Genomic DNA, 115,085 nt, shown 5'->3' with positions numbered 1-115,085 from the left:
CGCACGTTCGGCCCAGCCGACGGGGAGAGAGGTCATGAGCGTGAACGACACGGCCGCCGGACTGCCGGCGGTCAATGGGGAGGCTCGGCCATCCGGCCGGTCCGCGCCACGGGGCTGGCCAAAAGAGTGGTCGCGCCTCGGCACCGCATCGCTGCTGTGGTTCATCGCCGCGGCGGTGACCGCGCTGTGGGCCGACGCCGACGAGTGGGAGCGGACGGGCGAGTTCGCCAGCCTGCTGGCGGTGGCCGGCGGCGTCCTGGCCTTCGCCGCGCCGCTGGCGGGACGCGCCCGCCAGACCGCGGGCGGTCGCCTCAAGGGGGCTGCCGGCCGGCTGTCGGCGGCGGTGCCCTGGCTGATCGTGCTGGCCATCGGCCTGATCGGCTGGGAGATCCTGACCGCCAAGCTGAACCTGCTGCCGCGCCCCTTCTTCGCGCCGCCGCAGGCGCTGCTGGAGGTCTATCTCGACGACTGGCCGCGCCTGCTCGATTGCCTCGCCGCGTCGCTGACGCTGCTGGTCACCGGCTACGCCATCGGGGCGGTTCTGGGGGTGGTGACCGGCGTCGCCATCGGCTGGTCGCGGGCGGTCGGCTATTGGGTGCATCCGGTGCTGCGGCTGATCGGGCCGCTGCCGGCCACCGCGTGGCTGCCCATCGCCTTCTTCGCCTTCCCCAGCAGTTGGAGCGCCAGCGTCTTCCTGATCGCGCTGGCGACCGGGGTGCCGGTGACGATCCTGACCTGGTCGGGGGTGGCGGGGGTCAACAGCGCCTTCTACGACATCGCCCGCACGCTGGGTGCCTCCCCCCGCTTCCTGGTGTTGAAGGTGGCGGTGCCGGCGGCGATGCCGCATGTCTTCGTCGGGCTGTTCATGGGGCTCGGCGCCTCCTTCGCCGTGCTGGTGGTGGCGGAGATGCTGGGCGTGAAGTCGGGCATCGGCTGGTACCTGCAATGGGCCCAGGGCTGGGCCGCCTACGGCAACATGTACGCCGCGCTGCTGGTGATGGCGTTGGTCTGTTCCGGTCTGGTGACGCTGCTGTTCCGCGTCCGCGACCGCCTGCTGGCCTGGCAGAGGGGAATGCTGAAATGGTAGCGCTGGAAACCACCGACACCGCCGGCATGACCATCGACGTTCAGGTGGTCAGCCACGGCTTCGAATTGCACGGCGCCCCGCTGCCGGTGCTGGATGGCGTCGATCTGCGGGTGGAGCCGGGCGAGCTGGTGGCGCTGCTGGGGCCGTCGGGCTGCGGCAAATCCACCCTGCTGCGGCTGATCGCCGGGCTGGAGCCGCCCAGCCGGGGCAGCATCTTCGCCGACGGCCGGCCGATCGGCGGCCCCGATCCCTCGCGGGTCGTGGTGTTCCAGGACCCGACGCTCTACCCCTGGCGCACCGTGCGGGAGAATGTGACGCTGGGGCTGGAGGCGCGTGGTTTGCTGCGCAGCCACGGCCACCGGGTGGAGCAAGCGCTGGATCTGGTCGGCCTGTCCGGCTTCGCCAGGGCCTACCCGCACCAGCTCTCCGGCGGCATGGCGCAGCGCGCGGCGCTGGCCCGCGCGCTGGTCAACGACCCGCGCCTGCTGGTGCTGGACGAACCGCTGGGCAAGCTGGACAGCCTGACCCGGCTGGCGATGCAGAGCGAGCTGGTCGAGCTGTGGCGCAGCAAGGGCTTCACCGGGCTTCTCGTCACCCACGACATCGAGGAGGCGCTGTTCATGGCAACCCGGGTGATCGTGTTCAGCGAACGTCCGGCCCGCATCACCGCCGACCTGACCATCGACCGCCCCTATCCCCGCCATCGCGGCGACCCAGTGCTGACCGAGTTGCGCCACCGGATTCTCGAACTGCTCGGCCTGGCCGAAACCTGGTGAGGACACCCGCCATGACCGCCACAGCGTCCGCTGAGACGCCCAACCTGTCCCGCCTGCGCGGTTTCATCGCCGATTTCACCCGGCTGGTCGAACGGCAGGGCGGCGACGAGCCCGCCCTGCTCGACGCCGGCCGCCTCCTGCTGGCCGGCCTGATCGCCGAGGACGACTGGCTGCCCGACGCCTACGCGGAGCCCGACCCGGAGCGCTACCGCCAGTATCTTCTGCATTGCGACCCCCACGAGCGCTTTTCCGTCGTCAGCTTCGTCTGGGGACCGGGGCAGCGGACGCCGATCCACGACCACACCGTCTGGGGCCTCGTCGGCGTGCTGCGCGGGGCGGAGCGCTCGCAACGCTACGACCTGCAGCCGGACGGCGGCCCGCCGGTCGCCCACCCGCCGGACATCCTGGCGGCGGGATCGGTGGAGGCGGTGTCTCCCCGCATCGGCGACGTCCACGCCATCGCCAACGCGCTGCCCGACCGGCCGTCGATCAGCATCCATGTCTATGGCGGCAACATCGGCGCCATCCGCCGCTCCGTCTTCGACCCGTTGACCGGCCAACCCAAACCCTTCATTTCCGGCTACGCCAACACGGCCTTGCCCAACCTGTGGGACCGCTCGCACGCGGCGTCCCAAGCCGCCTGAGGAGATCCCCTTTATGACCGCTGCCGATACGCTGTTTGCCGACGCACCACTCGCCACCCGCAGCCCGGCCGACATCCGCCGCGCCTGGATCGCGGGCGAGGAGGTCGCCTTGCTCGACGCCCGCGAGGAAGGTCCCTACTCGCTGGCCCACCCGCTGTTCGCCGTCTCCGTCCCATTCAGCCGGGTGGAGCTGCTGGCCTACGACCTGCTGCCGCGCCGCAGCGCGCCGATCACCGTCTACGACGATGGCGAGGGCTACGCCGAACCGGCGGCCCGGCGGCTGCAGGCGCTGGGCTACGGCGACGTGACACTGCTGGAGGGCGGGCTGGCCGGCTGGATCGCCGCCGGTTTCGAGGTCTATCGCGACGTCAACGTCCCCAGCAAGGCGTTCGGCGAGTGGGTGGAGCATCACCGCCACACGCCGTCGCTGCCGGCGGCGGAGGTCAAGGCGCTGATCGACGCCAAGGCCAATCTGGTCATCCTCGACGCCCGCCGGTTCGATGAGTACCGCACCATGTCGATCCCCGGCGGCATCAGCGTGCCGGGGGCGGAGCTGGTCAAGCGGGTCCACGACATCGCCCCCAATCCCGACACGCTGGTGATCGTCAACTGCGCCGGCCGCACGCGGTCGATCATCGGCACCCAGTCGCTGGTCAACGCCGGCATCCCCAACCGGGTGGCGGCGCTGCGCAACGGCACCATCGGCTGGACGCTGGCCGGGCTGACGCTGGACCACGGCCGCGACGGCCGCTTCCCCGACCGGCTGTCGCCGGAGGGCGACGCGGCCGGCCGCAAGGCGGCGCGCGCCGTGGCCGACCGCGCCGGGGTGGGCCGCATCAACACCCGCGGACTCGACGCCTTCCGGGCCGACCAACACCGCACCCTGCACACGCTCGATGTCCGCACCCCGGAGGAGTATGAGGCCGGCCACCTGCCGGGCTTCCGCCACGCCGCCGGCGGGCAACTGGTGCAGGCGACCGACGAGTATGTCGCGGTGCGCGGCGCCCGCATCGTTCTGGCCGACGATCCGGCCGGCGGCGGTGGGCCGCGCGCCGACATGACCGCCTCCTGGCTCGCCCAGCTCGGCTGGGAGGTGCATGTGCTGGAGGGCGACGTCGCGGCGCTGGGAACCGAGAGCGGCCCCGACCGCCGCCGCCTGCCGCCGGTGCCCGAGGGGACGGCGGAGACCGTCGCGCCGCGCGACCTGCTGGCCCTGCTGGAGGCCGGCGCGGCGGCGGTGATCGACATCACCCGCAGCCCGCGCTACCGCGCCGGCCACATCCCCGGCGCCTGGTTCTCGACCCGCGCCCGGCTGGCCGAGGCGGTCGCCCGACTGCCCGAGGGGGTGCGGCCGGTGCTAACCTGCGGCGACGGCACGCTGACTCGCTACGCCGTCGCCGATTTCCCCGCCGGCCGGCGGCCGCTGCTGCTGGAGGGCGGCACCAGGGGCTGGGTGGAAGCCGGCCTGCCGCTCAGCCGCGATCTCGATCGGCTGGGGCCGGAGCCGGACGACGTCTACAAGCGCCCCTATGAGGGGACCGACAACGGCGCCGCCGCCATGCAGGGCTACATCGACTGGGAGCTTGAGCTGGTCGCCCAGTTGACGCGCGACGGCGCCCACCGCTTCCGCGTCCTGTGATCCCCGGCCCCTCCGCGCCTCGACCTGTTGGACACGCCATGACCATCGCCTTGTCCGCCTTTCTGCACCATGTCGCCGGGCCGCCCTGCTTCTGGCCGCCGGCCTGCCGACGCGGCAACACTCCGTAGGACGCCTCCGTTTCTTGAAGCTGGGGGTGGGCACGATGGCCGCGGATGGCCGCGGTCGCCGGCCCACCCCGGCGGCATGACGAAGCCCCGCGGCAGCAGGCTTCCGTACAGGTTTCCGCTTGCAGTGCCTTAACTGCCATACTAGCATTCAAACAGATCGCGAATTATCCGTGCGATCCACGATCTTGCCTGTGGGGGGCGGCCGGGCCGCGGTGCGCCGGTCACGTCCCGCATGCCGGTTGCGGGTGGAAAAGCCTTAAAAAATGGGAGGAAAGCTGATGATCGACCACGGGATGTCACGCCGCGGATTCCTCGCCGCCTCCGCCGGGACGGCCGGTCTGCTGGCGTCCGGCCGGCCGGTGTTCGCGGCGCTGTCGAAGCCGGCCAGCCCGGTCACACTGAACGTGGTGGACGTCGCCGGCAATCTGGCGCTGACCCAGAAGGCCATCGAGAACTACCGCAAGGCGAAGCCCGACTGGGTCTCGCGCATCGTCTTCTCCAAGGCCCCGGCGCCGGAGCTTCCGGGCAAGCTGAAGGCGCAGCAGGACGCCAACCGGGTGGACATCGACCTGGTGCTGACCGGCACCGACGTGCTGTCGGCCGGCATCGACCAGAAGCTGTGGGTCAACCTGCTGCCCGACCGCGCCGCCGACCTGCCCAAGCTGTCCGACATCTACCAGGAGCCGGCCGCCCGCATGCAGGGCCTTGCCGAGGGCCAGGGCGTGGTCGTCACCTACTACCCCTCCGGCCCGCTGTTCGAATACGCGCCGGAACGGGTGAAGCAGGTGCCGAAGACGGCGGCGGAGCTGCTGGCCTGGGCCAAGGCCAACCCGAAACGCTTCGGCTACGCCCGCCCGGCCAATTCCGGCCCCGGCCGCACCTTCCTGATGGGGCTGCCCTACATCCTGGGCGACAAGGACCCGAAGGACCCGGTCAACGGCTGGGAAAAGACCTGGGCCTATCTGCGTGAGCTGGGCGAAACCATCGAGGCCTATCCCGCCGGCACCACCCCGACGATGAAGGCGCTGGGCGAAGGCTCGCTCGACATCATCGTCTCGACCACCGGCTGGGATATCAACCCCCGGGTGCTGGGCGTGGTGCCGAAATCGGCCGAGGTCTTCGCGGTGGAGAATTTCCGCTGGGTCGCCGACGCCCACTACATGTGCGTCCCCCGGGGCGTGTCGACCGAGAAGCTGGCCGTCCTGCTCGACCTGATGAACCATCTGCTGACCCCGGCGCAGCAGGCCTACACCTATGACGACGGCTATTTCTACCCCGGCCCGGCGGTGAAGGGGGTGACGCTGGCGATGGCTCCGCCGGAAAGCCAGGCCGCCATCGCCGAATTCGGCCGCCCGATGTACGAAAAGCTGATCGCCGACACGCCCATCGAGCTGCCGCTGGCCGCCGACAAGCTGGTCCAGGCCTTCCGCCGCTGGGACGAGGAGATCGGGGCGCGCAAGGGCAAGTGACGCGCACCCGATCCTGATAGCAGCCCTTCTCTCCCCTGCGGGAGAAGGGCTTCGGATGACAGCGCCACATTCAGCCACGAGCCCCTGGAATGACCGTCGGACGCACCACCTTCAAACAGCTGCACCTTCAGGGCGTGAGGCGCGAGTTCGACGCCTTCACCGCGCTGAAGGGGCTGGACCTGACCATCGAGCGCGGCGAGTTCATCGCCCTGCTCGGCCCCTCGGGCTGCGGCAAGACCACGGCGCTGAACTGCATCGCCGGCCTGCTGCCGGTCAGCGGCGGGCGCATCATGCTGGACGACCGCCGGGTCGACACCCTGCGGCCGGAAGAGCGCGGCTTCGGCATGGTGTTCCAGAACTACGCCCTGTTCCCGCACATGACCGTACGCCGCAACATCGGCTTCGGCCTGCGCATGCGGGGCGTGCCGAAGCCGGAGCTGGACAAGCGCGTCGACGCGGCGCTGGCGGCGGTGCGCCTGGAATCCCAGGCGGAAAAGCTGCCCGGCCAGCTGTCCGGCGGCCAGCAGCAGCGCGTCGCCATCGCCCGCGCCATCGTGGTCGAACCGCCGCTGGTGCTGATGGACGAACCGCTGTCCAACCTGGACGCCAAGCTGCGGCTGGAGATGCGGCAGGAAATCCGCCGCATCCACCAGTCGCTCGGCTCGACCACCGTCTATGTCACCCACGACCAGGAGGAAGCCCTGTCGCTGGCCGACCGCATCGTGGTGCTGCGCGACGGCGCCATCCGGCAGGTCGGCACCCCGGCGGAGCTGTACGCCCTGCCGGCCCACCTCGACGTCGCCGATTTCATGGGCTTCCGCAACCGGGTCGACGGGCAACTGGTCGGGATGGAGGGCGAGGACGCCCTGCTCGACATCGAAGGCACGGTGATCCGTGGCCGGATGCGCGCAGCGATGCCCGGCAAGGCCGCCGTCGCCGCGATCCGCCCCGACGACCTGGGGCCGACCGACGATGGCCAGGGCATTCCGGTGCGGGTGGAGGCGGTGGAATACCGCGGGCGCGGCTTTCACGGCGTCGGCGTCACCGCGTCGGGGACCGAGCTGCATTTCGCCTCCCCCCGCCCGCTGGAACGGGGGGCCACCATCCGGCTCGGCGCCGACGCCGACCGCGTGCTGGTGTTCGGGGACGCGCGATGAGCGCGGTCATCGAACGCCGCGCCGAAGGGCCGACCCTGCGCCAGCGGCTGGCCGCCCGCGGCCTCGACGGGGCCACCCTGCTGGTGCTGCCCTGCGTGGCGCTGATCCTCGGGCTGTTCATCTACCCGTTCCTCTACGGGCTGGTGCTGTCCTTCGAGCCCAAGGACGGATCGCTGTTCGGCAACTACGTCCGGTTCTTCAGCGAACCCTTCCTCTACGGCACCATCGTCAAGACGCTGCGGCTGGCCTTCCCGGTGACGCTGCTGAACCTGCTGATCGCCATCCCCATCGCCTTCCGGGTGCGGCTGTTGCGCCGGCAGCGGCTGCTGACCACGCTGCTGGTGTTGCCGATCACGCTGGGCACCGTGCTGGTCGCGGAGGGCATGCTGTTCTATTTCGGGCCGCAGGGCTGGTTCAACCGGGCCCTGATGGCGGTCGGGCTGCTGTCCACCCCGGTGTCGGTGCTGAACGGCTATTGGGGCGTCTTCATCTCGCTGGTGCTGACCGGCTTCCCCTTCACCTTCCTGCTGACGCTGTCCTACGTCACCGGCATCGACCCGTCGCTGGAGAACGCGGCGGCGACGCTGGGGGCCGGGCCGGCCGCCCGCTTCCGTGAGATTTTCCTGCCCCTGCTGGTGCCGGGCCTCGCCATCACCTTCTGCCTGTCCTTCGTCCAGGCCTATTCGGTCCTGCCGTCGGCGGTGCTGGTCGGCGATCCCGCCAACGCCACGCGCGTCATCTCCATCGCCGCCTACCAGGCCGCGTTCGAGGAGTACGACTACTCCATGGCGTCGGCCATCGCGATGATCATGGGGGCGGTGCAGTTGCTGGTGGTGGTGGCGGCCCTGGGCTGCCGGTCACTGTTCTACCGCGGCCCCGCCGCGGGCGCCAAAGGCTGAAGGGAGGCGGTCGTGCAGAAATCCGTGATGTCCCGCCTGTGGGTCTTCGCCGTCTGGGCGGTGATCGGGCTGTTCCTGGTCAATCTGATGGGGCTGATCGCCTCGGTGGTGACCTCCTCGGTGGCGACGCGCTGGCTCGGCACCTGGTTGCCGGCCGGCTTCACCACGCGCTGGTACTTCGCCGCCTGGGACGAGTTCCAGCTGGACGACGTGCTGTGGGTCACCTTCCAGGCGGTCGGCGCCGTGGTCGTGCTGTCCGGCCTGCTCGGGGTTCCGGCGGCCTATGCGCTGGCGCGGCGGGAGTTCCCGGCCAAGCGGGCGGTGATGCTGCTGTTGCTGCTGCCGCTGCTGGTCCCGCCGATCACCTACGGCATCCCGCTGGCGACGGTGCTGTACAAGGCGGGCCTGGGCGGCACCCTGACCGGCGTGATCCTGGCCAACCTGGTGCCGACCGTTCCCTTCGTGGTGCTGGTCATGATCCCCTTCATCGAGCAGATAGATCCCCGCACCGAGGCGGCGGCCCGCGTCTTCGGCGCCAACATCTTCCAGATGTTCGTCCATGTCCTGGTGCCGATGCTGATGCCGGGCGTGCTGGCGGCGCTGCTGCTGGTGCTGGTCCGGACCATCGGCATGTTCGAGCTGACCTTCCTGGTTTCCGGTCCCGGCAGCCAGACCCTGGTGGTGGCGCTTTACTACGCCGTGTTCGCCTCCGGCGTGCGCGCGGTGCAGTCGATCGATGCGATGGCGGTGCTCTACATGGCGACGACGCTGGTCTGGCTGATCATCGCCCTGCGCTTCGTCAACCCGACCCAGATCGTCGGCCGCGGCAAGCGGTCGGTGACCTGACGCCCCGCCGGATCGGTCATCCGGAGATGACCGGATGACGGCACCGGTTCAGGGGCCTGCGTCCTCCAACGACCTGAGGAAAGGCGCGCTGGGCGTCGGCTTCATCGTGTTCTTCGTCATCTCGGCCGCCGGCCCGCTCGCCGCCGTGGCCGGCGGCATGCCGATCGGCTTCATGCTGGGCAACGGCGCCGGCCTGCCGTCGCTGCTGCTGATCGTCATCGCCATCCTGCTGGTCTTCTCCGCCGGCTACACCGCGATGGCGCGCCATGTCACCCATGCCGGTGGCTTCTACGCCCTCATCGCCCGCGGGTTCGGCGGCCAGACGGGGGCGGCCGGCGCGGCGCTTGCCATTCTCGGCTACAACGCCATGCAGGTCGGGCTGTACGGGCTTCATGGCGTGGCCACCGCCGGGTTCGTCAAGCAGGTGAGCGGAATTGACCTGCCCTGGTGGGTCTGGGCCTATTCCGCGATGGTCACCATTGCGATCTTCGGCTACCGCCGGATCGACCTGTCGGCCAAGCTGCTGGGCTTGCTGGTGATCGGCGAATACGCCGTGGTCCTGCTGCTCGACCTGTTCATCCTGAGGAGCGGCGGCGACGCGGGGCCGACCATGGTGCCCTTCACCGCATCGGCGCTGACCAGCGGAGCGCCGGCGATCGGCATGCTGTTCTGCTTCGCCTATTTCGTCGGGTTCGAAGCGACGACGATCTATGGCGAGGAGGCCAGGACTCCCGAGCGGACAATCCCGCTCGCCACCTACCTGTCGGTCCTGCTGATCGGCGGGTTCTACGCCTTCTCCTCCTGGTGCATGGTGGTCGGCGCCGGCGCCGGGGCGCTGGTCGACACCATCGCCGCCCTTCCCGATCCGACGCTGTTCACCTTTTCCCTGGCAGAGCGTTACGCCGGTCCCTGGCTGTCCCTGGCGATGGGCGCGCTGCTGGTCAGCAGCGTCTATGCCGGGTTGCTGGCCTTCCACAACGCCGCCGCCCGCTGCTTCTATTCCATCGGCCGTGACGGGCTGCTGCCGGACATCCTCGGCCGGACCCACACGGTGCACAACAGCCCCCATGCCGGGTCGCTGCTGCAAACGGGCATCGCCTTCGTCGTCATGACGGCCTTCGTCATCGCCGGGTCCGACCCGCTGCTCACCCTGTTTTCCTGGCTCACCAACCTCGCCACGCTCTGCGTCATCGCCCTGATGGCCCTGACCTCCTTCGCGGTGGTGCGGTTCTTCCAGGCGCGCCCGGAGCTGAAACAGGGTGTCCTCGGCGCGTTGCTGCTGCCGGCGACCTCCGGGCTGCTGCTCTCCGCCGTGCTGGTGCTGGCGGTGCTGCGTTTCGACGTGCTGACCGGCGAGTCCGGCCCGCTGTCCTGGGCCCTGCCCGCCCTTCTGCCGGCGGCCGGCCTCGCCGGTATCCTGCGCGCCGCCGCCCTGCGCAGGCGCAGCCCCGAACGGCACGCGCGACTGGGGCTCGGCAGAGCCTGAACGCCATGGTTCCGCAACGCGGCTAGACCGCCTCCGGTGAGGCCTCGGCAGCCACCATGACCGACGGGCCAGCATCGGTCCTCCGGCTGGCGAAGGTGCTGGCAAAGGTCAACAGGGTGCAGGCCGCGATGTAGACCGCCGGTGCCGACGGCATGCCGCTCCACCCGATCATCGCGGACGCAGCCAGCGGCGCGAAGCCGGACAGGACGGTGATGCTGACGTTGTACGACAGGGCGATCCCGCTGAAGCGGACCCGCGTCGGGAACAGGTTGGCGAGGATGCTCGGCCATATGCCGCTCGAAATCGCGAACGCCAGCGACAGCAGCGCCATCAGGAGGATCAGTTGATCGCTGCCGGCGGCGATCCGCGACCAGATCGGCACGACCGCCACCATCAGCAGCCCGGAGCCGACCCGCAGCACCAGATGACGCGGGAGGTAATCCCCCACCCACCCGGCAACGATCAGGCCGGCCGAGCTGACCAGAAGCGCGGTCATCATCGCCAGCGCCGTCTGCGACGGGCTGTAATGGAGCGTCTGCACGAGGTAGGCGGGGACGAAGCCGTACAGCATCCCGTTGAAGCCGCCGACCACCGCCGCCACCCCGGCGCCGGTCAGCACGGCGTTCCAATGCTCCCGCAGCAGCTCGCGGATGGGGTTCCTGGCGCGGGAATGCATGCGCAGGAATTCCGGCGACTCCTCCAGCGAGCGGCGCAGAAGGTAGCTGACGCACCCGATGAACCCGCCGAGCAGGAAGGCGATGCGCCAGCCGTAGGAGGCGACGTCGGCAGGAGGGAGCGCGTACTGGATGCCGAGATTGACCAGGGTGGCGACCAGCACGCCGACGTTGACGCAGAGAATGATGAAGCCACAGGCAAGGCCCGATCGTTGCGGCGCCGCCTCCACCGCGTAGGTCAGGGCGCCGGGCAACTCCCCTCCCAGGCAGATTCCCTGGACGAGCCGCAGGCCGACCAGGATGAGGGGCGCCGCCAACCCCAGTGTTTCATAAGAGGGCAGCAGGCCGATCAGGATGGTGGACACCGTCGTGCAGACCAACGACCCGAGGAACACCGGACGGCGGCCATAGCGGTCGCCGAGGGTGCTGAGCACGATGCCGCCGAGCGGCCGGGCAAGGAACCCCAGAGCCAGGACCGAAAACGACAGGATGAGGGAGACGTAAGCATCGCCCGCCGGAAAGAACTGCTTCGCGATGTACTGCGCGAAGATGCCATAGATGATGAAGTCGTAGTATTCCAGCGACCCGCCCAGGCTCGCGAGCCCGATGACGCGCCACTGTGATCGGTTGAGACGGGGGGTGGGTGCCGCTTCGGTCGTTGGTGTTGCCTGTGGCATGCTGCTCGTCCCTTCCTGTGCTTTTTTTGCCAAACCACGTCGGAGCCCCGGGATGGTTCGGGGTCTTTCATAGGCTTACAGAAGATTCGCGATCCGGACGATCCGTGTATTCCATGTGTCCGCCCTGCGGACAGTCCGCCCGCGTGCCCGCTGGATGCGCCGGAGTGTCCGGCCTGCGGACGCCGTCAATTCGGTTTTTGCCGGCGACCGCGACGTGGAACAATCCTCGCCGACGCCATGAACCGGATGACGGGTGGAGACACATGACGAGAACAACAACGCCGAGCGCAACGCCGCCGGCTGCGGGCGACCAGGGTACCGTAGGCGGCACCCCGCGGGAGGCTGCCTCCCCGGATGCCCCCTACCCGCCACTGTCGGATGCCGAGTGGCCGCCGGAGCTGGCCGACATGCTGGGCGGCTTTGCCGGCCGGCTGAATGTCTATCGGGTGATGGCCCACAACCCGGCGCTGCTGCGCTCCTGGGCGGCGTTTCGCGACCATGTGGTGGTGCGGAACGCGCTCGGCCCGCAGCGCAGCGAGGTTGCGATCCTGCGCACCGGGCACCGGCTGGGGGCGTCCTACGAATGGGCGCACCACGTCTGCCGCGGCCGCGCCTGCGGCCTGGACGACGCCCGCATCCTCGGCATCCGGGGCGAGCCGGAGGCGATGGCCCCCGAGGACGCGGTGATCGTCCGCGCGGTCGACGACCTGATCGACCACGCCCGCCTCTCGCCGCCGGTGCGCGAGGCACTGGCGGCGCTGGTCGGCACCGCGGGCGTGTTCGACGTGATCGCAACCGTCGGGCTCTACAGCACGCTCGCCTTCATCGTCGGCAGCTTCGACACGCCGCTCGACGAGGACGTCGCCGCGCAGCTAGCCGATCGTCCGATCGGCTGAGTCGGTGTCCAGCACGGCCGAAATGCGCGCCGCGATCTGGCGAAGCGGCGCCTCCAGGGTGGCCAGCGCCTGGTCCAGCGTCATGGCGCTGCGGATCCAGATCACCGAAAGCGATGCGGCGATGGTGCCGGAGACCATCACCGGCACCGCGATGCTGGCCGTCTGCGGCCGGAACTCCCCGGCGTCGCGGACGGCGAGCCCGCGCGCGGCGACGTCGCGGAGCAGGCCGCCGAGGGTGCGGCTGTCGAGAAACGGCACATCCTCCGGGTCGTCCAGACGGCGGATGTGGTCGAGGATCAGGTCCCGTTCGCGCGCATCGCAGTGGCCGAGATAGCAGCGTCCGGCCGAGGTCCGCAGCATCGGCAGGCGACAGCCGGTCATGCCGCGGTCGATCGACAGCGGGCTGCGGCCGTGCGTCGTCTCCTGGATGACCATCGCCGCATTCTCGTAGACGCTGATGTCGAGCGGCCAGACGATGCGCGGGGCGTATTCGCCGAACAGCGGGCCGGCGACCTGGCAGATGCGGGAGGTGACCGCATAGCCGTCGCCGAGGCTCGCCGCCAGCCGCGTCACCCGGACCTGATTGCTGGTCGGCGACATGACGACGTAGCCCTGCTCCTCCAGGGTCTGCAGCAGACGGTAGACCGTCGGGCGCGGAATGCCGAGCGCCCGGGCGATGCCGCCCGGGCGGGCCTCGCCCACCGCGTTGACGTGACGCAGAATGCTCAGGCCGCGGGTCAGCGCGCGCACCGCGTCGCGCGCCTCCCCATTCCGTTCCGGTCCCTCGTCCAAAGCCATGAGCGATCCTAGCACGGTGCCGGCTCAGGTGGGGATCACCCTTCCGCCACCACCGGGTTGCGCAGGATGCCGATGCCGGAGATCTCCACCTCCGCCACATCGCCGGGCCGCATCCACAAAGGCGGCGTCCGCTTGGCCCCGACCCCGCCCGGCGTGCCGGACACGATGACATCGCCCGGCAGGAGCGGCAGGATGGTCGAGCAATAGGCGATCAGCGTCGGCACGTCGGTGATCATCAGGTCGGTCGTCGTCCGCTGGACCACCTCGCCGTTCAGGCGGGTGACCAGGGTCAGGCGCGACGGATCGGGGATCTCGTCCGTCGTCACCATCCAGGGACCGAAGCCGCCGGTTCCGGCGAAGGTCTTGCCGGGCATGAACTGCGAGGTGTGGCGCTGCCAGTCGCGCACCGAGCCGTCGTTGTAGCAGGCGTATCCGGCCACATGCTCCAGCGCGCGCGCCGCCGGGATGCGCCGGCCACCCTTGCCGATGATCACCGCCAGTTCGCCCTCATAGTCGAACTCGTCGGACTCCAGCGGCTTGACCAGCGGTTGGCCATGGCCGATCTGGCTGCCGGCGAAGCGCGCGAACAGCACCGGGTTGGCGGTGACGGTGCGGCCGGTCTCCTGGACGTGGTCGTGGTAGTTCAAGCCGACGCAGAGGATCTTGTCCGGGTTCGGGATCACCGGCTCGAACGTCACCTCGTCCGGGGCATGGTCGGGCGTCGCATCGGCCAGGGCCGCGGCGCGGCCGATCCCCCCGGCGGCGATGAAGTCGCGCAGGGTCGCTTCGGGGACAAGGCGGGCGAGATCGACGACACCGCGCTCGGTGACGATCCCGTAGCGGGCGACACCGTCGATGGAAAAGGAACAAAGCTTCATGGTCAGACCATCTCCGGTTCTGGCAGGTTGGCGGATGACAGCTTGGTGAATGACAGCGGCAGCGCCGCGAGGAGGTCGGCAAGGCCTTCCGCCGTTTCGGCGGTGCCGAGAATGTAGCGGTCGGGCCGCAGCAGCACGGCGCGGGCGCCGAACCGGGCCAGATGGCCGGCAGCGTCGGGCGCATCCGCCGTGGTGACGAGCGCGACCGTCGCCGGCACGCGCAGGCCGGCGACCAGCGCGGGTTCGGCGACAAGGACCGCCCCTGCCCCCGTCACGTCGTCCAGCCGTCGCCCGTCGGCGAGCCGCGGCTGTCCGAACAGCCGGCCGGCCTGGGGGCCGGTGCCGAGCCCGGGCCCGAGCGGCGGATAAATGGACTCCATCCGCGCGGCGCCGTCCGGCGCGCGGAACGCGGCGCGCAAGGCCGCTTCGGTGCCGCTCGTGTTGATCAGGCGGCCCAGCCGGACGGCGGTGGTGATGTATTCCCGGACGTTCGGGTGACGCTCGCTCTGGTAGCTGTCGAGCAACGACTCGCCGGCCGGGCCGTCAAGCGCCAGCGCCAGCTTCCAGCCGAGGTTCGCCGCGTCGCGGATGCCGGCGCACATCCCCTGTCCCATGAAGGGCGGCGTCTGGTGGGCGGCGTCGCCGGCCAGGAACAGGCGGCCGCGCCGCCAGCGTTCGGCGATCAGCGAATGGAAGGTGTAGACGGCGGCGCGTTCAAGCTCCGCCTCGTCGGGTGTGATCCAGGGGGCCAGCAGCCTCCACACCTCCGGTGCCGTGGCGATCCGGGCGCTGTTCTCATCGGGCAGCACGGTGATCTCCCACCGCCGGCGGTTCTCCGGCCCCCGCACATAGGTCGCCGGACGTGCCGGGTTGCAATGCTGGATGGAGTGGTCGCCCAGTTCCGGCTTCGGACGCGTCAGCAGGACGTCGACCACCAGCCAGCGCTCGTGAAAGCCGTAATCCTCCATCCCGGTTTCGATGAAGCGGCGGACGAGCGACCGCGCCCCGTCGCAGCCGACGACGTAGCGGGCGCGGACGCGGTGGATGCGTCCGCGGCTCATGTCCTCGTAGCGGAGATGGACGTGGTCGCCCCGCTCCTCGATGGCGAAGGCGTCGCAGCGGGTCCGCACCTCGACATCGTCGCGCGCGGCGAGGCCGTCGCGCAGGATCGCCTCCAGATCCGGCTGGTGGACCCGGTAGCTGGCGTGCCAGCCCTGCGGCCCGACCTCTTGCGGGCGCGGCCAGTCCAGCAGCAAGCGACCGTCGGCGTCCAGAAAGCGCATCCCCGGATTGACCCGTGTCCGCGCCGCGATCCGGTCCGCAAGCCCGATCGTCTGGAAGACCCGCATGACCTCGTCGTCGAAATGCACGGCGCGGGGCAGATGGTAGGCCGCCGATTCACGCTCAAGCACCAGCGTCCTCACCCCATGCAGGCCGAGCAGATGCGCCAGCGTGGCCCCGACGGGGCCGAATCCGACGATGACGACGTCGAAATCCTCCTCGTCCGGTCGGTTCGTCTCCATTCCGGTCTCCCTTGGTTCTGTGTTCATGGATCAGCGCCCCTGCCCGGCCAGTTCGCCGAAGAGCCAGGGGCAGTCCGCCACCGGCGGGGCGCGCCGGCCGTTCCGCGCCGCCTCCAGCCGCATGTCGCGCAGCCGGGCCCGTCCGGCCTCCTCGGCCAGGTAAAGCCGTTCGTGGCCCCAGAAGCTCGGCCCGTCGAAGGTCTCCTGCGGCTCCCAGGTCGCGGGGTCGATCACCCGCCCGCCCCAGCCGTTCTCGACAAAGAAGCCCGAGGGCGAATGCGCGTAGTAGGAGGTCATGTAGTCGTTGGCGTGCCGACCCAGCGTGTAGGCGACGCGGCCGTCCTCCCGCTGGGCCAGGTCCAGTCCCTGCCCGACGTCGTCGAGGTTCTTGAACTCGACCATGAAATGGTGAAAGCCCGCCCGGCCCGATCCCACCATCGCAAAGCTGTGGTGGCGGCCGTTGACGTGGAAGAAATACAGGGGATAGGGCGTGAGCCCGTAGTCGGTGACGCGGAAGCCGAGAAGGTCGCGGTAGAAGGGCAGCAGCGTGTCGATGTCGTGCACATGCAGCACGGCGTGCCCCATGCCCAGCGGTCCGGTGTTGAACCCGTCGATCGGACGGCCGGGGATGAACGGATCGGTCGCCCGCATCGGGTTCCAGAACAGCTCGATCCGGTTGCCGGCAGGATCCTCGAAATGGATCAGCGCCTCGACGAAGCGCCGGTCGGCCAGCGCGCGGCTTCCCGGCGACACGCGGATTCCGGCGCGGTCGAGACGCGCGGCAAAGCTCTGGAGATCGTCGCGGGCCGCGACCTCCCAGCCGATGAAGGCCAGCGTCTCCCCGGGCTCGTCGGACACGAGGAGCCGCTGGACCCGATCGTCCATGCGGAAGGCCAGCGCCTTGCCGCCACGGTCGATCGTCTGCATGCCGAGCAGACGGCCGGCAAAGTCCGACCAGTCGTCCAGCCTGTCCGAGCGCACCCCAAGATATCCCAACGCCGTAACCGCCATGGCCGCCTCCTGCCGCTGCAAGCTGTGTCCCCGTTTTTAGAGCGGCCGACGACCGACGCCTTGTTGATTTCCCCACGTGTCCGCCTAGCGGACAATCAGGGTTGCTGACGAGCGGATGGGACTGCTCCGGGCCGCTGCCGGCACCTGGGAACACCTCCACACGACACGCTCGCCGGGAGGTCGAAGACCGCGCGATCGGCGGCAACGGGCAGCCATGGGCGGAGGGTCATCGATGAAAAACCTCACCCCTCGCGGAGGCTCACGCTTGACGTCGACTTAATTTCCTATTTTCATATAGGGAATAGATGTGATTTGACGTATCCAAACTGTTCTTATTGCCTCGGCGGGCGCTCAAAAACGCCCCGGATCACGCGCGGCCTCGGCGATGTCGTCGAACCGGCCGCAAGACCCCCGCCTTGACCTTTTCCCGGAGCCCCGCTCCGCAGGAGACCATCATGAGCCTCAGCCATCACTTTTCCCCGTCGCGCCGCCACGCTCTCGGCCTCGGGCTTGGCGCCCTCGCCGCCGGGCTCTCGCCCCTGTCGGTGCGGGAAGCGCGGGCGGCCATTCCGGCCGGCACGGTGCTGAAGGTCGGCGACCAGAAGGGCGGCGTGCAGTCGGTGGTGGAGGCGGCCGGGCTTCTGGCCGACCTGCCCTACCGCATCGAGTGGAGCCAGTTCCCGGCGGCCGCCCCGCTGCTGGAGGCGCTGAACGCCGGCGCCATCGAGGTCGGCTACGCCGGCGACGCGCCGACCACCTTCGCGCTGGCCGCCGGGACCGCAGCGAAGATCATCGGCGCCGTGCGCTCCAACCCGCAGAGCACGACCATCCTGGTGCCCGGCGCATCATCCATCCGCAGCGTCGCCGACCTGAAGGGCAAGATCATCGGCACCGGGCGCGGCTCCATCGGCCATTACCTCGTGCTGGCCGCGCTGAAGGCGAACGGCCTGAAGCCCGATGACGTCAGGATCGCCTTCCTGCTGCCGTCCGACGCCAAGTCGGCGCTGGCCGCCGGCTCGATCGACGCATGGTCGAGCTGGGGAATCTATGTGTCGCAGGCCCTGCTGGTCGACGGCGCCCGCGCGGTCGTCACCGGCACCGGCCTGATGAGCGGCCTGTCCTATCAGACCGCCACGCTGGAGGCGGTCGCCAGCAAGCGCGAGGCGTTGGCCGACCTGATCCGCCGCACCGCCGCCGCCCGGCTGTGGGCGCTGGAGAACAGCACCGCCTACGCCGACATCTGGGCCAAGGCGGTCGGCGTCGATCCCGCCATCGCCCGCCACACCTTCGGCGTCGAGCGGGCCCAGCCGGTCGCCATCGACGGCACGGTCATCGGCGACCAGCAGGCCACATCCGATGTCTGGCGCGAGTTCGGCATCATTCCCAAACGGCTGGATGCGGCGGCGATCTTCGATCCCGGCTTCAACAGCGCGCTGCCAGCCTGACGGCGCGGGGACGCGGCGCGCATGGCGATGCTTCCCACCAACCTCGACATGGACGTGCTGCGGGCGCTGGTGATCGCCATGGAGCATGGCGGCTTCGCCCGCGCCGCCGAGCGGCTGGGGCGGACCCAGTCGGCGATCAGCCTGCAGATGAAGAAGCTGGAGGAGCAGGTCGGCCAGCCGCTGTTCCGCAAGGCCGGCCGCACCGTGGCGTTGACCGATGCCGGCGACCTGCTGCTGGGCTACGCCCGCCGCATCGTCGCCCTGAACGACGAGGCGCTGTCGGCGGCGCGCGGCCGGGCGATGGACGGCACCGTGCGGGTCGGCTTCCCGCAGGATCTGGCGGAACGCTGGCTGCCGGCCGTGCTCGGCTCCTTCCACCGCGCCCACCCACGCATCCATGTCGTGGCCCAGGTCGGCCGCGGACGCGAACTGCGCGACCGGGTGGCGCAGGGGGCGCTCGATCTGGCGCTGGCCTTCGGCGAGATCGGCCTGACCGCGACCGCCAGCGGTGCGGCGACGCTGGCCCATCTGCCGGTGGCCTGGGTCGCGCCGGAGGGCTTCCGCGCCGATCCGGACACCCCCTTGCCGCTTGCCCTGCTCGACGCGCCCTGCATGTTCCGCCAGCACGGCATCGACCGGCTCGACGGCGGCGGGCGATCCTGGCGCATCACCTTCACCAGTCCCAGCCTGTCCGGCCTGTGGGCGGCGGTGGAGGCCGGGCTGGGCGTCACGGTCCGCACGCCGTTGGGGCTGCCGGACACGCTGGCGATCCTGGGGCCCGGCTGCAGCCTGCCGGAACTGGGCGCCGTTCCGCTGGAACTGCACCGCGCGCCGTCGGCGGCCAGCCCGGCGGTGGACCGCCTGTGCGGGATCCTGACCGACTCCCTCGACGCCATGCTCGCCAACGGCCAACCTCATAAACTACAGAATGAAATAGTTACTTAAGTTTTTCTCAACATTCCTTGTTGTGTTTTTTGTTTTTCCTATTCTCGCAATAGGGATATGCTTTCTTCCACAGCCACCACGTCGAACGGCTTCGGGGGAAACATGACGGCAACCACCGCGACCACGACACCGGGACGGCGATCCCGCCCAATCCGGCTCGCGGCAGGCCTGCGCCGCTGCGCGGTGCCGCTGGCGCTGCTGGTTCTGTGGCAGGCCAGCGTCGGACTGGGCTGGATCTCCACCCGTTCCATTCCGTCGCCCAGTCAGGTCCTGGTCGCCTTCTGGGAGCTGACGGCCAGCGGCGAGCTGGCGGTGCATCTGCTGGTGTCGCTCGGGCGGGTCAGCGCCGGGCTGGCCATCGGCGTGTCGGCCGGCACCCTCTGCGCCCTGATCGCCGGCCTGTCGCGACGGGGTGAGGATGCGTTGGACGCGCTGCTGCAGATGCTGCGCACCCTGCCCCATCTGGCGCTGGTGCCGCTGTTCATCCTGTGGTTCGGCATCGGCGAGACGCCGAAGATCGCCCTGGTGGCGCTCGGCACCGCCTTTCCGATCTACCTGAACCTGTTCGCCGGCATCCGCACCGTCGACGCCAAGGTGGTGGAGGCCGTCTCCACCCTCGGCCTGACCCGGTGGGAGCTGATCGCCCAGGTCATCCTGCCGGGTGCCCTGCCCGCCTTCCTGACCGGCCTGCGCTACGCGCTCGGCGTGGCGTGGCTCAGCCTGGTGGTGGGGGAGCAGATCAACGCCTCCAGCGGCATCGGCTATCTGGCGATGACGGCGCGGGAGTTCCTGCGCACCGACGTGATCATCGTCGCCCTGATCGTCTACGCCATCCTCGGCCTGCTCGCCGACCTGATCGTCCGCGTCGTCGAACGCTCGGCGCTGATCTGGCGACCGGCCTTCATCAAGGAGTGACCCGCGATGAGCCACGCCCTTCCCCGAGTTCCCGCTTCTGCGCCGGTCGTGACGGTGCGCGGCCTCGTCCGCAACTTCGGCAACGGCAATGTGCTGGACGGCCTGTCGCTCGACCTCCAGCCGGGGTCCTTCACCGCCCTGCTCGGCCGGTCCGGCTGTGGCAAGTCCACGCTGCTGCGCACGCTGGCCAAGCTGGATCCGGCGCCGGAGGGCACGGTCCGACTGCCCGACGCCCGCGCCGTGGTGTTCCAGGAACCGCGGCTGGTCCCCTGGATGCGGGTGCTACGCAACGTCACGCTGGGCCTACGCCATCCCGATGCCGAGGCGCGCGGCCTCGCCGCCCTGGCGGAGGTCGGGCTGTCCCACCGCGCCCGCGCCTGGCCGCTGACCCTGTCGGGCGGCGAGGCGCAACGGGCGGCGCTGGCGCGCGCCCTGGTGCGGGAACCGCGCCTGCTGCTGCTGGACGAGCCGTTCGCCGCGCTCGACGCGCTGACCCGGCTGCGCATGCAGGGGCTGGTGGAAACGCTGTGGCGCGCCCACGCCCCGGCCGTGCTGCTGGTGACCCACGACGTCGACGAGGCGCTGCTGCTGGCCGACCGCGCCGTGGTGATGGCGAACGGCACGATCGCCGCCGACATCCCGATCCCGCTCGCCCGTCCCCGCCGCCACGGCGACCCCGGCTTCATCGCGCTGCGCTCGCGCCTGCTGGCCGAACTCGGCGTCGACGAGGAGCATCTCGCCACCCGGGAGCCGCAGCGGGCCGACGCCAGGACCAACAGTGCGAAGCCCGGCGGCTATGGCCTGCCCGCCGGCGCCGCCGCCGCGCCGAGCCTCTGAAACCCACCGCCGACGGACGCCCCCAGCCATGACCATCGACACCGCCCGCCTTTCCTTCGTTGCCGGCATCGGTGCCCGCCTGTCCGTCGTCGCCGTGATCAAGGACGACGTGAACTGGCAGGTGGTGCTGGTGCCGCCGGGAAGCCCGATCCAGTCGGTCGCCGACCTGAAGGGCAAGCCCGTCGGCTATGTCCGCGCCACCACGCAATACTACCTCGCCAGGATGCTGGGCGAGGCTGGTTTGCGCTTCACCGACATCCAGCCGGTCGGCCTGACCCCGTCGGAGGGACAGGCCGCCTTTGACCAGGGCGCGCTCGATGCCTGGGCGATCCACGGCTATTCGGTGCCTTTCGCCATCAGGAAGGGGGGCGCGGGTCCTCGTCACCTCCAACGGCTATTTGTCGGGCAACCACCTGTATCTGGCCGCGCCCGACGCGCTGGCCGATCCGGGCAAATCGGCCGCCATCGGCGTGCCGGTCGAGGTCGACCTGGAGATCCTGCGCAAGAATTCCCGCCAGCGCGACCTGGCACCGATCACCGACGCCGACGTCGCCTCGACCCAGAACGTCGCCGACACCTTCCACCAGCTGGGTGTGCCGCCGAAGCGCATCGACATCGCCCCGGCCTTCGACCGCCGCTTCACCGACATCCTGTCGCGTCCGCTCAGCTGAGCGGCACGGCCCCGAAAAAAGCCCTTTCCCAAATCCTCTCTCGCCACGCCCAAGAAGGGACCACCGCCATGACCGCGTCCACTCATCCGCTTCGCTTCGTCGGCTTCGTCGGCAACCACAACGCCTCGGAGATCATCCCGCGCCAGGGTCCGGTGGTCGACCGCGACTACATCGAGACGGTCGCCAAGGCGCACGAGCTGGGCGGCTTCGATTCGGTGCTGCAGGCCTTCCACGCCGACGCACCCGACAGCCTGCAGGTCAGCCAGCACATCACCAGCGTCACCGACCGGCTGGGCGTGCTGATCGCCCACCGCCCCGGCTTCCAAGCGCCGACCATCCTGGCCCGCCAGCTCGCGACGCTGGACCAGTTGAGCCGCGGCCGCGTCGCCATCAACGTCATCACCGGCGCCGAGCGCAGCGAGCTGGCCCGCGACGGCAACACGGTGGATGACAAGGACGACCGCTACGCCCGCACCTCCGAGTTCCTCGACATCGTCCGCGCCGAATGGACCAGCGAGGCGCCGTTCGACTACCAGGGCCGCTTCTATCAGGTCGAGAAGGCCTTCTCGCAGGTGAAGCCCTACAACCCGTCGGGCATCCCGGTGTGGATCGCCGGCGCCTCCCAGGCCGCCGTCGAGGTCGCCGGGCGCCACGCCGACACCTACGCGGTGTGGGGCGAGACGCACGACCAGGTGCGCGAACTGCTGGCCCGCGTCCGCGCCGCCGTCGCCAAGGCCGGTCGTCCGCAGCCGGCCTTCAGCCTGTCATTGCGCCCGATCCTCGCCGAGACCGAGGACGCCGCCTGGGCCAAGGCCGACGCCATCTATGAGAAGGCCAAGGCGTTGCTGGAGAAGACCGGCTTCACCCGCGGCGACCTGCCGAACAACGAAGGCGCCCGCCGCCTGCTGGCGATCGCCGACCAGGGGCATCGCCACGACAAGCGGCTGTGGACCGCCATCGCCGGCCTGACCGGGGCCAAGGGCAACTCCACCTCGCTGGTCGGCACGCCCGATCAGGTCGCCGACGCGCTGCTGGATTATTACGACCTTGGCGTCACCACCTTCCTGATCCGCGGCTTCGACCCGTTGCCCGACGCCATCGCCTATGGCCGCGACCTGCTGCCGCGCGTCCGCCAACTGGTGGCCGAGCGCCAGCGCGCCCAGTCCGTCGCGGCGGAGTGAGCATGACCCGGTCGCAGGTCGGCACCCACCAGGGCGGCGCCTACAACCTCCACCCGCTGTGGGAATGGATCGTCGCCGCCGAACCCGACCTGCTCGACTGACCCGCCCCGTCCCCACCGCTCGCGAAAGCCGTCCCGCCATGACCGACACCCCCGCCGTCTCCCTCTCCCGCCGCGGCCTGATCGCCGCCGGTGCCGTCACGCTTGCCGCCCCCTTCGTCCTGCGCCGCCGGGCGGTGGCGGCGGAACCGCTGCGCCTGTCCTGGAACGCCGGTGCGGTCTGCTTCTCCGCCGTGCCGCTGGCCTTCCAGCTCGACCTGTTCAAGAAGCACGGGCTGGAGGTCGATCTGGTCAACTTCACCGGCTCCACCGACCAGTTGCTGGAGGCGATCGCCACCGGCAAGGCCGATGCCGGCGTCGGCATGGCGTTGCGCTGGCTGAAGCCGCTGGAGCAGGGCTTCGACGTCAAGATTTCAGCCGGGCTGCATGGCGGCTGCATGCGGCTGATCGGGGCGAAGGCGGCCGGGGTGAAGACCCTGCTGGACCTGCCCGGCAAGACCATCGGCGTCAGCGACATGGCCAGCCCGTCGAAGAACTTCTTCTCGATCGTGCTGACCAAGTTCGGCATCGACCCGAACAAGGACGTCGAATGGCGCCAATATCCCGCCGACCTGCTGGGGCTGGCGGTGGAGAAGGGTGAGATCCACGCCATCGCCGACGGCGATCCGCTGGTCTGGCGCCACACCAAGGACCCGCAGCTGGTGGAGATCACCAACAACGTCTGCGGCGAGTTCGCGACCCGCACCTGCTGCTTGGTCGGCGTGCGCGGCAGCCTGCTGCGCGACAACCGGCCGGCGGCCAGGGCGCTGACCGCCGCGCTGATCGAGGCCCAGCACGCGGCCTACGCCGACCCGCGGGCCGCCGCCGTGGCCTACGCTCCCTACGCCCCGAAATTCCCGGTGGAGGAGCTGGAGGCGATGCTGCGCAGCCACACCCACAACGTCACCCCCATCGGCGACGAGCTGCGCCAGCAACTGGCGCTCTACACCGACGAGCTGAAGAGCGTGTCGGTGATCAAGCGATCGACCGACAGCCAGCGCTTCGCCGGCCGCATCACCGTCGATCTCGCCTGATCCCGTCGCCTGATCCTCTTCCCCCGCAGCGGACCCGCCAGCCATGCCCTTCGACGACCTGCCCTTTCCGGCCGCCTCCTTCGCCAACGCCGGCTTCGCCCCGATGGTGGACGAAGCGCTGATCGCCGCCCTCGCGACGGAATTCGCCCTGCGCGCCGCCGAGCATGACGCCGCCGCCAGCTTCCCCTTCGAGAATGTCGAACGGCTGCGGGCGGCCGGGCTGCTGGCGCTGGTCACGCCGGAGCCGGCCGGCGGCACGGGCGGTGGCCTGAGGGACGCGCTGGCGGTGGTGGGCGGGGTCGCGCGCGGGGAGCCCTCCACCGCGCTGGTGCTGGTGCTGCACTACGTCATCCACAGCCAGCTCTGGCGCGGCCCCGCCTGGCCGGAGGCCTTGCGCGAGCGCATCGCCCGCAGCGCCGCGACCGACGGTGCCCTGATCAACGTCCTGCGGGTGGAGCCGGACATGGGCACCCCCCACCGCGGCGGCCTGCCGGCCACCGTGGCGCGCAAGGTGCCGGGCGGCTGGCGGATCTCCGGCACCAAGATCTACTCCACCGGCATCCCGGCACTGTCCTGGCTCGGCGTCTGGGCCCGCACCGACGACGACGAGCCGCGGGTCGGCACCTGGGTGGTCCCGCGCGGCGCCGGGCTCGCGGAGCAAGGCATCGCGGTGCGCGAGACCTGGAACCACATCGGCATGCGGGCCAGCGGCAGCCACGAGGTGACCTTCACCGACGTCTTCGTTCCCGACGACCATGCCGGCGAGCTTCGCCCGCCCGCCGGCTGGACGGCGCCCGATGCGGTCGCCACCGCCTGGATGTCCACCCTGTTCAGCGGCGTCTATGACGGCATCGCCCGTTCGGCGCGCGACTGGCTGGTCGGCTTCCTGCACGCCCGCAAGCCGACCGGATTGGGAGCGGCGCTGGCAACCGTCCCCCGCCTGCAGGAGGCGCTGGGCGGCATCGAGGCGCTGTTGCTGACCAACCGTGTGCTTCTGCGCTCGCTGGCGACCGCGGTGGATGGCGGCGTTACGCCGTCGGCCAGCGACAGCCTGCTGGTGAAGTACACCGTCACCAACAACGCCATCGAGGCGGTGGCGCGGGCGCTGGAGGTCACCGGCAACCCTGGCCTGTCGCGCGACAACCCACTGGAGCGCCATCACCGCGACGTGCTGTGCGCCCGTGTCCACGCTCCGCAAAACGACATGATCCTGACCGGCGCCGGCCGCGCCGCCCTGGCCCGGCAGCCGGGTTGATCCAGGCGGGCGGTCAGGCGGCGCCGTCCCCCGGCGTGGCGAAGGTCTTGCGGCCCGCCTCCAGGATCTCGTCCGACAGGGCGGGATCGTCGACGGCGCGCGCCAGAACCAGGGCACCGACCATGCCCGACAGGGTGGCAAGCGCCGCCCTGCGCCTGGCCTCCGCCGACTTGCCGGGCACCATCCGGCCCAGCACGTCGAGGAAGGGCCGCAAGCCGCGGGTGAAGGCGCCGCGCGCCACCCCGCCCTGCCGCGCCGCATCGACGCCGAGCGCCGCGACCGGACAGCCGGCGGCGCTGTTGTCGCGGTGAACCGGCGACAGATAGCCGGCCAGCAGCGCCGACAGCGCATCGTCACCCGACGTCTCCGCCGTCCGGGCCCAGCGCTCCGCCGCCGCCGCCATCGCCTGGGCGCAGGCCTCCGCCGCCAGATCGTCCTTGGAGGCGAAATGGCCGTAGAAGCCGCCATGGGTCAGGCCGGCCTCCTTCATCAGGTCGGCGACGCCGATGCCGTTGAAGCCGCGCTCGCGGAACAGCGCGCCCGCCACCTCGACGATCCGACGCCGGTTCTCCGCCGCCTGCTCCTTGCTCACCCGCATGCCGCACCCCCGGTCACCAGGCGCCGGCCTGGCACCCGCCTGAAAAACACACCGGCAAATTATATGACGATCATCATCAATTTTGCAAACACCGCGGAGGCGGGAATCCGGCCCTGTCAGACGCTTGAGCTGGAAAGCCGGGCCAAGCGACGCTGCCGGACCCGCCGGCCGAACAGGACCTCCCGCCTCAACAAGTTGACGGTGCCCGGTCGACTGACGCTTGAACATCGAACGGATCTTTGACCAAGATCGTCCGAACGACGATTTTTCCGGAATCTGGACCATGTCAGCGGGTGTGTTGGGTCGTGGCATCGCTTACCGTGCGAAACGGATCGCCCTTCTCGCCCCGCTGTGGCTGGCCGCCCTGCCGCCGGCGGCGTCCGTCGCGGCCGGGGCGGAGGCCACACCCCCCTCTTCCACGGTGACCGTTCCGGGGCCGGCGGCCTTGCCGACATCTCCGCCGGCGGCTCCGGGGGATGCGCCGGCGATGCCGGAGCGGAGGGTCGGCCTGCTCGGCTCGGCCGCGCAATCGGCCGGGGCCGCCGCGCACTCCCTCTATCAGGGAGGGTCATGGGCGCTGTGGTCGGTCGCCGAGGGCGCCGCCGCCGTCTATTCCGGGGTTGGACAGGCGCTCTACGAAACCGCCTACATGATCGGAAGCAACCAGACCCCCTTGTCGCGGAGCGAGTATGTCGATCCGGTTGCCGACCTCCTGAACACACCCGACCCCGCCGCCTCGAACGCGCCGGCGGCCCCGCCCGGGCCCGCAGCGGCAGCGGCAGCGGCGGCGCCCGCAGCGGTGACGGACGCCGGCCAGCCGCCCCAGGCGCTCCCCGCCCCGTCGCCGGACCCGACCGAAGCCCAGGCGGCGCCCGTTCTCAAGCCGATCGAACCCGGCTTGCTCGCCAACCTGCTGTACGACCGCTCCGCGCGCAACGCCGACGGCTCCTTCTTCGTGCCGAAGAGCCTGCAGCGCATGTTCGAGGTACGCACCGCGCGCGTCACCGAAACCGAGGTGCGCGCCGGCATCAAGCTGAACGGCCGCGTCGTGCCGGATCCGCAGGCGCATGGGCAGGTCGAGGCCGGGCTGCTGGGCCGGATCGAGCCGCCGGAAACCGGCATGCCGGTTCTGGGGGACGTGGTCCGCAAGGGCCAGATCCTGGCCAACGTGGTGCCGGTGGTGGGCGTGGTGGACCGCAGCCAGGTCCGGCGCGAGGTCGCCCGGCTGACCCACGAAATCCGCCTGACGGCCGAAGGCATCGAGATGATGCAGCAGTTCCGCTTCGTGCCGTTCCGCGAGGGCAAGATCGTGCAGATGCAAATCCGGCTCGACGGGCTCCGGCAGGAACGGGCGGCGCTGCTGCCGATGCTGAAGACGCAGGAATCCCTGCGCTCGCCAATCGACGGGGTGATCGCGGCGACCACCGCGGTGGCCGGGCGCGTCGCCCAACCCGGCGAGACGGTGTTCGACATCGTGAATCCGCAGTTGCTCTGGGTCGAGGCCACGGTGCCCGATCCGACCATCGCGGCCGAGGCGGAACGCGGCACGACGGCCACCGCACGGACACCGGAGGGGCAGACCCTGGCGGTGACCTACGTCGGCAGCGGCCCGGCGGTCCGCCAGCAATCGACGCCGATGCTGTTCCGCATCGAAAACCCGCCGAAGGGGTTGCGGGTGGGCCGCCCGGCGGCCGTCCTGCTGGCGGGACAGCACCGCGCCCAGCGCGGCCTGCCGCTGCACCGCTCGGCGATTTCGACCGGGTCGGACGGGGTTCAGCAGGTCTGGGAGCAGACCGACGCCGAAACCTTCGTGCCGCACGCGGTCCAGACCCAGGACATCGACGCGCAGACCGTGCTGGTCCTGAGCGGGTTGAACGAAGGCGCGCGGGTCGTCGTCCGCGGCGTCAGCCTGATGGCGCAGTTGCAATGAGGACGATCATGCATCGATTCCGGCAAAAACCGCACCGCAAGCCGGGCCGGCCCTTCAGCCTCGCCCTCGGGTTGCTCGGCCTGCTGGCCATGCTGGTGGCCGGACCGGCCGCCGTTCGTGCCGACGGCGGTGACGATGCGGCGCCGAACCGGTCACCCCGTGTGATGGTGCCGATCGGCGGCGTCCAGGTCGTGCTGGTGTCGAGCGGCGACCAGCTCTACGCCTTCGTCGACCGTGTCGACGGCAATGAACCGGTCGAGGGCGCCAGCCTGACCGTGTCGCGTGTCGGCACCCGCGCGCCGGTGGCACTGAAGGAGGAAGCGCCCGGTTTCTTCGTGGGCCCCCTCAAGCGCGGCGGATCGGCGCAGGACACCTTCACGGTGTCGCTCACCTCGACCGACGGCAGCGGCGAACAGACGGCGAAGCTGCTGTATGACGACGCCCCGGCCGCGGCGGGCTCCGGCGGCGGCCGAAGCTTCGGGCGCCTTCTGTCCATCGCGCTGGTGTCCGGCGCGATCGGGGCGATGGGCAGCGTGATGGCGATGCGCTGGTGGTATCAGCGCCGCCGCCGGGCCGAAGCCCCGCCGCTGGTGCGGATGACCTGAGCCGTGCCGTTGCCGACCGGCTCCCTGCCCGTTCCATTCTCTAGCTGAGGCCACGCGATGTTTCAGGCGATCGTCGCCTTCAGCCTGCGGCAACGCATCTTCGTTCTCGTCGCCGCGCTGATCCTGGTCGGCTGGGGGCTGTTCGTCGCACGCGACATGCCGATCGACCTGCTGCCCGAACTGCGGCAGCCCGCCGTCACCGTCGTCACTGAATCAGGCAGTCTGGCGGCCGAGGAGGTCGAGCAGCTCGTCACCCAGCCGATCGAGGCCGCGCTCAGCGGGGTGGCCGGCGTGACGCGCGTGCGCAGCACGTCGAGCGCCGCCTTCTCGCGCGTGATGGTAGTGTTCGCCTGGGGCACCGATCCCTATCGGAACCGCCAGCTGGTGACGGAACGGCTGTCGCAGGTGCAAAGCCGGCTGCCGGCCGGCTTCACCCCGCAACTGGCGCCGATGTCGGCGGCGACCGGGCTGATCATGCACATGGGCGTGACCGGCGGCGCCGACCCGATGGCCTTGCGCGAGTATGTCGAATGGACCCTGCGCCCGCGCCTGCTGGCGCTGGAGGGGGTGGCGCAGGCCTTCCTGATCGGCGGCGAGGTGAAGACGTTCCGCTTCACCCCCAACCCGGCGGCGATGAGCGACCTCGGCGTCTCCCTCCAGCAGGTCGAGCAGACGCTGACCGCCTTCGGCACCAACAGCAGCGGCGGCTTCGCCGAATCCGCCGGGCGGGAATACCCGATCCGCAACATTGGGAAATCCGCCCGGCTGGAGGACATGCGCCGGCTGGTCGTGGCGATGCGCGACGGGACCCCGGTGCTGTTGAGCCAGATCGGCGACGTGCAGCTCGCGCCCCGGGTCAAGCGCGGGGACGGCGCGTTCAACGGCGTGCCGTCGGTGAACATCTCCATCGTCAAGCACCCGTCGGCCAACACGGTGCAGGTCGACGCCGCCATCCGGCAATTGCTGGCCGACATGCAGGCCACCGCACCGGCCGGCGTCAAACTGGGCCAGGTGTCCTACAGCCAGGCCGACATGATCAACGAGGCGATTTCCAACGTCGGCACGGTGGTGCGCGACGGCGTGGTCATCGTCGCCGTCGTGCTGATGCTGTTCCTGGCGAACCTGCGCTCCACCGTGATCTCGCTGCTGGCGATCCCGATCTCGCTGGTGGTCAGCGTCATCGTCTTCCACCTGATCGGCGCCACGCTCAACACGATGACGCTGGGCGGCATCGCCATCGCGCTCGGCGAACTGGTCGACGATTCGGTGGTCGACGTCGAAAACATCCTCCGCCGGCTGGGCGAGAACCGGAAGCGGGCGCAGCCGGAACCGACGCTGACGGTGATCGCGCGGGCCTCGCAGGAGGTGCGCTCCGGCATCGTCTACGCCACGGCGATCATCCTGCTGGTGTTCATCCCGCTCTTCGCCATGCCGGGCCAGCCGGGGCGCATGTTCGGGCCGCTGGCGATGGCCTACATCGTCTCGATCTTCGCCAGTCTGGTGGTGTCGGTCACCGTCACCCCGGTGCTGGCCTCCTACCTGTTCCCCGGCATGCGCAGCCTGGACCGCGCCCATGAGGGGCGGTTCGTGCGCTGGCTGAAGCGGGGGAACGAACGCGCCCTGCTGTGGGTCCTGGACCACGCCCGACCGGTGCTGATCGGCGTCGGCGCCGTGGTGCTGGCCGCCGCCGCCTCGGTCCCGCTGCTGCCGCGCTCCTTCCTGCCGGAGTTCAACGAGGGCAACGTCTATGTGACGCTGCTGCTCAGCCCCGGCACCTCGCTGGCCCAATCCTACCGGATCGGCCACATGGCCGAGCAGATCATCATGCAGGTGCCCGAAGTGCGCGCGCTGTCGCGCCGCGCCGGACGGTACGAGCAGGACGGCGACGGCGATCCGGTCAACGACAACGAGTTGCCGATCAAGATCGTGCTGGACCAGGGGCGCAGCCGTCACGAGGTGATGGCCGACATCCGCAACCGGCTGTCGATCTTCTCCGCCGACCTGTCGGTGACCCAGTTCCTGACCGAACGGATGCAGTCCGAGGACAATGGCGTCCGCGGCGCGATCATCCTGAAGATCTACGGCCCGGATCTGGCGACGCTGCGCTCGCTGGCGGAACGGATGCGCGACCGCTTCGCCCGCGTCCCGGGGCTGGTCGACCTGCTGGTCGAGCAACAGCAATACACCCCGCAACTGCGGGTCACCGTCGATTACGAGCGGGCCGACCTGTTCGGCATCACCCCCGCCGCCATCACCCAGGCGCTGGAAAGCTTTTCGAACGGCCGCACGGTGTCGCAGATCATCGACAACGGCCGTCGCTTCGACGTGGTGATGCGGCTGTCCGACGAGGACCGCACGCCCGAACGGCTGGGGATGCTGCGGATCGACACTCCGTCGGGCTCGGTGGCGATCTCGTCCTTCGCGACGGTCGCGGTGACGCCGGGGCCGAGCCTGATCCTGCGTGAGGACGCCGTGCGGCGGATCGCGGTGATGGCGAACACCGACGGGTCGGACACGGCGAAGATCGTCGCGGCGATGCGGGAGATCATCGCGACCACGCCGCTGCCGGTGGGCTACCGGACCAGCCTGGAGGGCAGCTTCCGCGAGGGCGAGAGCGGCCGGGCGATGATGGCGATCCTGACCCCGCTGTCGATCGCGCTGATCTTCCTGGTCCTGCACCAGCGGTTCCGCTCCTGGCGGCTCTGCCTGATCGTCATGGGCAACGTGCCGCTGGCGGTGGCCGGCAGCGTCGCCGCCCTGTGGATCACCGGGCAGGACCTCAGCCTGGCGACGCTGATCGGCTTCATCGCCGTCACCGGCGTCGCGGTGCGCAACAGCCTGCTCAAGGTCAGCCACTTCATCAATCTGAACTTGCATGAAGGGATGCCGATGGGGCGGGCGCTGATCCTGCGCGGTTGTGCGGAGCGGCTGACCCCGGTGCTGATGACCGCGCTGGCCGCCGGGCTGGCCCTGATCCCGCTGATGGCGGTTTCCGACCGGGCCGGCACCGAGATCCTGCAACCGGTGGCGATCGCCATCTTCGGCGGCCTGATCAGCTCGACGCTGCTCGACACCTTCACCACGCCACTGCTGTTCGAACGGTTCGGCCAGCGGGAGTTGCGGCGGGTCATCGCCACCGACGCGGCGATGGCCTCCGAAACCTTCTGATCGACGGCACGGGCCGGCCGGCCGTCGATCCCCCGGCCGTCAGACCGGCGCCGCCGGCGGACAGGCGGCCGGCCTTCGTCACGCGTCCTCCTGCGCCAGGACCGGGCGGGCTCCGATCTGGTTCATCCAGCCGAACCAGTCTTCCAGGTGCCAGGTGTGGGTCAGCCGGCCGTCGGCGATGCGGTGGAACTCGTGGATCGCCACCCGGAAGGACCGGCCGGTCGGAGCGACGCCGAACCATTCCCCGCGGTGCGTTCCGGTCATCACCGCGCGCACCGCGGCCCGGCCGGGCGCCCCGATGATCTCCAGAACCTCGATCCTGGTGTCCGGGAAGGCGGCGAGAAAGCCGCGGATCAGCGGTTTCATCCCCTCGCGCCCCGGCTGCTGCCCAGGATTGAGCGGGATGTCCTGCCAGTCCTCGGTCACGGCCTCGTCGAGAAGGTCCGGGTTGCCTTCGCTGAAAGCGCGGTAGAGCGTTTCGACGGCCCGCCGTTCCTGCGGTGTCAGGCCGGTCACAGCCAGTGTGTCGTCGTTCGGTGCCATGGTGGCTTCCCCTGTCGGCGGTGCGATGAGGGGACGCTATCCGACCTTGCTCCATACTTGAAATCGATCCTGTGTATATGGGAATATCCACCCCATGGATTTGCATGGCATCGACCTGAACCTGCTCGTCGCGTTCGACGCCTTGATGGCCGAACGCAGCGTGACGCGGGCCGGGACGCGCATCGGCCGCACCCAGCCGGCGATGAGCGCCGCCCTGGCGCGCTTGCGCGGGCTGCTGAAGGATGAGCTGTTCATTCGCGGACCGAACGGGTTGCAGCCGACGCCGCTGGCGCTCGACCTGGCGGAGCCGATCACCCACGCCCTGAGCGAAATCCAGCGGGCGTTGGAATTCACGCAGACCTTCGACCCGTCGACCACGACGGCCAGCTTCAGCCTGGGCCTGTCGGACCACCCGACCTTCGCCCTGCTGCCCACCTTGCTGGAGATGTTGCACGAGCAGGCTCCCGGCATCACTTTGCGCGTCCGCAATTTCACCGCGCGGGACGATGCCATCGGCATGCTGGACGCGGGCGAGGTCGATCTGGCGGTGGGCGTTCCGTCGACATCCACCGGCCGGATCCTCAGCCGACCTCTGTTCGAGGAGCGCTTCGTCTGCGTCGTCCGCAAGGGGCATCCGACCCTGCGCCCGCCGCTGCACCTCGACAGCTTTCTGGAGCACCCGCACCTTCTGGTGTCGCCGGAAAACGAACGCTACGGGCTGGTCGATGCGGCGTTGGCCAAGCAGGGTTTGAAACGCCGGCTGGCGTTGACGCTGTCGCACCTCTACGCCGCCCCTGCGCTGGTTGCCCGATCGGATCTGGTCGCGACGCTGATGGAAGGCGTGGTCACCGCGTCGGGTCATGCGGAACGGCTGTGCGTCATGCCGGTCCCGCTTGAGCTTCCGGCGATTCCGTTCGTCCTGTCCTGGCACCGCCGCAACGACGTCCACCCGGCGCAGCGCTGGTTCCGCGATCTGCTGGCATCCGTCCCACCCCGTGCCGGCCTCCGCCCGGCGGAACAGCCGAACCGGTGACACGCCGCATCCGCAGGCATCGTGGAGGTCGACAAAACAAAGCACCTACCGAACAACCTGGCCGAATAACCCGGGCTTGCGTCGGATGGTGAACCGTCATGGTGAAGGCGGGCACCTTGGTGGCGTGGACTTCAGGGATTTGCAGGATTGGGTCGGGGATCACTATGCCGTCGGGCAAAGGCCGAACGCTCCCGACAGCCACGGTCTTCCAAGGGAGTCCGCCGCTACGCTCCTCCCAACCCGGACCTCCTGTCCACGCCCGTCTTCCTACCGGATTCCGATACCGGTAAACGCCTTGTGAACATGCCGGCTCGCGAACAACGCGATTGCCACCCCAACCAGTGCTCCAGTCGAACTGGCGGCGAAGTCGCCGACCCCCGGATGACGGCCTGGTGATAGATTCTGGAGCAGTTCCATCATGCCGGCCAGCAGAGCCAGCCAGCCGAACAGTTCCCATGCCGGCTTCCGCGGCAGATAAGCCAATCCAACGAAAACGCCGGTTCCCGCATAGGCCATCAGATGCTCCATGTGCCCGTCCATGCCGGTGCTTGGGTAGTCCGCACGGGGCATCAGCGACAGGATGACGATGGTAAGCACGCACCCCCACGCCGCCAGACGCAACAGCATCGACACCATCAAAGCGCCTCTTCGATGATCAACGGCTGAACTCCCGTCAACTTTAGAAGATCGTTTGGAAAACCAGAAGGAGCGGGTTGGAAGTACCCTGCCCAGCCGGGCTGGCATCCAACGGATAACGCGGTTCAACAAGACGAGCGCGTGTCGTCAACGAACGGATCCCAGCCTTCACTCACTTCCTATGCGTGCAGGACGCGCTACTCATGTTCAGCGGAAAAGATATGGATGAGCTTACCTCTTGCATCCCGACACTCATCCAATTCGGAATGTATCCTAGATGAATCAGCGCAATGATTCGACAGTCTAGAAGTGCATTTCCTTTGGATTCATTCAGGTTTTTCAATGTCTTCAATGATTAGGCGAAAACAATACCGACATCTAAACACATCGGTTTCTGTCCCAAACTCATCACAAGTCTACAAATATCGCCATATTTTCGTAAACCTTTTATAAACCTTCTCGGGCCAATGTTCCTGCACCGGTACAACGGAAAGGAACACAAAAGTGAAATCGACCGTTACTGTTAGCGCCTATGGCACTTCCGCCCATAATGTTATGCCGCACTTCAATATTTTGATGGACGGCAAAAAGATTGGCGAAGGATCAGCCACCGCTTCAGCAAAGGACTTCACCTTTTCTGTCGATACCGTCGCCAACGCTGCTCACAAGCTGCAGATTCAGTACGACAACGACACAAACTGGAACGGTCAGGATCGCAACCTGATCGTCAACAAGGTCACTCTGAACGGCCACACGGTGTCCGCCACCGACAGCATCGTCAGCTACGACCGCGGCGCCCTGGACGGGCGCGACGTCGTGCATGGCCAGTCGGAGATGTGGTGGAACGGCACTCTGGTCGTCAACGCCGACAAGAGCTTCTTCGCGTCGACGGTCGCCTCGACGCCCACGGCCACCGCGCCGACGACACCCGCGCCCAGTTCGACCGCGTCGACCAGCGGCGGCTATGACCGGCCGTTCGGCGAAAACGCGCCGTGGAACGTCGCGGTCAAGGGCCTGCAGGTGGACCCGAACAGCGCGCATCTCGCGGACCTGTTCTACAATCATGCGTCCGACCGCCCTGGCAACTTCAACCTGAACCTCAACGAGGGCTTTGCGGTCTATTCGGCCAAAGACGCCACGGGCATGTTCAAGGTCGACACCAGCTACAGCACCAACATCGACGGCAAGACGATCCCGTGGAATCCGAGCTGGAAGGCTCCGGACACGTCGGACGGCAAGGTCATCGTTCTCGACCCCGACACCGGGCGGGAATGGGATCTCTGGCAGACGAAGTTCGACGGCTCGACCGTGCACGCCGTCAACGGCAGCCTGGTTCCGGGCGACTACCACACCTACGAAGGCGGCAACATGCCGTCGCGCGGCGCCGGCATTGAGTATCTCGCCGGTCTGGTCCGCCCGGAGGAACTCGCCGCGGGCAAGATCGAGCATGCCCTGGCGATGACCATTTCCAACACCGACGGCGATCGTTTCGTCGCCCCGGCCACCAAGCTGGAACATCCGGAAAACCCCTCGGGTGGCATTCCCGAAGGCACCCGCTTCGCCCTGAACGTCACCGACGCGCAGATCGACAGCTGGACCAAGACCTTGCCCGTGGCATGGCAGGACGAAGGGCACGTCATCGCCACGGCGCTGCGTGACTACGGCTGGTTCATCACCGACACGTCGGGCGGCGCCGCCTCGTTCGAGTTCGAGGACAAGGCGTCGGCCGGCACGGACTATCACAACATGGGCATCGCCGACGCGGGCAACATGCTGGACGGTTTGATGCATCAGAGCCAGATCTACGCCCTGACCTCCGCCGACCACTACTGAGGCCGGCGCCGGGCGGCAGCCGGTAGCCGCCCGGCATCAGGCGTGAACGCTAGGCCACGGTCCCGAACGGGACCGTGGCCTTTTCCTGTCCCGATGCGCTGCCCCTCCGTTCCACTTTCGCGCAAAACTCCTCGGAAAGTTCTACCCACCCCGTAGCAACCAAGCCCGGGGAGAGCGCTGCTATAGATTCGCCGAGGCGCGCGCCGCCGGACCGCAGCGATCACCGGGCAGGAGGGCGAACATGGGCAAGATGGACGCGAATTCGGATGCGACACCGTCATCCAGGCTTGAGGCAGCGGCAGCCGGACCGGTCCGCGTGTCGGTGCGTGTGATGGCGACGGTCGACCTGGTGGCGTGGGATGACTTTGCGCAACGCTGCCGCGCCTCTTTCCCCAGCGCCGGCATCATGGTGCGGTTGAACCGGTTGCGTGGCCGGGTGCTCGCCATGGAATTCTTCCTCGATCAGCCCGACGGACCGGACCGGAAGATCGGCCAATGCGCGCTGGCGATCCGCGGCGCAAAGCGCATCTTCCTTGACAGCCTTATCCTCGCTCCCGGGTGCAAAGATTTCTGGCACGACTGTTTTGCCCTGGCGATCGCCACGGCCGGTCCGGGGCACTACCGCTACGGCTCCAACTGGACCGTGGAGACCGATTACCCGGGCAAGATCCTCGCCATCCCCGGGGTCGTACCGACCGGGGACGTCGGGGGCTATCAGGATGTCGTCGATTTCCGCCGTTGGGCCTCCTTCGAAGAGTATGTCAAGGGCGTCAGCGCCAACATCCGCCGCAACGTCGCCGCGGTGGAAAAGATGAGCGAACCGCCGCGGATCGAGGAGTATCGCGGGCTCGCCATCTTCCGCGCCATGCATCATCTCTCGCTCCTCCGCAGGGCGGTGCTGGCCAAACGCGGTGTCCGGATCAATCTCGTGACCGACTATCTGGCGCGCGCCGTGAAGATCGTCATCTTTCGCCGCTACGCCCGAATGACGCTGTTGCGCCACGGCGGCAAGGTCCATTCGGTGTTCTATGGCATCGCCTACGGGCCGACCCTGCATTACAACGCCGGCGCCACCCTGCCGGAGATCAACGGGCTCGGTCCCTACATGTTCATCCACCTGATCCGCCGGTGGTTCGGGGAGCATCCCGATGGACGCCTGCTGATGGGGTTCGTCGATGGCCGGGGCATCGACGACAAGGACCGCTCCGGCCCATTGCTGTTTCGCCAGAAACTCCGCGCCATGTCGTGCGACGGCGGCCCGTTCGGATTCGATGTCGTTCAAATTCGACCGACTTCTCACCGATGACCATAGAAAGTTAAGTCTGTTTACTATATATTCTCATTATTAAAGACATTTGAACGGTTCATCTCTTTCGTGCGTGGATTACAGGCCCCATCTCCTTTTGATTGGGCGGCGCGACCGCTTTCAACAATGAAGCGGATATGCGAAACTTCCAACGAATTAATCTGACAACCTTACGCTGGTGATAGTGGCATAGTGTTCAGTAAATCGGAGATTTACGAATGCGTGCACACCTCGCTGATTTAGGAGAATTTCCTAGCTACTTTAGCCTTTTCCAATAATATGGAGTCGTGATAATATCCAGGCCTCTTAGATTTGGACTGGACTCGTTCCGTTAAAGTCAAAATTACTGCGTACAAAAGGCAATATAGGCTCCATATTCCGAAAGATTTAGACGATAATTGATGACCGACATATTTACGGCATTGGCACCATGGCGGATTATGATTTTGCGACCGGGACGTCTAATTGGACTTCTTGGCGCTACCTGTTCATTGACTACGTGGACTGGACACTGGCTTCGTGCCTAAGAACCACAACCAAGCACGCCTGATCAATCGCACCTGACCAATCGCACACGAACGGACGACCAAAAAGAGCACTGGCTGCGGACAGACCCGGCGCCTTCGGTGGCGACCGCAATGATCCTGCGTGACGGAACGCCCCACCACGCGCTGGGGACCTGCCGTCTCCAGAGCCACGCACATGACATCGGCCAGACGGGCGACAGGGCGGTGCCGCGAGGAGGACGCGATGTCGAACGAAGCCGCCTACAGTGGAGCTGCCTACACAGAGAAAGACTTTATCCCGGAGAGCTGGTTTTCGTCCATGATGTATGGGGGAAAACCAAGAAGAGCTGCCGCCTATGCAAGCCGTAAGCGGGTGTTTGATCTGATCGTAACGATCATAGCTGTGGTGGTTTTGCTGCCACTCTTCCTGGTCTGTGCCTCTCTGGTGAAATTGGAACATCCGTCTGCTCCGATATTTTTCGGACAACAACGCACCGGCCTGCAAGGCCGCCGTTTCACCATGTACAAATTCCGAACCATGGTCCCAAACGCCGAACAACTCAAAAAAGAATTGTCTGAGAAAAATGAACTAACTTGGCCAGATTTTAAAATAAAGAACGACCCTCGCATTACAAAAGTAGGGTATTATTTGCGGAGACTCAGTCTCGACGAAATCCCCCAACTGTACAGTGTGCTGAAGGGCGACATGTCGCTGGTGGGCCCCCGCCCCACCTCCTTCCCGGCCGACACCTATCACACATGGCAGCTTGAGCGGCTGGCGGTACGGCCGGGGATCACCGGCCTTGCCCAGGTCATCGACCGTGACGGCATGCTGTTCGAGCAGCGGGTCCGCTACGACGTGACCTATGTCCGCAACTGCTGCCTGCTGCTGGACCTCCTGATCATCTACAGGACGGCGTGGGCACTGGCCCGGGGACATTGACATGTCGAACCCGATCGCCGGATACGCCGAGCGCCCCCCCGCACCCTGGTCCGACGGGCTTTGGCAAGATGGCACACGGAGCGGGAGCGCGTCGCCGACGGCCCCGCCACGACCCAGCAGGCTTGCCTTCCGTCGCTGGCTGCCGGCGGCATTCGCCGCCGTTGCCGTCCTCGGGATCGCCGCCGTCGCCTTCGGAGACCCGCTGAAGGCGGCCGTAATCGCCGCTGCGGCAGCAGCGGCCGTGGCGATCCTGATCGAGCCGAAGCTGAGCCTGCTCTTCATCCTGCTGTCGGTGCAAACCAACCTCGCCTATGTCGCGGAACTGCACCACGGCATTCCCGACCTCGGCCGCACGCTCGTCCTTTACGTCGGCGCGGTGCTGATCGGGCATGCGGCGGTCCTGGGCCGGCGCCGGCCGTTCAACGCCGGTGCGCTGATGACGCCGGTGCTGTTCATCATGACCATGGCGCTGTCGCTGTTCTACGCACGCGACCTGGACCGAACCCAGGAGGTCCTGTTCAGCCACGTGAAGGACATCCTGGTCGCGGTTCTCCTCATCGCGCTGGTCACCGACGTCCGCCAGCTCCGGCTGGCGGCGTGGAGCTGGATTCTGGCGGGTGGCGTCATAGGCACCCTCGTCACCTACCAGACGGTTTCCGGGGACTTCGCGCAGCAGTTCGGCGGCTTTGCCATGAGCGCGATCCATCAGATCACCGGCGAGGTCGATGCGCCACGCGCGTCCGGACCGCTTCCGGACGCCAATTACTTCGCACAGTCCATGCTGATGGTAACCGCCGTCGCCCTCGACCGTCTCATCCGCGAACGGGCATGGCCGCTGCGGCTGATCGCCGGCTGGTCATTCCTGGCCGGCGTGACCGGAATCGTCGCTTCCTTTTCACGGGGCGCCGCCATCGCGCTGGCCCTGCTCGGCGCTTTCATGGTCTGGCGGCACCGCCGGTCCCCGGCCCTGTGGGGCTTGGTGGTGCTGGCCGTGGCCGCCGCGGTGTTCGCGCTGCCGGAGGAGTTCAAGGGACGCATGCAGTACGGCCTGCCGTTCCAGGACCACAGCAGCGTCACCGTCTACACCGATCCGTCGGTCGCCGGCCGCGTCGGCGAGATGACGGCCGGCATCGAGATGTTCCGGGATCACCCGTTCCTGGGGGTCGGCGCCGGCAACTACGAATCCAACTTTCAGCAATACTCACTCAATCAGGGGCTGATGGTCCGTGGCTCCGACCGTTCCGCCCACAGCCTCTACCTGCAAACCGCGGCGGAAAAGGGCGTGCTCGGACTGATCGTGCTCGGCGCGGTGCTGTGGGCGTCCTTCCACGGCGTGCTGTCGGGCCGCCGCCGGCTGCTCGATGCCGGCGAGGACGACGCGGCGTCGCTGGTCGAGGCGGTGGGCATCGGCCTGCTGCTCTACATGGTCGCCGCGATTTTCCTGCACGACGCCTTCGCCAGATATTTCTGGTCCTACGTCGGTGTGGCTTTGGCCCTGTCGCACATCGCACCTCGGCAAGCCGCGCTTTGCGCCGGCCGATCCTTCCCGGACGCAGGGAAGGATCACGGCCTGGCACAAGCACAAGAGCCGTGAGGGGAACAGCATGGAACAGCAAACCTTGACCTTGCGCATGGCCTTGATTGCCATCTGGCAGCGCAAACTGATGATCGCCCTGTTGACGGCGCTCATCGCCGGGGCGGCCTCCGTGGTCATCTACACCCTTCCCCGCCTCTACCAGGTCGAATCGAGCCTGCTGCTCATCTACAAGGAGGAATACAACAGCCTGTCGCCCACCGGCCGGTATGACGGCGGCATCCGGGTCAACCTGGCGGAAGCCATCGGCTCGGAAATGCAGATCCTCAACAGCCGGACCATCAAGGCCGAAGTGGTCGACCAGCTCACCCCCGAAGGCATGTTCCCGTCCCCACCGCCGACGCCATCCCTGGCGGAGCGGGTTTGGACAGCGGTCGGCGCCCCGTCGCTCGACCTTGCCGCACTCAGGAACCGCGCCGGCGAATGGCTGGCCCAGATCGGGATCGACGTGGCGTCCGCCGCCCCCACTACGGCCGCCGGCCCCGCGGGAGCCGCGCGCCCCGACGCCAGCCCGACCGAAAAGGCGATCGAACGGCTGACGGAGGGCATCAACATCCGTCGCGTCGAGGGATCGAACATCGTGATGATCCGCTACACGCACCCCAATCCGGAGATCGCCGCAACGACCCTGAACACGTTGGTCGACACCTTCCGCAAAAGGCGGGAGGAGTATTTCGCCAAGGTCGACTATGCCCCCCTCCAGCGACAGTTGGAGGCGGCGGAGGCGCGGCTTCGCGACATAGACGGGCGTATGGACCGCGTGATCCGCGCCTCCTCCAACACGGTTGGGCTGACCGAGCAGGTGCGCGTGCTGACCCAGTCGCGCATCGCCATCGCCCAACAGCTGGGTGACACCCGGAGGCTGTCGACGCCGGAATGGCGGGCCGACCTCCGCGACCAGCTGAACAAGATCGACGGGCAGTTGGCCGCCGCCGCGCGCAGCGACCAGGAACTGCAGCGCCTGCATTTCGAACACGAGAACGCGCAGAAATCCTACGACCATTACCGCAGCATGCTGGAAAGCGCCACGACGGCCGAGACGCTGCGGCAGGCGCAGGCGCCGACCATCCGCGTCGTCGACCGCGCCTTTCCCCCGCCCAAGCCCACGGGTCTGGGGCCGAACACCATGGCCGCCCTGGCGCTGGTTCTCGGCACGATGCTGTCGATGCTGCTGGCGATGGGCCTCGGGCCGAAGCAGAGGGTGCTGACCGCGCCTCCGACCATCCGCGAGATCGAACGCCAGCTCAAGGTTCCGGTGCTTGCCGTCATCGAATATGGCGGAGGCGGAGCCCCCCGGCAATTGCAGCACAGACCGCTCTGACCGCGGGGGCCTCCCCCACGTCGCCCACCACATCGCCGCGCCATCAGACGTGAGGCACGATCATGGATCCGCTCTATGCCGCCCATCAGGGCCCGCTCGGGAGCCCGGGCACGCAATTCGAACCCTGCGCCGACATCGCGCTTCCGCACATGTTCAAGGAGGAGATGGTTCGGCTTGCCCGCAACCTGGGGGTCGATCGGGACACCGGAAAAGGCCAGGTCCTCCAATTCATCGGTGTCGGCACCGACGACGGCACATCGTCGATCTGCTTCGGTCTCGCCCATGTCGCCGCCTTCCGGTTCGGCCTCCGGGTGCTGCTGGTCGAGGCTGATCCACCCGGCTACGACCGCGACCTGCTGACGGAGGGCCAGTCGCTGGAGGCGGCGCGGATCAACACCCCGGCGCAGGGACCGTTGCCCCAGGCCGATGCCTTCCAGATCACCTCGCTGTGGGGTGGGACCAAGCCGGAGGTCGTCTCGGCGACCGCCCTGCGCCTCCACCTGATGATGCGGCTGCGCAGCAGCTTCGACCTGATCCTGATCGATTCCAACCGCTCCGCCTTCTCGCCGGAGGGCCCGCTGATCGCCAGCATGGCAACGGGAGTGGTGCTGGTGATCAACGGCCATCGCGGTTCGGTCGATCTGGCGGCCGAGGTCGGGCAGCGGCTGCAAGCCGCCGGCGGCCACCTGCGCGGCGTCGTGCTGAGCCGGCTGCCGTGACCGGCGCCGCCCGGCCGTCCGCGCCAAAGCCCGCCTCGGCCGATGGCCCGTCGGTGCTGCTGCTGGCGCTCTCCCTGCGCTTCGGCGGTGCCGACGTGCGCGTCCGCCAGATGGCGCGGGCGCTGCACGCCGCGGGACGGCGCTACGCCGTCGCCGTGATCGACGGATCGGACCTGCACCGCGCGCTGGCGGCCGAAGGGTTGCGGACGGCGCCGCTCGCCCACGCGCGGAGCGACCCGCGCCTGGCGCTCGCCCTGCGCTCCCTGATGGTGTCGCAGGGATACGACGTCATCGACGCTCACAACCCGCAATCGCAATATTGGGGAAGCGTCGCGGCCTGGGCGGCGGGCGGACGGGGCTGCGTGTCGACGGTCCATTCGATCTACCGCAAGGCCCACGGCGCCCTGCCCCGCGCCCTGCTGCACGAGGGGGCCTTGCGGCTGAACCTGTGGGCCGGCGCACGCTTCATCGCGATCTCCGGCAGCATCCACGAGTACCTGCGCGGATTGGGTGTTCCGGACGACCGCATCCTGCTGAGCCGCAACGGCATCGCACCGGCCCCGGCGACACCGGAACCGGCCGGATTGCGCACGGCGCTCGGCTGGGACCGCGACAGCTTCGTCGTCGCCGCGATTGGCCGGCTGGAGCCGGTCAAGGCCCACGACGTGCTGTTGCGGGCGGTGGCGCTGCTGCGGGAGCGCCATCCCGCCTTGCGCTGCGTGATCGTCGGTGACGGGCGCGAGGATGCCCGGCTGCGCGAGTGCGCGGCGCAACTCGAACTCGGCGGCATCGTCCACTTCACCGGCTTCCGCAGCGACGTGGCGAACATACTGGCCGACGCCGATGCCTTCTGCCTGCCGTCCCTGATGGAAGGCATTCCCTACGCGGCGTTGGAGGCGGCACAGTCCGAACTCCCGCTGATCCTCTCCGGTATCGGCGGGCTGACCGAGCTTTTCACCCACCGGCGCGACGCCTGGCTGGTGAAGCCCGGCTGCGTCGACGACCTTGCCGCCGGGCTGGACTGGGTGATGAACCACCGCACAGCGGCGACATCCATGGCGGCGGAGGCGCGCAGGATGGTCGCGGCACGCTTCGACACCGGGCGCATGGTGGCCGAAACGCTGGCCCTCTACGACGAGGTGGCGCTGCGCGTCCGGCAACACGGACCGCCCGGACGGCCCGAGGCGATGGCCGGCCCCCGTCCGGGGTCGTCGACGTCCTGACGCACCACCGTTCCGTGCCACCGTCCGGAGTGCAGCGCATGTCGCAGTTCCTGATCATCACGACGCTCGCCTGTATCGTCCTGCAGGGATTCCATTACGTCGGCTACCCAGCGATCATGCTGGCGTTGGCGTCGCTCCGTCCCCGGCCGGTGGACAAGAGGCCGCTCACGCCGACGGTGTCGATGATCATCTCGGCCTTCAACGAGGCCGAAACCATCCTGGCCAAGCTGCAGAACACCCTGGAGCTGGACTATCCGCAGTTGGAGATCATCGTCGTCTCCGACGGCTCGGACGACGGCACCCCGGCCATGGTCGAGCGGTTCGCCGGGCAGTCCGGCGGTCGCGCCATCATTGGTCTTCACGACCCGCGCCGGCGGGGCAAGGGGGCGGCGATGAACCGCGGTGCCGCGGTGGCGACCGGCGAGATTCTGGTCTTCTCCGACGCCAACGCCTTTTACCTGACGGACGCCCTGCGCCGCCTCGTCGCCGGTTTCGCCGACCCGTCCGTCGGCTGCGTCAGCGGCCGAAAGATGGTGAAGGCGGCGGACGCTCAGGGCCGCGTCTCCCCCGTCGGCGAACCCGACGGCTGGTATTGGCGCTACGAAAACCGGATCCGCTGCTGGGAAAGCGCCGTTGGCTCGACCGTGTCCGTCGTTGGCGAGATCTTGGCGATCCGCCGCGCGCTGTACCGGCCGGTCCCGGAGACGATCATCAACGACGACGCCTATCTCGGGCTGGCGGTCCAGCGCAGCGGCTATCGCGTGGTGTGCGAGGAAACCGCCGTCTGTTGGGAATACCCGTCGACCTCGGTGCGCGACGAGGTTGCGCGCCGACGGCGGATGACCGCCGGCCGTTACCAGATTCTGCTGCGACCGGCCAACTGGCCGTGGCAGCGACCGCAGGCGGTGTTCAGCCTGTTCGCGCACAAGTTTCTGCGACTGCTGCTCCCCTTGCTGATGGTCGGCGCCCTGCTGGGCAACGCGGCGCTCGCCCTGGACTGGCCGATGCCGGCACCGATGCTGGTCCTGCTGGTCCTGCAGGCCGGCTTCTACGGTCTGGCCCTGCTCGGCCTGCTGCTGGAGCGGTCGGGCCGGAAATGGCGCCTGCCGCATGTCGCCTACTATCTGACCGCCTCCAACCTGGGGGCGCTGCACGGGCTGATCGGCTATGCGCGCGGCACGCAGGGTGTCCTGTGGGCCAAGGCCCGCCGCACCCCGATCCTGGAATCCGCGGACCAGCCCTGAACAGCGGGGGGAAACCCGATGGCCCACATCGTCCACATCATCGACCGGCTGAACATCGGCGGCGCACAGAGCCTGCTGGTGACCCTTGCCCAGGCCCTCCGGGGCCGCCCCCACAGCATGGCGGTGGTCAGCCTGCACCATGACGACACCATGGCGGGCGCGATCCGCGCCTGCGGCGTGCCGGTTACCGTCCTGCCCGGGAAGCTGCGCGACGTCGGACGGATCGCGGAAGTGTGCCGGCTGCTGCAGGAGACGAACGCCGATCTGATCCACACGCATCTGGGGTTCGCCCACGTCACCGGCACGCTGTGCGGCAGGCTGATGGGCCTTCCGGTCGTCGCGTCGCTGCACAGCATGCAGGAGCATCCGGCGGAGCGCTTCCGCGACCTCGTGCATTACCGGCTGCAACGCTGGGTCCTGCGCACGCTGTGCGACCGCATCATCGCCGTCGGCCCGCATGTCGCGGTGGCGCGCGCGGGCTATGTCGGCCGGGCCCGGATGGAGGTGATCGAGAACGCCGTGATCCCTCCTCCGCCGCTGTCCGCCGGGCGCCGGGCGGCTGTCCGCCACAGCCTCCTGGGATCGGAGCGCGACGACGGTCCCTTGTTCATCGCCGTCGGGCGGCTTTCGGCGGAAAAGGGGTTCGCCGACCTGATCGACGCCTTCGCGATCTTCGGCCGCAGCGACCCGCGTGCGGCGCTTGCCATCGTCGGCGGCGGGGAGCTGATGGGGGCGTTGCGCGCCCAGGTGGCCGGCCACGGCCTCGACGGCCGCGTGTTCCTGCCGGGCGCGCGCACCGACGTGCCGGAGTTGCTGGCGGCGAGCGACGTCTTCGTGATGCCGTCGCATTGGGAGGGCATGCCGGTCGCCGTGCTGGAAGCCATGGCGGCCGGCCTGCCGGTGGTCGCAACCCGTGTCGGCGATCTGCCCAATCTGGTGTCCGATCGGACCGGCCTGCTTGTCGAGCCGCAGGACCCCGCCGCCCTGGCCGGCGCGCTGTCCTCCATCGCCGGCACGCCGGACCGTTGGGCCCCCCTCGGCCGTGCCGGCAAGCGGCTGGTCGACGAGCGTTACAGCCCGGACGTTTGGGCAAGCCGCCTGTGCAGGCTGTATGACGAGGTTCTGGATGGCCGGTGGCCGGGGACGGGCCGTCGGCATTGGTCGGCCATCCGATCGATATTGTAGCAACCGACCGGTGACGGACACCCCGATGAGGCGATGTCTTCCTGCCCGGACTATCCCCACTGATGATGCTGGCTAGTCACTCTGCGCGCACGCCATTCCCGGCTTTTCCTCCTATAAGTGATAAACCGCCATGCCCACATCGTCGACGCGGCCGATGCGACGGACGACGATCCGTCCGACACCGAAAACAGCCGAGACCGGCCTCTGCGGGCCCTTGCCCGGAACATCCCCGATGTCGGTCCATCAGGCGCGCATTCAAGGGAAAACTTTCCTGATGACCGCACTTCCACGCGTCGCGATGCTGATCAACCAGTTCCTGCCGGGTATCGGCGGAGCCGAACGCCAGGTTGCCATGCTGGGCGCATTGCTGGCGGACCGGGGCGTGGACGTGCATGTCGTCACGCGCTGGCGCGACGGCTGTCCGGCACTGGAGCGTATGGGCGGGCTCACCGTCCATCGGGTTCCGGCCCGTGGCACGAAGGGGTTGGCCGCGGTGTCCTTCACGGCGCACGCGGCGGCGGCGCTGGGACGGATCCGGCCGGACATCATCCACGCCCATGATCTGCTGTCCTGCGGCACAACGGCGATGCTGGCCCGCTTGCTGTACGGCACGCCCGTCGTCGTCACCGCCCACCGCAGCGGCTCCATCGGCGACATCGGGCGCCTCCATGACAAGCCCTTCGGCGACACCCGCATCGCGTTGCTTCGGCGGAATGTCGACGCTTTCATCGCCATCAGCCGCGATATCAACGCCGAGCTGGCCGCGCACGGCGTTCCGGAAGATCGTCGGGTGTCGATCCCCAACGGCATAGACACCCGACGCTTCTCGTTGGCGACGCCTCAGCAACGGGCTGAAGCCCGGACGGCGATCGGTGTGCAAGGGGGGCCGGTCGCGTTGTTCGCCGGGCGTCTGGCGGTGGAAAAGCGCCTGGACCTTCTGCTGTCGGTCTGGCCCGACGTGCGGCGGTCGCACCCCACCGCCACGCTGCTGATCGTCGGCGACGGTGAGATGGAGGCGGAGCTGCGCCGCATCGAAAGCCCGGGCGTTGAGTTCCGCGGCCGGACCGACGACGTCCTGCCCTATCTGCGGGCCAGCGACGTGTTCGTTCTGCCCTCCATCGCCGAGGGGCTGTCCGTTGCCCTGCTGGAGGCGCAATCCACCGGTGCCGCCGTGCTGGCCACGGACGTCGGCGGCGCGCGGGATATCATCGACGATGGCGTGGACGGATTGCTGATCGAACCGGGCAACCCCGACCAGTTGCGCGACGGCCTGTTGCGGCTGTTCGCGGACGACGCCCTGCGCGCCCGCATGCGGCGCGCGGCAAGCGCCCGCGTCGCCCGGCGCAACGATATGGAAGGAGCCCTGGAAAAGCTGCTGGAGCTGTACCTGCGCCTGGCGCCCCGGCATGGCCGGATTCGGTATGCGCCGCATCCGTCAGCGCGGGTCGCCGACCGCCCGGGTTGGCGTCGGCGGTGATCCCTGATCCGGACCGAACGACCTTTGGGAGTGCCGGCGATGAGCAAGGCCCACAGGGCACTGCGGGGCGTCACCTACGCGTACGGGTCCTTCGCGTTGGAAAAGCTCCTGGTGCTTGCCACCACGGTGGTGCTGGCGCGCAGTATGCCGCCAGCCGACTACAGCCTGATCGCACTGCTGATGCTGTTCCTGATGGTCGCCGACAGCCTGCGCGACCTAGGCATCAAGGACGCCTTGGTCTATGTCGAGGATCCCGACGGCGGGCACGCCAGCACCGCCTTCCTGCTGATTTCCGCCATCGGCCTGCTGCAGGCGGTGATCGTCTTCGCCGCAGCCCCCATTGCCGGCGCCATGATCGACGATCCGCGCATCGTGCCGCTGCTCCAGGGGCTGTGCGCGGTGTTCGTCATCAACGCGCTCGGCAACACGCATGACGCCGTCCTTCAGAAAACCCTGCAGTTCGAGCGCCTCTACTCCGTCAACCTGGCCGCCTCGCTGGTCAAGGCGGTGATCACGCTCGCCTGCCTGTTCGCAGGGCTGAATTTGTGGAGCGTCGTCATCGGGCAGTTGGTCGGCGCATCGGTGCGCGCGGTGCTGCGGTGGCGGCAATCCGTCTGGCGCCCGCGCCTGCTGTTCAACCCGTCGTCCGCCGGCCATCTGATCCGCTATGGGCTCCATACCGCCCTGGTCGCCGTCGCCGGCCCGCTTCTGGGACGCGCCGACCAGTTCGCCGTGATGTCGTTGATCGGGCAGGAGGCGCTGGCCTTCTACTACCTGGCCTCGCGGATGGCCGAATTGCTGATCACGCAGATCAGCAGCGTGCTGACCGGCGTGCTGTTTCCGATGTTCGCCAGCATTCAGCAGGACCGGCCGCGCCTGCGCCAGAGCCTGCTGTTTGCCCTGAAGGCGACCGTGACCTTCACCGCTCCCATCAGCCTGGGCGTCGCGGCCACCGCGCCGGAGCTGGTGGAGGTGCTGTTCGGCCCCGCCTGGCGGGATACCGTGCCGGTGCTGCAGCTCCTGTCGGTGGCGGGCCTGCTGATCTCGATTCCCTGGGTGTCGGGTGACGTCTACAAGGCGGTCGGCCGCCCCGATCTGCTGACCAAGCTGATCGCCATCGAAAGCACCTACACGCTGGTCCTGGTCTGGGGTTTCGCCGCCGCCAGCCGATCGTTGGCCTGGACGGCGGCCGCCGTCTGCATCGGTTACGCGATCAACGCCGTCCTCCGGCTTGCGGTGGCGAGCCGGGTGATCGGCGTTCCGCCCTGGCAGTTCGTCGGAGCAATGGCGAGCCCTCTGCTGGCGTCCGCCGCGATGGTCCTGGCGGTGGAGATCTGGCGCACCCTGGCGCCCGCCGGGACGCCGTTCGGAGCGCCGCTTCCGGTCCTGGTGTCCAGCATCATCCTGGGAGCCGCCGTCTACGTCGCCGCGTATTTCGGGATGGAGCGGCAGGAGCTGTACGCGCTCTACCACCGGCTGCGCCACGTCTCCGACGAAGCCGTTTCCACCGCTCCCCAGCCCGAACAGCGCACGACCTGAGGGAGGGGCGGTGCCATGCCGAACTCAGGCGATCCAGCCGGCGCGGCGCCGGCTTTCCGGCCGACCGGCCTCTCGCGCCGGGCGCTTCTCGCCACAGCGGGCTCCATCGGCGCCGCCCTGGCCGTCACCGCGTCGCCGCTGCGGGCCGCCGCCCCGATCCCGTTCGATCGGCGGATCAACGGCGACGGCGCCCCATGGAACCGGCCGGTGCACGAACTGCCCCGGCACCCCGACAGCCGCAGCCTGGTGACCATGCTGTGGGAGCGGGGGAGCGACCGTCCGGGCAACATCAACCTGAACCTCGACGAGTCCTTCGCCGTCCATTATGCGGAGGACGCGACCAGCCTCTACCGCATCGCCGTTGCGTGGCCCAGCCCCCTGCACGGCACGCCGGTGCCATGGAATCCTGGCTGGCGAACGCCGCCGGGCACCGACCGCAAGGTCATCATCCTCGACCGCGCCAGCGGACGGGAATGGAACCTCTTCCAGGCGGTGTTCGAGGGCGGGCGGCTGAGCGCCACCAACGGGTCTCTGGTCCCTGGCCGTTACGACACCTACGAAGGCGTCAACCCACCGTCCCGCGGTGCCGGAATCCAGTATGCCGCGATGCTGGTGCGCGCCCACGAGGTCGGCGCCGGAACGATCCCGCACGCGCTGGCGATGTCGATCAACAACACCGACGGCCGGGTCTTCGTGCCGCCGGCGGCGAAGCTGGAGCATCCCGGGCCGTGGACCGGCATCCCCGAGGGAACCCGCTTTGCCCTGGCCGCGACCGACGCGGAGATCGACGCGTGGATCGGCCGGCTGCCGACGAAGCCGCGGGGCGCGCTGGCCCCGGCCGCCCGGACGATCGCGCGGGCGCTGCGCGATTACGGCTGGTTCATCACCGACACCGGCGGCGCGGCCAGCTTCGAGTTCGAGGCGCTCGTCTCGTCGCGGGCGCGCTGGGATCTGGTCGGGCTGGACGTTCCGATGCTCGCCGGGGGGCGGGAGTATCCGCGCGACCTTCTCGACGGGCTGCTGACACCCGACAACATCGTCGCCCTCTCGCCACCGGCCGGGCGGCTTTCAGCCAATGAGTGAACGACCATGAGCATCGTCGGCAGGGCACGGATCGTGGCACGGGATCTGATTGGGGCCGCCCTGGTCGCGTCGGGGTGGACCGCCCTGATACGGCGGACCTGCGCGCGGCGGGGACTGACCATCCTGATCTACCATGACCCCGACCCGCAAACGCTGCGGCGCCATCTGGCCTTTCTGACCCGCCGCTACAGCATCATCGGCATGGAGCACGCCTATCAGGCGTGGCGGCAGGACCGGTGGGACGATCTGCCACCCTGCCCGCTCGTCCTGACCATCGACGATGGCCATGCCGGCAACGTGGCGCTCGCGCCGGTGCTGCGGGAGTTCGGCGTGAGACCGCTCATCTTTCTGTGCAGCGAGATCGTCGGCACCCGCCGGGCTTTTTGGTGGCAGACACGGGCGGCACGGACGATCGGCATCGACGCGTTGAAGACACTGCCCGACCGCGAGAGGCGGGCGCGCCTGTCGGCCGCCGGCAGCGCTTCTGAGTGCGAGGCGCCAACCCGCCAGGCCCTGAGTTGGGAGGACGTCCGGGCGCTGGGTGCCGTGGCGGATTTCGGCGGCCACACGCGGACCCACCCCATCCTGACCCGATGCGACGATGCCACCGGCCTTGACGAGGTGGCGGGGTGCCGGCACGACCTGGAGGATCGGCTCGGCCGGCCCTGTCTGCATTTCGCGTATCCCAATGGGGATTGCGACGAACGCGAGGCCGGCTGGGTGGCGGAGACTGGCTATGCCACGGCGCGCACCGTGCGGTCCGGCTGGAACCGGCCCGACACGCCGCTCCTTCGGTTAAAGGGCTTTCTCATTCCCGATCAGGCGTCCGTCGCTTGGCTTGCCGCGAAGATCAGCGCGCCGGCGGATCTGCCGGCGGAGATCGCACAGGCGTGGCGGCACGCTCGGCGCCACCGGGCCGGCCGTCCCGCAGCCGGTCAAGGGGCCGGTCTGATCCGGTAGAAGGCGAAGCTGCCGTTCCGGAACAGCAGGTCCAGGCGATCCGGGTTGCGCTGGATGATGCCGGCCATGTTGTAGGTTTCCGGTTCGGGAACCCGCAGCTCCTGCAACAGATACTGCGCCTTCGTCGCGTCGGCGTAGGACCAGAAACGCGCGTCGGACGGCAGTTCCGGCCAGATCGAAGCGTGTCGTTGCGCAAACAGCCCGACGACCCGCGGGTTGCGCGCCAGGATGAGGCCGTCGGCCGGAACATCTTCGGCGATCTTGCGGAACAGCGCTTGGCTGTCGGCATCGGTGACGGCAAGGTCCGGCGCCGATAACTCATCGTGGGTGAGGTAGAACGGCACATAAAGCACCAGGAAGCCGGCGATGACCGCGCCAAACACCAGAGTGCCGCGACCGGAACGCTCGGCCAGGGCGGCGAAGACGGTCATGATGTAAAACATCATCAGGGGGACGACCGGCAAGGCGTAGCGGACCGGTTCCAGCCGAACCGGGAACAGCAGGATCATCGCGGTGTAGAGGACGGCGAAGAACTCGGCCGCCCCGGCCCCCCGCCGCACGCGGATCAGGAAACCGCCGAACGCGATCAGGACCAGCAGCAGCGCCACCCCGGCGTTGGTCACACGATCAAAGCCGATGCCGAAGATTTCCACGATCCCGCGGCCATAGGCCAGACCGACGTCGATCAGCCACCCGGTGGCCTCCGTGCTTCGCAGCCGTTCGAAATAGCCCAGGTAGGTGCCGGCGTCGGTATGAGCGATCCGGTTGGCGGCGAAGGCGCCCAGCGTGGCGGCGCCGACGGCCAGCGCCGACGGCCAGTCGGGGCGGCGCCGGACCAGGAACGTCGCAAGCAGGGCACCGGCCAGCGCCACGCCGGCCACCCGCGTGGAACAGGCCATCGCGACGGCCAACGCCAGCCCGACGACCGGCAGGCGGGCCCCCTTGCGCCGTCGCACCAGATCGCACAGGAGCAGGGCCGCATAACACCAGAACATGAAGGCGATGTCGGAAAGGATCAGATCCCGGCTGCGGAAGACGACCGGCGACACCCCGAACAGAACGGTGAGCAGAAACGCCCAGCGGAATCCCAGCCGCGGCAGCGCGATGGCGTAGACCAGAAGGACCGTTCCGGCCAGAAAGAACAGGTTCATCAGCTTGAACAGGAGCAGGGCCTGGTCGGGGGACGATCGCTCCGACAGCAGCCAGGCCACCGACAGCAGCAAGGGGAAGCCGGGCGGATAAGCGGCTGGCGATATGATGGCGTTCTCGGGATTGTGCAGATACATCGTGTCGTTGTACGGAAGACCGAGCGCGATGTTTTTGGCGTGCATGATGTAGAGCGCGAAGTCTCCAGCGATCCAGGTTTCCTGCGGCCGGAGGGTCGCGGCGTAGAAAGCGACAACAACGAGGACGAACAGCGCGGGCGCCACATGATCCACCCGCATCGTCGTCGGTGCGCGTTTCGAAGTCACCGCCCCCTCCGTCTCAAGGGAGGGGCGCCGGAACGGCCGATGTGCCCTCCATCGCATTGCCATCCCTCTCCTCGATCAAGATCGTGGCGAGGCCAAGCCTGCCGTCATCCACCGCCCGGCTTCAGGCGCGGCCGGGCGTTATGCCTTGCCCGACCATGGCGGTGGTCGCTCCCTGTCCGTTGCCGGGTCTGGCACCGATGCCGATACGGTCGAGGCCGATGTCGCTGTCGCCCATGGTGACGAACCAGTTTCCCCAGTTGGAAACCGTCGCCGCGAGGTCGGGATTGTCGTCCGCGACCTTCACCATCAGCCGCGTTTTCGCGATGATTCTCCCTGGCAGCACCTGGAACCCCATGCAGCGCAGACGCAGGTCCGCCTTGGGGTTCTGGGTTTTGCAGACCAGGGCTCCGGCTTTCTCCTTCCGGGCGACGCGCAAGCAATGAGCGAACAGTGCCGGAACGTCGCCCGGCTTGGCCAGATAGTCGGCCAGCAGCGCTATGGGAACGCCCCTCCAAACGTCCATGCACAGCACGGCGTAGCCGATGGCCCGTCCACCGCGCACGAGATAGAAGCGGCGATACCGCCGCGAGTCCGGCGCCGCATCGAAGCGCCAACGCACGCTCGCCTCGTCCCGGCGGGCCAGAACCGTGTAATGCGGCGAGACAGCGGACCACACGTCGCCAAGCCTCGCGTCGAAGGCATCGACCGCCGCGAACGAGGTCCGGCCAAGCAGGGCCGGCAGGACCGGCATCCGGCTGAACCAGGAAACCAGGGGCTGGGACGCCCGCAGGGCGGCGCGACGGACCGGATTCATGTTGGGAAAGGCGGCAAGCAGGGGGGCGACGGACAGCGGCATGGCATAGGTCGGAACGCTGCCCACCTCCCGCCAGCCACAGCGCGCGTACGCCTTGTGTGCGGTCTCGTTCATGCCGAGCGCCAGCGCCACAGGCTGGGCCGCAGCATGCGTCTCCATCAGGGCCGGCGCGATGCCGCGCAGCCGCCATTCCGGGGCGACCATGAGATCGACCGCCCAGGATGCCCCGCACAGGGCTGCCCCTGCCTTCAGTTGAACAGCAATGCCAGCCTGGTGCCCGACGATCCGCCCCTGGCGCTTGACGATCCAGATGTTCGGCCAAATGTCGGAGCCGAAGGCGGACACGCCATCCGGCCGGATATCGGGATTCGCCACGTGGCTGGACGGGTTATCGATGAACAGCCAGAACAGATGTCGTTGATCGCTCTGCCGGGCTCCTTCGCCGAACATGCGCCTTAGGAACTCGATCAAATCCCCCTGGTCGTTCGGACCGCAACGACCAACCGCCATGCGCATGGTTTCGACGAAACCCATGGGTTTCTCCCGGCCCAGTGAGAGTGGTTTCAACGGAAAAGTCAGGCCTTCGCGCACCCTTGCACATGCATTCGCGCATTGCGCATCTTTTAGTTTTACTGCAAAATACCCAGATTGTAAGCGCGCAGTTGAACTACCACCAACGTTGGCAAAAAATTGATCATGTATTTGACGGTCATTTCCAAATTCCTTAATAAATTCTTGAGTTCTAGATCTTTTCCCTAGTATATCTTTCTGAATCCTCAATTGCTTTTCCGGACTCTGCTCGAATAGCTCACACATTCCGTCAACTTTATTGTTTGGCATGGCCTTTTGCGATTTCCGTCACCACGAAAGGCGGTTCTTGCCCAGATAAATTCTGATATCGCCGCAGTCCCTTCGCAAAGTCCTCGTTCGTGGACTTGCCAAAGTTGCGGAGCGGACGACTGTTCCGCAGCGGCCGTCGAAAGCGCGGTGGTAACACGGCACATCCACCTGGGACGAAAAAGCCCTCGTTTCCCAGACGTTTGGATAAGCTTGGGCTACCGAACGGAGAGGATGGCCCCCGATGTGGGGCTACCTGAACTGAGATGACGCGGGGATTTGAGACCGGTGGCGAAGCGCGAGCTACGCAGAGTGCCGCGTCCGAATGCCCTGCCATCGGATTCGTCCGGTCCGGCGGGGCAAGCCACGCTCAGCCGCCGGTCGGGAACTGGAAACCAGCTCACCGACAGACAGCCTCGGTTATGCCGCCACACACGGCCCATAAACGGGATCGGCGGCGCGAGCCGCCTCAATGACGAGGGGATGACCAGCCTCACTCCCGCCGGAAGATCAGCGACGTGTTGATGCCGCCGAAGGCGAAGTTGTTGGACATCAGGTGCTCGATCTCCAACGGCCGCGCCTCCCCCCGCACATAGTCCAGCGGGGCGCAGCGCTCGTCGACGGTGTCCAGGTTGGCGGTGGGAACGAACAGGCCGTCCTGCATCATGGCGATGCCGAGCCAGGATTCGATGGCGCCGCACGCCCCCAGGGAATGGCCGAAATAGCTCTTGAGCGAGTGGATGGGCATCCGTTCGCCGAACACCGCGCTGGTGGCGGCGGTTTCGGCGATGTCGCCCCATTCGGTGGCGGTGCCGTGGCCGTTGACGAAGCCGATGGCGTCGGCCGACAGGCCGGCGTCGGCCAGCGCCTGGCGCAGGGCGATCTCCATGGTTTCGGCCTGCGGCTGGGTCACGTGGTTGCCGTCGGAGTTGCAGGCGAAGCCGACCAACTCCGCATGGATGCGGGCGCCGCGGGCCAGCGCGTGATCGCGCTCCTCCAGGATCAGGGTCCCGGCACCCTCGCCGATCACCAGCCCGTCGCGGTCGCGGTCATAGGGGCGGGGCGAGCTGTGCGGGCTGTCGTTGCGGGTGGAGGTGGCGAACAGCGTGTCGAACACCGCCGATTCCGTGACGTCCAGCTCATCCGCCCCGCCGGCGACCATCACGTCGGCCTTGCCCCACTGGATCGCCTCATAGGCATAGCCGATGCCCTGGCTGCCCGAGGTGCAGGCGCTGCTGGTGGGGATCACCCGGCCGGTGATGCCGAAGAACAGGCCGATGTTCACCGCCGCCGTATGGCTCATCATCTGGATGTAGCTGGTGGCGTTCAGCGTCTTGGACCGGCCGGCGGTCATCAGCTCGGCAAAGGCGATCACCGGCGCCGGGCTGCCAAAGGACGAGCCGTAGGCGATGCCCGTCCGCCCCGACCGGATCACCGGGTCGTCCAGCAGGCCGGCGTCCTCCAGCGCGCGTTCGGTGGCGCGCACCGCCATCCGGGCCACCGGCCCCATGGTGCGGGTCTTCTTGCGGGGATAGCGGTTGTCGATGGAAAAGCCGGGCACCGGCGCGGCCAGCCGGGTGTTGATCCCCTCGAAACGGTCCCATTCGCTCATGGTGCGCACGGCGGTCCGCCCCGCCAGCATGTGGGCGCGGATCTCCGGCCAGCTGTCGCCGAGCGCGGTGACGCCGCCCATCCCGGTGACGACGACCCGGCGCGTCATACCATGCCCCCGTTCACCGAGATCACCTGCCGCGTCACATAGCCGGCCTCGTCCGAGCACAGGAAGGCGACGGCCGCCGCCACCTCCTCCGGCCGGCCCAGGCGGCGCATCGGGATGGCCTTCATCACCTCGTCCACCGGAACGTCCTCGATCATCTGGGTTTCGATCACGCCGGGAGCGACGCAGTTGACGGTGATGTTCCGCTTCGCCAGCTCAATGGCCAGCGCCTTGGTGGCGCCGATGATGCCGGCCTTGGCGGCGGAGTAGTTCACCTGCCCGCGGTTGCCGGTCAGCCCCGACACCGACGACAGGGTGACGATCCGCCCGCCGCGGCGGGCCGACACCATCGGCATCACCAACGGCTTCAGCACATTGTAGAAGCCGTCCATGTTGGTCCCCAGCACCGAATCCCAGTCGTCGTCGGACATGGCGGGAAAGGCGGCGTCGCGGGCGATGCCGGCGTTCAGCACCACGCCGTAATAGGCGCCGTGGGCCTCCAGCTCCGCCTCCAGGGCGGCGAGGCAGGCGGCGCGGTCGGCGATGTCGAAGCCCAGCAGCCGGCCGTCGCCACCCGCGGCGCGGATGGCGCCCAGCGTCTCCTCCGCCCCGGCACGGTCGCGGCCGTAATGGACGGTCACGGCGAAGCCGTCGCGGGCCAGCCGTTCGGCGATGGCGCGGCCGATGCCCTTGGAGGCGCCGGTGACCAGGATGCGTCGCGTCATGTGTCGTTCTCCAACAGGCTTCGGGCATCCTGGGGCTGGTAGACGGTCAGCTGCGCCTCCGCCACGGTGTCCCCCGCGGCCGATCCCTTCGCTACGGTCACCGCGCAGTCGAAGACGCCCATCTCGCCGTCGCGGTAGACCAGCGCGACCCGGATGCCGACCCGCGTTCCCACAGGGAACCACGGCTGTCGCGCCGCGAAGTTGCGGGTGCCGAGCAGCAGGCCGAGCCGCACCGGCGCCCCCGCCCGCCGCGCCTCCACCCCGACGAAGGCGCCGCAGGCCTGGGCCATCCATTCGATCGCCAGATGGGCCGGCGCCCCCCGGTCGCGGTCGATGAACGGGTCGCCGGCGCGCACGGTCACCGACGCCTGCAGGCCGTCGGCGGTGTAACCGTCCACCGCGTCGATCAGGATCATCGGGCGGCCGTGGGGCAGCAGATCGTCGATGGGCCAGGGACAGGGCGTCATGACCAGTCCCCCCGGCCGAGCACCAGCGCCACGTTCGAGCCGCCGAACGCGAAGGAGTTGCTGAGCATCGCCGCCCGCCCGTCGCCACCCGCCGCCAGACGGCTGCCCGGCACGGTCAGGGCCAGCGGCGGGATGGCCGGGTCGGCGGCGCCGTCCCACAGGTGCGGCGGCAACAGCCCATCGGGGTTGCTGTCGGCGTGCAGCGCCAGCCACAGGAAGGCCGCTTCGCAGGCCCCGGCGGCGCCCAGGGTGTGGCCGGTCATGCCCTTGGTGGAGCTGCACGGCGTGGCCGGGCCGAACAGGGCGGCGACCGCCTTCCCCTCCATGGCGTCGTTGAGCGGCGTGCCGGTGCCGTGAAGGTTGATGTAGCCGATGTCCCCGGGTTCCAGCCCGGCATCGTCCAGCGCGGCGCGCATGGCGGCCAGCGCCCCCCGCCCCTCCGGATCGGGGGCGCTGACATGGTGGGCGTCGGAGCTTTCGCCGACCCCCAGCAGCGACACCGGCGCGGGATCGCGGGTCAGCAGGAAGGCCGCGGCGGCCTCGCCGATGTTGATGCCGTCGCGGTTGGCGCTGAACGGCTGGGACAGCCCGGCCGACACCGCCTCCAGCGCGGCGAAGCCGCCCAGCGTCATGCGGCACAGGGTGTCGGCCCCGCCCACCACCACGGCGTCGCACAGGTTGGCGGCGAGCAGCCGGCGGGCCGATCCGAACACCTTGCCGCTGGACGAGCAGGCGGTCGCCACGGTGTAGGCCGGCCCCTCCAGCCCCAGCGAGCGGGCGATGAACGCCCCCAGCCCGCCGGTTTCCTGCTGGCGGTAATGGAAGTTTTCCGGCCAGGCGCCGGTGCGGCGGCGGACCAGGAAGGCGGCCTCCCCCTCCGCGATGCCGGCGGTGCTGGTGCCGGCCAGCACGGCGACGCGGTCGCGGCCGAAGCGGCGGGCGGCCTGCTCCACCGCGTCGGCGATCTGATCGAGAGCGAGGCGCATCAGGCGATTGTTGCGCGGCTCCGGCCCCGGCTCCAGCCCTGGCGGCGCCTCGGCGGCGGCCCCGACGAAGACGGTGCGGCCGGGGATCAGGTCGTCGCGCGGAACCAGCCCGGCGCGGGTGCCGGCGAACAGCGCGGCGCTCACCGCGGCCTTTCCCGTGCCGATCGGGGTGACCAGTCCCATGGCGGCGATGCCGGGGCGGATCACGGCGCCGCTTCCTGCGACTGGACGTCGATCTCGTAGCCCCAGGCGCGGTTGACGTAGTGCATGGTGCCGGTCCACGGACCGCCGGTGGTCCAGCTGTGGTCGGCGTGCAGCAGCTCCTTGCCGTCCAGACGGACGGTGCGGGCGTGCGGCTCCTCCGTCAGATCGCCGCCGGCGGCGGCCAGGGCGCGGCGCACCACCGCCTCCGGCCAGTACAGCACCACCAGATCGGCCAGCATGCTGCCGGGCCTCACGCTGGCGGGCAGCCAGGGGGCGGTCTCCACCTCCACCCCGGCGTCGGTCCAGGTCAGGGTCATGGCGCGGCGGCCCAGGGTGTCGAGGCCCACCAGCATCAGCCGCTCCGGCGTGACGCTGAGGTGCCCTTCAAAAACGAAGGTCTGGTCCCCATGTCTTCCGGTGATCAGCTGCACCGCCTCCACCCGGCGGCCGAGGTCGCCGGGTCGCGGCAGGGTGATCCGCTGGTCAGGGGCCAGCAGGGGCTCTCGGGGATCCGGGGCCGGCGCGGCGACGCATCCGCCGAGAGTCAAGGCCAGCGCGATCCAGGCGTGTCGGGTCATGCGTGTGTGGGACCTAGGGAAAAGTCGCGGCACCCTACACCGATTCATTCGTAATTGAACAGTTCACGCAGCGCGTCCGCGCCGACCGCCGCGCGGCCAGCGGCGCCAGCAGGAACGCCAGCGTGATCCCGAACAGCATGGTCAGGCCGAAGCCGTGCACGGCGGCGGCCCGGCTGACCACCAGCAGGCCGAAGGACAGCAACGTGGTCAGCGTCGCCAGCCACACCGCCAGCAGGGTGACCGGCTGCCGGCCCGCCCCCGCCTCGGCGCAGAACACGGCGTAATCCACCCCGATGGCCAGGATCAGGATCAGCGCCATGACGTGGAAGAAGGTGATGCTCTGCCCGGTCAGGGCGACCAGGGCCGGGGCGAGCGTCACGGCGGCCAGTGGCGGCAGCATGATCCACCCCACCCGCCGCCAGCCGTAGCGCCACGCCAGCGGCCCCACCATCAGCAACGCCGACACCGCCACCAGCAGCAAGGCCCGTTCGCGGTACTTGCCCAGCAGCGCGCTGAAATCCGCCGCCGGGTCCACCAGCTGGACGCCCTCCACCCCGGCCAGCGCGGCGCGCACGGCGGCGGGGTTGGTCAGCCCCTGCAAGGTCACGGCGTGCAGCCCCGGCCCCAGCACCAGATCGCCCAGCAACGGCACCGTCCCCACCGCGTCCGGCACAGCCAGGGGCGCCGGCGGCGCGGCGTCGGTGCTGCGGACGGCGTCCGGCAGGCCAGTCTGCGCCCGGTAGCCGTCGAGGAACGGCTCCTCCAGCGCGGTGCGGACCAGGGCGGCGTTGTCGCGCTGGCGGGCGGCGGAGGGGACAAAGGCGGCGGGCGACTGGTAGCCGGCGATGGCGCCGTCGCGCACCAGCCCGGCCAGACGCCCGGCCAGCGCCTCTTCCTTTTGCAGCGCCTGTTCGTCGGCGGCGGCGCGCACCAGCAGGAATTGCTGCGCGGTGGTGGCGCCGATCAGGCGCTGGATCTCCTCCTGCTGCCGGGTCAGGGCCGGGGATATCGCTTGAAGCCGCCGCACGTCGTCATCGACCTGCAGCCGCGCCATGCCGGCAACCCCGGCCAGCGCCAGGGCCACCAGCATCCCCAGCCGCAGCCGGCGCAGCCGCGGGATTTCCCAGAAGCGCCACAACCGTTCGGCGGCGCGCAGCATCCCCGCGCCATGCCGCACCGTTGTGCCGCGGTCGAGCAGGGGCAGCCACAGCACCACGGTGAGGAAGGAGGCCAGCAGCCCGGCGGCGGAGAACACCGCGATCTGCCGCAGCCCCGGAAAGGGCGCCAGCGCCAGCGTGGCGTAGCCGATCAGCGTGGTCGCCAGCCCCAGCACGATGGCCGGCCGCACATGGTCGAGCCGGTCCTTCGGCGTGGCGGTCCGGTCGTCGAACAGGCCGCTGCTGTAATGCAGCCCGTAATCCACCGCCACCCCGATCAGGCTGGTCCCGAACAGCAGGGCCGCGACGTGCAGTTCTCCGAACAGCAGCAGCCCGGCGGTGAAGCCCATGGCGATCCCCACCCCCAGCGCCAGCACATTGTGCAGCAGCGGCCCCACCCGCCGGAACACCACCAGGATCAGCAGCACGGTCCCGCCCAGCTCCAGCATGGACAGCAGCGTCGCCTCGGCGATCGCCGTGCTCGACCCGGCCTGGGCGAAGAAGATCGCCCCCAGCCGCTTGACCTGCAGACCGGGATGCGCGGCGGTCAGCGCGGCGACGGACGCGTCGAACGCCCCGACCACCCGGTCCTGCACGTCGAGGTCGAAGGGCTCGCGCGACAGGGTGGCGCCGACCAGGACCCAACTGGTGGCCCCCTCGGTCACGCTCAGCATGCCGTCGTCCAGCGTCAGCCGGGACAGCGGAAAGGGCAAGCCGGTCAGGAAGGACGGCAGCAGCAGGAAGGGGTCGTTGCGCAGCAGCCCGGCATCGGCCATGCCGCCGACGCCGAACAGTTGCGACAGTGCCCGCAGGGCCAAATCCTCCCCCCGGCCGGCCAGCAGGGCGGCGCGGTCGGGGTCGCTCAGCAGGCCATGGCGGTGGGGGAAATATAGGGCGCCCATGGCGCGCAGTCGGGCCGGGTCCATCCCCTCGTTGACGGCGGCGACCAGCCCGGTGGCGCCGAGGTCGGCGGCCAGGGTGGTGGCGGCGCCGCGGGCGGTGCCACGGTCGGCGGCCCCGACCAGGGCGATGACCCGGCGGCCCAGCGCACGGGACACCGCCTCGTTCGCGCGCTGAAGGGTCGGATCCTGCTCTTCCCGCGGCAGCAGGGCCAACAGGTCGGTGCGCAGCGGCAGCCCCGCCTGCACCCGCCAGCCGAGATAGGCGCAGCCGGACAGGACCACCAGCAGCCAGAGGAGCGCCGGCAGCCGGCCGGACAGGCGATGGCGGGTCATGGCGCCTTCAGGCCGCCCAGCAACTGCTCCTCGTCGGGGTCAGGCGCGGCGGTGGACAGCGCCTGGTCCAGGAAGGTCAGCCGGTCGCTGTCGCCGTCCGGCTTCACGATGTCGACCGTTTCCACGAAGCGGTTGCCGCGCACCTCGATCCGGCGGATCGGCATGGCGGGATCGTCGGCCTTCAGCGGGGTCAGCCGCAGGCTCCACCCCGACGGCCCGCTGTCGCGGGCGACGGCGAACGCGCCGTCCAGCGCCGACCAGTCGCCGGTCAGCGCCCCGCCCAGCATGGTGTACATCCGCGACATGAACGGCAGCTTGGCGGCGGACAGCCGCATGGTCTCGCTGCCCCGGACCTCCTGCATCAGCCCGGCCGGGTTCATCACCGTGGTGATGCCGAAGGGCTTTTCCACCCGCCAGACCAGGCCACGGCCGGGGGCCAGCAGGAAGCGCCCCTCGCTTTTCAGCGGCGTGTCGAACCCCTTGAGAACGCGCTCCTGCACGAAGCGCCCGCGCAGGATCTGCCCTTCGGCCAAGCGCACCGGATCGGCGGCCCCGGCGGGGTGGGCGGCGATGGCGGCCAGCATCAGCAGCAGCGCCGACAGCGCCGCCCGAACACGGAAACGGATCACAGCAGCGCCCTCACCTTCTCGATCAGCACGGCCGGCGATTCGAAGGCCAGCGACTGGTCCTCCAGCGCGACGGCGAGCTGGGTGGTGCGGGCCTTGGTCAGCAACTCGCCCGTGGCGGCGTCGTGGAGGCGGTAGTCGATGCGCAGGCGGTTTTCATACTCCACCAGCGAGGCGGTCACCCGCACCGTCTGGTTGAAGCGGATCGGGCGGACGTATTTCAGCTGCATGTCGACGATGGGCCACATGAAGCCCGACTCCGCCATCTCCGGGTAATTGTAGCCGATGCGGTCCAGCAGGGCACAACGTGCCTGCTCCAGATAGCGGGCGTAGTTGCCGTGCCAGACCACCTGCATGGGGTCGAGGTCGTAGAACTGCGCCTGGATCGTCACGTCGGCCGAGATCATGGGTCCCCCGTGGGCCCGGAAGCCCAGAAATCGAAGAAGTTGTACCATTGGAACGGGTCGGCCAGCGTGTGCCGCTCCAGGCTGCTGGCGAAGGCCGCGGCGTAGGCGGCCAGCGCGTCGGCACGGCGCTGGCGTGGCAGCTCGATCCGCTCGGCCAGACGCTCGGCGTAGAGCCGGTGGCGGTCGCCGTCGCGCCGGCAGAACAGCAGATAGACCGGGCATTCCAGCAGCGACGCCAGGATGTAGGGCCCCTGGGAGAAGGGTGCCGGTTCGCCCAGGAAGGGCACCGCGCTGACCCGGCCGCCGGCCGCCCCGCCGCCAACCACGACTGGGGTCCGATCGCCGGCGATCACCACCCAGGCGCCCTGCTCCACCCGCTCCTTCAGCGCGATGGCGGTGTCCGGCCCGATCTCCGTCACCTGGAAAGTGTTGACCGCGGCCTCCGGGTTGAACTCGCGCAGGACGCGGTTGTAGTTCTCGGCGTGGCGGGTGTGGACCAGGACCAGCAGCCGGCGCCGCGCCGCATCGTCCAGCAGGGCACGCGACAGGTCGACGTTGCCGACATGGGCGACGATGAAGACGGCCCCCTGGGCACTGGCCTCCGCCACGCGCAGGGCGTCCACCTCCGCCGGCTCGACGGTGCCGGCGTCCATCCCGCCGGTCCAGGCGGCGAAGGTGTCCAGCGCCCGCCCGGCGAAGGACAGGAAATGGCGGTAGCCGTCCCACCAGCCGGGGGCGCGCGCGATGCCCTTGGCGGCGAAGGCGCGCGCCAGGAAGGCGCGGGACACCCGACGCTGCTCCGTCCCGGTCAGGTAGAAATAGAGGACGATGGGCGCCAGCACCGCCATGCAGCCGCGTCGGCCGAACAGACGGTAGGCGGCGGCGCAGAAGCGTAGCCCCCAATACAGCCCCCGTTCCCCCAAGCCCGCCCAATGGCTCGGCCCCTTTGGAGGCGGTATGTCCAGCGGCGGCGGGCGGTTGGCCAGGATCGACGGCAACCGCGCCAGCATGGTGAAGACCAGCCGCGTGTGCATCCACGAGATGCGCAGGTTGTCCCGCAGCGTGTCGAAATTCGAGGTGTTGTCGGGCGGATAGGTGACCCGCACCGGCAGCTCCGCCACCGGCGTGCCGCGCCAGAACAGGCGGACCATGATCTCGGTGTCGAAATCCATCCGGCGCCCGACCGCCACGCCGGTTGCCAGCAGCGAGTCCACCGGGGCCAGCGGATAGACGCGGAACCCGCACATGGTGTCGCGCAAACGGAACGACAGGGTTTCCACCCACACCCAGACATGGGTGATCCACCGCCCGATGGCCCGCCCGGTGGGGATGCTGTCGTCATAGACCGGCCGGCCGGTCACCACCGCGTGGGGATGCCGACGGGCCAGGGCCAGCAGCCGGGGCACGGCGGCAAGGTCGTGCTGCCCATCGGCGTCGACCTGCACCGCGTGGGTGAAGCCGGCGGCCCGCGCCAGCCGGAAGCCCTCCATCACCGCGGCGCCCTTGCCCTGGTTCACCGCCAGCCGGTGAACGGTGACGCCGCCGGCCGGGTCGTGCAAGGCGGCCAGGACGGTCCGCGCCGGCTCGGCGCTGCCGTCATCGACCACGAACACCGGCAGCCCCTCGGCGCGCAGGGCGGCCACCACCGCGCCCACCACCCGCCAGTGGTCGTGGCTGGGCACGACGGCGCAGGCATGGAAGCCGGGCGACGCCGTCATGCGCCGTCGACCTTGATGGTGCCGGAGGTCAGGATCCCGCCGCCGTCGCGGTATTCGAAATTCAGGCGCCGACGTGCCGGTTCATGGCGCAGAAGCAGCGTGACGAGGCGGCCCGGCGTGATCACCCGGCGGAACTTCACCTGAAAATTCCGCGCCGCCCCGATCGACAGCCCAAGATGACGGTCGGCGTTCCTCACCGCCCAATCGAGCAGCGCCACCCCTGGCACGATGGGGAAGTCGGGGAAATGCCCCTCCAACGCCGCCAAGTCCGGCGCGATGACCAGATCCAGTTCGACACCGCCATCGACGGGGCGCAGCGCCTGCGCAGCGGGTTCGGTGGGTTTCACCGGCGTCTCCTCGATGAACAGGGCGGCAAGCGTAGCGCCGCCGCGCTTGCCCAGCGGCGCGGTCGGCACGCGGTCGACGAAGCGCCACAGCCGCGGCAGGCCCGCCGGTTCCTGCGTCGCCGCCAGCTCCCGCCGCAACAGGCGGCCGAACCGGAACGGCCCCAGCCCAGCCAGCCGTGCCGCCCCCGCCGGGCTGGGGACCACCGCCGCCCCCAGGCGCGGGCCGCCACCCTCACCCTCACCGTCCACCACCACCAGGGCGGCGTCGGCCACCCAGGGCAGGCGGGACAGCTGCTGTTCCACCTCGGCCAAGCTGACGCGCTTGCCCTCGATCTTCACCACGCCGTCGGCCCGGCCCAGCAGATGAAAACCGCCGTCCGCCGTGACCTCGACCCGGTCCGCCCCGTCGAACACCCCGTTGGGGGCGTAGGGGGACCGCACGCGCATCAGCCCGCTGTCCGTCCGCTCCACCCGATTGCCGGGCAAGGGGCGCCAGGGCGGCGCGCCACCATCCCCACCACGTTGACGCAGCGCGACGGCCCCGGTTTCGCTGCTGCCGAAAATCTCGGTGGGGGCGGTGCCCAACACGGCAGCCGCCATCCGCACCGCCGCCTCCGGCAGTGGGGCGCCGGCGGACAGCACCAGGCTGGGCCGCCGGTCGGCCGGCAGCGGCGCCAGACCCTCCAGGCGGTTCAGATGCGCCGGGCTGGTGATCAGTGCCGCCTCGGCGGACAGCGCCGCGAGCGCGGTTTCCCACAGCTCGTGCGCCTCCCCGGCAAAGGGCCGCCCGCTCGCCAGCGGCCAGCCCAGGCGGAAGGCCAAGCCGTAGGCATGCTGATGGGACACCGTCGCCAGCACCCAGGCCGCGGCAGGCACCGCAGCGCCCAGCGCCGCGTCCACCGTTGCCACCTCCCGCTCCAGATGCCGCAGGGTCTTGGCGACGCGCTTGGGCGCACCGGTCGAGCCGGAGGTGAAGACCACGAGCGGCGACGCCGGATCGAGCGCTGCCGGCGCCAGCCCGCCGTCCCCCGACTCCAGCCGCAGGCATGGTTCGGCGAGCGCAGCCCCGTCGGTCACCAACAGATCCCAGCCGCCGCGCAAATCCTCCAGCGTGCCGGGCTGGACGTTGTGGGGCAGGACCGCTTCGGCACCCGCCAGCCACAGGGCGAACAAGCCCACCGCCCCCCAATAGGCGTCGGCGGTGACCAGCAACCCCCGCCGGCACCCGGCCCGGCGCAGGCGCAGGGCGTTGGCGGTCACGTCGGAACGGAACCGGGCGTGGTCGATCACCACGCCGCCGCTGGACGCCAGCGGCCCGGCCCGGCCTTCGATCAGGAGGCGGCTCAGTCCATGGGCGGACAGCGCGGTCATCGCGCGGCTCCCCGCACCCGGCGGCGGACCAGCCATTCGCCGGCGAACAGCACCCCCATCGCCACATAGGACAGCAGCCCGGTCCACAGCGCCCATGCCGCGTCGCTGCCGGCGACCGCCAGGGCGGTGGCAACGGCGGCGTTGACCGTCAGCCACACCGCCCACACCCAGGTGACGGTGCGGCAATAAGCCTGACCTTCCGGCGGAAGATCCGGTTCGCGCAAGCGGGCCAACCGCTCGATCAGCGAGGGGGGATGGCGCAGCGTGACGGCGAAGGCCGCGGCGAATCCCAGGCTGAGCACCACGGGATAGGCGCGCGCCGCCAGCCATGGGTCCAGCGGCAACAGGGCCGCCATGGCCCCGGCGGCGGCCAACAGCGGCACGCGCCATACGCGCGCCGCCGCGCCACCCGACAGCACCAGCCGCAGCCCGATCAGACCCACCGCCACCGCCACGAATCCCGCCGGCGCCACCGTCTCGCGCGCGGCATAGACCAGAAGCGGATACAGCATGCCGGTGGCGGCCACGGTGATGGTCGCCAAAGGCAAGCCCTTAGGCGGCAAGAAGCGCCTGCACGCGGTCAAGAACATCGCCGACGGTGCGCACAGTCTTGAACTCCTCGGGCTTGAACTTGCGCCCGGTGAGAGCCTGAAGTTTCACCACGAGATCAACCGCGTCGATGCTATCCAGATCCAGATCTTCGAACAGGCGGGATTCGGGGGTAACCGTTCCCGACGGCACCTCGAACATCTCCTCCAGATAGCCTTTCAACTTTTCATAGACTTGGTCGCGGGTCAGCATGCCCGTTCACTCCGCTTTTTGTGAATGCACGAAGACCGCAAGGCTCTGCACATTGAAAAAATGCTTCTTAACGTTGTCCGTAGCGGAATCGATCTTGATACCGAAACGCTTGCGCAGGGCAATACCAAGCTCCAGGGCGTCAATGGAATCCAGGCCCAACCCCTCAACAAAAAGTGGTTCCAAACTGTCAATGTCCTCAGGCCGGATGTCTTCCAGCTTGAGAGAATCCACAATCAGCCTTTTAATCTCCAACTCCAGATCAACCATCAGCCAAACATTCCATGTAATACTCTTCGAGTTGGCGAACCAACTTACGAGCGGCGAGAGACCGGTACTTATAGCCCATCCATTGGCTAGCGTCCAGGCGCTCCCCAACCTGGACGTGAAACCGCGGACGGCGGGACGGAACCATCCACCACGGCTCCCCTTTTACCAGCGTCAATGGCCGGCAGATGATGGTGACGAGCTGGATGTCGGCCTCCAGCATCGTGGCGATGTTGGCGAAGCCGCGGCGAAAGCGCGGCGGTTCCCCCGGCGTGGTGCGGGTGCCTTCGGGGAAGATGATCAGGCTTTCGCCGCGGGCCATGGAGTCCCGGCACGCTCCCAGCAGCGCTTCCGGCTCCAGGTCGTTGCGGATGTACCCGGTCCCGCGCACCAGGCGTCCGAGATAGGGGCTGTCCCACAACGCCCCCTTGACGATGCACTGGCTGCGCGGCACCAGCCCCATCAGCAGCACGACATCCAGCAGGGTGGGATGGTTGGCGACGATCATCACGCCGGTGGCGGCGCGCAGCCGGTCGGCCCCGTCCACCGTCACTTCGATCACGCCCAGCCGTCGCAGGCTCCAGACATAGCCACGGAACAGCCAATGGACGAGCCGCTGGTTGCGCGCCCACCGCGTCGGTCCCGCCGGGGTCAGGAGGCTCACCAACGGAAACACCGTCAGGGCGAGGACCGCCCCGCCGCCGAACAGCGCGGCAAAGGCAAGCCCGGTGCAGACCTGACGCCGCAGATGATCCAGCCGCTCACCCATGATGCCGCCACGTCCAGACCATGCGCGCACCCGTCGACGTGACCGTCCGCTCCGGCGCCAGCAGGAAGCGCAGGAAATCCGACACGGCGGACAGGGCCGGCGGCGCCCCGTCGCGGTTCGGAGCAGCCTGGAACAGGATGTCGTCCCCCGCCTCCAGCAACAGGGCGCAAACCATGGGCAGCCCGGCGTCGCCGTCCTCACGGAACGCGGCGTAGGCGTCGGGCAGCGGATCGTCGCCATAGAGCAGAAGCACCGGCTCGCCCGGTCGCTCGGCCAGGAGCGCCGCAGCCTCCAGCAGGCCGAAGCCGAAGCTGTCCTCCCCGGCGGCAAGCGCCGTGTGGCCGGCGCGGTTGCCGGTGTGGATGGACAGCAGCCCGGCCAGCCCATGGTGGACCGACATGCTGAATTCCGTCGGCGACGGCGGATCACCCGCCGCCAGAGACTCCAGGATGGTCAGCGTCCGCCCCAGCTCGCCATGGCGGGAGGCCAGGACGTAGCGCGCCCGCGCCGCGCCGTCGCCGCAGGCCAACGCCGCCGCGATCAGCCTCTGCCCAAGCGGGGTCGCCCGCCGACGCAGCATCATGGGCAGGGCGGGCGGCGGCGCCTCGTCCACCGCCGACGGCGGGGCGCCGGCCCAGTCCCGCCACGCGGCGCGCGTCTCGCGCCCCGGCGTCCAGGCCGACCAGCGGCGCACGGCGAAGCGCAGCCCGGCTTGCGCGGGTCCGCTGCCGGGCAACAGGGGCTCCATCACCACGGCCCCGGTCACCGGTTCGCGCGGTGGAGGGACTGCTCGATCTCGTTCTCCAGCGCCTTGACGTTGGTGTTGTAGGCGCGGTGAACCGTTCCCCCCTGTTCCTTGAGGTTCGAGGTCATGACGTGTTCGATGCTGTAATGGTCCTGGGTGTAGCGGATGTTGACGACCATGGTGTGGGTCCGCCATTTCTGGGTGGCCCGCATCAGACCGGGCTGAAGCCGCTCGATGGTCCAGCGCCGCGCCGCCGCCGCTTCCACGATCGCCTGCTCGACCGACTTCATCGGCAGGGGCTGGGCCGCCGGCGGCACCGGATGGTCGGTGACGGTGTAGATCGGCTGCTGCCGGTTGCAGGCCGCCACTCCCAGCAGGGCCACCAACGCCAGACCCGCCGCCTTCCCACGCTTGGCCAGAACCATGTCGCCCCCTTTTCCCCCACAAGACCGTCCAACCCGGACGCCGCCTGTTCCGCGGCACGAGGCGCTGCATACCACACTCATATGATGGTGTGTATCGGTCCACTCGCCTTGTGATGGCAATGGAATCGTCGGGAGATAACCCTTCAGGATCAGGAATGAGCGCGGCGCACGGTTGTCCGCGACGCCCCTCGCCCGAATCGCCGGTGGACGGGTCAGTTCCGGCGGACGCTCAATTCCGCCAGCTTGGCCTGAATATCCTCGTCGAGGTTCGTGACCCACCGGTTGTAGGCCCGCTCCACCCCGTCATCGCGTTTTTCCATAGTCTTCGCGGTGACCAGAACGGTCCTGTCGCTTTCGCCGGAGAAGATGACGTCGGTCTCGACGTACCACGGCCACCGTTTGAAACAGCTGGCGCGCACCTGCCCGTCTTCGATGCGCCGGAATCGCCAACCACGCCGAGCTCCGGCTTCTGTGGTCGCCCCTTCGATCGCCGCCAGCGGGAGCGCCTGTACGCGTGACGGTAGCGGATGTTCCAGCGTGGTCGGCATCGCCCGTGTTTGACATCCGGCAATGACCAGGGCGGCGGCTGGGCACGCCCGCTTCCGTTCCGACGGATGCAGGAGGGAATCCCGTCCGCTGAATGGAGAAAGATCAGGGCGAACCCTGGCGGCCCGGCAATTTGACTTTGGTTTAGCAACGCCCCGTCGGCCGGAACCCGTCGCAGCGAACCGAGTTGACCCCTGTCTTGGACGACGCTTTCCACCCTGTTCACGAAACCGCAGAGGTTCGCCTGATGATACCCTCCTGGCTTCATCTCCTGTCCGTCACCGCCCTGCTGTTCGGCGGGCTGTGCGCGCTGGTCGTGTTAGTGGACGTCGTCCATCATCCGCAGCACATGTAGATCATGAATGTCGTCTGGCCGGTGACCGCGTTGTTCGGAACGGTCCTGACCCTGTGGGCCTACTTCACCTATGGCCGGCTGGCGACGCATGAGAAGGCACAGCGGGCGATGGACCGGCACGAGGAGATGCCGAGCAAGCGCGAGACACCGTTTCCGATGATGGTTGCCAAGGGTGCGGCCCACTGTGGCAGCGGCTGCACGCTGGGCGACATTGTCGCCGAGTGGCTGGCGGTGTTCGCGCCGACGGTGGCGGTGTGGTTCGGCTGGCGCAGCCTGTTCGCCGAGAAGATGTTCGCAGTGTGGATCGTCGACTTCCTCTTCGCCTTCGTGTTCGGCGTGGCATTCCAGTATTTCACGATCAAGCCGATGCGCAACCTGTCGCCACTCCAGGGCCTTGTGCAGGCGGTGAAGGCCGACGCGGCGTCGCTGACGGCGTGGCAGGTCGGCATGTACGGCTTCATGGCCTTCGCCGCCTTCTACCTGTTCCGCCATGTGCTGGGCGTCGGGCTGGAACCGGCATCACCGGAGTTCTGGTTCATGATGCAGATCGCGATGCTCTGCGGCTTCGTCACCGCCTACCCGGTGAACTGGTGGCTGATCGCATCCGGCGTGAAGGAAAAGATGTAGGGGGATTCCGGTCCCTTCAGTCCGGCCTGCCTCCTATTCGCCATTGTGCCGCGGGACGCCCCCTCCGGAGACTGGAGGCATGATGAGTGGAGCGGCTCTGGCCGTCGCCCTGGCCTATTTCGGGTTCCTGTTCGCCATCGCCTCCTGGGGATACCGCAGGGCGCGGCGTTTCCTGCCCGCGCTCTCCATGCCCACGGCCACCGGGGTTGCCCGGCATTTGCCGGCGCAACAGCTCCTCCATGAGATCGCGCAACGGGCCGTCGGGCAGCATGGGGAAGGTGGCGCTGGCCGAAGGCGTTCTGGCATTGGCGCTGCTGATCCTGCTGCAGTACGCCATCACTTGGCTGTCGGTGCGCTCGCCGCGCTTCCAGGCGATCATCAAGGCGCAGCCGACACTGCTGGTCTATCGCGGCGATTTCGTAGCGTCGGCGATGGTACGGCAACGTGTCACCCGCGAAGAGGTGATGGCCGTCCTGCGCGCGCAGGGAAACAAACAACTCGACGGCGTGCTGGCGGTGGTCCTGGAGACCGACGGCTCCTTCAGCGTCGTGCCGGGACCGAGTTCCGACCCCGCCCCGCCGACGCTCGAAGCCGTAGCCCGTCTTTGATCAGGGCAGTGGGACCGGTCAGGTCACGCGCACCTCCACCGGGCCGTCACCCGGTTGCCCCTCCAGCCGTCCGATGACCCGGGCACTGTCATGGCCGTGCCGGCGGAAGATGTCCAGCACCGCACCCACCCGTTCGGCGGCGCAGGCGACCAGCAGCCCGCCGCTGGTCTGCGGATCGGTCATCAGCTTGCGCCGGATCGCCTCCTGCTCGTCCGTCCAGCCGGCGGGAAGACGCACCTCCGCCCCATAGCTCGCCCAGTTGCGCGTGGAGGCTCCGGTGGTGTGGCCGGCCTGCGCCAGTTCGTGCGTGTCGGGGAAAAACGGCAGGTCGCCGAAGCGGATGTCCGCCGACACGCGGGAACCGCGGCAGATTTCCAGCAGATGGCCGAGCAGACCGAAGCCGGTGACGTCGGTCACGGCATGCACGCCGTCCAACGCGGCCAGATCACCGCCGGGGGTGTTGAGGCACGTCGTGCTGTCGATCATTCGGCGGTATGCCTCCTCCCCAAGCGCGCCCTTCTTCAGCGCCGCGCTGTAGACCCCGATCCCCAGCGGCTTGCCCAGCACCAGCAGGTCGCCCGGCCGGGCGCTGCTGTTGCGCAGCACGTGGTCGGGATGGACCAGCCCCAGCGCGACCAGACCGTAAATCGGCTCCCGCGAATCGATGGAATGCCCGCCGGCGACCGGGATGCCGGCGGCGGCGCAGGCGGACTGCCCGCCTTCCAGCACGCGGCGGATGGCGTCGGGCGGCAGGCTGTCGATGGGCATTCCGACGATCGCCAGCGCCAGGATCGGCCGGCCGCCCATGGCGTAGATGTCCGACAGCGCATTGGTCGCGGCGATGCGGCCGAAGTCGAAGGGATCGTCGACGATGGGCATGAAGAAATCGGTGGTCGCAACCAGGGCCTGATCGTCGTTCAGTCGATAGACGGCGGCGTCATCGGCGGTGGAGGCGTCGACGATCAGCTCCGGCGGAAGGATCTGGCCCGGCAGGGTGGCGAGCAGCCCTTGCAGCACGCCGGGCGCGATCTTGCAGCCGCAGCCGCCGCCATGGGCGAGCGAGGTCAGGCGCGGTGCGTCCGACGGCATGGTGCCGACGAGGTCCGTGGGCGCGGATGCGGTCATGTCTCGTCCTTCAACGCACAGGAGGTGCGGGATCGCGCCGTTGAACAGGTGGGATCGCCCTCCAGGCCGGGAAGGTCATCACGGTGCCCGCGGACGGGCAACTGATCTGTCGGTGGACGTCCCGACGGAGCGCCCGGTCGAAAGCGGATACCCTCCCGATGAAGAGGAATTCCAAGGGTCCGACCGCTTGGTGCCGGATGCCCGGAGCAGTCGGGCTAGCCCGATGGAAGCCATGGAACCGGATCGCGAATGGGGACTTGTACGGATGAATGCCAAGCCGATGCCGTTCCCTCGCCCCATTCTTCGCCCCGGTCAAACACACCCGAGTCAAACACACCCGACATCGAGCCCACCCGACATCGGGCCGAAAAATCAGGGAGACGCAGCCATGGACCGACGCCGCTTCCTCAAAGCGGCTGCAGCAGCCGGACTGGTGGCTGCCGCAGGGCCGACGCGCGTTGCGCAAGCCGCCGCCACCGAAGGCTTCGGCAATCCGACGGCCGACCGCCGCTGGCGACACTTCGAGATCCGCCACACCATAGAACTGGCCGAGGGCAAGGGTCCGGCACGGCTCTGGGTTCCGGTGGCGCAGGCGGCCGGCGACTATCAGCGGGCGCGTGATGCGGCATGGTCAACCACCGCCGACCGGACAGCTCTGGTGCATGATCCCCGCTATGGTGCCGGGATGCTGCGCGCCGACTGGGACGGCCCGGGTCCGCAGACCGTCGAGCTGGTGCAGGTCGTGGAGACGCGCGACCGGCTGCCCGGCGACCGTGCCGCGCAGCCCGCCGACCCGGCGGAGCTGCGGCTCTACCGGCAGCCGACACCCAGCATGCCAACTGATGGAATCGTCCGGGAAACGGCGATGCGCATCGTCGCGGGACTGGACGCGCCGGAAGCGCGGCTGCGGGCCATCTACGACTGGGTGGTCGACAACAGCTTCCGCGACGCCGCCACCCGCGGCTGCGGGCTGGGCAACATCGCGACCATGCTTGAGACCGGCTATCTCGGCGGCAAATGCGCGGACATCAACGGGCTGATGGTCGGCTTGGCCCGCGCCGCGGGCTTCCCCGCCCGCGAGGTTTACGGCATCCGGGTTGCCGACTCCACGCTGGCCAACAGCCTTGGGCGTTCGGGCGACATCTCCAAGGCCCAGCACTGCCGGGCGGAGGTCCACCTGGATGGCCGCGGCTGGTTCGCGGTCGATCCCGCCGACGTGCGCAAGGTGATGCTGGAAGAGGGACGAGGTCTCGGCCATCCGCGCGTGGTTGCGCTGCGCGAACGGCTGTTCGGAAGCTGGGAGATGAACTGGATCGGCTACAACAGCGCGCGCGATTTCCAGCCGGCCGAGGCACCGCGCCCGCTGGGCTTCCTGATGTATCCCTATGCGGCGACAGCCGGCGGCGAACCGGACTGTCTCGATCCGGCGACCTTCCGCTACGGCATCACCTCTCGGGAACTGCCGGCGTGACGGAGGATTGAGCCGTGGCGGGAGTCTTCAGCCCAACCGCCAACATCGTCACCAAGCTGGTGCTCTACGGGCTGCTCGGCGGGCTGGTCACGCTGGCCGGCGGCGCCTGGTTCTTTCCCAGCACCACCTACGCCACCGGGGAGGGGATCGTGCAGCCGCAGCCGGTGCCGTTCAGCCACGAACACCATGTCGGCGGGCTCGGGCTCGACTGCCGCTATTGCCACACGTCGGTCGAGGTGTCGGCGACCGCCGGGCTGCCGCCGACGCACACCTGCATGACCTGCCATTCCCAGATCTGGACCAACGCCGGCCTGCTGGCCCCGGTGCGCCAGAGCCTCGCCACTGGGAAGCCGATCCGCTGGAACCGCGTCAACACCCTGCCCGACTACGTCTTCTTCAACCACGGCATCCACGTCGCCAAGGGCGTCGCCTGCACGACCTGCCATGGCCCGGTCGACCGGATGCCGCTGACCTGGAAGGGAGCGAGCCTGCGGATGAGCTGGTGCCTCGACTGCCACCGCGACCCGGCCCCGAACCTGCGCCCGAAGGAGGCGGTCTTCGACACCGACTGGAAGCGCACCGCCGCGACCCCGTCCGGCGAACAGCTGATGACCCGCTACCACATCCATCCCGAGACCTTGTCCGATTGCTCGGTGTGCCACCGATGACGACGCGGCGGGAGGACTTGGCCCGGCGGATCGAGGGGCGTCTGGCCGGCAAGAGCGGCCGGGCGCTGTGGCGCAGCCTGGACGAGCTGTCGCGTGAGCCGGCGGTGCTGGAGACGCTGCGCACCGAGTTCCCCGGCCTGCCGGACCTCGCGGAGGCGCGCGTCGGCCGCCGCCGGCTGCTGGAACTGATGGGCGCCTCCTTCGCACTGGCCGGGCTGTCGGGTTGCGCACCGGCGGAGGCGCCGGGCGAGGCGATCCCCTATGTCACCATGCCGCCAGGACTGGTGCCCGGCGTCGCCCGCCATTTCGCCACCGCCGTCACCCGCGGCGGCTATGCCGATGGCGTGCTGGCGATCCACCAGATGGGGCGCCCGGTGCAGTTGGAGGGCAATCCCGACCATCCCGCCAGCCTGGGCGCGCTCGATCCGATCATCCAGGCGAGCATCCTCGACCTCTACGACCCCGACCGCTCGCGCACCATGCTGACCGCCGGTCGGGTTGCGAGCGCCAATGGGATGGTCAAGGCGCTGTTCGACCGCCTGCCCGCCCTGACCGCACGCGGCGGCGACGGGCTGCGGCTGCTGACCGGCACCGTCACCTCCCCCACGCTGGCACGGCAGATCGGCGCGTTGAAGCGGCGTTTTCCGGCGATGCGGTGGCACCGGTGGGAAGCCGATGGACGCGACGCGGTGCGGACCGGGGCGGTGCTGGCCTTTGGGCGGCCGGTGGACGCGGTGCTGCACCTCGACCAAGCGAAGGTGATCCTGGCGGTGGAGAGCGATGTCCTCGACAGCGCGCCCGGCCATCTGCGCTACGCCCGCGACTTCGCCCGCCGCCGCCGCGCCCCGGAGGAGGGGCGGCCGGAGGAGATGAGCCGCCTCTATGCGGTGGAAAGCATGCCGACCCTGGCCGGAGCCCGTGCCGACCACCGCTTCGCCGCTGGCCCGGACGGGGTCGAGGCGGTGGTCCGCGCGCTGGCTGCCGAGCTTGGCGCCGGGCCGGCGGAGTGGCGGCAGGGTGCTCCTGGCTGGCTGGCCGCCGTCGTCCGCGACCTGTCCGCCAACCGCGGGGCAGCGCTGGTCCATGCCGGGCCGGCGCAGTCGCCCGCGGTCCATGCGCTGGTCCACGCCATCAACGAGGCGCTGGGCGCACCGGGCCGGACGGTGAGCTACATCGAGCCGGTGGAGGCCGATCCGGTCGACCACGGGGAATCGCTCAAAGGGCTGGCCGCCGACATGGCGGCGGGGCGGGTCGACACGCTGCTGATCCTGGGCGGCAACCCGGCTTTCACCGCGCCGGCCGACCTCGACTTTGCCCGGACACTCGGGAAGGTGCCGTTTTCCATCCATCTCGGCTCCGCGGTGGACGAGACCGCCGTCCTCTGCACATGGCATATCCCGGAGGCGCATGAGCTGGAACGCTGGGGCGATGCGCGGGCCTTCAACGGCACCGTCACCATCCAGCAGCCGCAGACCCGGCCGTTGTGGGGCGGCTGGTCGCCGCATGAATTGCTGGCCGTCTTCGATGGGGAAACCCGCCCCGACGGCTACGCCATCCTCCGCGCCACCTGGATGGAGAGCTTCCAGGGCAAGGGCGATGCGGAGCAGCAGTGGACCGATGCCCTGCGGCTGGGCGTGGTGGCGGACAGCGCCGCCGCACCGGCTTCCGTTTCGCTGCTGCCCGATCTGGCGACCCGGCTGCCGGCTGCCCCTGCGCGACCGGATGGCGGCACGCTGACCGCCCTGTTCCGGCCGGACCCGTGGCTGCGCGACGGACGTTACGCCAATCTCGGCTGGCTGCAGGAATTGCCGCGCCCCTTCACCACCCTGACCTGGGACAACGCCCTGCTGATGGCGCCGGCCACCGCGGAGCGGCTGGGCCTGCAGAATGAGGATGTGGTGGAGGTGCGAACCACCACCGGCCATCTCCGCGCGCCGGTCTGGCGGGTGACCGGCCATGCCCCCGACTGCGTCACCCTACCCTTCGGCTTCGGCCGCAAGGTGGTGGGCCGGGTCGGGCGCGGTGTCGGCTTCGACGCCTTCCGGCTGCGGCCGCTTGACCATTTGTGGCGATTGCCGGGGGTGGAGCTGCGCAAGACCGGGGAGACCTACCGGCTGGCCGCCACCCAGCACCACCAGATGATCGACAGCCCCGACGTGGTCCGTCACGCCACGCTGGACGAGTTCCGCCACGACCCCGGCTTCGCCAAGCGCAAGGAACCCAGTCAGTCGCTCTACCCCGACCACGACTATCCGCGGAACGCCTGGGGCATGGCGATCAACCTCAACTCCTGCATTGGATGCAGCGCCTGCACCGCCGCCTGCCAGGGGGAGAACAACATCGCCGTCGTCGGCAAGGACGAGGTGCTGCGGAACCGCCAGATGCACTGGATCCGCGTCGACACCTGGTACGAAGGCGAGGCGGAGGCACCGGACCAGACCTATTTCCAGCCGATGCCCTGCATGCATTGCGAGAACGCGCCCTGCGAGGTGGTCTGCCCGGTCGGCGCCACCATGCACGACACCGACGGGCTGAACGTGATGGTCTACAACCGCTGCGTCGGCACCCGCTTCTGTTCGAACAACTGTCCCTACAAGGTCCGGCGCTTCAACTATTTCAACTATGCCGGGGACGACAACCGGCTGTCGCAGTCGTGGAACCCCGACGTGTCGGTGCGGGCGCGCGGTGTCATGGAGAAATGCACCTATTGCATCCAGCGCATCCGCGAGGCCCGCATCGCCGCCGACCGCGAGAGCCGGCCGATCCGCGACGGCGAGGTGAAGACCGCCTGCCAGCAGGCCTGCCCGGCCGAGGCCATCGTCTTCGGCGACCTGAACGACCCCGACAGCGCGGTCAGCCACCGCAAGGCGAGCCCGCTGGACTATGGCGTGCTGACCGAACTGAACACGAAGCCGCGCACGACCTTTGAAGCACGGCTGCGCAACCCCAACCCCGACATCCAGGAGGCGTGAGCCGGTGAGCCCATCGCCCGAGACACGCGCCGACCTGGACCGGGTGGTGGAGCCCGGCGTGACCGCCCTGTCGGTGACCGTCCATGTCAGCGACCTCGTGCTGGAACGCCGCACACCGCGCTGGTGGTGGATCGGCTTCGGGCTGTCGCTCGGGCTGCTCGGCCTGTTCGTGGTGGCGCTGGGCTGGCTGTTCTTCCGCGGCGTCGGCGTCTGGGGCATCGACTGGCCGGTCGCCTGGGGCTTCGCCATCGGCAATTACGTCTGGTGGGTGGGGATGGCCAGCGGCGGGACGCTGATCTCCGCGCTGTTCTTCCTGACCCGGTCGGACTGGCGCAGCGCCACCAGCCGGATCGCCGAGACCATGACGGTCTTCTGCGTCGCCTGCGCCGGGATCATGCCGGTCATCCATCTCGGGCGCTGGTGGTATTTCTACTGGCTGTTCCCCTACCCCAACACGATGGCGCTGTGGCCGCAGTTCCGCAGCCCGCTGCATTGGGATTTCGTCGCCATCCTGGTCTATGTCATCGGGTCGGTGCTGTTCTGGTATGTCGGGCTTCTCCCCGATCTGGCCACCCTGCGCGACCGGGCGCGGCGGCGCTGGCAGCGGGTGCTCTACGGCCTGCTGGCGCTGGGCTGGCAGGGCTCGTCGCGGCACTGGCGCCAGTTCAAGATTCTCTACGGTCTGTTCGCTGCGCTGATGGCGCCGCTGGTCTGTTCCATCCACAGCATCGTCGGGCTGGATTTCGCCGGCGGCCTGACGCCGGGCTGGCACGAGACGCAGTTCCCGCCCTATTTCGTCTTTGGCGCCGCGCTGTCCGGCTTCGCCGTGGTGCTGATGCTGGTCATCCCGCTGCGCCGGGCGCTGGATCTCACCGGCGTCATCACGCTCCGCCACGTCGACGTGCTGGCGCGGCTGCTGCTGACCGCCAGCCTGCTGCTGACCTACTGCTATCTGATGGAAGTGTTCATGCCCCTCTACCGGGGGGAGGAGCACGAGATCACGGTGGTGATGGCGGAACTCGGCGGCTATTACGCGCCCTGGTACTGGGCGAAGATCATCCTGAACGGCGTCGTGCCGCAGTTGCTGTGGATCCGGCCGCTGCGGCTGAACCGGCCGCTGCTGTTCCTGGTCGCGCTGGGCGTGGTGGTCGGCATGTGGATCGAACGCTACGTCATCGTCGTCGGTGGCCTGCACCGGAACTACACGGAATCGAGCTGGTTCGTCTTCATGCCGACCGTCTGGGACTGGGCGACGCTGGCCGGGTCGGTGGGCCTGTTCCTGACCGGCTTCTTCCTGGCGCTGCGCTTCATCCCGATCGTGTCGATGTTCGAACTGCGCGAACTCCTCCACAAGAAGAAGACGGAGGGCGGGCGATGACGGCGCATCGCGGCACCGGCCACACGTTCCGCGGCACGCTGGCCGCCTTCGACAGCCCCGACGCCATGCTGGAAGCCCTGCGGCGCCTGCGGCAGGAAGGCTTCACGCGGCTGGAGGTCTACAGCCCCCATGCGGTGGAGGAGGTGGACGACCTGCTGGGGCGCAAGCCGCGGGCGCTGCCGCTGATCGTCGTGGCGGCTGGCGTGCTGGGTGCGGTCGGCGGCTTCGCCCTGCAATATTGGGGGATGGTGCTGAGCTACCCGCTGAACATCGGCGGACGGCCGCTGAACAGCTGGCCGGCCTTCAGCACCACGACCTTCGAGCTGGCGGCGCTGGCCATCCTGCTGGTCGGCTTCCTCGCCTTCTGCGCGTTTTGCCGGTTGCCGCGCCTCTACGATCCGATCTTCGATGCGCCCGGCTTCGAGCATGCCTCGCAGGAGCGTTTCCTGATCTGGATCGCCGAGCGGGAGGGCCGCGACGACCGCGACCTGTTGCAACGGCTGCTGCCCCACGGGGAAGGCGTACGGATCGACGAGGTGCCGGCATGACCCGCCTGCTTCCTCTCGCCTTTCTGCTGTGCGCCGCGCTGCCGCTGGGGGCCTGCGACAACATGGCGAAGCAGCCGCGCGACAAGACCTGGACGCCGGCCAACACCAATCCCGGCAGCGGGTCGTGGCCGCCGGAGCCGGCGCCCAACACCGTCGCCCGCGAAGACCGGCCGCAGCCGGCCCCGGCGCTGACGCCGGCCCTGCTGGCCCGCGGCAAGGAGCGCTACAAGATCTACTGCACGCCCTGCCACGGCTATCTCGGCGACGGCGACGGCATGATCGTCCGACGCGGCTTCCCGCAGCCGCCCTCCTTCCACAGCGAGGCGTTGCGCAACGCCCCGACCCGGCATTTCTACGACGTCGCCACCAACGGCTGGGGGGCGATGTACTCCTATGCCGACCGCGTCACCCCCGACGACCGCTGGGCCATCGCCGCCTACATCCGGGCGCTGCAGACCAGCCAGAACACCGCCGCGGCCGAGCTGCCGGACGACGTGCGGAGGACGCTGCGATGAGCCGGCGCCCGCTGCTCGCCGCCATCGGCGCGGCACTGGCCGGCGGCGCGGTCTGCGCCATCGGCGCGCTGTTCGACCCGCAGGCGGTGCTGCGCGGCTGGCTGGCGTCCGTCGCCTTCTGGATCGGACTGCCGCTGGGCGCCATGATGCTGCTGTTCGCCCACGACCTGACCGGCGGGCGATGGGGGGCGGCCGCGGTGCCACCCCTGAGGGCCATGATCGCCGTGCTGCCGCTGGCGCTGCTGCTGCTGGTGCCGGTATTGATCCTGCTGCCGGAGCTGTATCCCTGGGCAAGGGCGGCGGAGGCCGCGCATCTGAAGAACCGCTTCTACCTGAACGTCCCCTTCTTCTACGGGCGGGCGGCGGTCTATGCCGTGGTCTGGCTGGGGCTGGCCCTGGCGGCGCTGCTGCGCTCGGGGCGGGGCGGCAACCCGCTGGCGGCACCGGGTCTGATCCTGTTGGGACTGAGCGTCACCTTCGCCTCCTTCGACTGGTTCATGTCGGTCGAGCCCGACTGGGGGTCGAGCATCTACGGGATGATGATCGTCAGCGGCCAGCTGCTGGGCGCCCTGGCGCTGGCGACGCTGGCCGCAATCCTGGCGGGACGGACGGACGCCGGGCAGCGGCGCGACCTGGGCAGCCTGCTGATCGCCGCAATCCTGCTGTGGTTCTACCTGTCCTTCATGCAGTTCCTGATCGTCTGGCAGGAGAATCTGCCGCATGAGATCCCCTGGTACGTCGCGCGCCTGTCCGGCGGCTGGGGCTGGGTTGCGGTGCTGGGCGCGCTGGCGCAGGGAGCGTTGCCGTTCGCAGCCCTGATCTGGTGGCCGGTGAAGCGCAGCCGGGGCGGTTTGGCCGCCGTCTGCCTGCTGCTGCTGGCGGCGCATCTGCTGGAATGCTGGTGGCTGATCATGCCGGGGGTGGAGGGCGGCTTCACCTGGTTCGCTCCCGCCGCGGCGCTGGCGACGGGCGGTGCCAGCATGGCGGTGTTCCTGTGGCGCCTCGGCGCCGACCGGCGGCACTCCACCCGGAGCGGGCAGGTCGGCCAGGCCGCTGCCTTGATGGCGGAGGGGGGACGCCATGGATAAGGCCACCCGTATCGATCGGTCCGGCTTCGCCGGGGCCGCGGCGGCGTTGCTGTTCGGCTGGGCGCGGCTGGGGCGCGGCCGTTCGCCGAAGCGGCCGGACCAGGAGGGCCGCAATCCCGACACGCGCTTCGAGAAGCGGGACACGCCGCCCTGGCTGTTCGTGCTGCTCGGCGGGCTGGCGGCCGGCCTGATCGCGACGGTCGTGGTCTCGCTGATGCTGATCTTCCCCGATGCGACCGCCGACCGGAACCGCGGCCTGACGACGCCGATGCCGGAGCCACGCCTGCAGACCGATCCCCCCGCCGACTTCAAGCGCTACAGGGAGCGGTCGATGGAGCGGCTGACCGGCTATGGCTGGGCCGACCATGAACGCGGCATCGCCCACATTCCCATCGACGAGGCGATGCGCCGCGTCGCCGAGCATGGAATTCCCGACTGGCCGGCGGACGCAAGTCAGGAGGAGCGGCGATGAAACGGGTTGCGATCGTCCCCCTGCTCGGCCTTCTGCTGGCCCTGCCAGTGACCGGCGCCGATGCCGCGCCGACGGCCCTGCTGCCTTCCGGCTTCAAGGACTTCGCCTTCGACCAGCATCCGGGGGCGCAGTTGCCGCGCGACGTCCGGCTGCGCGACGAGGCTGGCCACGCCGTCACCACCGCGACCCTGTTCGACGGGGACAAGCCGCTGGTTCTGGTCTTCGACTATTTCCGCTGCACGACGCTGTGCGGCGTGGTGCTGGGCGATCTGGCGGCGGCCTTGCGCCAGGTGCCGCTGACGCCGGGCAAGGATTACGCGGTGATGGCGGTCAGCATCGATCCCGGCGACAGCCCGGCCGATGCCGCCGAGATGAAGGCGCGGCATTTCGAACGCGATCCGGCGCTGGCCGGCGCCATCCACGCGCTGGTCGGCGATTCGGCCGATCGGGGGCGCGAGGTGCGCCGCCTTGCCACCGCCGCCGGCTTTCCCTACCGCCTCGACGAAGCCACAGGGCAATATGCCCATCCGGCGGGCGTGGTGCTGGTCTCGCCGGGCGGGACGGTTTCCCGCTACATCCTGGGGATCGGCTACGACCCCACCGACCTGCGGCTCGGGCTGGTCGACGCTTCCAAGGGCACGGTCGGTTCGGTGGCGGACCATCTGCTGCTGCTTTGCTACGGCTACGACCCGGCGCAGGGCACATATAACGCGGAAGTGGGCCGCCTGATGCAGGCGACCGGCGCCGTCTCGGTCCTGGCGGTCGGGCTGCTGGTGTGGCGAGCCACCCGCCGGCCGGGGAAGGGGTGAGGGCGGTCATGGGAAGCATGCGACTCCTCCCCCCCACCGCCTCCAGCCATGCCGCCGACATGGATTGGCTGTTCGCGGCCCTGATCGGCACCAGCGCCTTCATCCTTCTGCTGGTCTTCGGCCTGATGATCCTGTTCTGCGTCCGCTACCGCAAGGGCAGCACGGCCGACCGCGGCAATCGGATGGGCCGCACCTGGAGGGTCGAGACCGCCTGGACCATCGCCACTTTCATCGCCTTCCTCGGCCTCTATTTCTGGGGGGCGGACCTCTATGTCGGCATCCACAGCCCGCCCAAGGACGCCACCGACATCTATGTCGTCGGCAAGCAGTGGATGTGGAAGATCGAGCATCCCGGCGGCCAGCGCGAGATCGACACGCTGCATGTCCCGGTCGACAAGCCGGTGCGGCTGGTGCTGACCTCTCAGGACGTGATCCACGACTTCGCCATCCCCGCCTTCCGCGTCCGCCAGGACGCCCTGCCCGGCCGCTACGAGACGCTGTGGTTCACCCCGACCAAGGTCGGCGAGTACCGTCTGTTCTGTGCGGAGTTCTGCGGCACCTGGCATGCCCGCATGGGCGGCAGCGTCGTCGTCATGGAGCCGTCCGACTTCCAGCGCTGGCTGGACAGCCAGGACCCCGGCCCCAGCCTCGCCCAGGAGGGAGAGGCGCTGTTCCGCAGCCATGGCTGCAGCGGCTGCCACGGCACCGCCAGCACCGTCCACGCGCCGAAGCTGGAAGGGCTGTTCGGCCGCCCGGTGCCGCTGGAGGACGGCCGCACCGTCATCGCCGACGACCGCTATATCCGCGATTCGATCCTGAAGCCGAAGTCGGAAATCGCCGCCGGCTATCCGCCGGTCATGCCCTCCTTCGCCGGGCAGATCGGCGAGGACGATCTGCTGAAGCTGGTCGCCTACATCAAATCGCTGGCCGACAAGACGGCCGGAAACTCCCAAGCCGGCCGGACGGCCGGCAGTGCGGAAAGGCCCGCCCCATGACCATCGCGACCGTGACCGGCAAGCCGGGCGAACCCGTCGTCGCCACCAAGAACTATCTGACGGAGGAAGGCGTCACGCTACGCTCCTGGCTGCTGACGAAGGACCACAAGCGGATCGCCATCCTCTACACCCTGTCGATCACCGTGTTCTTCTTCGTCGGCGGGGCGGCGGCAACGCTGATCCGGCTCAATCTGGTGACGCCGGCCGGCATCTTCACGCCGGACATCTACAACCGGCTGTTCACGCTGCACGGCATCATCATGGTGTGGTTCTTCCTGATCCCGTCGATCCCCAACACCATGGGCAATTTCCTGATCCCGCTGATGATCGGCGCCAAGGATCTGGCCTTTCCGCGGCTGAACCTGCTGAGCTGGTATCTCTACGTCGGGGCGGGGCTGCTGGCGCTGTTCGCGATCCTGGTCGGCGGGGTCGACACCGGCTGGACCTTCTACACGCCCTTTTCCTCGATGTACTCCAACGGCTACGTCGTGCTGGCGCTGGCCGCGGTGTTCGCGGTGGGGTTCTCGTCGATCCTGACCGGGCTGAACTTCATCGTCACCACCCACCGGCTGCGCGCGCCGGGGATGACCTGGTACCGGCTGCCGGTGTTCGTCTGGTCGAACTACGCGACCTCCGTCATCATGGTGCTGGCGACCCCGGTGCTGGCGATCACCCTGGCGCTGGTGGCGGTGGAACGGCTGCTGCGGGTCGGCATCTTCGACCCGGCGCTGGGCGGCGATCCGTTGCTGTTCCAGCACCTGTTCTGGTTCTACTCCCACCCCGCGGTCTACATCATGATCCTGCCGGGCTTCGGCGTGATCAGCGAGATCGTGCCCTGCTTCGCCCGCAAGCCGCTGTTCGGCTACAAGTTCGTGGTGTGGTCCAGCATCACCATCGCGGTGATCGGTTTCTTCGTGTGGGCGCACCACATGTTCGTCGCCGGCATCTCGCTCTACGCCGGGCTGGTGTTCTCGCTGCTCAGCTACGTCATCGCGGTGCCGTCGGCGATCAAGGTGTTCAACTGGACCGCCACGCTGCACAAGGGCTGGATCAGCTTCGACGCGCCGATGCTGTACGCGCTGGGCTTCATCGGGCTGTTCACCATCGGCGGGCTGACCGGGCTGTTCGTCGCCAACCTCGCCTTCGACGTCCATGTCACCGACACCTATTTCGTCGTCGCCCATTTCCACTACATCATGGTCGGCGGCATGGTCAGCGCCTATTTCGGCGGGCTGCATTACTGGTGGCCGAAGATCACCGGGCGGCTCTATCCCGAATGGTGGGCGCGGATCGCCGCGCTGCTGATCTTCTTCGGCTTCAACCTGACCTTCTTCCCGCAGTTCATCCTGGGCTATCTCGGCATGGAGCGGCGTTACTACGCCTACCCGCCGGAGTTCCAGTTCTGGAACATCCTGTCGTCGGCCGGGGCATCGATCCTGGCCGTGGGCTATGCGCTGCCGCTGTTCTACCTGGGCTGGTCGCTGGTCCGCGGCAAGCGGGCCGGGGCCAACCCGTGGGCGGCGACCGGGCTGGAATGGCAGACCTCCTCCCCTCCGCCCACCCACAATTTCGACAAGACGCCGACCGTCACCCGTCCACCCTACCAGTACCGGCCCGAAGCGGAGCCGCAGGATGCCTGAGGCGCCCGCCAACCCGATGCCGGAACCGCAATACGCGACGATGGAGCAGCAGGCCGACACCGCCGCCTTCGGGATGTGGGTGTTCCTGGCGACGGAGATCCTGTTCTTCGGCGGGATGCTGCTGGCCTACACATGGCTGCGCGCCAGCTATCCGGAAGGCGTGGCGGAGGCCGGGCGCCACACCAGGATCGTCATCGGCTCCGTCAACACGCTGGTGTTGCTGACCAGCAGCTTCACCATGGCCTGGGCCGTCCATGCGGCGGAGCATGAGCAGCGCCGGGCGCTGGTCCGGCTGCTGGCGGTCACAGCACTGCTGGGGCTGCTGTTCCTTGGGCTGAAGGGCTACGAGTACCACACGGAATGGACCGAACATCTGGTACCGGGGCTGAATTTCCACGAGGAGAGCGCGCATGCCCAGGCGATTGAGCTGTTCTATTTCCTCTATTTCCTGCTGACGGGGATTCACGGCATCCACGTCACCATCGGCATCGGACTGATCGTGGTGATGGCGGTGCGGGCGCGGCGCGGCGCCTTCTCCTCCCGCTATTACACGCCGGTGGAGGTGACGGGGCTGTACTGGCACTTCGTCGACATCGTCTGGATCTTCCTCTACCCGCTGATCTACCTGGTCGGACGGAGCGGACCATGAAGGCACCTCCCCTCCCCCTGCTGTTCACCTGGGCGGCGCTGCTGGGATTGCTGGCGGCGACGCTCGGCCTTGCCTATGTACCGATGCCGGGGCCGATGAACGTCGTGGTGGCGCTGGGCATCTCGGTGGCGAAGGCGCTCCTGGTGCTGGCGCTGTTCATGAAGTTGTTCCGCGCCCCGGCGCTGACCCGCGCCGCCGCGGCAGCCGGGCTGTTCTGGCTGGCCATTCTGTTCGCGCTGTCGGCGACCGACTATCTGACCCGCAAGGTGGAGCATGCGGGCGACCTGCCGGCACCGACGGGCCGCGAACACCAGCCGGGCAACCGCTGATCCGCCAAATGAGGAGGCCGACGCGATGCATTCAAACGCCACCAGCCGGCTGGTCAATGCCGTGGTCCGCACCCGCCGCATTCTGGACGCCGCGCGGTGCGCCGCCACCGAGCATTTCGGCGAAGGCGCCCGCGACGGCCGCAAGGTGACGATGCTGAAGGACCTCCGCGACCTGCACGACCGCATCATCCGGCCCGTCGCCGACTCCCGGCAGCCGATCGTCCGCGATGTCGGTACCGTGTGGTTCCAGGAGGATATCGGCCTCGTCCACGAAATGCCGCGCGCCATCGTCCACTTCACCTCCCTCGACACCGGGGAGGATGCGCCGCGCGCCTATATGACCTTCCATGTGGGGGAGGACGGCACGGCATCGGTGTCCGGGAATTTCCTCACGCCGGTGAAGACGACCGACGTGCGGACCTGCTGGCTGGACGATCTCGACAGCGAGACCGTCGCCGAGATGATCGACGAGTTCCTGGCCAAGGCGATCCAGGCATGAGCGCCGAAGTGACTCTGTCCGCATTGCGCAAGCTGCCACAGGTGCAAAGGCTGATCGACAACGAACGGACGGCGGCGCTGGTCGCCGCCCATGGGCGGACGCCGGTGCTGCGGGCGCTCCGCACCGAGCTGGATGCTCTGCGCACGGCGCTGCGGACCGGCGCCACCGATGCCGCCACACCGGCCGAAGCCATCATCGCCGCCGCTGCCGGACGGCTGGAGCGGGAAGGCGTGCCGGTGCTGCGCCGCGTCGTCAACGCGACCGGGATCGTCCTGCACACCAATTTGGGCCGCGCCCCGCTGGCGCCGGAGGCGGTGGCCGCGGTCACCGCGGCGGCGGCCAGTTACATGAACCTCGAATACGACCTGGACAGCGGACGGCGCGGTTCGCGGTATCATGGCGTCACCGGCCTGCTGTGCGAACTAACCGAGGCCGAGGCGGCGCTGGTGGTCAACAACAACGCCGCCGCCGTGCTGCTGGCGCTGGCGGCGCTGGCTTCCCCGGGCGAGGCGATCGTCTCGCGCGGGGAACTGGTGGAGATCGGCGGCTCCTTCCGCGTGCCGGACGTGATCGCTCAGAGCGGCGCCCGACTGGTGGAGGTCGGCACCACCAACAAGACCCGCGCCACCGACTACGAGCGTGCCATCGGTCCCGACACCCGGATGCTGCTGAAAGTCCACCCCAGCAACTACCGCATCCAGGGCTTCACCACCACCCCTTCCCGCCGGGAGCTGGTCGCGCTGGCCGACGCCCGCGGCCTGATCGCCATGGAGGATTTGGGCAGCGGCAGCCTGATCGACCTTGCCGCCCACGGCCTGCCGGCGGAGCCGACGGTGCAGGAGGCCCTGCGCGCCGGAATGCATCTGGTCACCTGCAGCGGCGACAAGCTGCTGGGCGGACCGCAGGCCGGGCTGATCCTGGGCCGTGCCGACCTGATTGCGCGGCTGAAGGCGCATCCGCTGCTGCGGGCCTTGCGCACGGACAAGCTGACCCTGGCAGCGCTGGAGGCGACGCTGAAGCTCTATCGCGCGCCGGAGCGGGTGGCGGGTGGCGGCCCCGGCCATGTGCCGGTCCTGTCGATGCTGGCCGCCCCGCTTCCCGTCCTGACGGAGCAGGCGGAGCGCTTGCGCGGCATGCTGGCCGATCTTCCCGGCCTGACCGTCGAGCTGCGCGACGGCGACGGCTTCGCCGGGGGCGGCACCCTGCCCGAAGCGGCGATTCCCACCCGGCTGGTTGCGATCCACTGCGCAGCGGTCGGGGTTTCGGAGTTGGCGCGGCGGCTGCGTGCCTATCGGCCGGCGGTGGTCGGCTTCATCAGGGACGACCGGCTGCTGTTCGACCTGCGCACCGTCGCCGATGCCGAACTGGCGGAGATCGCCGGAGCCTGCGCAGCGGCATGTCGCACACGACCGGCGGGTGAGCCGTGAAGACCGTCGTCGTCGGCGTCATCGGCCATGTGGACCACGGAAAGACGGCGTTGGTCGGTGGGCTGACCGGCATCGAAACCGACCGGTTGGCCGAGGAGAAGCGCCGCGGCATCTCCATCGCGCTCGGCTTCGCCCATCGCGTGGGGGCCGCCGGCACGCTGGCCTTCATCGACATGCCCGGCCACGAACGCTTCGTCCGCACCATGATCGCCGGAGCGACCGGCATCGACGCCGCCCTGCTGGTCGTCGCCGCCAACGAGGGCATCAAGCCGCAGACCGAGGAACATCTCGCCATCGCCCGCCTGATCGGCGTGCGACGGGGCGTCGTCGCCATCTCCAAATGCGACCTCGTCAGCGAGGCGCAGGCCGCGGCGACTGCCCGGGCCGTTCGCCGGCTGCTCGACGGCACGCCGCTCCAGGGGGCGCCGGTCATCCACACCTCCACCGCGACGGGCGCGGGGATGGACGGGCTGGCCGGCGCGCTGGACGGGCTGTTCGCCGGTGGGGCGGAACGGCCGGACCTCGGCTGCTTCCATCTGCCGGTCGACCGGGCCTTCGCCGTTCCCGGCTTCGGCCCCGTGGTGACAGGCACGCTGAGGCGGGGAAGCCTGCACGTCGGCGATACGGTGGAGCTGTGGCCGAGCGGCCGGACCCTGCGGGTGCGCGGCCTGCACGTCCATGGCGCCGCGGTGGACGGTGCGGAGCCGGGCAGCCGGGTCGCCGTCAACCTGCGCGACGCGGAACTGGCGGAACTGGGGCGCGGCGACATCCTGGCAACGCCCGGGCTCCTGGTGCCGTCCCGCTGGATCGATGTGCGGCTGGAGGTACTGCCCGATGCGCCAAGGGTGCTGCGGGCCGGCGACACCGTGCAACTGATGTTCGGCACCACCGACACCGCCGCCCGCCTGCGCCTGCTGGACCGCGACGCGCTGGAGCCGGGCGAGGCAGCCCCGGCACAGCTGGCCTGTGCGGAGCCAGTGACCGCCGCCGCGGGCGAACCCTATGTGCTGCGCCAGGGCTCCCCGGCCCGGACCGTGGGCGGCGGGCGCATTCTCGATCCGGCGGCGGTGCGGCGGCGGCGCTTCGACCCGGCGGTGGTCCGGTCGGCCCATGCGCTGGCCGAGGGGCGGCTGGCCGACGCGTTGGCCGAACGGCTTGCCCTCGCCGGCGAACGCGGGCTGCGCAGCGCAGAGCTGGCGCGGCTGCACGGGCTGCCGCCCGGCCGGCCGCAACCGGCATTTCCCGGTGCCGTGCCGTTGCCACCCGACCTGTGGCTGGCCGAACCGCTGTACCGGAGCCTGCGCAACGCCGTGCTGGACGCCGTGCGCGACTTCCAGGCGGCCCACGCGACGGAGCGCGGCGCCCCCGCCGAGCGGCTGCGTGAGCGCCTGCCGCCGGCGCTGCCGCCCGAAACGCTGTCCGCGCTGATCGGGCAACTGGTGGCCGACGGGGCGCTGGTGCGGGATGCCGGGCTCCTGCGCCGGCGCGACCTGAACGCCGCCGACCTGCTGTCGGCCGGCGACCGCGATACGCTGGCCGCGGTGGAGACCGCCTTCCGCGACGGTGGCCTGACCCCACCCGACGTGGCGGAGGTGGTCGGCCGCGACACCGGGCGCCACCGCGCGCTCCATTACCTGGCCCGGGCCGGCGTGCTGGTGCGCACCGTCGACCGGGTGCAGAAGCGCGAGATCCTGTTCCATCGCGATGCCGTGGCACTGGCGGCCGAACGGGTCGCCGCCGCGCTGGCGGGGAGCGCCGACGGGCTCACGTTGGGCGAACTGGCCAAGCGGCTGGGGACCACGCGCAAATTCGGGGTGCCGCTGCTGGAGCATCTCGACAAGCTCGGGGTCTCGCAGCGGCGGGGTGATCGCCGCATCATGGCCGCCCAAGAGGTCGCTGCCCGAAAGATCGCTGGCGGCGGAGCGGCGGCATCCGCATCTTGAGCATGCCGGAGGCGATAAGGGTCTGGTGGCCCTCACGGTCTTCAAAACCGCTGGTTCGCCAACAGCGAACGGTGGGTTCGATTCCCATCCGCCTCCGCCACCCGCACCGCGAAACCGGCTATGCCCGGTCCTTCGCCTCCGTCAGGACCTTGCGCAACTGGTCGCGCATCGTCTCCACCCGTTTGCGGCGGACGCCGACCAGCGGAAACTCCGCGCCGTAGGTTACGCTCAGCGCCGTGTTGACATGCTCCAGCGTCGCCGCCCCACCGTCGTCGCCGGACCGTTTGCGGGCGATCAGGCCGTCGCGCAGCTTCACCAGGCAGCGCGAGGCCTCGGCCATCGCATTGTAGACCTGGTCGGGAGGAAGCTCGTCCGCAGGACGGGCCAGCAGCTCGTCGAGCACCGAGAGCGCGTCGGCGCAGTGGTTGCCGGAGGGATGGGGCGCTCCGGAATTGCTCATGGCAGGACCCTCCGCGCCGCGGTGTCGGGCAAGAGCGTGCGTTTGCGTTCGTTGAGGGTGTTCGGCGGCGTCCGGGCGAACCGGAAATAATCGGCCGGACGTTCCGCGGAACGGTTGCCGGCACGCAGGATGGCGGTGCGCAGTGCCATGCCGCCGGCCAGGACCGCCAGGGAGCCCAGCACCGACAGCGCCGCAGACGGCCGGCGACGGCCGGCGTTGATGGCGTGGCAGACCAGCGGGATACCCGCACCCACGGCGATGGCGCCAATCTTGTGGACCGCGCCCAACGCACCCTGCTCCAGCGGTGCGGCGACATGGTCCGCCTCATACTCGCGCCTGGAGGCGAGCGAGGCGGCGAGGTCGACGGCGCTCGCCACCATGGCGACCCGGTCCAGCCGTTCGGCGTTTCCCGGCCGGCCGTCGATGCGCTCGCCCAGCGACAGGGCCGCCGCCCCGCAGGCCATGGCAGAACTGCCGAAGCGCACCGCCAGAAGCCGCGGCGCCGCCGCCCACAAGGGTGTGCTGGTCGAGGACAGCAGGGCCGCGGTGTAGACGCTCATCCCCGCCCCGGCCAGCGCCGCCGGAACCTGCGTCACCCGCGCCACCCGCTTCATTCCTATCCAGTCGGCGGCGGCGGTCACCGCGCTGAAGGCGCCAAAACCGGAAAGGATGTAGCTGCCGATCGACATCGGCGAGGTCCGCCGGAAGATGCGCAGCATGTTGTACCAGCGGCTGGGCGTGTGCAGGTCGCCGATCAGAAGCAGCGGCCCCAGCGTCGCCCCGATCATCGCGACATGGCGGGCGTTGCGCGCCGTCTTCTCCATGCCCGGTCCGCCAAACAGGTCGGCCGCGGTGCCGAGGATCTGGGCGGAGCCCGACATGCCCGCCAGGAAGATGTAGCCGCTGGTCTTCCAGCCGAAGGGGCTGGCTTTCAGCGCCGGCTGCCCGTAATAGCCGACGCCCTGATAGGGCCGGTCGGCGGCACCGGGCTTGTGCGTCTGCAGGTCCTGTTGCATGGGGGCCTCCCTCATGACCGGCGGTTGGCGGCGAACAGGGCGACCGCGACCATCGTCAACCCGGCCATGGTGGCGAGCCCGGTGCCCAGTGCCGGCGCCACCCGGTTGGAGGCGCGGGTGGGTGCGGATGGCAGGCCGTAGGTTTCCGGCCGGTCGGTCAGCAAGAAGAAGGCGTTCAGGTGCCCCAGATCGCCGGTCGCCCCGGGCGAGCCCGGCGCGCCGTAGAGATAGGCGTCGGTGGCGCCGCGCTCATGCAGGCTGTCGACCCGCTCCCTCGCCCGCTCCACCAGATCAGGCAGTTCGCCGAACTGGATGCTGTCGGTCGGGCAGGACTTGGCGCAAGCCGGTTCCAGCCCGCCCTTCAGCCGGTCGTAGCACAGCGTGCATTTGTGCGCCTTGCCGTCGGCAACGTTCAGGTCGACCACGCCGAACGGGCAGGCCGGCACGCAATAGCCGCAGCCGTTGCAGATGTCCTGCTGAACGACGACGGTGTCGAACTCCGTCCGGAACAGCGAGCCGGTCGGACAGGCCTCCAGGCAGGGAGCGTTGTGGCAGTGCTTGCACACGTCGCTCATCATCAGCCAGTTGCTCTGGAAGGGCGGCATGGTGGTGGTGTTCCGCTCCGTGCCCCTCCCCTCCCCGGCGTCCAGGTCGCCGCCGATCTTCTCGACGAAGGCGACATGGCGCCAGCTGTTGGCCGACAGCCTGCCGGTGTTGTCATAGCTGGTGCCCTTCAGCCCGACATCGTCGGCAGGCAGGGCATTCCACTCCTTGCAGGCCACCTCGCAGGCCTTGCAGCCGATGCACAGGGTGGTGTCGGTGAAGAAGCCGTAGCTTCGCCCCGGCACGATGGTCACCCCGGCGGTCAGTTCCGATTCGTCCGGAATCATCCCCGGGAGGATCGGCTCGGCATAGTCGAGCGCGCGCTTTGGCACCGCGCGCGCGGGTATGTCCTTCACGGCTCCCATTCTCAATCCCCCTCCTGCCGGACATCCCGCAACCGGCCGCGCGGCTCGTCGGGAGCGAGGCGGCCGGGTCGCAGACCGCAGGTCAGCGCTTTGTTCTCATGCATGCCGGTGTTCGGATCGCCGATGGCCGCGGTCAGCACATTGGCGATGTCGCCGGTGGCGAAGCCCTTCCAGCCGAAATGCCAGGGCAGGCCGATCTGGTAGATCCGCCGGCCGTCGATGGCGAAGGGCCGCAGCCTTTCGGTCACCATCGCCTTGGTCTCGATCTGCCCGCGCGGGGTGGACAGGACCACCCAGTCCAGCATGCCGATGCCAAGTTCCGCCGCCAGTTCCGGGGGGATTTCGCAGAACCCCTCCGGCTGGAGTTCGGCGGTGGAGGCGACCGACCGGGTCGGCGTGCCGCCCGAATGATGCTCCGTCAGGCGGTAGGTGGTCAGCGCATAGGGGTAGCGCGGATCGCCCGGCGGATGGATCGGGTTGTCGGGCCGGTCCCAGATCTTGGCGGTCGGGTTCTGCTGCTGGGCGTAGAGCGGGTTTCTCACTGGCGATTCGACCGGCTCGTAGTGGGTCGGCAGCGGCCCATCCTTCAATCCTGACGGCACGAACAGCGCGCCTCGGCCATCGGCGATCATGATAAACGGATCGGTGCCGCACAGCGCGTCCATTCCCGACGGCTCCGTCGACCAGTCTGGCGCATAGTCGGGCCGCTTGTTCTTCGAGAAGTCGACCGCGTCGGTGCCGGCCCACTCGCCCTTCTCCTCATCCCACCAGACCAGCTTCTTGCGCTCCGACCATGGCTTGCCGGAGGGGTCGGCGGCGGCGCGGTTGACCAGGGTCCGCCGGTTCGACGGCCAGGCGAAGGCCCATTGCAGGTGCGTGCCCGGGCCGTCCGCACCGTCGGCTTTGCGCGACCGGGCGTGATTGAAGTCGTTCTTCGGGAAGACGCCGGTGTAGATCCAGCAGCCGCAGGCGGTCGACCCGTCGTCCTTCAACTCCTTGAAGTCGGGGATCTGCTGCCGCTGCGCCGGGTCGGGCGACCATGTGTAGCCGTTGATTTCCTTCAGCACGGCTTCAGCGTCCGGCTCTCCCTTCCCGTCGGCCTCGGGATAGTCCCAGGTCAGGTAACGGATCCCCTGGTCCTTCACCGCCGCGCTGTTGGCATAGAGCGCCTTCAGCCGGCGGCCGAGCTGATAGATGAACCACAGGTCGGACCGGCTGTCGCCGGGGCCGTCCACCACCTTGTCGTGCCATTGGATCAGGCGGTGGGTGTTGGTGAAGGTGCCGGCCTTTTCCCCGGCCAGCGAGGTCGGCAGCAGGAAAATCTCGGTCCCAATGTCCTGCGGCGTCAGCTCGCCGCTGCGCACCGCATGACCTTCATACCAGAAGGACGCGCTTTCGGTTTCGGTGAAGTCGGTGACGACCAGCCAGTCCAGCTTGCCAAGCGCGCTCTGCACCAGCCGGGAGTTGCTGCCGCCGACCGCCGGATTCTGGCCCATCAGGAACATGCCCCTGATCAGCCCGTCCTGCATGGCGAGCGTCATCGGCAGCTGGGAATGGTCGCCGAGGATCTTCGGCAACATCTCGAAGCACCAGCCATTCTCCTTCATCGCCGCCTCGCCGTACCAGGCGCGCAGCAGGCTGACCATGTATTTGGGGAAGTTGTGCCACCAGCCGGTCGGGGTCGCTTCGTGGTCGATATAGTCCTGCAGCGTGCCGTGCGGCTTGTGAGCATGCGGCTGTGGCAGATAGCCCGGCAGCAGGTTGTACAGCGTCGGGATGTCCGTCGATCCCTGGATGCTGGAATGCCCCCGCAAGGCCAGGATGCCACCACCCGGCCGACCGACGTTGCCCAGCAGCAGCTGGATGATCGCCGCGGCCCGGATGATCTGGACGCCGGTCGAATGGTGGGTCCAGCCGACGGCGTAGCAGATCGCGCCGGTACGTTCGGGTCCTGAGGCACGGCAGAAGCCGTCCGCCACCGCCAAGAAGGTTTCCTTCGGGCAGCCGGTCACCCGCTCCACCATCTCCGGCGTGTAGACGGAGAAGTGACGCTTCAGGATCTGGTAGACGCAACGCGGATCCTGCAGGGTCTCGTCCTTCGGCGTCGGCCCTTTCTTGAGGCGCTTGGTGCAATCGGAGAAGGATTCGGTGGTGTTGACGAAATGCTCCGCCAAAGACGACGGCACGAACTCGCCTTTGTACTGCCAGCTATCGTACTCGTACGACTTCTTCTTCTCGCTCCAGCCCGAGAATTTCCCATCGTTCTGGTTGGCATCCAGGAAGTCATCCTCGATGATCGTGGAGATGTTGGTGTAGTTCAGGGCATAATCCCTGAACCACAGGTTGTTCTCCAGGATATGGCGGATAATCCCGCCCAGAAACGCGATGTCGGTCCCGGCGCGCACCGGAGCATAGGTGTCGACCAGCGCCGAGGTGCGGGTGAAACGGGGATCCGCATGGAACAGTGCGGCCCCCTTCTCCTTCGCCTGGAGAGCGAAGCGGAAGGCAATCGGGTGGTTTTCCGCCATGTTGGACCCCATCACCAGGATGGCGTCGGAATTGGCGAGATCCCATTGGGGCATGGTGGCCGCCCCACGGCCGAAGGAGGCACCCAAACTGGGCACCGATGAGGAGTGTCAGACCCTTGCCTGGTTTTCGACCCAGACCATCCCGAGGCCGCCGGAAAACAGCTTCTTGATCAGGTAGTTTTCCTCATTGTCCAAGGTCGCCCCGCCCAGCGAGGCGATGCCCAGCGTGTGGTTCACGACGGTGCCGTCGGGCAGCGTCTCGACGAAGGTCTCGTCGCGGGTCTGCTTGGTCAGCTGCGCGATGCGGTCCATCGCCCAGTCCAGCGGCCGTTCCTCCCACCTGTCGGAATGGGGCGCGCGATAGAGCACCTTGCTCATCCGCAGCTCGCTGGTCAGCCAGCCGAAGGTCGCCGCCCCCTTCGGGCAGAGCGTGCCCTGGTTGATCGGACTGCGCGGGTCGCCCTCCACATGGATGACGCGGCCCTCCTTGGCGTAGATCAGCTGGGCGCAGCCGACCGCGCAGTAGGGGCAGATGTTGGTGCCGACGGTATCCGCCTCTTCCAGGCGCGGGCGCAGAGTGTGCGACATCCGGCTTTTCGCGGCGTCGGAAAAGGGGCTTTCCCCGCTCAACTGACGCGGCAACGACCATTCGGCCAGGAAATCACGCGCACGGTCAGCGAGCGTGCGACGAAGGACGGGCCGGCTCTGCCCCGGCTTGCGTGGCTGACGCGGCTTCATGAGCGGCTCTCCCCTTTGGTTTCGCTGTCGGCATAGCGGATGTCGCGAACCACGGCGGCGATCAGGTCGGGCGGCTCGTCATAGGTGACGGTGACCCGCGCCCTGGAACCGACCAGCGCCGGCAGGTCCTGCGGTTCGATCGGTGCGCTGTGGGCAAGCATGAACAGCTTCGCGATCCCCTGGTCGCTGACCAGCTGGAAGCGGCTTTCCTGCGCCAGGGTGATGATTCCGTCGACCGTGCGCGTTTGCATCATTGTCGCATGCCTTTCGTTGGCTGGATAACTCACCAGCAAGCAATCGGTTCGCGCCGAATTCAAAATTTTCCCTCAACCGCCCGGGTGTCATCCGTTGGCTTGATGCTGTGGACGACCGCTGCCCACCGGCCTGAACTGGCCATAAGGTGTGGTCGGTGTCGAACGCGACGTCAGGGAGGGCCGTCCACAGGAACATCGTCACTGTCGGTTTGGAGTTTCCAAGATGAGGATGTGCGAGGGTGACGAGAGACGGGATGGCAATACGGTTCAAGCCGAGGATTGGGAAACCCCGTGTGTGACACAATGCATGCGAAACGCGCTGGCTTGACTGGGACCTGATCCGCTGATTTCATCCTGGCCCACGGTCCTATGTGCCGCATCATTCGCGGCCGGACACATGACCGCACGACACGGGAGCAACTCCGAGCGACACGTCTGGTTCCATTCCCCCGGAACCCCCCGGCCTCCCGCGAGTTGGCGAGGTGCGGACACGCCGCGGGGAAGGCCGGCATGGCATCACGGATCGAAGACTACGCGTTGCTCGGAGATTGCGAGACCGCGGCCCTGGTGTCGCGGGCCGGCTCGGTCGACTGGCTGTGCTGGCCACGATTTGATTCCGACGCCTGTTTCGCCGCCCTGCTCGGCGCCCCGGAGCACGGCCGCTGGCTGATGGCGCCGGCCGACCCGGACGCCCGCGCGACACGGCGCTACCGCGGCGACACGCTGATCCTGGAGACAGACTTCGAAACTGCGGACGGGGCGGTGACTGTCATCGACTTCATGCCACCCCGCGGACAGGCGTCGGACGTGGTGCGCATCGTGGCAGGGCGCCGGGGCCGCGTCGCCATGCGCACCGAACTGGTCATCCGCTTCGGCTGCGGCTGCGCCGTGCCCTGGGTGTCGCGCCTGGACGACGGCGGCCTGCGGGCCATCGCCGGGCCGGATATGCTGCTCCTGCGCACGCCGGTGGCGCTGCACGGGGAAAATTTGACGACCGTCGGCGACTTCACCGTCGCGGCCGGCGAGCGTGTGCCCTTCGTGATGACCTACGCCCCCTCCTACACGCCGCCACCAGAGCCGGTGGATGCGGAACAGGCGCTCTGCGACACCGAGGGGTTCTGGGCGGATTGGATCGGCCACTGCACCTACGACGGCGCGTGGTCCGACGCGGTGCGCCGCTCGCTGGTGACGCTGAAGGCGCTCACCTACCGGCCCACCGGCGGCATCGTCGCAGCCCCCACCACGTCGCTCCCCGAGCAACTCGGCGGTGTGCGCAACTGGGATTACCGGTACTGCTGGCTGCGCGACTCGACCTTTACGCTGCAGGCGCTGATGAACGCCGGCTTCTACGAGGAGGCGGGCGCCTGGCGCGACTGGCTGCTGCGCGCCGCCGCCGGCCACCCCGACCAGATCCAGATCATGTACGGTCTGGCCGGCGAACGCCGCCTGCGGGAGTGGGAGGCCGACTGGCTGCCCGGCTACGAAGGCTCCCGCCCCGTGCGCATCGGCAACGCCGCGTCCTCGCAGCGCCAGCTCGACGTGTACGGCGAACTGATGGACGCGCTGCACCAGGGCCGGAAGGGCGGCCTCGGCCGGAACGACGCGGGATGGCGGCTTCAACGGTCACTGCTCGCTCATCTGGAGACGGTCTGGGACCAGCCGGACGAAGGCATCTGGGAAACCCGCGGTGGCCGGCGACACTTCACCTTCTCCAAGGTGATGGCCTGGGCAGCCTTCGACCGCGCGGTCAGAAGCGCCGAACAGTTCGGCATGGACGGGCCGGTCGAGGCGTGGAAGGCACTGCGGCGGCGCATCCACGACGACGTGTGCGCCAACGGCTATGATCCCGCGATGGGTTCCTTCGTGCAGTTCTACAAGGCCAAGGAGCCGGACGCCTCCCTGCTGTTGCTGCCCGTGGTTGGCTTTCTGCCGGCCGACGACCCGCGCGTCGCCGGTACCGTGACGGCCATCGAGCGCCGGCTGTTGAAGGACGGGTTCGTCCAGCGCTACGACACGAGCCGCGTCGAGGACGGGCTGCCACCCGGCGAGGGCAGTTTCCTGGCGTGCAGCTTCTGGCTGGTGGACGCCTACGTCCTGCAAGGCCGACAGGCCGAGGCGACGGCGTTGTTCGAGCGCCTTCTGGGTCTCCGCAACGACCTCGGCCTGCTGTCGGAGGAGTATGATCCAGGCGCCGGGCGGCTGGTCGGGAACTTCCCGCAGGCATTCTCGCACATCGCGCTGGTGAACTCCGCCCACAACCTCAGCCGCAACGCGGAACCGGCCCGACAGCGCTCGGGCGGCATCCCCTGACCACGGAGGCACGGACATGCAGGTGAAACGGATCAAGGACGGACCCGAGCGGATCTACGCCGTCGTCTTCCAGACCGGCGACGATCCTATCGAGGGGCTGAAGGCGGTGGCGCGGGACGAAGGGCTGGCGGGAAGCAGCCTCACCGCCATCGGCGCCTTCCGGCGCGCGGTGCTGGGGTTCTTCGACTTCGACCGCAAGGACTACGACCGCATCCCGGTGGAGGGGCAGTGCGAGGTGGTCTCGCTGATCGGCAACATCGCCGAGAGTCCGGACGGGCCGGGGCTGCACCTGCACGCCGTGCTGGGCAAACGCGACGGGCAGGCCGTTGCCGGCCATCTGCTGGAGGCGGAGGTGCACCCGACGCTGGAGGTCATGCTGCTCGAGAGCCCGAAACACCTCGTCCGCCGCAAGGACGCGGCGACCGGCCTCGCCCTGCTGGCCCCGAGCACCCCGGGGCCGTGACCACTCAGCCGGGGAACGCGATGGTGCTGAGCAGTGCGTTCTCCGCCTGCCGGCTGTCCAGGCGGGTGACCTGCACCACCACCGGCCCGCTCGCCTCGACGACGCTGGAATAGGGCGTGCCCAGCGGCACCGGCTCCGGATCGTTGAGCAGGTTCATGCGCACATGGTTGGTGCGCCGCGCGCCGACCCGCAAGGCGGTAGGGGCCGGCGGGCTCGCGGTCGGTGAAGTACAGCGTGATCCGCACCTCCACCTCCCGGTCGCCCGCGTTGAGGATGCACAGGCCCTCGTGGCTGGTCATGTCCGGCTCGGGGCCGTGGCTCCCGGACGGGATGTAGCCGTCCGGGATCGCCCAGCGGGTGTGGCCGATGGGAGTGTCGCTCATGGAACCGTCGTTCATGGAACCTGCTCCTTCCTAGTCCTACTCGGCGGCGTGAGGCGCGCGTTCCCGGTTGGCCGGCGTGTGCGAGGACCGGCGGCGCAGCCCATCGCGCCAGACCTCGGCCAGCGTCCACGCGTGCCGGCCGGTCAACTGCTCGACCTGCTGGCGGCAGGAGAAGCCATCGGCGATCAGCAGCGCATCGGGCGGCGCGTCGCGCAAGGTGGCGCCGAGCCCCTGGTCGAAGACGGCAAGCGACACCTCGTACTTGTCCGCTTCATAGCCGAAGGCGCCGGCCATGCCGCAGCAGCCGTCGTCGAGGACGCGCGCGTCGAGCCCGCTCTTGCGGATCTGCGCGGCGTCACACCCCATGCCGAAGACCGCCTTGTGGTGGCAGTGCCCATGCACCAGGGCCTTGCCGGACAGCGTCGGCGGGTCGAAGCGCGCCACCTTTTCCAGGAATTCGGCCAGCAGCATGGTGCGCTGGGTCAGCCGCTTGGCCTCCGCATCATCGGGGAACAGGTTGGGCAGTTCGTCACGGAACACCGACAGGCAGCTCGGCTCGATGCCGACCACATAGGCACCGGCGTCCAGTTCCTGCCGCAGGCCGGCCATTGTGCGCTTCAGAGTGCGCTTGGCGGCATCCAGCCAACCGAAGTCGTAGTAAGGCCGGCCGCAGCACAGGTTCGCCCGCGGAATGGTGACGGCGTAGCCGGCAGCCTCCAGCACCTCGGCCGCGGCGAACAGCGGTTCGGGCGTGAAATGGTTGTTGAAGCTGTCGGTCCACAGCACCACGGGCGGACGCCCACGGTCCGGTTCCGGCGCCCAGGACCGGCGAAAGGTCCGCGGGGCGAAGGCCGGCACCGGGCGCTGCGGCGCGATGCCCGCCGCCGCCCGCGAGAGCCGGCCGAACACCGGCGTTCGTGTCGCCAGGTTGGGCGCCCACCACACCGGGGCCAGCCAGCGCGCCCAGCGGTGGATCAGCCCCATGCTGTAGGCCGCACGCGGGCGCATGCGGCCCTGGTAATGGTGGTGCAGGAACTCTGCCTTGTAGGTCGCCATGTCGACATTGACCGGGCAGTCGGCCTTGCAGCCCTTGCAGCCGAGGCAGAGGTGCAGTGCGTCATGGATCGTCTCGTCCCCCCAGCCCGCTTCGAGGGGATCGCCTTGCAACATCTCCTGCAGGAGGCGGGCCCGGCCGCGCGTCGAGTGCTTCTCCTCGCGCGTCGCGCGGAAGCTCGGACACATGGTGCCGCCCTCGTGCCGTCGGCACTTGCCGACACCGACGCAGCGCAGCAGCGCGTGGGTGAACGACCCGCCATCCTCTTTGTAGGCGAAGACATGGTCGAGGTGCGGCGGGTGGAAGCGTGGCCCGAGCCGCAAATGCTGGTCCACGGCGAAGGGGTGCACGACCTTGTGCGGGTTCATCCGGTTGTCCGGGTCCCAGATCGCCTTGAACGCGGCGAAGGCGCGGACGAGATCGTCGCCGAACATGATCGGCAGCAGCTGCGCCCGCGCCTGCCCGTCGCCATGTTCGCCGGACAGGGTGCCGCCGTGCCGCACCACCAGATGGGCCGCGTCGTTCAGGAAGGCGCGGAACCTGTCCACCTCCTGCCGCGTGTGCAGACCGAAGCCGACGCGGCAGTGGATCAGCCCATCGCCGAAATGGCCGTACAGCGCCGGCTCGTAGCCGTAGCGGTCGAACAGCGCCAGCAGGTCGCGCATGTAGGAGCCGAGGTTTTCCGGCGCCACCGCAGAGTCCTCCCAGCCTGGCCAGGTGTCGTGCTTCTCCCCAGGCACCCAGGCGGTGGCGCCGAGGCCGGATTCGCGCACCTTCCACAGCCGCTCCTGCTCGTGGTCGTCGGCAACGATCTTCAGGCCCTCGACGTGCGGCTGGCCGCGCAGATGCTCCTCCAGCCGGCGGGCCTTGGCGAGCGCGTCGTCGCGGCTCTCCCCGCCGAACTCGACGAACAGCCAGGACGGCCCCTCCGGCAGCAGCTTCAGGTCATCGACGTGCAGGTGCTTCTTGCGCATGAAGTCGGTCAGGCGCTCGTCCACCCCCTCGATGGCGTCGGGGCCGAAGCCGCGCACGTCGCAGACGATGTCGGCGGCGTGGCACACGCTCTCGAACCCGGCGACCAGCACCACCTTGGCCGGTGGGTCGGGGATGAGGTTGAGCGTGGCGCGCAGCACCGTGACGCAGGTCCCTTCGGTGCCGACCAGGGCCTGGGCGAGGTTGAACGCCCCGTCCCCGTCCGGCAGCAGCGAATCCAGGTTGAAGCCCGACACCCGGCGCGGGATTTTCGGGTAGACGCGGCGGATCTCGTCGGCGTAGCGGTCGCGCAGGGCCTTCAGCCGCGCGTAGATCTCCCCCTTCCGTCCGCCCTCGGCGATGAAGCGCTCCAGCTCCGCCTCGGTCGTGCGGCCGACGGTCAGGCGCAGCCCGTCGTAGGTGAGGATGTCCAGGCTCTCGACGTTGTGGCTGGTGACCCCGGCGATCACCGAGTGTGGGCCGGCGGAGTTGTTGCCGATCATGCCGCCGATGGAGTTGTGGTCGTGCGTCGACGGGTCGGGGCCGAAGCGCAGCCCGTGCGGCTTGCAGCGCTTCTGCACCTCGTCCAGCGTGATCCCCGGCTCCACCGTCGCCAGCCGCTTCTCCAGGTCGATGGAAAGAAAGCCGTTGCAGTACTTCGAACTGTCGATGATGACCGCGTAGTTGGTGGTCTGCCCGGCCAGCGCGGTGCCGCCGCCGCGCTGCGTGATCGGGACACCGAAGTGGGAGCACACCCGCACCGCCTCGGCCAGCGCCTCCACGTGATGGGGCACCACCACGCCGACGGGCACTTCGCGGTAATTGGAGGAATCGGTGGCGTAGAGCGCCCGGTCGCCGTCGCCAAAGCGGATCTCGCCATCCACGCGGCTGCGCAGCGCGGCCACCAAGGCGGGCACGTCGATGTCGGTCATGTGCGGAACCTCTCGGCGTCGGCCCGCTTCAGCTCGATGCCGAGGCCGGGGCGCGTCCGGTCCGGCGCCAGTTCGCCGTTCACCGGGGTGATCGCGCCGTCGAACAGCATCGCCTCGATGCGGGCATGATCGTGGAAATACTCGATGTTCTTCAAGGAGCGGCAGGCGCAGCCGACCTGGGCGTGCAGCGTCGGCGCGGTGTGGGCCGACAGCGGCACCGTGAACGCCTCCGCCAGCGCCGCCGCGGCCAGGAAGCCGGTGATGCCGCCGCAGCGCGTGCCGTCGGCCTGGAGCACGTCGACCGCGCCGGCCTCCAGCATGCGGCGGAAGTAGATGGGCGTGTAGCCGTACTCCCCCGCCGCGATCATCATGCCGCCGGGACCGCGGTCGCGCAGCAGGCGCAAGCCTTCCAGGTCGTCCGACGACACCGGCTCCTCGAACCAGGCCACGCCCTGATCGGCGAAGCGCCCGGCCTGGGCCAGCGCCAGCTTGCGGTCATAGGCGCCGTTGGCGTCGACATAGAGGTCGGTATCGGGGCCTATGGCGGTGCGCACCAGCGCCACGCGCTCCCGATCCCTCCCGGCGTCGCGGCCGATCTTCATCTTGACGGCCGACAGCCCGTCGCGCGCCCAGCCGGCGAGCTGCTCGACCAACCGCCCGTCCGAATAGGAGGTGAAGCCGCCGCTGCCATAGGCCGGCGTGCCGTCGCGGGCGCGGCCCAGCAGATCGGCGATGCCCAGCCCCAGCAACCTGCCCTTCAGATCCCACAGCGCCACGTCCACCGCCGAGATCGCCATGGCGGCGATGCCCGGCCGGCCGAGGTTGCGCACCGCCTCGGTCATGACGATCCAGGCGCGGTTGGTGTCGAAGGCGTCGATGCCGCCGACCCGGCCCGCCAACCTGTCGGCAATCAGGCGGGCGGTCGCCATATCGGCGTAGCCGTAGCCGAGCCCGTTGCGGCCACCCGCCTCGGCGGTGACCACGACCAGCGTCGTGCTGTCCCAGTCCATGGTGCCGTCGGCTTCGGGTTGGTCGGTCGGAATGGTGAAGGTCTCGACGCCGATCCGTTCAATGGGCGTTTCAACGCGTGGGGCGTGGGGCATGGGCGTGCTCGAACCCTGGTGACGGGTGCCGGGCCAACTCCCGGTCCCCGCCGCGGTTCCCCATAAAATGCGGTCGCCGCCCGAACCGGGGCCGCCGCCGGCCGTTGAGGCGGCAACGGCAATCCACCCTGCAAAGACATCGAGAGGCGACCATGGCTGCGAACGTCAGCGACTTCTTTTGGCAGCGGCTCTCCCAATGGGGCGTACGGCGCGTCTTCGGCTATCCGGGCGACGGCATCAACGGGTTGGTCGGCGCGCTGGCCCGTGCCGGCGACCGCTTCGAGTTCGTCCAGGCCCGGCACGAGGAACTGGCCGCCTTCATGGCGACCGCGCACGCCAAGTACACCGGCGAGCTGGGGGTGTGCCTCGCCACCTCCGGCCCCGGCGCCATCCACCTGCTGAACGGCCTCTATGACGCCAAGCTCGACCACCAGCCGGTGCTCGCCATCGTCGGGCAGCAGGCGCTGACCGCGCTCGGCGGCCACTACCAGCAGGAGGTGGACCTCATCTCGCTGTTCAAGGACGTTGCCGGCGAATACGTCCACATGGCCTCCACCCCGGCCCAGGTCCGCCACCTCGTCGACCGCGCGGTGCGCATCGCCAAGGCGGAGCGCACGGTGACCTGCATCATCCTGCCCAACGACCTGCAGGAGATGGACGCGGTGGAGACGCCACCGCGCGCCCACGGCACCATCCATTCCGGCGTCGGCTGGTCGGCCCCCGTGGTGCGCCCCACCGACGAAGACCTGGGCCGCGCCGCCGACGCGCTGAACGCCGGCTCCAAGGTGGCGATCCTGGTCGGTGCCGGGGCGCTGCAGGCGACCGACGAGGTGATCGAGGTGGCCGACATCCTGGGGGCCGGTGTCGCCAAGGCGCTGCTCGGCAAGGCGGCGCTGCCCGACGATCTGCCCTTCGTCACCGGCTCCATCGGCCTGCTCGGCACCCGGCCCAGTTACGAGATGATGGTGAACTGCGACACGCTGCTGATGATCGGCTCCGGCTTCCCCTATTCGGAGTTCCTGCCCAAGGAGGGGCAGGCGCGCGGCGTGCAGATCGACATCGACCCGAAGATGCTCAGCATCCGCTACCCGATGGAGGTGAATCTCGTTGGTGACAGCGCCGGCACGCTGCGCGCGCTCATCCCGCTGCTCCAGCGCAAGCAGGACCGCTCCTGGCGCCAGGGCATCGAATCCGGCGTGGCCGACTGGTGGAAGGTGCTGGAGGCGCGCGCGATGAACGACGCCACGCCGCTGAACCCGCAGCGCGTTTTCTGGGAGCTGTCGCCGAAGCTGCCCGACGACGTGGTGATCGCCTGCGACACCGGGTCCGGCACCAACTGGTACGCCCGCGACCTGAAGATCCGCCGGGGCATGAAGGCCAGCCTGTGCGGCGGCCTCGCCACCATGGGGCCGGGCATGCCCTACGCCATCGCCGCCAAGTTCGCCCACCCCGACCGCCCGGTGCTCGCCATCGTCGGCGACGGCGCCATGCAGATGAACGGCATGAACGGGCTGATCACCGTGTTGCGATACTGGAAGCGGTGGGCCGACCCGCGCTTCGTGGTGCTGGTGCTCAACAACCGCGACCTGAACCAGGTGACCTGGGAGATGCGCGCGCAGGCCGGCGACCCGAAGTTCGATGCCTCGCAGCAGCTTCCCGATGTGCCCTACGCCCGCTACGCCGAGTTGCTGGGCTTCAAGGGGTTGTTCGTCGACAAGCCCGAGGATCTCGGGCGGGTCTGGGACGAAGCGCTGGCGACCCGCGGTCCGGTGGTGGTCGAGGCGTTCACCGACCCCAACGTCCCGCCGCTGCCGCCGCACATCACGCTGAAAAACGCCGCCGCCATGATGGCGACGCTGGCCAAGGGCGACCCGGAGGTCTGGGACATGCTGAAGGACACCGCGAAGGACTTCGTCGAGAGCTATTTGCCGCACGGCGGCGGCACGAAGACGTGAGCGACCGGGGGCGCGGCGGCGCGCCCCCTACCCGCCCATCTTGGACAGCGCGAACGCGGCGAGGAAGCCGGCGACCGTGATGAAGCCGGCGTAGTCATGGGTCTCCTCGAACGCTTCCGGGATCATGGTGTCGGCGATCATCGCCAGGATGGCGCCAGCCGCAACCGCCTGCGTCGCCGCCACCACAGCGTCGCCCAGCCCGGCGAACACCACGTAGCCCAGCCATGATGCCAGCCCGGAGACCAGCGCGATGCCGCCCCACAGGCCGAAGATGTAAGCGGCCGAGCGGCCAGCCTTCGTCATGCCGGCGGCGCTCGACAGGCCCTCCGGCACGTTGGAAAGGAACACGGCGACGACCGCGACGAAGCTGACAGAGCCGCCCTCGATCAGGCTGACGCCGATGACGATGGACTCGGGGATGCCGTCAAGCAGCGCGCCGACGGCGATCGCCAGACCGCTGCCCGCGTCGCCGTTCTGCTGCCCGCCGGACCGCTTGCGGTGCTTGGCGCCGCGTCGCGACACGATGACGTTGGCGACGGTGTAGACCAGTGCCCCGCCCAGGAAGCCCGCCGCCGTCGCCGGAAAGCCGCCACGCCGGATCGCCTCGTCCATCAGCTCGAACGACAGCGCCGAAATCAGCACGCCGCTGCCAAACGCCATGACCCCCGCGATCACCCGTTGCGGGATGCGCGCCAGATACGCGGCCGCGGCGCCGAGCAGCAGCGCCGAACCGCTGAGCAGGCCCCACAGGCCCGCCTGAATGGAGAGTGGCATCAATCGTCCTGTTTACATCGGTTCAGCCCCTCAATGGCCGACGACACGGGTGGTTCCGTCAGGGGGAGGCAAGCCGGCTCTCAACGGCGGCCGCTTGTCGGCGGACGGCGGCCCTCTTGTGCGGATGCTCTCCAGCGTCGATCTCTCACGCACCGGTCTGCGCCGAAGCCATTCCCAGCGAGGGGGCACGGCGAGCCGGGCGGCGCGGGACGCGCCCGTCGAGAAGCGGCGGCACAGTTCGGCCAAGCACACAGGCAGCGCAGAGGGCCGCAGTCGAAGCGCACCCGGCGCTGGAGCGGCTGTGTCCGGCGCTGCCGCCGCGGCGGGCGGCGGGGGAGCGGGATGCGACTGAACGGCGCGCACCGACGGAGCCCGTACGGAGCGCTCCCGCCGCTCCAGAATGTGGCGGACCTGCTCGCGGGCACGGGAAAGGCGCGAACGGATGGTCCCGACCGGCACGCCCAGGCGGTCCGCCGCGTCCTGGTACGAGACACCATCGATGGCCACCAGTTGCAGGAGATCGCGCTGGCGCGGCGGAAGGGCGTGGATTGCCCCCTCGACCTCGTGGAGAGCGATACGCGTGATCTGTGGCGGCGGGACGATTCCGTCATGCTCGTCCAGTTCGACCTCATGGCAACGGCGACAGCGCCGACACTGGGTGAAAAAGAGGTTCTTGATGATCGTCGTCAGCCAAGCTTCCAGGTTGGTGCCCAGCTCGAACTTCTCGGCGTTCCTCAGCGCACGCTCCAGGCAGTCCTGCACGAGATCCTCGGCAGCCGCATACTCGCCCGTGAGCTTGAGGGCGTAGCACCGCAGCTCCGGGATGCATGTCAGCAGCTCCTTGTGAAAGGATGTGGTCATGCTGGAATCCTGCCTGTTGGCGGTGGCCGGCAGCCGGAGTGCGGTTGCCGAACATCAAAAATCCAACGGTCCGTCGTCGACAGGGGTTCCGCAGTTCAGCACATATGTGCGCGATTTAATGATTGGTGCTCAGAGGATCAGCCGCTGGACCCGCCGCCCCAAGGGGGTGTAGCCGGCGAAGCCGGCCAGCCGCTCGCGATCGAGGATCGTGAGCCGACCGTCCTCGAGATGGGCGAGCCGCTTCTCCCGCAGTTCGCCGAGGGAACGGTTGACGTGGGTTCCCGACAGGCCGGTGGCGTCGGCGAGATGGCGGCGGCGCAAGGGAAAGGCGCAGCAGCCGTCCTTCAGTTCGCCCGTCTCCTCCAGCCGTTCCGCCAGCTCCAGCATCAGGTAGGCAATGCGTTGCGGCCCCAACGTGCGGCCGAGCACCGCGAGCCGGCTGTCGGCGCGCCGCTTGTCGTCGACCAGCGTGTGGATCAGCGCCCGGTTCAGCGCCGGGACCTGGGTGCAGAGGTCATCCAGCGACGGCGCCCTCAACCGGCACAGCACGGTCCGCGTCAGCGCGGTGACCTCGTAGTCCCAGTTGCCAAGCAACGCCACATGCAGACCGAACACGTCCCCCGGCAGCAGGATTTCGACGATCTGCCGCGAGCCGTCCGCCAGCCGGATCGATCGGAACGCCCAGCCCGAATAGAGCGTGTAGATGAAGCCACCGGCTGGTCCGGTGCTGAGCAGTCTGGCTCCGGCCGGCCGCACGAGTTGCCGGTCCCGGAGCCTGCTCACATAGCCGAGTTCGTTCTGGTCGAGCGGCTTGAACAGGTGCGACCGCCGCAGGGTGCAATCCTCGCACGCCACGCCTGACGCGCGGCGACAGGAGGGATTGCCGTGATCGGACGTCTGTTCCATCGACCGTTCATGCGATAGCCAACCGGCGGCAGGGTGTTGGGCCGCTTCGGTCCGCTCATTGGCTCCGATCGCGTCCGCGCCCTGCGCGTGCCAGCATATAGTCGTTGCGCAGGCGCCGCGCAGCGTCCTCGTCGCCAATGGAGGCGAGGAAGGAGTCGGCTGCCCGGTCCCAGGCGTCGCGCGTCTCCCCCGGCTGCGGGTCATAGCCCGGCCCGTGATGCCCGCCGAAGCCGTAGGCGCCCACCCAGTCGTCATCGTGGCCTTGGCCGGCAGTTCCCGATGGGCGGTGATCGGAATGATCCGTTTTCATGTCGTTCTCCTGGCTGGTCGGACCCAGTGTCCGCCGAGGTCCTCTTTCCGCCAACGACGGCACCCGATGGGCGTTCCATCCCAGGTTCTGCCGGTCAGCCGAGCCGGATGCGGTTGTCGTTGAGGAAGGTGTAGTGCGGCACGACGAGGTTGGCCGGGGCCGGGCCTTTGCGGATGCGGCCCGAGGTGTCGTATTGCGACCCATGGCAGGGGCAGAACCAGCCACCATAGTCGCCGCGCGGATCGGTCGGCTTCTGCCCCAGCGGCACGCAGCCGAGGTGCGTGCAGATTCCGATCACCACCAGCCACTCGGGCTTGATGACGCGCTTATCGTCCGGCTGCGGGTCGGGCAGGTCGCTCACCGTCACCGAACGGGCGGCCTCGATTTCCTCCGGGGTGCGATGGCGAACGAAGACCGGTTTGCCGCGCCACGTCACGGTGATGGCCTGCCCGACCGCGACCGGAGCGAGGTCGACCTCGATGGAGGCGAGCGCCAGCGTGTCGGTTGCCGGATTCAGGCTGTCGATCATCGGCCACAGCGCGGCTGCCGTGCCAACCGCCCCCACAGCGGTGGTGGTGAGGTAGAGGAAATCCCGCCGCGTCCCGTGGCTTTCCGGACCGGCCGTGCTCATTGCTGGTGTCGGTGCATCCATGGCGACCCTCCCTGGTGCGCAGTCTGCATGCGCAGTCTGCGGTCGCACCTGCCGCCAACGATGGCCGAAGGGCACGGTTCCCCGGATGGGTTCCGTCAGGTGTCGCGCCACGCCGCGGCTGACGGCGCAGGGAGCCCACCGGACCATGGGCGAGGACGCGACCTCCCAAACACTGCTCAACAGGTCGGAGGCCGATCCATCACAACTGTAATGCTAGTGACGCTTGGACTTATTCCAGTTTGCGCACGAAGTGGTGACACCCGATCTGGTACCGCTTCGCCATGTACAGGCGGTGCGCGTCGCTCCGGTCGGGACCAACCCCGGAATCCAGATGAAGCGCGTTGCAGTTCAGCCTTTTGGCTTCCTTCTCTGCCCAGTCCAGAATGTGGGACGCGTACCCCAGGCCTCGGTATTCCGGCAGCGTGGCAATGTCGACGATGTAGAGGGATTTCCCGAGCCACAGGGAATGCTGCAGGCGGAACCCCATGACGCACGCCGCCGGCTCGCCCTGTTTCGGAATGATACCGACAAGCCGATAACCATTCGGCCGCAACATCGTGTCGATGATCCTGCGCATCTCCACTGCGTCGTGTTTCGGCCACAGCACCCGCAGGGCGGGCACCGCCACCGCTGTGTTCTGCTCAGGAATTTCAACAATCGTTGGATGCACGTCTGTTCCTCTTGATCCCAACCAAGGGAGCGGCGTTCCCGATGCCGTTTCGGGCGCGGCTCTCTCCGCAGGATGGTCCGGATGAGGACGGAGTTTCAAGCCCACCTTGGCCTTGGCCGCTTTCTGTTGCCGATTTCCCGCCGGTGGCTGTTGGCGGGCTGCGGTCCGCGGGCTCGTTCATGGACGGACCTTCGCCGGGTGAGCGCGGCACCTAAGCTTGGCTCACGTTTATCTGCCCGACCGCCGCCGTGGCGCAGGCGGCACAGTTGGCATCATCGGGGAAGACGAGGTGATGACGGCCGCTTGTTATGACCTTGGTTCATGGTTCGATGAATTCATTCCATTTCCGCTCATGGGTGGCTTCCGCTAGAACTCGGTCGACGCCTCCCGCGGCCAGACCGGAGATCAGAATGACCGCCGCCACCTCTGACATCCGTTTCGACGAGAGGATCGACCACCGCGCGTCCAACTCGATGACCTGGGGCGGCGTTCGAACCCTGCTCACCCCGGAGGACGCCGGACTGCCGGGGGCTGGGGTGGGACGCCGAGACGCTGAACCGCGTCCGGTTCGACACGGGGCCGAAGTTCGGGACCGAGGGGCATGGCTCCATGCGGGTGAAGCTCGGCTGCCCGCGCGCAACGGTGGACGAGGCGATGGCGCGGCTGAGAATCGCCTTGAGCGCACAGTGAGGGAATGAACGATGACGGCAACCTATCGCGCGATGGCGGTCACCGCCCCGGGGCGCCTCGAACTTGTCGAGCGGCCCGTCCCCGTTCCGGAGGCGGGCGAGGTGCTGATTTCGGTCGAGGCCTGCGGCATCTGCGGCGCTGACCGCGGCGACATCGAGAAGGCCGATCCGGCGGTGCGCCGGGTTCCCGGTCACGAGGTGGTCGGGCGGATCACCGCCCTCGGGCCGGGGGTGCCGGCGATCTGGAAAGTCGGCCAGCGCGTCGGCGTCGGCCGCTTCGGCGGGCACTGTGGCGACTGCCGGGAGTGCCGGCGGGGCAAGTTCCACCTGTGCCGACAGCAGCCGGTCATGGGAGCGACCCGCGACGGCGGCTATGCCGAAATGATGACCGCGCGGGCCACGGGCCTCGTCTCCATCCCCGACGACCTCTCCTCGGAAGAGGCCGCGCCGATCCTCTGCGCCGGGCTCGCCACCTTCAACGGGCTGAAGGTCTCCGGCGCCGGACCGGGCGACACGGTGGCCGTGCTGGGCATCGGCGGCCTCGGCCACATGGCGCTGCAATATGCCCGCCGGATGGGGTTCCGCGTGATCGCCATCGGCCGCGGTCCGGACATCGCGGCGGAAGCGTTGACTCTGGGGGCGCACCGCTATGTCGATACGGAGCGCGAGGACGCCGCGGCGGTGCTGACGGACATCGGGGGAGCCAGGGCGCTTCTCTCGACCATCGGCGATACGGGCGTCGTCGCGTCGGTGATGCCGGGGCTTCAGCCGGAGGGGCGGCTGGTGCTGCTCGGCATCGGCAGGGATCCGCTGGCCGTGGCGACGGGGCATCTGGTGGGCGGTGAACGATCCATCGTGGGCTCGATCACCGGCTCGCCCTACGACAACGAGCGGGCGCTCGATTTCAGCGTGCTGACCGGCGCCCGCCCGTGGATCGAGACACTGCCGCTCGAGCGGGCCGACGAGGCCTTTCGCAGGATGCTGTCCGGCGCGGTGAAGTTCCGGATGGTGCTGACCATGGGAGACTCCGCCGTTGCACCTCAATGACGACCTGAGCCGACCCGTCGCCGTTCACGCCGGGACCCTCGACTGGGTGCCGAGCCCGGCCGCCGGGGTCGACCGCCGGATGCTCTACCGCGAAGGCGGCGAGGTGGCCCGCGCAACCTCGATCGTCCGCTATGCCAAGGGCAGCGCCTTTCCCGCCCATGTCCATTCCGGGGGCGAGGAGATCCTCGTGCTCGACGGCACGTTCCAGGACGAGCACGGCGACTATCCCGCCGGGAGCTATTTCCGCAACCCGCCCGGCACGAGCCACTGCCCAGCCGCGGCGGATGGCTGCACGATCTTCGTGAGGCTCTGGCAGTTTCGCGAGGGCGACCACGCCCAGCTCGTCCGCCGGCCCGGCGAGGGCAAGGCGGCGCCCCCGCGCGACGGGGCGACGGCGGCACGGCTGCTCTTCGACGACGGCGCCGAGCGGGTCCTGATCGAGGACTGGGCGCCCGGTGCGGCGGTGACGATCCCGAACCATCGCGGGCTTGAACTGCTGCTGGTGTCCGGCCGCCTCTTGCACGGCGGCGGGGCTCTTGCGGCGCCAAGCTGGTGCCGGCTCCCGGCGGGGCACGATTTCACCGCCAGCGTCGGGCCGGAAGGTGCCCGCATCTGGATCAAGGACGCGCCGTTGCAGCACCCCGATGTCCTGCCGATCCCCGAGCGTTCCTGAGGAGACACCAGACATGATGAAGACCGGAGTCGCCATCCTCGGCGGTGGTCTTGCCGGACTCAATGCCGCGCGCCTGCTGCACCGGGCCGGCGTCGACGTCCAGCTCTACGAGGCGCGGGACCGGCTCGGCGGCCGCGTCCTGACCGTGAACGCGGCCGGTGCGCCGGACATGGACGGCTTCGATCTCGGCCCCTCATGGTTCTGGCCGGAGATGCAGCCCGCCATCGGGGCGCTGGTCGCCGAATTGGGGCTGCCGAGCTTCGCCCAGCACAGCGAGGGCGACGTGGTGTTCGAGCGGATGTCGCGCGAACCGCCCCATCGGCTCCCCGGTCTCGGCCAGGAGCCGCGCTCGCTGCGCCTCGTCGGCGGCTCCGCCGCGCTGATCCGGGCCCTGGCGGCGGCAATCCCTGCGGACCGGCTCCACACCGGCGCCCGGGTCACCGCCCTGCATGCGCGCGAGGATGGGGTGGAACTGTCGCTGCGCCACGCCGACGGCCGTGAGGAGAGCGTGCGCGCCGGCCAGATCATCGCCGCCCTCCCGCCGCGCGTGCTGGAAAGCACCGTGCGGTTTTCTCCCGATGTGCCCTTGGAAACGCGACGGCTCTGGCGGGAGACGCCCACCTGGATGGCGCCCCACGCCAAGTTCTTTGCCCTGTATGATTGCCCGTTCTGGCGCGCCGCCGGCTTCTCCGGCACGGCGCAGAGCATGGTCGGGCCGATGCCGGAGATCCATGACGCCACCACCGCCTCGGGACAGGCGGCGCTCTTCGGCTTCCTCGGCGTCGGTGCGGACGAGCGCGCCCGCATCGGGGAGGCGGCGCTGACCAAGGCCTGCCTCGCGCAGTTCGCCCGGATCTTCGGGCCGGAGGCGGCCAGCCCGCGCGCGACGCTCTGGAAGGACTGGGCCGCCGATCCCCTGACCGCGACGGAGGCCGATCCGGCGTCCGCCGGCCACCCGGTCCCGGCCGCGGCCTGGGTGCATGGCCCGTGGCGGGACTGGCTCACGCTGGCGGGCAGCGAGGTGAGCCCGAATGAAGCCGGCTATCTCGCGGGCGCCGTGGAGGCGTCCGAGCGCACCGTGGCGACGGTGAGCCGCCGCCTGCGGGACCGGTCGGGAGCACGGGCATGACCGTCTCCCGCCGACGGATCGACCACCTCGTGCTGGCCGTCCACGACCTCGACCGGGCCGCCGCTCTCTACGAAGGACTCGGCTTTCAGGTCGGCGCCCGCAACCGCCATCCCTGGGGCACCGAGAACCGCCTGATCCAGTTCCGATCGTCCTTCCTGGAACTGATCACGGTCGGCGATGGCGCGCTGATCCCGCCGCATGCGCCCGGGCGCTTCAGCTTCGGCGCCTTCGTGCGCGATTGTCTGGAGACGCGCGAGGGCCTCGCCATGGTCGTGCTCGACAGCACCGACGCGGCGGCCGACGCGGCGGCGTTCACCCGCACGGGAATCGGCCGGTTCGAGCCCTTCCACTTCGAGCGCAAGGGCCGCCGTCCCGACGGCAGCGAAACCGTGGTCGCCTTCTCTCTGGCCTTCGCGCTCGACCCGCGCCTGCCGGACGCCGCCTTCTTCGTCTGCCAGCAGCACCATCCCGAGGCCTTCTGGAACCCCGCCTTCCAGCAGCACCCGAACGGCGCCGTCGAGCTCGAAGCGGTGACGCTGGAGGCGCCCGACCCGTCGGAGCACGCGGACTTCATCGCCGGCTTCACCGGTGTTGCCGGACGGAACAACGGCGGGCAGGACCTCGTCTTTCCGCTCCGTGGCGGTGGCCGGCTGGTCATCGCCTCGGGGGCGGGTGCGTCCGGCGGCACGAGCTACCGGGTTGCCGTCGCCGATCCTGCCGCCGTTGCGGAACGCCTCGCGCATTTGAACCTGCCGTTCCAGACCGCCGACGACGCCGTGACGATCGGACCGGCCGAGGCTTTCGGCGTGACGATCCGGTTCGGCGCAGCCGGGACGCGGTGATGCGGCGGTCCGGCCGTCATGCACAATCCTTGAAAGGTGCCTCTTGTTGTTCGACAACCCGGAAGTCCTCTTCGTCATGGCAGCGCCTGCGGAATACGGCGCGAAGCTCCAGGCGACGATCGATCCGTTGATGATCGGCGTCGGTCCGGTCGAGGCGGCGATCAACCTGACCGCTTATCTTGGCGCGCTGGCCGCGTTGCAACGCCTTCCTGATCTTGTGGTTTCCCTGGGCTCCGCCGGGTCGCGGCGCCTGCCGCAGGCCGAAATCTTCCAGGTTTCCGCCATCTCGTACCGCGACATGGACGTGTCAGCCCTGGGATTCGAGCGGGGGCGCAATCCGCTGCTGAACCTGCCGGTGGTGGTGGAACTGCCTTATGCCGTCACCGGCTTGCCGTCGGCGTCGCTGTCCACCGGGGGGGACATGGTTTCGGGCCAAGGCTACGACCAGATCGACGCCGACATGGTCGACATGGAAACCTATGCCGTCTGGCGCGCCTGCGAGAAATTCGGGCTTCCGATGATTGGGCTTCGCGGGATTTCCGACGGCCAGACGGAACTGCGGCAGGTTTCGGACTGGAAGGAGTATCTGGGTGTCATCGATGAAAAGCTGTGCCGCGCGCTGAAGCACATCGAGCGGACCATTGGAGGATGGCAGCCCCACAAGCCCCTGCTCCGTTCCTGACCAAACCACATGACATGAGCCGACTCCGGGCCAAACCGGTGTTGCAACACGGGACTTCAACCGACGCGGCCCAACAACCTTGCAGGCCAGGATGCCGCTGTCGGCTGGAGGTCCCTGTGCTGGCGCCTCTTTGTGCTGCGGCAGCACGGCCGGCCAAGCGGCCGGCATGCCCGCCCAAGCGAACGGCGCGGCGTTTCCGCTATTCCGCCGCCTGCCGCACCGGAAACGGAGCGCTGTCCATCTGGGCGTCCACCACGGCCAGCGCGGTCACGTTGACCACGCCACGGGACGTTATGGCCGGGGTGACGATGTGGGCCGGCGCGCCGACGCCCAGCAGGATCGGGCCGACCGACAAGCCGTCCCCGAGCACCTTCAGCATTTCGAACGCGATGTTCGCGGCATCCAGTGTCGGCATGACCAGCAGGTTCGCCTGACCCCGCAGCCGCCCGTTGGGCAGCACGCGGTCGCGGATCGCTTCCGACAGCGCGGCGTCCGCGTGCATCTCGCCATCCGCCTCCAGGTCCGGCGCCCGGCTCCTCAGAAGGTCGAGCGCCTTGCGCATCTTGACCGCTGAAGGCGAATCGGCGCTGCCGAAGTTGGAGTGCGACAGCAGGGCCACCTTCGGCTCGATGCCGAAGTGCCGCACCTTCTCCGCCGCCAGGACGGCGATCTCCGCGATTTCCGCGGCCGTCGGATCGGCATTCACGTGGGTGTCACAGAGGAAGAAGGTGCCCTTGTCGAGGATCAGGAGGTTCATGGCGGCCGACACGGGCGCGTCGCCCCGACGGCCGAGCACGTCCCGGACATGGCCATGATGCTCGGCATAGCGGCCGGACGTGCCGCAGATCATCGCGTCGGCGGCTCCGCGCCGCACCATCAGGGCGGCGAACACGGTCGCGTCGGTGCGCACCACGGTGTCGGCGAAGGCCGGCGACACGCCGCGCCGCTCCATGATCCGGCGATAAACGTCGGCATACTCGTGGCTGCGGGGATCCCGCGCGGGCTCGATCACCGTCACGTTTCCACCGGGTGTCAAGCGCAGCCCGAGGCCCCGGATCTTGCGCTCCACGGCCTCCACGCGGCCAAGGAGGATGGGCCGCGCAACGCCATCGTCCACCGCCACCTGGGCGGCGCGCAGCACGCGGTCGTCCTCGCCCTCGGCGTAGACGACGCGCTTGGGCGCCTGGGCGGCCTTGTGGAACACCGGCTTCATGACGAGACCGGAGCGGAAGACATACTGCCCCAGCCGCTCCCGGTAGGCGCGCAAATCGGCCAGCGGGCGGGTCGCCACGCCGCTGTCCATCGCGGCCTTGGCCACCGCCGACGCCACCTCGACGATCAGGCGGGGATCGAACGGCTTGGGCAGGATGTAGTCGGGGCCGAAGCGCAACTGCTCGCCGGTGTAGGCGGCGGCCACCACGTCCGACGCCTCGGCCCGCGCCATGTCGGCAATGGCCCGCACGCAGGCGATCTTCATCGCCTCGTTGATGGTGGTGGCGCCGACATCCAGCGCGCCGCGGAAGATGAAGGGGAAGCAGAGGACGTTGTTGACCTGGTTGGGATAATCGGAGCGGCCGGTGGCGATGATCGCGTCCGGACGGGCGGCGCGCGCCTCCTCCGGGGTGATCTCCGGATCGGGGTTGGCCAGCGCCAGGATCAGCGGCTTGGGCGCCATCGTCTTGACCATCGCGCCGGTCAGCACGCCGGGGCCCGACAGGCCGAGGAACAGGTCGGCCCCGGCCATGGCGTCCGCCAGGCTGCGCACCGCGGAGTCGGTCGCGTAACGCTCCTTGTGGGGGTTCATGCCCACGTTACGCCCGCGGTAGACCACGCCGTCCAGGTCCACCAGGGTGATGTTGCTGCGCTTGACGCCCATGCCGACGAGCAGGTCGAGGCAGGCGATGCCTGCTGCCCCGCCGCCGGTGGAGACGATCTTAACGTCCTCGATCCGCTTGCCGACCACCTGCAGT

General features: G+C 69.0%; 104 protein-coding genes, 1 tRNA gene and 1 pseudogene. 63 read left to right on the top strand and 43 right to left on the bottom strand.

What is annotated here, in order from left to right; translation table 11 throughout:
* Positions 1-34: 34 nt before the first annotated feature.
* The 9 genes from TSO352_RS12835 to TSO352_RS12795 all read left to right on the top strand — a co-directional run bounded on the left by TSO352_RS12835 (position 35) and on the right by TSO352_RS12795 (position 10,131).
* Positions 35-1,087, top strand: a complete 1,053-nt coding sequence (locus TSO352_RS12835) for an ABC transporter permease subunit (RefSeq protein WP_109107715.1) — start codon at positions 35-37, stop codon at positions 1,085-1,087.
* Complete coding sequence (locus TSO352_RS12830; RefSeq protein WP_109107714.1) at positions 1,081-1,863, top strand: ABC transporter ATP-binding protein; 783 nt, start codon at positions 1,081-1,083, stop codon at positions 1,861-1,863. Before TSO352_RS12835 ends, TSO352_RS12830 begins: the two co-directional genes overlap by 7 nt.
* A gap of 11 nt (positions 1,864-1,874) precedes the next feature.
* Entirely contained in the window at positions 1,875-2,507 is a 633-nt protein-coding gene (locus TSO352_RS12825) for a cysteine dioxygenase (protein ID WP_109107713.1), read from the top strand.
* Positions 2,508-2,520: 13 nt separating this feature from the next.
* Entirely contained in the window at positions 2,521-4,146 is a 1,626-nt protein-coding gene (locus tag TSO352_RS12820) for a rhodanese-like domain-containing protein (RefSeq protein ID WP_109107712.1), read from the top strand.
* Between the two features lie 406 nt (positions 4,147-4,552).
* A complete protein-coding gene (locus TSO352_RS12815; protein ID WP_109107711.1) occupies positions 4,553-5,743 on the top strand; it encodes an extracellular solute-binding protein in 1,191 nt (396 codons plus the stop codon).
* 89 nt (positions 5,744-5,832) lie between these two features.
* Positions 5,833-6,900: an ABC transporter ATP-binding protein gene (locus tag TSO352_RS12810; RefSeq protein ID WP_109107710.1), complete on the top strand. Its 1,068-nt coding sequence runs from the start codon at positions 5,833-5,835 to the stop codon at positions 6,898-6,900.
* Positions 6,897-7,799: an ABC transporter permease subunit gene (locus TSO352_RS12805; RefSeq protein ID WP_109107709.1), complete on the top strand. Its 903-nt coding sequence runs from the start codon at positions 6,897-6,899 to the stop codon at positions 7,797-7,799. Before TSO352_RS12810 ends, TSO352_RS12805 begins: the two co-directional genes overlap by 4 nt.
* Before the next feature lie 12 nt (positions 7,800-7,811).
* Positions 7,812-8,645: an ABC transporter permease subunit gene (locus tag TSO352_RS12800; protein WP_247872067.1), complete on the top strand. Its 834-nt coding sequence runs from the start codon at positions 7,812-7,814 to the stop codon at positions 8,643-8,645.
* 34 nt (positions 8,646-8,679) lie between these two features.
* On the top strand, positions 8,680-10,131 hold the full coding sequence (locus TSO352_RS12795; RefSeq protein WP_109107708.1) for an APC family permease: 1,452 nt from the start codon (positions 8,680-8,682) through the stop codon (positions 10,129-10,131).
* A gap of 22 nt (positions 10,132-10,153) precedes the next feature.
* Here TSO352_RS12795 and TSO352_RS12790 read toward each other — a convergent pair whose 3' ends face one another.
* Entirely contained in the window at positions 10,154-11,482 is a 1,329-nt protein-coding gene (locus TSO352_RS12790; protein WP_109107707.1) for an MFS transporter, read from the bottom strand.
* Between the two features lie 263 nt (positions 11,483-11,745).
* Between TSO352_RS12790 and TSO352_RS12785 the strand changes: the two genes are divergently transcribed.
* Positions 11,746-12,378: a carboxymuconolactone decarboxylase family protein gene (locus TSO352_RS12785; RefSeq protein WP_109107706.1), complete on the top strand. Its 633-nt coding sequence runs from the start codon at positions 11,746-11,748 to the stop codon at positions 12,376-12,378.
* On the opposite strand, the gene TSO352_RS12780 is transcribed toward TSO352_RS12785, so the two are convergent.
* The 4 genes from TSO352_RS12780 to TSO352_RS12765 are packed head-to-tail and all read right to left on the bottom strand — an operon-like array spanning position 12,355 to position 16,588.
* Positions 12,355-13,176, bottom strand: a complete 822-nt coding sequence (locus TSO352_RS12780) for a DNA-binding transcriptional regulator (protein WP_109107705.1) — start codon at positions 13,174-13,176, stop codon at positions 12,355-12,357. The genes TSO352_RS12785 and TSO352_RS12780 overlap by 24 nt on opposite strands.
* 35 nt (positions 13,177-13,211) lie before the next feature.
* Positions 13,212-14,054, bottom strand: a complete 843-nt coding sequence (locus tag TSO352_RS12775) for a fumarylacetoacetate hydrolase family protein (protein WP_109107704.1) — start codon at positions 14,052-14,054, stop codon at positions 13,212-13,214.
* 2 nt (positions 14,055-14,056) lie between these two features.
* The gene (locus tag TSO352_RS12770) at positions 14,057-15,577 is read right to left on the bottom strand and encodes a bifunctional 3-(3-hydroxy-phenyl)propionate/3-hydroxycinnamic acid hydroxylase (protein WP_109107703.1); all 1,521 of its coding nucleotides are present in this window, start codon (positions 15,575-15,577) and stop codon (positions 14,057-14,059) included.
* 30 nt (positions 15,578-15,607) lie between these two features.
* Entirely contained in the window at positions 15,608-16,588 is a 981-nt protein-coding gene (locus tag TSO352_RS12765; RefSeq protein WP_109107702.1) for a VOC family protein, read from the bottom strand.
* 455 nt (positions 16,589-17,043) lie between these two features.
* Between TSO352_RS12765 and TSO352_RS12760 the strand changes: the two genes are divergently transcribed.
* The 9 genes and pseudogenes from TSO352_RS12760 (at position 17,044) to TSO352_RS12720 (ending at position 24,969) form a co-directional block, all read left to right on the top strand.
* Complete coding sequence (locus tag TSO352_RS12760) at positions 17,044-18,033, top strand: ABC transporter substrate-binding protein (RefSeq protein WP_109107701.1); 990 nt, start codon at positions 17,044-17,046, stop codon at positions 18,031-18,033.
* A 21-nt stretch (positions 18,034-18,054) separates the two neighbouring features.
* Entirely contained in the window at positions 18,055-18,978 is a 924-nt protein-coding gene (locus TSO352_RS12755) for a LysR substrate-binding domain-containing protein (protein WP_109107700.1), read from the top strand.
* 102 nt (positions 18,979-19,080) lie between these two features.
* Entirely contained in the window at positions 19,081-19,893 is an 813-nt protein-coding gene (locus TSO352_RS12750; RefSeq protein WP_109107699.1) for an ABC transporter permease subunit, read from the top strand.
* 6 nt (positions 19,894-19,899) lie between these two features.
* Entirely contained in the window at positions 19,900-20,730 is an 831-nt protein-coding gene (locus TSO352_RS12745) for an ABC transporter ATP-binding protein (protein WP_109107698.1), read from the top strand.
* Positions 20,690-21,001, top strand: a pseudogene (locus tag TSO352_RS33945) (ABC transporter substrate-binding protein); the annotation flags it as partial. The gene TSO352_RS12745 and the pseudogene TSO352_RS33945, both read left to right, overlap by 41 nt.
* Positions 21,002-21,128: 127 nt before the next feature.
* A complete protein-coding gene (locus TSO352_RS33940) occupies positions 21,129-21,401 on the top strand; it encodes a hypothetical protein (protein WP_247872197.1) in 273 nt (90 codons plus the stop codon).
* Between the two features lie 68 nt (positions 21,402-21,469).
* Positions 21,470-22,582 (top strand): LLM class flavin-dependent oxidoreductase, encoded by a 1,113-nt coding sequence (locus TSO352_RS12735; protein ID WP_109107697.1) that lies wholly within the window; start codon positions 21,470-21,472, stop codon positions 22,580-22,582.
* Positions 22,583-22,721: 139 nt separating this feature from the next.
* Complete coding sequence (locus TSO352_RS12725) at positions 22,722-23,714, top strand: ABC transporter substrate-binding protein (RefSeq protein WP_109107696.1); 993 nt, start codon at positions 22,722-22,724, stop codon at positions 23,712-23,714.
* Between the two features lie 43 nt (positions 23,715-23,757).
* Positions 23,758-24,969, top strand: a complete 1,212-nt coding sequence (locus TSO352_RS12720; protein WP_109107695.1) for an acyl-CoA dehydrogenase family protein — start codon at positions 23,758-23,760, stop codon at positions 24,967-24,969.
* 13 nt (positions 24,970-24,982) lie between these two features.
* Here the strand turns inward: TSO352_RS12720 and TSO352_RS12715 are convergent, their stop codons facing one another.
* Positions 24,983-25,567 carry a TetR/AcrR family transcriptional regulator gene (locus TSO352_RS12715; protein WP_109107694.1) on the bottom strand — a complete coding sequence of 195 codons (585 nt, stop codon included), beginning with the start codon at positions 25,565-25,567 and terminating at the stop codon, positions 24,983-24,985.
* A 487-nt stretch (positions 25,568-26,054) separates the two neighbouring features.
* Here TSO352_RS12715 and TSO352_RS12710 point away from each other — a divergent pair, with 487 nt between their 5' ends.
* The 3 genes from TSO352_RS12710 to TSO352_RS12700 are packed head-to-tail and all read left to right on the top strand — an operon-like array spanning position 26,055 to position 31,270.
* Positions 26,055-27,497, top strand: coding sequence for an HlyD family efflux transporter periplasmic adaptor subunit (locus tag TSO352_RS12710; RefSeq protein ID WP_109107693.1), 1,443 nt, complete (start codon positions 26,055-26,057; stop codon positions 27,495-27,497).
* A gap of 8 nt (positions 27,498-27,505) precedes the next feature.
* Entirely contained in the window at positions 27,506-28,102 is a 597-nt protein-coding gene (locus TSO352_RS12705; protein ID WP_109107692.1) for a hypothetical protein, read from the top strand.
* Positions 28,103-28,159: 57 nt separating this feature from the next.
* Positions 28,160-31,270, top strand: coding sequence for an efflux RND transporter permease subunit (locus tag TSO352_RS12700; protein WP_109107691.1), 3,111 nt, complete (start codon positions 28,160-28,162; stop codon positions 31,268-31,270).
* Between the two features lie 78 nt (positions 31,271-31,348).
* Here TSO352_RS12700 and TSO352_RS12695 read toward each other — a convergent pair whose 3' ends face one another.
* Complete coding sequence (locus TSO352_RS12695; protein WP_109107690.1) at positions 31,349-31,813, bottom strand: ester cyclase; 465 nt, start codon at positions 31,811-31,813, stop codon at positions 31,349-31,351.
* A gap of 94 nt (positions 31,814-31,907) precedes the next feature.
* On the opposite strand from TSO352_RS12695, the gene TSO352_RS12690 reads away from it, so the two are divergent.
* Positions 31,908-32,846 (top strand): LysR family transcriptional regulator, encoded by a 939-nt coding sequence (locus TSO352_RS12690; RefSeq protein WP_109107689.1) that lies wholly within the window; start codon positions 31,908-31,910, stop codon positions 32,844-32,846.
* Between the two features lie 267 nt (positions 32,847-33,113).
* On the opposite strand, the gene TSO352_RS12685 is transcribed toward TSO352_RS12690, so the two are convergent.
* Complete coding sequence (locus TSO352_RS12685) at positions 33,114-33,482, bottom strand: hypothetical protein (RefSeq protein ID WP_146210758.1); 369 nt, start codon at positions 33,480-33,482, stop codon at positions 33,114-33,116.
* Between the two features lie 504 nt (positions 33,483-33,986).
* On the opposite strand from TSO352_RS12685, the gene TSO352_RS12680 reads away from it, so the two are divergent.
* The 13 genes from TSO352_RS12680 to TSO352_RS12620 all read left to right on the top strand — a co-directional run bounded on the left by TSO352_RS12680 (position 33,987) and on the right by TSO352_RS12620 (position 50,415).
* A complete protein-coding gene (locus TSO352_RS12680) occupies positions 33,987-35,315 on the top strand; it encodes a carbohydrate-binding domain-containing protein (protein WP_247872066.1) in 1,329 nt (442 codons plus the stop codon).
* A gap of 241 nt (positions 35,316-35,556) precedes the next feature.
* On the top strand, positions 35,557-36,621 hold the full coding sequence (locus tag TSO352_RS12675) for a GNAT family N-acetyltransferase (RefSeq protein ID WP_109107686.1): 1,065 nt from the start codon (positions 35,557-35,559) through the stop codon (positions 36,619-36,621).
* A gap of 750 nt (positions 36,622-37,371) precedes the next feature.
* The gene (locus TSO352_RS12670; RefSeq protein ID WP_199231588.1) at positions 37,372-38,070 is read left to right on the top strand and encodes a sugar transferase; all 699 of its coding nucleotides are present in this window, start codon (positions 37,372-37,374) and stop codon (positions 38,068-38,070) included.
* Position 38,071: 1 nt separating this feature from the next.
* Entirely contained in the window at positions 38,072-39,664 is a 1,593-nt protein-coding gene (locus TSO352_RS12665) for an O-antigen ligase family protein (RefSeq protein ID WP_109107685.1), read from the top strand.
* 10 nt (positions 39,665-39,674) lie between these two features.
* Positions 39,675-40,985 carry a hypothetical protein gene (locus tag TSO352_RS12660; RefSeq protein WP_158284584.1) on the top strand — a complete coding sequence of 437 codons (1,311 nt, stop codon included), beginning with the start codon at positions 39,675-39,677 and terminating at the stop codon, positions 40,983-40,985.
* A 62-nt stretch (positions 40,986-41,047) separates the two neighbouring features.
* Complete coding sequence (locus tag TSO352_RS12655; protein WP_109107683.1) at positions 41,048-41,704, top strand: hypothetical protein; 657 nt, start codon at positions 41,048-41,050, stop codon at positions 41,702-41,704.
* Positions 41,701-42,927, top strand: a complete 1,227-nt coding sequence (locus TSO352_RS12650; protein WP_109107682.1) for a glycosyltransferase family 4 protein — start codon at positions 41,701-41,703, stop codon at positions 42,925-42,927. Before TSO352_RS12655 ends, TSO352_RS12650 begins: the two co-directional genes overlap by 4 nt.
* 38 nt (positions 42,928-42,965) lie before the next feature.
* The gene (locus TSO352_RS12645; protein ID WP_109107681.1) at positions 42,966-44,171 is read left to right on the top strand and encodes a glycosyltransferase family 2 protein; all 1,206 of its coding nucleotides are present in this window, start codon (positions 42,966-42,968) and stop codon (positions 44,169-44,171) included.
* 18 nt (positions 44,172-44,189) lie between these two features.
* A complete protein-coding gene (locus tag TSO352_RS12640) occupies positions 44,190-45,356 on the top strand; it encodes a glycosyltransferase (protein WP_109107680.1) in 1,167 nt (388 codons plus the stop codon).
* A 232-nt stretch (positions 45,357-45,588) separates the two neighbouring features.
* Positions 45,589-46,833, top strand: coding sequence for a glycosyltransferase family 4 protein (locus tag TSO352_RS12635; RefSeq protein WP_158284583.1), 1,245 nt, complete (start codon positions 45,589-45,591; stop codon positions 46,831-46,833).
* 39 nt (positions 46,834-46,872) lie between these two features.
* Positions 46,873-48,372, top strand: a complete 1,500-nt coding sequence (locus TSO352_RS12630) for a lipopolysaccharide biosynthesis protein (RefSeq protein WP_109107678.1) — start codon at positions 46,873-46,875, stop codon at positions 48,370-48,372.
* 15 nt (positions 48,373-48,387) lie between these two features.
* On the top strand, positions 48,388-49,455 hold the full coding sequence (locus TSO352_RS12625; RefSeq protein ID WP_109107677.1) for a hypothetical protein: 1,068 nt from the start codon (positions 48,388-48,390) through the stop codon (positions 49,453-49,455).
* A 6-nt stretch (positions 49,456-49,461) separates the two neighbouring features.
* Positions 49,462-50,415, top strand: coding sequence for a polysaccharide deacetylase family protein (locus TSO352_RS12620; RefSeq protein ID WP_109107676.1), 954 nt, complete (start codon positions 49,462-49,464; stop codon positions 50,413-50,415).
* Here TSO352_RS12620 and TSO352_RS12615 read toward each other — a convergent pair.
* From TSO352_RS12615 to TSO352_RS32955, 19 genes are all read right to left on the bottom strand, one after another.
* A complete protein-coding gene (locus tag TSO352_RS12615; RefSeq protein WP_146210757.1) occupies positions 50,391-51,887 on the bottom strand; it encodes a hypothetical protein in 1,497 nt (498 codons plus the stop codon). The two genes, TSO352_RS12620 and TSO352_RS12615, sit on opposite strands and share 25 nt — an antisense overlap.
* Before the next feature lie 121 nt (positions 51,888-52,008).
* Positions 52,009-53,235: a GNAT family N-acetyltransferase gene (locus tag TSO352_RS12610; RefSeq protein ID WP_158284582.1), complete on the bottom strand. Its 1,227-nt coding sequence runs from the start codon at positions 53,233-53,235 to the stop codon at positions 52,009-52,011.
* A 796-nt stretch (positions 53,236-54,031) separates the two neighbouring features.
* Positions 54,032-55,258: a beta-ketoacyl-ACP synthase gene (locus TSO352_RS12605; protein WP_109107673.1), complete on the bottom strand. Its 1,227-nt coding sequence runs from the start codon at positions 55,256-55,258 to the stop codon at positions 54,032-54,034.
* The gene (locus TSO352_RS12600) at positions 55,255-55,980 is read right to left on the bottom strand and encodes a 3-ketoacyl-ACP reductase FabG2 (RefSeq protein ID WP_109107672.1); all 726 of its coding nucleotides are present in this window, start codon (positions 55,978-55,980) and stop codon (positions 55,255-55,257) included. Before TSO352_RS12600 ends, TSO352_RS12605 begins: the two co-directional genes overlap by 4 nt.
* Complete coding sequence (locus TSO352_RS12595) at positions 55,977-56,447, bottom strand: 3-hydroxylacyl-ACP dehydratase (protein ID WP_109107671.1); 471 nt, start codon at positions 56,445-56,447, stop codon at positions 55,977-55,979. Before TSO352_RS12595 ends, TSO352_RS12600 begins: the two co-directional genes overlap by 4 nt.
* A complete protein-coding gene (locus TSO352_RS12590) occupies positions 56,444-57,640 on the bottom strand; it encodes a beta-ketoacyl-[acyl-carrier-protein] synthase family protein (protein WP_199231587.1) in 1,197 nt (398 codons plus the stop codon). Before TSO352_RS12590 ends, TSO352_RS12595 begins: the two co-directional genes overlap by 4 nt.
* Positions 57,637-58,215, bottom strand: coding sequence for a DUF3261 domain-containing protein (locus TSO352_RS12585; RefSeq protein WP_158284581.1), 579 nt, complete (start codon positions 58,213-58,215; stop codon positions 57,637-57,639). The genes TSO352_RS12590 and TSO352_RS12585 overlap by 4 nt, the downstream gene beginning before the upstream one ends.
* 34 nt (positions 58,216-58,249) lie before the next feature.
* Positions 58,250-60,607, bottom strand: a complete 2,358-nt coding sequence (locus TSO352_RS12580) for a hypothetical protein (RefSeq protein WP_109107669.1) — start codon at positions 60,605-60,607, stop codon at positions 58,250-58,252.
* The gene (locus tag TSO352_RS12575; protein WP_109107668.1) at positions 60,604-61,236 is read right to left on the bottom strand and encodes an outer membrane lipoprotein carrier protein LolA; all 633 of its coding nucleotides are present in this window, start codon (positions 61,234-61,236) and stop codon (positions 60,604-60,606) included. Before TSO352_RS12575 ends, TSO352_RS12580 begins: the two co-directional genes overlap by 4 nt.
* Positions 61,233-61,640, bottom strand: coding sequence for an acyl-CoA thioesterase (locus tag TSO352_RS12570; RefSeq protein ID WP_109107667.1), 408 nt, complete (start codon positions 61,638-61,640; stop codon positions 61,233-61,235). The genes TSO352_RS12575 and TSO352_RS12570 overlap by 4 nt, the downstream gene beginning before the upstream one ends.
* Positions 61,637-63,358 carry a glycosyltransferase family 2 protein gene (locus TSO352_RS12565; protein WP_109107666.1) on the bottom strand — a complete coding sequence of 574 codons (1,722 nt, stop codon included), beginning with the start codon at positions 63,356-63,358 and terminating at the stop codon, positions 61,637-61,639. Before TSO352_RS12565 ends, TSO352_RS12570 begins: the two co-directional genes overlap by 4 nt.
* Positions 63,355-65,076, bottom strand: coding sequence for an AMP-binding protein (locus TSO352_RS12560; protein ID WP_146210756.1), 1,722 nt, complete (start codon positions 65,074-65,076; stop codon positions 63,355-63,357). The genes TSO352_RS12565 and TSO352_RS12560 overlap by 4 nt, the downstream gene beginning before the upstream one ends.
* Positions 65,073-65,618 (bottom strand): hypothetical protein, encoded by a 546-nt coding sequence (locus TSO352_RS12555; RefSeq protein ID WP_199231586.1) that lies wholly within the window; start codon positions 65,616-65,618, stop codon positions 65,073-65,075. The genes TSO352_RS12560 and TSO352_RS12555 overlap by 4 nt, the downstream gene beginning before the upstream one ends.
* Positions 65,619-65,628: 10 nt before the next feature.
* Entirely contained in the window at positions 65,629-65,877 is a 249-nt protein-coding gene (locus tag TSO352_RS12550) for an acyl carrier protein (RefSeq protein ID WP_109107664.1), read from the bottom strand.
* Positions 65,878-65,883: 6 nt separating this feature from the next.
* Positions 65,884-66,144 (bottom strand): phosphopantetheine-binding protein, encoded by a 261-nt coding sequence (locus TSO352_RS12545; protein WP_109107663.1) that lies wholly within the window; start codon positions 66,142-66,144, stop codon positions 65,884-65,886.
* A complete protein-coding gene (locus TSO352_RS12540) occupies positions 66,137-66,910 on the bottom strand; it encodes a lysophospholipid acyltransferase family protein (protein ID WP_109107662.1) in 774 nt (257 codons plus the stop codon). The genes TSO352_RS12545 and TSO352_RS12540 overlap by 8 nt, the downstream gene beginning before the upstream one ends.
* The gene (locus TSO352_RS33215) at positions 66,903-67,658 is read right to left on the bottom strand and encodes a beta-ketoacyl synthase chain length factor (protein ID WP_158284580.1); all 756 of its coding nucleotides are present in this window, start codon (positions 67,656-67,658) and stop codon (positions 66,903-66,905) included. Before TSO352_RS33215 ends, TSO352_RS12540 begins: the two co-directional genes overlap by 8 nt.
* 14 nt (positions 67,659-67,672) lie before the next feature.
* Positions 67,673-68,080: a hypothetical protein gene (locus TSO352_RS33210; protein WP_158284579.1), complete on the bottom strand. Its 408-nt coding sequence runs from the start codon at positions 68,078-68,080 to the stop codon at positions 67,673-67,675.
* A 212-nt stretch (positions 68,081-68,292) separates the two neighbouring features.
* Positions 68,293-68,628, bottom strand: a complete 336-nt coding sequence (locus TSO352_RS32955; protein ID WP_146210755.1) for a hypothetical protein — start codon at positions 68,626-68,628, stop codon at positions 68,293-68,295.
* Positions 68,629-68,984: 356 nt separating this feature from the next.
* Here TSO352_RS32955 and TSO352_RS12525 point away from each other — a divergent pair, with 356 nt between their 5' ends.
* Positions 68,985-69,608: a DUF4396 domain-containing protein gene (locus TSO352_RS12525; RefSeq protein WP_247872065.1), complete on the top strand. Its 624-nt coding sequence runs from the start codon at positions 68,985-68,987 to the stop codon at positions 69,606-69,608.
* 239 nt (positions 69,609-69,847) lie between these two features.
* Positions 69,848-70,216: a YetF domain-containing protein gene (locus TSO352_RS12520; RefSeq protein WP_247872064.1), complete on the top strand. Its 369-nt coding sequence runs from the start codon at positions 69,848-69,850 to the stop codon at positions 70,214-70,216.
* Positions 70,217-70,234: 18 nt separating this feature from the next.
* Here the strand turns inward: TSO352_RS12520 and selD are convergent, their stop codons facing one another.
* Positions 70,235-71,341, bottom strand: a complete 1,107-nt coding sequence (gene selD / locus TSO352_RS12515) for a selenide, water dikinase SelD (protein WP_247872063.1) — start codon at positions 71,339-71,341, stop codon at positions 70,235-70,237.
* A 388-nt stretch (positions 71,342-71,729) separates the two neighbouring features.
* On the opposite strand from selD, the gene TSO352_RS12510 reads away from it, so the two are divergent.
* From TSO352_RS12510 to TSO352_RS12430, 17 genes are all read left to right on the top strand, one after another.
* On the top strand, positions 71,730-72,812 hold the full coding sequence (locus TSO352_RS12510) for a transglutaminase family protein (protein WP_109107659.1): 1,083 nt from the start codon (positions 71,730-71,732) through the stop codon (positions 72,810-72,812).
* A gap of 14 nt (positions 72,813-72,826) precedes the next feature.
* Positions 72,827-73,480 (top strand): cytochrome c3 family protein, encoded by a 654-nt coding sequence (locus TSO352_RS12505; protein ID WP_109107658.1) that lies wholly within the window; start codon positions 72,827-72,829, stop codon positions 73,478-73,480.
* Positions 73,477-76,452, top strand: coding sequence for a TAT-variant-translocated molybdopterin oxidoreductase (locus TSO352_RS12500; protein ID WP_109107657.1), 2,976 nt, complete (start codon positions 73,477-73,479; stop codon positions 76,450-76,452). The genes TSO352_RS12505 and TSO352_RS12500 overlap by 4 nt, the downstream gene beginning before the upstream one ends.
* A gap of 4 nt (positions 76,453-76,456) precedes the next feature.
* Entirely contained in the window at positions 76,457-77,830 is a 1,374-nt protein-coding gene (gene nrfD, locus TSO352_RS12495) for an NrfD/PsrC family molybdoenzyme membrane anchor subunit (RefSeq protein WP_109107656.1), read from the top strand.
* The gene (locus TSO352_RS12490) at positions 77,827-78,378 is read left to right on the top strand and encodes a DUF3341 domain-containing protein (protein ID WP_109107655.1); all 552 of its coding nucleotides are present in this window, start codon (positions 77,827-77,829) and stop codon (positions 78,376-78,378) included. Before nrfD (TSO352_RS12495) ends, TSO352_RS12490 begins: the two co-directional genes overlap by 4 nt.
* Positions 78,375-78,893, top strand: coding sequence for a cytochrome c (locus TSO352_RS12485; protein WP_109107654.1), 519 nt, complete (start codon positions 78,375-78,377; stop codon positions 78,891-78,893). The genes TSO352_RS12490 and TSO352_RS12485 overlap by 4 nt, the downstream gene beginning before the upstream one ends.
* Positions 78,890-79,981: a hypothetical protein gene (locus TSO352_RS12480; protein WP_109107653.1), complete on the top strand. Its 1,092-nt coding sequence runs from the start codon at positions 78,890-78,892 to the stop codon at positions 79,979-79,981. The genes TSO352_RS12485 and TSO352_RS12480 overlap by 4 nt, the downstream gene beginning before the upstream one ends.
* Positions 79,974-80,453: a hypothetical protein gene (locus tag TSO352_RS33935; RefSeq protein WP_247872062.1), complete on the top strand. Its 480-nt coding sequence runs from the start codon at positions 79,974-79,976 to the stop codon at positions 80,451-80,453. Before TSO352_RS12480 ends, TSO352_RS33935 begins: the two co-directional genes overlap by 8 nt.
* Positions 80,450-81,262: an SCO family protein gene (locus TSO352_RS12470; RefSeq protein ID WP_109107652.1), complete on the top strand. Its 813-nt coding sequence runs from the start codon at positions 80,450-80,452 to the stop codon at positions 81,260-81,262. The genes TSO352_RS33935 and TSO352_RS12470 overlap by 4 nt, the downstream gene beginning before the upstream one ends.
* A gap of 17 nt (positions 81,263-81,279) precedes the next feature.
* A complete protein-coding gene (gene coxB, locus TSO352_RS12465; RefSeq protein ID WP_109108299.1) occupies positions 81,280-82,257 on the top strand; it encodes a cytochrome c oxidase subunit II in 978 nt (325 codons plus the stop codon).
* Positions 82,254-83,897 carry a cytochrome c oxidase subunit I gene (gene ctaD / locus TSO352_RS12460; RefSeq protein ID WP_109107651.1) on the top strand — a complete coding sequence of 548 codons (1,644 nt, stop codon included), beginning with the start codon at positions 82,254-82,256 and terminating at the stop codon, positions 83,895-83,897. The genes coxB and ctaD overlap by 4 nt, the downstream gene beginning before the upstream one ends.
* Positions 83,890-84,546, top strand: a complete 657-nt coding sequence (locus TSO352_RS12455) for a cytochrome c oxidase subunit 3 family protein (protein WP_199231585.1) — start codon at positions 83,890-83,892, stop codon at positions 84,544-84,546. Before ctaD ends, TSO352_RS12455 begins: the two co-directional genes overlap by 8 nt.
* Complete coding sequence (locus TSO352_RS12450; RefSeq protein ID WP_109107649.1) at positions 84,543-84,875, top strand: cytochrome C oxidase subunit IV family protein; 333 nt, start codon at positions 84,543-84,545, stop codon at positions 84,873-84,875. Before TSO352_RS12455 ends, TSO352_RS12450 begins: the two co-directional genes overlap by 4 nt.
* Positions 84,876-84,900: 25 nt before the next feature.
* On the top strand, positions 84,901-85,374 hold the full coding sequence (locus TSO352_RS12445) for a hypothetical protein (RefSeq protein WP_109107648.1): 474 nt from the start codon (positions 84,901-84,903) through the stop codon (positions 85,372-85,374).
* Positions 85,371-86,801: an L-seryl-tRNA(Sec) selenium transferase gene (gene selA / locus TSO352_RS12440; protein WP_109107647.1), complete on the top strand. Its 1,431-nt coding sequence runs from the start codon at positions 85,371-85,373 to the stop codon at positions 86,799-86,801. Before TSO352_RS12445 ends, selA begins: the two co-directional genes overlap by 4 nt.
* Entirely contained in the window at positions 86,798-88,744 is a 1,947-nt protein-coding gene (gene selB / locus TSO352_RS12435) for a selenocysteine-specific translation elongation factor (RefSeq protein WP_109107646.1), read from the top strand. Before selA ends, selB begins: the two co-directional genes overlap by 4 nt.
* A gap of 7 nt (positions 88,745-88,751) precedes the next feature.
* A tRNA-Sec gene (locus tag TSO352_RS12430) sits at positions 88,752-88,844 on the top strand.
* Positions 88,845-88,862: 18 nt separating this feature from the next.
* On the opposite strand, the gene TSO352_RS12425 is transcribed toward TSO352_RS12430, so the two are convergent.
* The 5 genes from TSO352_RS12425 to TSO352_RS12400 all read right to left on the bottom strand — a co-directional run bounded on the left by TSO352_RS12425 (position 88,863) and on the right by TSO352_RS12400 (position 94,708).
* Entirely contained in the window at positions 88,863-89,204 is a 342-nt protein-coding gene (locus TSO352_RS12425; RefSeq protein WP_109107645.1) for a hypothetical protein, read from the bottom strand.
* The gene (gene nrfD, locus TSO352_RS12420; protein ID WP_158284578.1) at positions 89,201-90,220 is read right to left on the bottom strand and encodes an NrfD/PsrC family molybdoenzyme membrane anchor subunit; all 1,020 of its coding nucleotides are present in this window, start codon (positions 90,218-90,220) and stop codon (positions 89,201-89,203) included. Before nrfD (TSO352_RS12420) ends, TSO352_RS12425 begins: the two co-directional genes overlap by 4 nt.
* Before the next feature lie 11 nt (positions 90,221-90,231).
* On the bottom strand, positions 90,232-91,179 hold the full coding sequence (locus TSO352_RS12415) for a 4Fe-4S dicluster domain-containing protein (RefSeq protein ID WP_247872061.1): 948 nt from the start codon (positions 91,177-91,179) through the stop codon (positions 90,232-90,234).
* Between the two features lie 11 nt (positions 91,180-91,190).
* Complete coding sequence (gene fdh / locus TSO352_RS12410) at positions 91,191-94,304, bottom strand: formate dehydrogenase (protein WP_282183854.1); 3,114 nt, start codon at positions 94,302-94,304, stop codon at positions 91,191-91,193.
* A gap of 146 nt (positions 94,305-94,450) precedes the next feature.
* Positions 94,451-94,708 (bottom strand): hypothetical protein, encoded by a 258-nt coding sequence (locus TSO352_RS12400; RefSeq protein WP_199231581.1) that lies wholly within the window; start codon positions 94,706-94,708, stop codon positions 94,451-94,453.
* 510 nt (positions 94,709-95,218) lie between these two features.
* Here TSO352_RS12400 and TSO352_RS12395 point away from each other — a divergent pair.
* The gene (locus TSO352_RS12395) at positions 95,219-97,018 is read left to right on the top strand and encodes a glycoside hydrolase family 15 protein (RefSeq protein ID WP_109107642.1); all 1,800 of its coding nucleotides are present in this window, start codon (positions 95,219-95,221) and stop codon (positions 97,016-97,018) included.
* Between the two features lie 16 nt (positions 97,019-97,034).
* Positions 97,035-97,481, top strand: a complete 447-nt coding sequence (locus tag TSO352_RS12390) for a PPC domain-containing DNA-binding protein (RefSeq protein WP_109107641.1) — start codon at positions 97,035-97,037, stop codon at positions 97,479-97,481.
* Positions 97,482-97,485: 4 nt separating this feature from the next.
* On the opposite strand, the gene TSO352_RS34260 is transcribed toward TSO352_RS12390, so the two are convergent.
* The 3 genes from TSO352_RS34260 to TSO352_RS12375 form a co-directional block, all read right to left on the bottom strand.
* Positions 97,486-97,638, bottom strand: a complete 153-nt coding sequence (locus TSO352_RS34260; RefSeq protein WP_282183853.1) for a sensory rhodopsin transducer — start codon at positions 97,636-97,638, stop codon at positions 97,486-97,488.
* Between the two features lie 262 nt (positions 97,639-97,900).
* Positions 97,901-100,822, bottom strand: coding sequence for an FAD-binding and (Fe-S)-binding domain-containing protein (locus TSO352_RS12380; protein ID WP_109107640.1), 2,922 nt, complete (start codon positions 100,820-100,822; stop codon positions 97,901-97,903).
* Complete coding sequence (locus tag TSO352_RS12375) at positions 100,819-101,925, bottom strand: enolase C-terminal domain-like protein (RefSeq protein WP_109107639.1); 1,107 nt, start codon at positions 101,923-101,925, stop codon at positions 100,819-100,821. Before TSO352_RS12375 ends, TSO352_RS12380 begins: the two co-directional genes overlap by 4 nt.
* 152 nt (positions 101,926-102,077) lie before the next feature.
* Between TSO352_RS12375 and TSO352_RS12370 the strand changes: the two genes are divergently transcribed.
* Positions 102,078-103,880, top strand: a complete 1,803-nt coding sequence (locus TSO352_RS12370) for a thiamine pyrophosphate-requiring protein (protein WP_109107638.1) — start codon at positions 102,078-102,080, stop codon at positions 103,878-103,880.
* 27 nt (positions 103,881-103,907) lie between these two features.
* Here the strand turns inward: TSO352_RS12370 and TSO352_RS12365 are convergent, their stop codons facing one another.
* The 6 genes from TSO352_RS12365 to TSO352_RS12345 form a co-directional block, all read right to left on the bottom strand.
* Complete coding sequence (locus TSO352_RS12365; RefSeq protein ID WP_109107637.1) at positions 103,908-104,654, bottom strand: ZIP family zinc transporter; 747 nt, start codon at positions 104,652-104,654, stop codon at positions 103,908-103,910.
* Positions 104,655-104,684: 30 nt separating this feature from the next.
* On the bottom strand, positions 104,685-105,515 hold the full coding sequence (locus tag TSO352_RS12360; protein WP_109107636.1) for a sigma-70 family RNA polymerase sigma factor: 831 nt from the start codon (positions 105,513-105,515) through the stop codon (positions 104,685-104,687).
* A 129-nt stretch (positions 105,516-105,644) separates the two neighbouring features.
* Positions 105,645-106,421 (bottom strand): Crp/Fnr family transcriptional regulator, encoded by a 777-nt coding sequence (locus tag TSO352_RS12355; RefSeq protein WP_158284577.1) that lies wholly within the window; start codon positions 106,419-106,421, stop codon positions 105,645-105,647.
* Between the two features lie 55 nt (positions 106,422-106,476).
* Positions 106,477-106,731: a hypothetical protein gene (locus TSO352_RS33205; protein ID WP_158284576.1), complete on the bottom strand. Its 255-nt coding sequence runs from the start codon at positions 106,729-106,731 to the stop codon at positions 106,477-106,479.
* Between the two features lie 94 nt (positions 106,732-106,825).
* A complete protein-coding gene (petA, locus tag TSO352_RS12350) occupies positions 106,826-107,362 on the bottom strand; it encodes a ubiquinol-cytochrome c reductase iron-sulfur subunit (RefSeq protein ID WP_247872060.1) in 537 nt (178 codons plus the stop codon).
* A gap of 250 nt (positions 107,363-107,612) precedes the next feature.
* Positions 107,613-108,053 (bottom strand): GNAT family N-acetyltransferase, encoded by a 441-nt coding sequence (locus tag TSO352_RS12345; RefSeq protein WP_109107633.1) that lies wholly within the window; start codon positions 108,051-108,053, stop codon positions 107,613-107,615.
* Positions 108,054-108,754: 701 nt separating this feature from the next.
* Here TSO352_RS12345 and TSO352_RS12340 point away from each other — a divergent pair.
* The 5 genes from TSO352_RS12340 to TSO352_RS12320 are packed head-to-tail and all read left to right on the top strand — an operon-like array spanning position 108,755 to position 113,115.
* Positions 108,755-109,789, top strand: coding sequence for an alcohol dehydrogenase catalytic domain-containing protein (locus TSO352_RS12340; protein ID WP_109107632.1), 1,035 nt, complete (start codon positions 108,755-108,757; stop codon positions 109,787-109,789).
* Positions 109,776-110,462: a cupin domain-containing protein gene (locus TSO352_RS12335; protein ID WP_109107631.1), complete on the top strand. Its 687-nt coding sequence runs from the start codon at positions 109,776-109,778 to the stop codon at positions 110,460-110,462. Before TSO352_RS12340 ends, TSO352_RS12335 begins: the two co-directional genes overlap by 14 nt.
* Positions 110,463-110,475: 13 nt before the next feature.
* On the top strand, positions 110,476-111,591 hold the full coding sequence (locus tag TSO352_RS12330) for an FAD-dependent oxidoreductase (protein ID WP_109107630.1): 1,116 nt from the start codon (positions 110,476-110,478) through the stop codon (positions 111,589-111,591).
* On the top strand, positions 111,588-112,433 hold the full coding sequence (locus TSO352_RS12325) for a VOC family protein (protein ID WP_109107629.1): 846 nt from the start codon (positions 111,588-111,590) through the stop codon (positions 112,431-112,433). Before TSO352_RS12330 ends, TSO352_RS12325 begins: the two co-directional genes overlap by 4 nt.
* 46 nt (positions 112,434-112,479) lie before the next feature.
* Complete coding sequence (locus tag TSO352_RS12320; protein WP_247872059.1) at positions 112,480-113,115, top strand: 5'-methylthioadenosine/S-adenosylhomocysteine nucleosidase; 636 nt, start codon at positions 112,480-112,482, stop codon at positions 113,113-113,115.
* A gap of 199 nt (positions 113,116-113,314) precedes the next feature.
* On the opposite strand, the gene TSO352_RS12315 is transcribed toward TSO352_RS12320, so the two are convergent.
* A partial coding sequence (locus tag TSO352_RS12315) for a phosphate acyltransferase (protein WP_109108294.1) occupies positions 113,315-115,085 on the bottom strand: 1,771 nt, incomplete at its 5' end.

This window comes from Azospirillum sp. TSO35-2, assembly GCF_003116095.1.
In the GTDB taxonomy this organism is placed as follows: Bacteria; Pseudomonadota; Alphaproteobacteria; order Azospirillales; family Azospirillaceae; genus Azospirillum.
Note: the sequence above shows the minus strand (reverse complement) of the source record. Positions and strands in the feature narration are given on the sequence as shown.

Bases quoted from the DNA above. Each gene is read 5' to 3' on its own strand.
- TSO352_RS12380 (WP_109107640.1), bottom strand. From the start codon at position 100,822: ATGACCGACATCGACGTGCCCGCCTTGGTGGCCGCGCTGCGCAGCCGC.
- TSO352_RS12480 (WP_109107653.1), top strand. From the start codon at position 78,890: ATGAGCCGGCGCCCGCTGCTCGCCGCCATCGGCGCGGCACTGGCCGGC.
- TSO352_RS12375 (WP_109107639.1), bottom strand. From the start codon at position 101,925: ATGCCCCACGCCCCACGCGTTGAAACGCCCATTGAACGGATCGGCGTC.
- TSO352_RS12785 (WP_109107706.1), top strand. From the start codon at position 11,746: ATGACGAGAACAACAACGCCGAGCGCAACGCCGCCGGCTGCGGGCGAC.
- TSO352_RS12525 (WP_247872065.1), top strand. From the start codon at position 68,985: ATGAATGTCGTCTGGCCGGTGACCGCGTTGTTCGGAACGGTCCTGACC.
- TSO352_RS12510 (WP_109107659.1), top strand. From the start codon at position 71,730: ATGGACCGACGCCGCTTCCTCAAAGCGGCTGCAGCAGCCGGACTGGTG.
- TSO352_RS12715 (WP_109107694.1), bottom strand. From the start codon at position 25,567: ATGCGGGTGAGCAAGGAGCAGGCGGCGGAGAACCGGCGTCGGATCGTC.
- TSO352_RS12765 (WP_109107702.1), bottom strand. From the start codon at position 16,588: ATGGCGGTTACGGCGTTGGGATATCTTGGGGTGCGCTCGGACAGGCTG.
- TSO352_RS12745 (WP_109107698.1), top strand. From the start codon at position 19,900: ATGAGCCACGCCCTTCCCCGAGTTCCCGCTTCTGCGCCGGTCGTGACG.
- TSO352_RS12605 (WP_109107673.1), bottom strand. From the start codon at position 55,258: ATGACGCGCCGGGTCGTCGTCACCGGGATGGGCGGCGTCACCGCGCTC.
- TSO352_RS12565 (WP_109107666.1), bottom strand. From the start codon at position 63,358: ATGACGGCGTCGCCCGGCTTCCATGCCTGCGCCGTCGTGCCCAGCCAC.
- TSO352_RS12635 (WP_158284583.1), top strand. From the start codon at position 45,589: ATGTCGGTCCATCAGGCGCGCATTCAAGGGAAAACTTTCCTGATGACC.
- TSO352_RS12710 (WP_109107693.1), top strand. From the start codon at position 26,055: ATGCCGGAGCGGAGGGTCGGCCTGCTCGGCTCGGCCGCGCAATCGGCC.
- TSO352_RS12540 (WP_109107662.1), bottom strand. From the start codon at position 66,910: ATGGGTGAGCGGCTGGATCATCTGCGGCGTCAGGTCTGCACCGGGCTT.
- ctaD (WP_109107651.1), top strand. From the start codon at position 82,254: ATGACCATCGCGACCGTGACCGGCAAGCCGGGCGAACCCGTCGTCGCC.
- TSO352_RS12400 (WP_199231581.1), bottom strand. From the start codon at position 94,708: ATGATGCAAACGCGCACGGTCGACGGAATCATCACCCTGGCGCAGGAA.
- TSO352_RS12370 (WP_109107638.1), top strand. From the start codon at position 102,078: ATGGCTGCGAACGTCAGCGACTTCTTTTGGCAGCGGCTCTCCCAATGG.
- TSO352_RS12825 (WP_109107713.1), top strand. From the start codon at position 1,875: ATGACCGCCACAGCGTCCGCTGAGACGCCCAACCTGTCCCGCCTGCGC.
- TSO352_RS12755 (WP_109107700.1), top strand. From the start codon at position 18,055: ATGGCGATGCTTCCCACCAACCTCGACATGGACGTGCTGCGGGCGCTG.
- TSO352_RS12830 (WP_109107714.1), top strand. From the start codon at position 1,081: ATGGTAGCGCTGGAAACCACCGACACCGCCGGCATGACCATCGACGTT.
- TSO352_RS12660 (WP_158284584.1), top strand. From the start codon at position 39,675: ATGGAACAGCAAACCTTGACCTTGCGCATGGCCTTGATTGCCATCTGG.
- TSO352_RS12600 (WP_109107672.1), bottom strand. From the start codon at position 55,980: ATGACGCGACGCATCCTGGTCACCGGCGCCTCCAAGGGCATCGGCCGC.
- TSO352_RS12620 (WP_109107676.1), top strand. From the start codon at position 49,462: ATGAGCATCGTCGGCAGGGCACGGATCGTGGCACGGGATCTGATTGGG.
- TSO352_RS12775 (WP_109107704.1), bottom strand. From the start codon at position 14,054: ATGAAGCTTTGTTCCTTTTCCATCGACGGTGTCGCCCGCTACGGGATC.
- TSO352_RS12580 (WP_109107669.1), bottom strand. From the start codon at position 60,607: ATGACCCGCCATCGCCTGTCCGGCCGGCTGCCGGCGCTCCTCTGGCTG.
- TSO352_RS12455 (WP_199231585.1), top strand. From the start codon at position 83,890: ATGCCTGAGGCGCCCGCCAACCCGATGCCGGAACCGCAATACGCGACG.
- TSO352_RS12790 (WP_109107707.1), bottom strand. From the start codon at position 11,482: ATGCCACAGGCAACACCAACGACCGAAGCGGCACCCACCCCCCGTCTC.
- TSO352_RS34260 (WP_282183853.1), bottom strand. From the start codon at position 97,638: ATGAACCTGCTCAACGATCCGGAGCCGGTGCCGCTGGGCACGCCCTAT.
- TSO352_RS32955 (WP_146210755.1), bottom strand. From the start codon at position 68,628: ATGCCGACCACGCTGGAACATCCGCTACCGTCACGCGTACAGGCGCTC.
- TSO352_RS12485 (WP_109107654.1), top strand. From the start codon at position 78,375: ATGACCCGCCTGCTTCCTCTCGCCTTTCTGCTGTGCGCCGCGCTGCCG.
- TSO352_RS12445 (WP_109107648.1), top strand. From the start codon at position 84,901: ATGCATTCAAACGCCACCAGCCGGCTGGTCAATGCCGTGGTCCGCACC.
- TSO352_RS12625 (WP_109107677.1), top strand. From the start codon at position 48,388: ATGCCGAACTCAGGCGATCCAGCCGGCGCGGCGCCGGCTTTCCGGCCG.
- TSO352_RS12685 (WP_146210758.1), bottom strand. From the start codon at position 33,482: ATGGTGTCGATGCTGTTGCGTCTGGCGGCGTGGGGGTGCGTGCTTACC.
- TSO352_RS33215 (WP_158284580.1), bottom strand. From the start codon at position 67,658: ATGGAGCCCCTGTTGCCCGGCAGCGGACCCGCGCAAGCCGGGCTGCGC.
- TSO352_RS12340 (WP_109107632.1), top strand. From the start codon at position 108,755: ATGACGGCAACCTATCGCGCGATGGCGGTCACCGCCCCGGGGCGCCTC.
- TSO352_RS12795 (WP_109107708.1), top strand. From the start codon at position 8,680: ATGACGGCACCGGTTCAGGGGCCTGCGTCCTCCAACGACCTGAGGAAA.
- TSO352_RS12325 (WP_109107629.1), top strand. From the start codon at position 111,588: ATGACCGTCTCCCGCCGACGGATCGACCACCTCGTGCTGGCCGTCCAC.
- TSO352_RS12610 (WP_158284582.1), bottom strand. From the start codon at position 53,235: ATGGGTTTCGTCGAAACCATGCGCATGGCGGTTGGTCGTTGCGGTCCG.
- coxB (WP_109108299.1), top strand. From the start codon at position 81,280: ATGCGACTCCTCCCCCCCACCGCCTCCAGCCATGCCGCCGACATGGAT.
- TSO352_RS12780 (WP_109107705.1), bottom strand. From the start codon at position 13,176: ATGGCTTTGGACGAGGGACCGGAACGGAATGGGGAGGCGCGCGACGCG.
- TSO352_RS12450 (WP_109107649.1), top strand. From the start codon at position 84,543: ATGAAGGCACCTCCCCTCCCCCTGCTGTTCACCTGGGCGGCGCTGCTG.
- TSO352_RS33205 (WP_158284576.1), bottom strand. From the start codon at position 106,731: ATGAAAACGGATCATTCCGATCACCGCCCATCGGGAACTGCCGGCCAA.
- TSO352_RS12360 (WP_109107636.1), bottom strand. From the start codon at position 105,515: ATGACCACATCCTTTCACAAGGAGCTGCTGACATGCATCCCGGAGCTG.
- TSO352_RS12735 (WP_109107697.1), top strand. From the start codon at position 21,470: ATGACCGCGTCCACTCATCCGCTTCGCTTCGTCGGCTTCGTCGGCAAC.
- TSO352_RS12645 (WP_109107681.1), top strand. From the start codon at position 42,966: ATGTCGCAGTTCCTGATCATCACGACGCTCGCCTGTATCGTCCTGCAG.
- TSO352_RS12630 (WP_109107678.1), top strand. From the start codon at position 46,873: ATGAGCAAGGCCCACAGGGCACTGCGGGGCGTCACCTACGCGTACGGG.
- TSO352_RS12390 (WP_109107641.1), top strand. From the start codon at position 97,035: ATGCAGGTGAAACGGATCAAGGACGGACCCGAGCGGATCTACGCCGTC.
- TSO352_RS12595 (WP_109107671.1), bottom strand. From the start codon at position 56,447: ATGACGCCCTGTCCCTGGCCCATCGACGATCTGCTGCCCCACGGCCGC.
- TSO352_RS12395 (WP_109107642.1), top strand. From the start codon at position 95,219: ATGGCATCACGGATCGAAGACTACGCGTTGCTCGGAGATTGCGAGACC.
- TSO352_RS12805 (WP_109107709.1), top strand. From the start codon at position 6,897: ATGAGCGCGGTCATCGAACGCCGCGCCGAAGGGCCGACCCTGCGCCAG.
- TSO352_RS33935 (WP_247872062.1), top strand. From the start codon at position 79,974: ATGGATAAGGCCACCCGTATCGATCGGTCCGGCTTCGCCGGGGCCGCG.
- TSO352_RS12490 (WP_109107655.1), top strand. From the start codon at position 77,827: ATGACGGCGCATCGCGGCACCGGCCACACGTTCCGCGGCACGCTGGCC.
- TSO352_RS12760 (WP_109107701.1), top strand. From the start codon at position 17,044: ATGAGCCTCAGCCATCACTTTTCCCCGTCGCGCCGCCACGCTCTCGGC.
- TSO352_RS12365 (WP_109107637.1), bottom strand. From the start codon at position 104,654: ATGCCACTCTCCATTCAGGCGGGCCTGTGGGGCCTGCTCAGCGGTTCG.
- TSO352_RS12545 (WP_109107663.1), bottom strand. From the start codon at position 66,144: ATGGTTGATCTGGAGTTGGAGATTAAAAGGCTGATTGTGGATTCTCTC.
- TSO352_RS12810 (WP_109107710.1), top strand. From the start codon at position 5,833: ATGACCGTCGGACGCACCACCTTCAAACAGCTGCACCTTCAGGGCGTG.
- TSO352_RS12655 (WP_109107683.1), top strand. From the start codon at position 41,048: ATGGATCCGCTCTATGCCGCCCATCAGGGCCCGCTCGGGAGCCCGGGC.
- TSO352_RS12470 (WP_109107652.1), top strand. From the start codon at position 80,450: ATGAAACGGGTTGCGATCGTCCCCCTGCTCGGCCTTCTGCTGGCCCTG.
- TSO352_RS12330 (WP_109107630.1), top strand. From the start codon at position 110,476: ATGATGAAGACCGGAGTCGCCATCCTCGGCGGTGGTCTTGCCGGACTC.
- TSO352_RS12675 (WP_109107686.1), top strand. From the start codon at position 35,557: ATGGGCAAGATGGACGCGAATTCGGATGCGACACCGTCATCCAGGCTT.
- TSO352_RS12560 (WP_146210756.1), bottom strand. From the start codon at position 65,076: ATGACCGCGCTGTCCGCCCATGGACTGAGCCGCCTCCTGATCGAAGGC.
- TSO352_RS12725 (WP_109107696.1), top strand. From the start codon at position 22,722: ATGACCGACACCCCCGCCGTCTCCCTCTCCCGCCGCGGCCTGATCGCC.
- TSO352_RS12705 (WP_109107692.1), top strand. From the start codon at position 27,506: ATGCATCGATTCCGGCAAAAACCGCACCGCAAGCCGGGCCGGCCCTTC.
- TSO352_RS12670 (WP_199231588.1), top strand. From the start codon at position 37,372: ATGTCGAACGAAGCCGCCTACAGTGGAGCTGCCTACACAGAGAAAGAC.
- petA (WP_247872060.1), bottom strand. From the start codon at position 107,362: ATGAGCACGGCCGGTCCGGAAAGCCACGGGACGCGGCGGGATTTCCTC.
- TSO352_RS12770 (WP_109107703.1), bottom strand. From the start codon at position 15,577: ATGGAGACGAACCGACCGGACGAGGAGGATTTCGACGTCGTCATCGTC.
- TSO352_RS12720 (WP_109107695.1), top strand. From the start codon at position 23,758: ATGCCCTTCGACGACCTGCCCTTTCCGGCCGCCTCCTTCGCCAACGCC.
- nrfD (WP_158284578.1), bottom strand. From the start codon at position 90,220: ATGCAACAGGACCTGCAGACGCACAAGCCCGGTGCCGCCGACCGGCCC.
- TSO352_RS12690 (WP_109107689.1), top strand. From the start codon at position 31,908: ATGGATTTGCATGGCATCGACCTGAACCTGCTCGTCGCGTTCGACGCC.
- TSO352_RS12355 (WP_158284577.1), bottom strand. From the start codon at position 106,421: ATGGAACAGACGTCCGATCACGGCAATCCCTCCTGTCGCCGCGCGTCA.
- TSO352_RS12500 (WP_109107657.1), top strand. From the start codon at position 73,477: ATGACGACGCGGCGGGAGGACTTGGCCCGGCGGATCGAGGGGCGTCTG.
- TSO352_RS12835 (WP_109107715.1), top strand. From the start codon at position 35: ATGAGCGTGAACGACACGGCCGCCGGACTGCCGGCGGTCAATGGGGAG.
- TSO352_RS12695 (WP_109107690.1), bottom strand. From the start codon at position 31,813: ATGGCACCGAACGACGACACACTGGCTGTGACCGGCCTGACACCGCAG.
- TSO352_RS12640 (WP_109107680.1), top strand. From the start codon at position 44,190: ATGGCCCACATCGTCCACATCATCGACCGGCTGAACATCGGCGGCGCA.
- TSO352_RS33210 (WP_158284579.1), bottom strand. From the start codon at position 68,080: ATGGTTCTGGCCAAGCGTGGGAAGGCGGCGGGTCTGGCGTTGGTGGCC.
- TSO352_RS12815 (WP_109107711.1), top strand. From the start codon at position 4,553: ATGATCGACCACGGGATGTCACGCCGCGGATTCCTCGCCGCCTCCGCC.
- TSO352_RS12750 (WP_109107699.1), top strand. From the start codon at position 19,081: ATGACGGCAACCACCGCGACCACGACACCGGGACGGCGATCCCGCCCA.
- TSO352_RS12585 (WP_158284581.1), bottom strand. From the start codon at position 58,215: ATGACCCGACACGCCTGGATCGCGCTGGCCTTGACTCTCGGCGGATGC.
- TSO352_RS12700 (WP_109107691.1), top strand. From the start codon at position 28,160: ATGTTTCAGGCGATCGTCGCCTTCAGCCTGCGGCAACGCATCTTCGTT.
- TSO352_RS12570 (WP_109107667.1), bottom strand. From the start codon at position 61,640: ATGATCTCGGCCGACGTGACGATCCAGGCGCAGTTCTACGACCTCGAC.
- TSO352_RS12665 (WP_109107685.1), top strand. From the start codon at position 38,072: ATGTCGAACCCGATCGCCGGATACGCCGAGCGCCCCCCCGCACCCTGG.
- TSO352_RS12550 (WP_109107664.1), bottom strand. From the start codon at position 65,877: ATGCTGACCCGCGACCAAGTCTATGAAAAGTTGAAAGGCTATCTGGAG.
- selA (WP_109107647.1), top strand. From the start codon at position 85,371: ATGAGCGCCGAAGTGACTCTGTCCGCATTGCGCAAGCTGCCACAGGTG.
- TSO352_RS12520 (WP_247872064.1), top strand. From the start codon at position 69,848: ATGAGATCGCGCAACGGGCCGTCGGGCAGCATGGGGAAGGTGGCGCTG.
- selD (WP_247872063.1), bottom strand. From the start codon at position 71,341: ATGACCGCATCCGCGCCCACGGACCTCGTCGGCACCATGCCGTCGGAC.
- TSO352_RS12425 (WP_109107645.1), bottom strand. From the start codon at position 89,204: ATGAGCAATTCCGGAGCGCCCCATCCCTCCGGCAACCACTGCGCCGAC.
- TSO352_RS12820 (WP_109107712.1), top strand. From the start codon at position 2,521: ATGACCGCTGCCGATACGCTGTTTGCCGACGCACCACTCGCCACCCGC.